This is a genomic window from Microbacterium sp. CFBP 13617 (assembly GCF_014839445.1).
Lineage (GTDB): Bacteria > Actinomycetota > Actinomycetes > Actinomycetales > Microbacteriaceae > Microbacterium.
This window is the reverse complement of sequence record NZ_JACYNW010000001.1, coordinates 57672-172698: the sequence shown is the minus strand read 5'-3', so window position 1 is coordinate 172698 and position 115027 is coordinate 57672. Positions and strand designations below refer to the sequence as shown.

Annotated in this window: 102 protein-coding genes and 1 pseudogene (2 of these 103 only partly in view); 43 read left to right on the top strand and 60 right to left on the bottom strand. The window is 70.9% G+C overall.

Annotation, left to right across the window (positions count from 1 at the left end; translation table 11 throughout):
* Together IFU40_RS00755 and IFU40_RS00750 are read left to right on the top strand one after the other, a co-directional pair.
* A protein-coding gene (locus IFU40_RS00755) for an alpha/beta hydrolase (protein WP_206754863.1) crosses the window boundary here: on the top strand, nt 1-204 show its final stretch. Its footprint begins 855 nt before the window's first position; only the last 204 of its 1059 coding nucleotides appear in the window; its start codon lies beyond the left edge, outside the window; it ends in the stop codon at nt 202-204.
* Nucleotides 205-391: 187 nt separating this feature from the next.
* Entirely contained in the window at nt 392-1768 is a 1377-nt protein-coding gene (locus IFU40_RS00750; RefSeq protein WP_055935472.1) for an amidohydrolase family protein, read from the top strand.
* Between the two features lie 45 nt (nt 1769-1813).
* On the opposite strand, the gene IFU40_RS00745 is transcribed toward IFU40_RS00750, so the two are convergent.
* The 5 genes from IFU40_RS00745 to IFU40_RS00725 form a co-directional block, all read right to left on the bottom strand.
* Nucleotides 1814-3751 (bottom strand): glycoside hydrolase family 127 protein, encoded by a 1938-nt coding sequence (locus IFU40_RS00745; protein WP_342343451.1) that lies wholly within the window; start codon nt 3749-3751, stop codon nt 1814-1816.
* Nucleotides 3752-3754: 3 nt separating this feature from the next.
* Complete coding sequence (locus IFU40_RS00740) at nt 3755-4573, bottom strand: carbohydrate ABC transporter permease (RefSeq protein WP_191925040.1); 819 nt, start codon at nt 4571-4573, stop codon at nt 3755-3757.
* Nucleotides 4570-5544 (bottom strand): carbohydrate ABC transporter permease, encoded by a 975-nt coding sequence (locus IFU40_RS00735; protein WP_191925039.1) that lies wholly within the window; start codon nt 5542-5544, stop codon nt 4570-4572. The genes IFU40_RS00740 and IFU40_RS00735 overlap by 4 nt, the downstream gene beginning before the upstream one ends.
* A gap of 68 nt (nt 5545-5612) precedes the next feature.
* Nucleotides 5613-6878 (bottom strand): sugar ABC transporter substrate-binding protein, encoded by a 1266-nt coding sequence (locus IFU40_RS00730; protein ID WP_191925038.1) that lies wholly within the window; start codon nt 6876-6878, stop codon nt 5613-5615.
* Nucleotides 6879-6923: 45 nt separating this feature from the next.
* Complete coding sequence (locus IFU40_RS00725; protein WP_191925037.1) at nt 6924-7946, bottom strand: LacI family DNA-binding transcriptional regulator; 1023 nt, start codon at nt 7944-7946, stop codon at nt 6924-6926.
* 181 nt (nt 7947-8127) lie between these two features.
* Between IFU40_RS00725 and IFU40_RS00720 the strand changes: the two genes are divergently transcribed.
* Both IFU40_RS00720 and IFU40_RS17120 read left to right on the top strand, forming a co-directional pair.
* Nucleotides 8128-9873 carry an amylo-alpha-1,6-glucosidase gene (locus IFU40_RS00720; RefSeq protein ID WP_191925036.1) on the top strand — a complete coding sequence of 582 codons (1746 nt, stop codon included), beginning with the start codon at nt 8128-8130 and terminating at the stop codon, nt 9871-9873.
* Nucleotides 9874-10082: 209 nt separating this feature from the next.
* On the top strand, nt 10083-11789 hold the full coding sequence (locus IFU40_RS17120; protein ID WP_342343450.1) for a CBM35 domain-containing protein: 1707 nt from the start codon (nt 10083-10085) through the stop codon (nt 11787-11789).
* A gap of 94 nt (nt 11790-11883) precedes the next feature.
* On the opposite strand, the gene IFU40_RS00710 is transcribed toward IFU40_RS17120, so the two are convergent.
* From IFU40_RS00710 to IFU40_RS00660, 11 genes are all read right to left on the bottom strand, one after another.
* Nucleotides 11884-13095 carry an MFS transporter gene (locus IFU40_RS00710; RefSeq protein WP_191925035.1) on the bottom strand — a complete coding sequence of 404 codons (1212 nt, stop codon included), beginning with the start codon at nt 13093-13095 and terminating at the stop codon, nt 11884-11886.
* Nucleotides 13096-13198: 103 nt separating this feature from the next.
* On the bottom strand, nt 13199-13978 hold the full coding sequence (locus tag IFU40_RS00705) for a creatininase family protein (protein ID WP_055935478.1): 780 nt from the start codon (nt 13976-13978) through the stop codon (nt 13199-13201).
* Nucleotides 13975-15306 carry an FAD-binding oxidoreductase gene (locus IFU40_RS00700; protein WP_191916201.1) on the bottom strand — a complete coding sequence of 444 codons (1332 nt, stop codon included), beginning with the start codon at nt 15304-15306 and terminating at the stop codon, nt 13975-13977. Before IFU40_RS00700 ends, IFU40_RS00705 begins: the two co-directional genes overlap by 4 nt.
* Nucleotides 15307-15448: 142 nt before the next feature.
* Entirely contained in the window at nt 15449-16627 is a 1179-nt protein-coding gene (locus IFU40_RS00695; protein WP_191925034.1) for an ABC transporter substrate-binding protein, read from the bottom strand.
* A 146-nt stretch (nt 16628-16773) separates the two neighbouring features.
* Nucleotides 16774-17664: an ABC transporter permease gene (locus tag IFU40_RS00690; RefSeq protein ID WP_055935482.1), complete on the bottom strand. Its 891-nt coding sequence runs from the start codon at nt 17662-17664 to the stop codon at nt 16774-16776.
* On the bottom strand, nt 17661-18437 hold the full coding sequence (locus IFU40_RS00685) for an ABC transporter ATP-binding protein (RefSeq protein WP_055832004.1): 777 nt from the start codon (nt 18435-18437) through the stop codon (nt 17661-17663). The genes IFU40_RS00690 and IFU40_RS00685 overlap by 4 nt, the downstream gene beginning before the upstream one ends.
* 29 nt (nt 18438-18466) lie before the next feature.
* Nucleotides 18467-19735, bottom strand: a complete 1269-nt coding sequence (locus IFU40_RS00680) for an amidohydrolase family protein (RefSeq protein ID WP_191925033.1) — start codon at nt 19733-19735, stop codon at nt 18467-18469.
* Nucleotides 19736-19949: 214 nt separating this feature from the next.
* The gene (locus IFU40_RS00675) at nt 19950-20897 is read right to left on the bottom strand and encodes a PDR/VanB family oxidoreductase (protein WP_191925032.1); all 948 of its coding nucleotides are present in this window, start codon (nt 20895-20897) and stop codon (nt 19950-19952) included.
* On the bottom strand, nt 20894-21526 hold the full coding sequence (locus IFU40_RS00670; protein ID WP_055831998.1) for an XRE family transcriptional regulator: 633 nt from the start codon (nt 21524-21526) through the stop codon (nt 20894-20896). Before IFU40_RS00670 ends, IFU40_RS00675 begins: the two co-directional genes overlap by 4 nt.
* Nucleotides 21523-22821, bottom strand: a complete 1299-nt coding sequence (locus IFU40_RS00665; RefSeq protein WP_191925031.1) for an amidohydrolase family protein — start codon at nt 22819-22821, stop codon at nt 21523-21525. Before IFU40_RS00665 ends, IFU40_RS00670 begins: the two co-directional genes overlap by 4 nt.
* Nucleotides 22818-23783 carry an XdhC family protein gene (locus IFU40_RS00660; RefSeq protein ID WP_055831996.1) on the bottom strand — a complete coding sequence of 322 codons (966 nt, stop codon included), beginning with the start codon at nt 23781-23783 and terminating at the stop codon, nt 22818-22820. Before IFU40_RS00660 ends, IFU40_RS00665 begins: the two co-directional genes overlap by 4 nt.
* A 51-nt stretch (nt 23784-23834) precedes the next feature.
* Between IFU40_RS00660 and IFU40_RS00655 the strand changes: the two genes are divergently transcribed.
* The 5 genes from IFU40_RS00655 (at nt 23835) to IFU40_RS00635 (ending at nt 30023) form a co-directional block, all read left to right on the top strand.
* Nucleotides 23835-24404: a nucleotidyltransferase family protein gene (locus IFU40_RS00655; RefSeq protein WP_191925030.1), complete on the top strand. Its 570-nt coding sequence runs from the start codon at nt 23835-23837 to the stop codon at nt 24402-24404.
* Between the two features lie 193 nt (nt 24405-24597).
* Entirely contained in the window at nt 24598-25719 is a 1122-nt protein-coding gene (gene chvE, locus IFU40_RS00650; protein ID WP_055831994.1) for a multiple monosaccharide ABC transporter substrate-binding protein, read from the top strand.
* A gap of 189 nt (nt 25720-25908) precedes the next feature.
* The gene (mmsA, locus tag IFU40_RS00645) at nt 25909-27438 is read left to right on the top strand and encodes a multiple monosaccharide ABC transporter ATP-binding protein (protein ID WP_055831992.1); all 1530 of its coding nucleotides are present in this window, start codon (nt 25909-25911) and stop codon (nt 27436-27438) included.
* A 5-nt stretch (nt 27439-27443) separates the two neighbouring features.
* Nucleotides 27444-28664: a multiple monosaccharide ABC transporter permease gene (gene mmsB, locus IFU40_RS00640; protein ID WP_191925029.1), complete on the top strand. Its 1221-nt coding sequence runs from the start codon at nt 27444-27446 to the stop codon at nt 28662-28664.
* A 147-nt stretch (nt 28665-28811) separates the two neighbouring features.
* Entirely contained in the window at nt 28812-30023 is a 1212-nt protein-coding gene (locus tag IFU40_RS00635; protein ID WP_055831988.1) for an ROK family protein, read from the top strand.
* Nucleotides 30024-30092: 69 nt separating this feature from the next.
* Here IFU40_RS00635 and IFU40_RS00630 read toward each other — a convergent pair whose 3' ends face one another.
* Nucleotides 30093-31196, bottom strand: coding sequence for a glycosyltransferase (locus tag IFU40_RS00630; RefSeq protein ID WP_191925028.1), 1104 nt, complete (start codon nt 31194-31196; stop codon nt 30093-30095).
* Between the two features lie 258 nt (nt 31197-31454).
* Here IFU40_RS00630 and IFU40_RS00625 point away from each other — a divergent pair, with 258 nt between their 5' ends.
* Both IFU40_RS00625 and IFU40_RS00620 read left to right on the top strand, forming a co-directional pair.
* Nucleotides 31455-32684 carry a glycosyltransferase gene (locus IFU40_RS00625; RefSeq protein WP_191925027.1) on the top strand — a complete coding sequence of 410 codons (1230 nt, stop codon included), beginning with the start codon at nt 31455-31457 and terminating at the stop codon, nt 32682-32684.
* Nucleotides 32681-33676: a glycosyltransferase family 2 protein gene (locus IFU40_RS00620; RefSeq protein ID WP_191925026.1), complete on the top strand. Its 996-nt coding sequence runs from the start codon at nt 32681-32683 to the stop codon at nt 33674-33676. Before IFU40_RS00625 ends, IFU40_RS00620 begins: the two co-directional genes overlap by 4 nt.
* A gap of 72 nt (nt 33677-33748) precedes the next feature.
* Here IFU40_RS00620 and IFU40_RS00615 read toward each other — a convergent pair whose 3' ends face one another.
* Nucleotides 33749-35152 (bottom strand): hypothetical protein, encoded by a 1404-nt coding sequence (locus IFU40_RS00615; protein ID WP_191925025.1) that lies wholly within the window; start codon nt 35150-35152, stop codon nt 33749-33751.
* Between the two features lie 176 nt (nt 35153-35328).
* Between IFU40_RS00615 and IFU40_RS00610 the strand changes: the two genes are divergently transcribed.
* Nucleotides 35329-36789, top strand: a complete 1461-nt coding sequence (locus IFU40_RS00610; RefSeq protein ID WP_191925024.1) for an oligosaccharide flippase family protein — start codon at nt 35329-35331, stop codon at nt 36787-36789.
* Nucleotides 36790-36808: 19 nt separating this feature from the next.
* On the opposite strand, the gene IFU40_RS00605 is transcribed toward IFU40_RS00610, so the two are convergent.
* From IFU40_RS00605 to purS, 6 genes are all read right to left on the bottom strand, one after another.
* Entirely contained in the window at nt 36809-37738 is a 930-nt protein-coding gene (locus tag IFU40_RS00605; protein ID WP_342343449.1) for a 2-hydroxyacid dehydrogenase, read from the bottom strand.
* Nucleotides 37735-39201 carry an FAD-dependent oxidoreductase gene (locus tag IFU40_RS00600; protein WP_191925023.1) on the bottom strand — a complete coding sequence of 489 codons (1467 nt, stop codon included), beginning with the start codon at nt 39199-39201 and terminating at the stop codon, nt 37735-37737. The genes IFU40_RS00605 and IFU40_RS00600 overlap by 4 nt, the downstream gene beginning before the upstream one ends.
* Nucleotides 39198-39692, bottom strand: a complete 495-nt coding sequence (locus tag IFU40_RS16700; RefSeq protein WP_070408722.1) for an ureidoglycolate lyase — start codon at nt 39690-39692, stop codon at nt 39198-39200. The genes IFU40_RS00600 and IFU40_RS16700 overlap by 4 nt, the downstream gene beginning before the upstream one ends.
* A 105-nt stretch (nt 39693-39797) precedes the next feature.
* On the bottom strand, nt 39798-40514 hold the full coding sequence (locus IFU40_RS16695; protein WP_191925022.1) for a GntR family transcriptional regulator: 717 nt from the start codon (nt 40512-40514) through the stop codon (nt 39798-39800).
* A 199-nt stretch (nt 40515-40713) separates the two neighbouring features.
* Entirely contained in the window at nt 40714-41421 is a 708-nt protein-coding gene (gene purQ, locus IFU40_RS00585) for a phosphoribosylformylglycinamidine synthase subunit PurQ (RefSeq protein ID WP_055831972.1), read from the bottom strand.
* Nucleotides 41418-41666, bottom strand: a complete 249-nt coding sequence (gene purS, locus IFU40_RS00580) for a phosphoribosylformylglycinamidine synthase subunit PurS (protein ID WP_022878640.1) — start codon at nt 41664-41666, stop codon at nt 41418-41420. The genes purQ and purS overlap by 4 nt, the downstream gene beginning before the upstream one ends.
* Before the next feature lie 281 nt (nt 41667-41947).
* On the opposite strand from purS, the gene IFU40_RS00575 reads away from it, so the two are divergent.
* From IFU40_RS00575 to IFU40_RS00555, 5 genes are read left to right on the top strand one after another with little or no spacing between them, the layout of a single operon-like run.
* Complete coding sequence (locus tag IFU40_RS00575) at nt 41948-43225, top strand: extracellular solute-binding protein (protein WP_191925021.1); 1278 nt, start codon at nt 41948-41950, stop codon at nt 43223-43225.
* Between the two features lie 60 nt (nt 43226-43285).
* Nucleotides 43286-44362 carry an ABC transporter permease subunit gene (locus tag IFU40_RS00570; RefSeq protein WP_191925020.1) on the top strand — a complete coding sequence of 359 codons (1077 nt, stop codon included), beginning with the start codon at nt 43286-43288 and terminating at the stop codon, nt 44360-44362.
* Entirely contained in the window at nt 44359-45258 is a 900-nt protein-coding gene (locus IFU40_RS00565; RefSeq protein WP_191925019.1) for a carbohydrate ABC transporter permease, read from the top strand. The genes IFU40_RS00570 and IFU40_RS00565 overlap by 4 nt, the downstream gene beginning before the upstream one ends.
* Nucleotides 45259-45287: 29 nt before the next feature.
* Nucleotides 45288-46742, top strand: a complete 1455-nt coding sequence (locus IFU40_RS00560; protein WP_191925018.1) for a glycoside hydrolase family 1 protein — start codon at nt 45288-45290, stop codon at nt 46740-46742.
* Between the two features lie 29 nt (nt 46743-46771).
* Nucleotides 46772-47785 carry a LacI family DNA-binding transcriptional regulator gene (locus IFU40_RS00555; protein WP_191925017.1) on the top strand — a complete coding sequence of 338 codons (1014 nt, stop codon included), beginning with the start codon at nt 46772-46774 and terminating at the stop codon, nt 47783-47785.
* Nucleotides 47786-47803: 18 nt separating this feature from the next.
* On the opposite strand, the gene IFU40_RS00550 is transcribed toward IFU40_RS00555, so the two are convergent.
* The 13 genes from IFU40_RS00550 to IFU40_RS00490 form a co-directional block, all read right to left on the bottom strand.
* Nucleotides 47804-48595: a MerR family transcriptional regulator gene (locus IFU40_RS00550; protein WP_198424662.1), complete on the bottom strand. Its 792-nt coding sequence runs from the start codon at nt 48593-48595 to the stop codon at nt 47804-47806.
* The gene (locus tag IFU40_RS00545) at nt 48588-49100 is read right to left on the bottom strand and encodes a VOC family protein (protein WP_191925015.1); all 513 of its coding nucleotides are present in this window, start codon (nt 49098-49100) and stop codon (nt 48588-48590) included. Before IFU40_RS00545 ends, IFU40_RS00550 begins: the two co-directional genes overlap by 8 nt.
* Before the next feature lie 95 nt (nt 49101-49195).
* A complete protein-coding gene (locus IFU40_RS00540; protein WP_055935514.1) occupies nt 49196-50551 on the bottom strand; it encodes an MFS transporter in 1356 nt (451 codons plus the stop codon).
* A gap of 232 nt (nt 50552-50783) precedes the next feature.
* On the bottom strand, nt 50784-52112 hold the full coding sequence (gene nhaA, locus IFU40_RS00535; protein WP_191925014.1) for a Na+/H+ antiporter NhaA: 1329 nt from the start codon (nt 52110-52112) through the stop codon (nt 50784-50786).
* 125 nt (nt 52113-52237) lie between these two features.
* The gene (locus IFU40_RS00530) at nt 52238-52480 is read right to left on the bottom strand and encodes a hypothetical protein (RefSeq protein ID WP_055831958.1); all 243 of its coding nucleotides are present in this window, start codon (nt 52478-52480) and stop codon (nt 52238-52240) included.
* Between the two features lie 243 nt (nt 52481-52723).
* Nucleotides 52724-53695, bottom strand: a complete 972-nt coding sequence (locus IFU40_RS00525) for a glycoside hydrolase family 68 protein (protein WP_191925013.1) — start codon at nt 53693-53695, stop codon at nt 52724-52726.
* Nucleotide 53696: 1 nt separating this feature from the next.
* On the bottom strand, nt 53697-54635 hold the full coding sequence (locus IFU40_RS00520; RefSeq protein WP_191925012.1) for a carbohydrate kinase family protein: 939 nt from the start codon (nt 54633-54635) through the stop codon (nt 53697-53699).
* Nucleotides 54632-55585, bottom strand: coding sequence for a carbohydrate ABC transporter permease (locus IFU40_RS00515; RefSeq protein ID WP_191925011.1), 954 nt, complete (start codon nt 55583-55585; stop codon nt 54632-54634). Before IFU40_RS00515 ends, IFU40_RS00520 begins: the two co-directional genes overlap by 4 nt.
* Nucleotide 55586: 1 nt before the next feature.
* On the bottom strand, nt 55587-56528 hold the full coding sequence (locus IFU40_RS00510) for a carbohydrate ABC transporter permease (RefSeq protein ID WP_249404014.1): 942 nt from the start codon (nt 56526-56528) through the stop codon (nt 55587-55589).
* A 62-nt stretch (nt 56529-56590) separates the two neighbouring features.
* Complete coding sequence (locus IFU40_RS00505; RefSeq protein ID WP_249404013.1) at nt 56591-57883, bottom strand: sugar ABC transporter substrate-binding protein; 1293 nt, start codon at nt 57881-57883, stop codon at nt 56591-56593.
* A gap of 61 nt (nt 57884-57944) precedes the next feature.
* Nucleotides 57945-58997 carry a LacI family DNA-binding transcriptional regulator gene (locus IFU40_RS00500; protein ID WP_191925009.1) on the bottom strand — a complete coding sequence of 351 codons (1053 nt, stop codon included), beginning with the start codon at nt 58995-58997 and terminating at the stop codon, nt 57945-57947.
* Nucleotides 58998-59542: 545 nt separating this feature from the next.
* Entirely contained in the window at nt 59543-60880 is a 1338-nt protein-coding gene (locus IFU40_RS00495; protein WP_070408712.1) for a uracil-xanthine permease family protein, read from the bottom strand.
* Between the two features lie 113 nt (nt 60881-60993).
* Nucleotides 60994-61956: a phosphoribosylaminoimidazolesuccinocarboxamide synthase gene (locus IFU40_RS00490; protein WP_249404012.1), complete on the bottom strand. Its 963-nt coding sequence runs from the start codon at nt 61954-61956 to the stop codon at nt 60994-60996.
* A gap of 78 nt (nt 61957-62034) precedes the next feature.
* Between IFU40_RS00490 and IFU40_RS00485 the strand changes: the two genes are divergently transcribed.
* The 6 genes from IFU40_RS00485 (at nt 62035) to IFU40_RS00460 (ending at nt 69326) form a co-directional block, all read left to right on the top strand.
* A complete protein-coding gene (locus IFU40_RS00485) occupies nt 62035-63762 on the top strand; it encodes a BCCT family transporter (protein ID WP_191925007.1) in 1728 nt (575 codons plus the stop codon).
* 359 nt (nt 63763-64121) lie between these two features.
* The gene (locus tag IFU40_RS00480) at nt 64122-64745 is read left to right on the top strand and encodes a PadR family transcriptional regulator (protein ID WP_191916178.1); all 624 of its coding nucleotides are present in this window, start codon (nt 64122-64124) and stop codon (nt 64743-64745) included.
* Nucleotides 64742-66292 carry an MFS transporter gene (locus IFU40_RS00475; RefSeq protein ID WP_191925006.1) on the top strand — a complete coding sequence of 517 codons (1551 nt, stop codon included), beginning with the start codon at nt 64742-64744 and terminating at the stop codon, nt 66290-66292. The genes IFU40_RS00480 and IFU40_RS00475 overlap by 4 nt, the downstream gene beginning before the upstream one ends.
* A gap of 406 nt (nt 66293-66698) precedes the next feature.
* Nucleotides 66699-67358, top strand: a complete 660-nt coding sequence (locus IFU40_RS00470; protein ID WP_191925005.1) for a hypothetical protein — start codon at nt 66699-66701, stop codon at nt 67356-67358.
* 9 nt (nt 67359-67367) lie between these two features.
* Nucleotides 67368-67997: a TetR family transcriptional regulator gene (locus tag IFU40_RS00465; RefSeq protein WP_191925004.1), complete on the top strand. Its 630-nt coding sequence runs from the start codon at nt 67368-67370 to the stop codon at nt 67995-67997.
* A gap of 45 nt (nt 67998-68042) precedes the next feature.
* Nucleotides 68043-69326: a glycosyltransferase gene (locus IFU40_RS00460; protein WP_191925003.1), complete on the top strand. Its 1284-nt coding sequence runs from the start codon at nt 68043-68045 to the stop codon at nt 69324-69326.
* Nucleotides 69327-69361: 35 nt separating this feature from the next.
* Here the strand turns inward: IFU40_RS00460 and purD are convergent, their stop codons facing one another.
* Nucleotides 69362-70633: a phosphoribosylamine--glycine ligase gene (gene purD / locus IFU40_RS00455; protein WP_191925002.1), complete on the bottom strand. Its 1272-nt coding sequence runs from the start codon at nt 70631-70633 to the stop codon at nt 69362-69364.
* A gap of 159 nt (nt 70634-70792) precedes the next feature.
* On the opposite strand from purD, the gene IFU40_RS00450 reads away from it, so the two are divergent.
* Nucleotides 70793-71149 (top strand): sterol carrier family protein, encoded by a 357-nt coding sequence (locus tag IFU40_RS00450; RefSeq protein WP_055831942.1) that lies wholly within the window; start codon nt 70793-70795, stop codon nt 71147-71149.
* Nucleotides 71150-71328: 179 nt separating this feature from the next.
* Here IFU40_RS00450 and IFU40_RS00445 read toward each other — a convergent pair whose 3' ends face one another.
* From IFU40_RS00445 to IFU40_RS00420, 6 genes are all read right to left on the bottom strand, one after another.
* Nucleotides 71329-72261 carry a PfkB family carbohydrate kinase gene (locus IFU40_RS00445; RefSeq protein ID WP_191925001.1) on the bottom strand — a complete coding sequence of 311 codons (933 nt, stop codon included), beginning with the start codon at nt 72259-72261 and terminating at the stop codon, nt 71329-71331.
* A gap of 106 nt (nt 72262-72367) precedes the next feature.
* On the bottom strand, nt 72368-73000 hold the full coding sequence (locus tag IFU40_RS00440) for a bifunctional 4-hydroxy-2-oxoglutarate aldolase/2-dehydro-3-deoxy-phosphogluconate aldolase (RefSeq protein WP_191925000.1): 633 nt from the start codon (nt 72998-73000) through the stop codon (nt 72368-72370).
* On the bottom strand, nt 72990-74216 hold the full coding sequence (manD, locus tag IFU40_RS00435) for a D-mannonate dehydratase ManD (RefSeq protein ID WP_055831938.1): 1227 nt from the start codon (nt 74214-74216) through the stop codon (nt 72990-72992). Before manD ends, IFU40_RS00440 begins: the two co-directional genes overlap by 11 nt.
* 105 nt (nt 74217-74321) lie before the next feature.
* Nucleotides 74322-75722 carry an MFS transporter gene (locus IFU40_RS00430; protein ID WP_055831937.1) on the bottom strand — a complete coding sequence of 467 codons (1401 nt, stop codon included), beginning with the start codon at nt 75720-75722 and terminating at the stop codon, nt 74322-74324.
* A gap of 35 nt (nt 75723-75757) precedes the next feature.
* Nucleotides 75758-76762 (bottom strand): L-idonate 5-dehydrogenase, encoded by a 1005-nt coding sequence (locus IFU40_RS00425; RefSeq protein ID WP_191924999.1) that lies wholly within the window; start codon nt 76760-76762, stop codon nt 75758-75760.
* A gap of 43 nt (nt 76763-76805) precedes the next feature.
* Nucleotides 76806-78305 carry a mannitol dehydrogenase family protein gene (locus tag IFU40_RS00420; protein WP_191924998.1) on the bottom strand — a complete coding sequence of 500 codons (1500 nt, stop codon included), beginning with the start codon at nt 78303-78305 and terminating at the stop codon, nt 76806-76808.
* A gap of 148 nt (nt 78306-78453) precedes the next feature.
* Between IFU40_RS00420 and IFU40_RS00415 the strand changes: the two genes are divergently transcribed.
* Both IFU40_RS00415 and IFU40_RS00410 read left to right on the top strand, forming a co-directional pair.
* Nucleotides 78454-79425: a LacI family DNA-binding transcriptional regulator gene (locus tag IFU40_RS00415; RefSeq protein ID WP_055833076.1), complete on the top strand. Its 972-nt coding sequence runs from the start codon at nt 78454-78456 to the stop codon at nt 79423-79425.
* Nucleotides 79426-79534: 109 nt separating this feature from the next.
* On the top strand, nt 79535-79870 hold the full coding sequence (locus IFU40_RS00410; protein WP_055935549.1) for a hypothetical protein: 336 nt from the start codon (nt 79535-79537) through the stop codon (nt 79868-79870).
* Here IFU40_RS00410 and IFU40_RS00405 read toward each other — a convergent pair whose 3' ends face one another.
* A complete protein-coding gene (locus IFU40_RS00405) occupies nt 79871-80482 on the bottom strand; it encodes a hypothetical protein (RefSeq protein WP_055831928.1) in 612 nt (203 codons plus the stop codon).
* Between the two features lie 343 nt (nt 80483-80825).
* Here IFU40_RS00405 and IFU40_RS00400 point away from each other — a divergent pair, with 343 nt between their 5' ends.
* From IFU40_RS00400 to IFU40_RS00385, 4 genes are all read left to right on the top strand, one after another.
* Entirely contained in the window at nt 80826-81674 is an 849-nt protein-coding gene (locus IFU40_RS00400) for an endonuclease domain-containing protein (RefSeq protein WP_191924997.1), read from the top strand.
* A 542-nt stretch (nt 81675-82216) separates the two neighbouring features.
* Nucleotides 82217-83359, top strand: coding sequence for a phosphoribosylformylglycinamidine cyclo-ligase (gene purM / locus IFU40_RS00395; protein ID WP_191916166.1), 1143 nt, complete (start codon nt 82217-82219; stop codon nt 83357-83359).
* A 6-nt stretch (nt 83360-83365) separates the two neighbouring features.
* Entirely contained in the window at nt 83366-84841 is a 1476-nt protein-coding gene (gene purF, locus IFU40_RS00390) for an amidophosphoribosyltransferase (RefSeq protein WP_055935555.1), read from the top strand.
* Nucleotides 84838-86055 (top strand): MFS transporter, encoded by a 1218-nt coding sequence (locus tag IFU40_RS00385; protein ID WP_342343448.1) that lies wholly within the window; start codon nt 84838-84840, stop codon nt 86053-86055. Before purF ends, IFU40_RS00385 begins: the two co-directional genes overlap by 4 nt.
* A 13-nt stretch (nt 86056-86068) precedes the next feature.
* On the opposite strand, the gene IFU40_RS00380 is transcribed toward IFU40_RS00385, so the two are convergent.
* Complete coding sequence (locus tag IFU40_RS00380) at nt 86069-86251, bottom strand: DUF3073 family protein (RefSeq protein ID WP_055831919.1); 183 nt, start codon at nt 86249-86251, stop codon at nt 86069-86071.
* A 166-nt stretch (nt 86252-86417) separates the two neighbouring features.
* Between IFU40_RS00380 and IFU40_RS00375 the strand changes: the two genes are divergently transcribed.
* The gene (locus tag IFU40_RS00375) at nt 86418-86936 is read left to right on the top strand and encodes a universal stress protein (RefSeq protein WP_055831918.1); all 519 of its coding nucleotides are present in this window, start codon (nt 86418-86420) and stop codon (nt 86934-86936) included.
* 4 nt (nt 86937-86940) lie between these two features.
* Here the strand turns inward: IFU40_RS00375 and IFU40_RS00370 are convergent, their stop codons facing one another.
* From IFU40_RS00370 to IFU40_RS00360, 3 genes are all read right to left on the bottom strand, one after another.
* Nucleotides 86941-87546: a PadR family transcriptional regulator gene (locus IFU40_RS00370; RefSeq protein WP_055831916.1), complete on the bottom strand. Its 606-nt coding sequence runs from the start codon at nt 87544-87546 to the stop codon at nt 86941-86943.
* On the bottom strand, nt 87546-88391 hold the full coding sequence (locus tag IFU40_RS00365; protein WP_055831914.1) for a DUF4097 family beta strand repeat-containing protein: 846 nt from the start codon (nt 88389-88391) through the stop codon (nt 87546-87548). The genes IFU40_RS00370 and IFU40_RS00365 overlap by 1 nt, the downstream gene beginning before the upstream one ends.
* Nucleotides 88392-88618: 227 nt before the next feature.
* Nucleotides 88619-88783 carry a hypothetical protein gene (locus IFU40_RS00360; RefSeq protein WP_181016006.1) on the bottom strand — a complete coding sequence of 55 codons (165 nt, stop codon included), beginning with the start codon at nt 88781-88783 and terminating at the stop codon, nt 88619-88621.
* Between the two features lie 251 nt (nt 88784-89034).
* On the opposite strand from IFU40_RS00360, the gene IFU40_RS00355 reads away from it, so the two are divergent.
* The 4 genes from IFU40_RS00355 (at nt 89035) to IFU40_RS00340 (ending at nt 92176) form a co-directional block, all read left to right on the top strand.
* Complete coding sequence (locus IFU40_RS00355) at nt 89035-89304, top strand: DUF7218 family protein (RefSeq protein ID WP_191924996.1); 270 nt, start codon at nt 89035-89037, stop codon at nt 89302-89304.
* A gap of 3 nt (nt 89305-89307) precedes the next feature.
* Nucleotides 89308-90273 carry a DNA topoisomerase IB gene (locus IFU40_RS00350; protein ID WP_191924995.1) on the top strand — a complete coding sequence of 322 codons (966 nt, stop codon included), beginning with the start codon at nt 89308-89310 and terminating at the stop codon, nt 90271-90273.
* A 68-nt stretch (nt 90274-90341) separates the two neighbouring features.
* The gene (locus IFU40_RS00345) at nt 90342-91412 is read left to right on the top strand and encodes a substrate-binding domain-containing protein (RefSeq protein WP_191924994.1); all 1071 of its coding nucleotides are present in this window, start codon (nt 90342-90344) and stop codon (nt 91410-91412) included.
* Nucleotides 91413-91519: 107 nt separating this feature from the next.
* On the top strand, nt 91520-92176 hold the full coding sequence (locus IFU40_RS00340) for a hypothetical protein (RefSeq protein ID WP_055831908.1): 657 nt from the start codon (nt 91520-91522) through the stop codon (nt 92174-92176).
* A 60-nt stretch (nt 92177-92236) separates the two neighbouring features.
* Here the strand turns inward: IFU40_RS00340 and IFU40_RS00335 are convergent, their stop codons facing one another.
* Nucleotides 92237-93073, bottom strand: coding sequence for an inositol monophosphatase family protein (locus IFU40_RS00335; RefSeq protein ID WP_191924993.1), 837 nt, complete (start codon nt 93071-93073; stop codon nt 92237-92239).
* A gap of 160 nt (nt 93074-93233) precedes the next feature.
* On the opposite strand from IFU40_RS00335, the gene IFU40_RS00330 reads away from it, so the two are divergent.
* The 6 genes from IFU40_RS00330 to IFU40_RS00305 all read left to right on the top strand — a co-directional run bounded on the left by IFU40_RS00330 (nt 93234) and on the right by IFU40_RS00305 (nt 100535).
* On the top strand, nt 93234-94178 hold the full coding sequence (locus tag IFU40_RS00330) for a carbohydrate ABC transporter permease (protein WP_055831904.1): 945 nt from the start codon (nt 93234-93236) through the stop codon (nt 94176-94178).
* Nucleotides 94178-95014: a carbohydrate ABC transporter permease gene (locus tag IFU40_RS00325; protein WP_055831903.1), complete on the top strand. Its 837-nt coding sequence runs from the start codon at nt 94178-94180 to the stop codon at nt 95012-95014. Before IFU40_RS00330 ends, IFU40_RS00325 begins: the two co-directional genes overlap by 1 nt.
* 23 nt (nt 95015-95037) lie before the next feature.
* Nucleotides 95038-96384 carry an ABC transporter substrate-binding protein gene (locus tag IFU40_RS00320; RefSeq protein WP_191924992.1) on the top strand — a complete coding sequence of 449 codons (1347 nt, stop codon included), beginning with the start codon at nt 95038-95040 and terminating at the stop codon, nt 96382-96384.
* An 83-nt stretch (nt 96385-96467) separates the two neighbouring features.
* The gene (locus tag IFU40_RS00315; protein ID WP_191925523.1) at nt 96468-96833 is read left to right on the top strand and encodes a fluoride efflux transporter FluC; all 366 of its coding nucleotides are present in this window, start codon (nt 96468-96470) and stop codon (nt 96831-96833) included.
* Nucleotides 96830-97195, top strand: coding sequence for a fluoride efflux transporter FluC (locus IFU40_RS00310; RefSeq protein ID WP_191924991.1), 366 nt, complete (start codon nt 96830-96832; stop codon nt 97193-97195). The genes IFU40_RS00315 and IFU40_RS00310 overlap by 4 nt, the downstream gene beginning before the upstream one ends.
* 178 nt (nt 97196-97373) lie before the next feature.
* Complete coding sequence (locus IFU40_RS00305; protein ID WP_191924990.1) at nt 97374-100535, top strand: efflux RND transporter permease subunit; 3162 nt, start codon at nt 97374-97376, stop codon at nt 100533-100535.
* Between the two features lie 445 nt (nt 100536-100980).
* Here IFU40_RS00305 and IFU40_RS16680 read toward each other — a convergent pair.
* From IFU40_RS16680 to IFU40_RS00295, 3 genes and pseudogenes are all read right to left on the bottom strand, one after another.
* Nucleotides 100981-101517 (bottom strand): annotated as a pseudogene (locus IFU40_RS16680) (DUF998 domain-containing protein); the annotation flags it as partial.
* A 334-nt stretch (nt 101518-101851) separates the two neighbouring features.
* Nucleotides 101852-102757: an aldose 1-epimerase family protein gene (locus IFU40_RS00300; RefSeq protein ID WP_191924989.1), complete on the bottom strand. Its 906-nt coding sequence runs from the start codon at nt 102755-102757 to the stop codon at nt 101852-101854.
* Nucleotides 102754-103380: an antibiotic biosynthesis monooxygenase gene (locus tag IFU40_RS00295; RefSeq protein ID WP_191924988.1), complete on the bottom strand. Its 627-nt coding sequence runs from the start codon at nt 103378-103380 to the stop codon at nt 102754-102756. The genes IFU40_RS00300 and IFU40_RS00295 overlap by 4 nt, the downstream gene beginning before the upstream one ends.
* 390 nt (nt 103381-103770) lie before the next feature.
* On the opposite strand from IFU40_RS00295, the gene IFU40_RS00290 reads away from it, so the two are divergent.
* The gene (locus IFU40_RS00290) at nt 103771-106083 is read left to right on the top strand and encodes a DEAD/DEAH box helicase (protein ID WP_191924987.1); all 2313 of its coding nucleotides are present in this window, start codon (nt 103771-103773) and stop codon (nt 106081-106083) included.
* A gap of 50 nt (nt 106084-106133) precedes the next feature.
* Here the strand turns inward: IFU40_RS00290 and IFU40_RS00285 are convergent, their stop codons facing one another.
* Together IFU40_RS00285 and IFU40_RS00280 are read right to left on the bottom strand one after the other, a co-directional pair.
* Nucleotides 106134-107237, bottom strand: coding sequence for an Rv2578c family radical SAM protein (locus IFU40_RS00285; protein WP_070409893.1), 1104 nt, complete (start codon nt 107235-107237; stop codon nt 106134-106136).
* Nucleotides 107238-107364: 127 nt separating this feature from the next.
* Nucleotides 107365-108777 carry a hypothetical protein gene (locus tag IFU40_RS00280; RefSeq protein WP_070408691.1) on the bottom strand — a complete coding sequence of 471 codons (1413 nt, stop codon included), beginning with the start codon at nt 108775-108777 and terminating at the stop codon, nt 107365-107367.
* Between the two features lie 272 nt (nt 108778-109049).
* Here IFU40_RS00280 and IFU40_RS00275 point away from each other — a divergent pair, with 272 nt between their 5' ends.
* A complete protein-coding gene (locus IFU40_RS00275) occupies nt 109050-110198 on the top strand; it encodes a M15 family metallopeptidase (protein WP_191924986.1) in 1149 nt (382 codons plus the stop codon).
* 128 nt (nt 110199-110326) lie between these two features.
* Here the strand turns inward: IFU40_RS00275 and IFU40_RS00270 are convergent, their stop codons facing one another.
* The 5 genes from IFU40_RS00270 to IFU40_RS00250 form a co-directional block, all read right to left on the bottom strand.
* On the bottom strand, nt 110327-110887 hold the full coding sequence (locus IFU40_RS00270; protein WP_055831885.1) for an ECF transporter S component: 561 nt from the start codon (nt 110885-110887) through the stop codon (nt 110327-110329).
* 17 nt (nt 110888-110904) lie between these two features.
* Nucleotides 110905-111726 carry an energy-coupling factor transporter transmembrane component T family protein gene (locus IFU40_RS00265; protein ID WP_191924985.1) on the bottom strand — a complete coding sequence of 274 codons (822 nt, stop codon included), beginning with the start codon at nt 111724-111726 and terminating at the stop codon, nt 110905-110907.
* Nucleotides 111723-113405, bottom strand: a complete 1683-nt coding sequence (locus IFU40_RS00260) for an ABC transporter ATP-binding protein (RefSeq protein ID WP_191925522.1) — start codon at nt 113403-113405, stop codon at nt 111723-111725. Before IFU40_RS00260 ends, IFU40_RS00265 begins: the two co-directional genes overlap by 4 nt.
* Before the next feature lie 125 nt (nt 113406-113530).
* A complete protein-coding gene (locus tag IFU40_RS00255; protein WP_055831879.1) occupies nt 113531-114088 on the bottom strand; it encodes an ECF transporter S component in 558 nt (185 codons plus the stop codon).
* Nucleotides 114089-114210: 122 nt separating this feature from the next.
* Nucleotides 114211-115027: the 3' portion of an LCP family protein gene (locus IFU40_RS00250; RefSeq protein ID WP_070408687.1), read on the bottom strand. The gene runs 428 nt beyond the window's last position; 817 of the gene's 1245 nt are visible here — the last part of the coding sequence; the start codon falls outside the window, past its right edge; the stop codon is at nt 114211-114213.

The window sequence follows — 115027 nt, the reverse complement described above, 5'->3', positions numbered from 1 at the left end:
CCGGCGGTGATCGTCGCGGCGGGCGTCGACCCGCTGTCCGACGAGGCGGAGGAGTACGCGGGTGGGCTCTCGGCATCCGGAGTCCCCGTCGAGTTCCTGCGCCGCGAGGGGGTGCCGCACCTCTTCCTGGTGTTCCCGTCGACGCCCGCGCGCGACGAGGTGCTCGCCGCCATCGCCCCCGCCGTGCGCCGCGCCTTCGCCTGACGCGCGTCCCTCTCGCCCCCCCCGGCCGCCCTTCCCGGCGGTGAGTGTCCACAAAACGCCGCACGAGCTCGCCCCCACACGGCATGTCCTGGACACTCGACGGGGCCGCGCGGCTCCGCGCGGCGCGCACACAACCCGCTACCCGCTCGGAACACCGCGGAAACACGCCATTGTTACCGTCATCAACATGTCGCTTCTGGTCATCAACGCACGGCTCATCACGGTTCCCGCGGGCACCGACGACCCCGGTTACATCGAGCGGGGCTTCCTGCTCGTCACCGACGGCCGCATCGCGGCGATCGGCGCCGGCGACCCCGATCCGGGCGTCACCGCCGACGAGATCCTCGACGTCGACGGCAAGTTCGTCGCTCCCGGGTTCGTCTCGTCGCACAGCCACCTCTTCACGAGCGGCTCGCGCGGACTCGGCGTCGACCAGACGCTCTACGGCTGGTGCACCTCGATGTTCAGCGTGCTGAACAACGCCTCACCCGACCAGATCTACTGGGCGACGCTGCACGGCTCGCTCGACTTCCTCGCGAACGGCGTCACCACGGCGTACAACTTCACCGACCCGCTCCTGCCCTGGGAGCCGATGGTCGAGGGCAAGCGCAGCGACGGGGGCGGACAGCTCCGTGACCAGTCCTGGCACACGCGACAGGCCGATGGATGCCACGACGCCGGCCTCCGCTTCGTCGACTCGATCGCGTTGGATGCCACCGTCGGCACCGACGACGAGATCTTCGCGCGCTTCGAGGCGTCGCTCGACCACGTGCTCGCGATGGACCCCGACCTCGCCCTCGGCGCCTCGATCATGGGCCAGGTGCAGTGGTCGACGCGACCCGACGCCGCCGAGATCGAGGTTGCGGTCATGGACCGCTTCGGCGTCACCAACCAGGCGCACTTCCTCGAGACCTACGAGGCGATCGAGCACCAGCAGACCAAGTTCCAGCTCTACAAGAACGCCGGTGCTCTTCGCCCGGGCATGATGTTCGGCCACTTCATCCAGACCACGCCCGAGATCATCCAGGATGCCGCGGCCGGCGGCGCGAGCATGTCGTGGCAGCCGGCATCCAATGGGCGTCTGGCGTCGGGCATCGCGCACGTGCCCGAGATGCTCGATCTCGGTATGAAGGTCGGCATGGGTCTCGACGACCAGGCCTGCACCGACGTCGCCGACCCCTGGCAGAACATGCGCATGGGGATGTTCATGCAGCGCGCCCGCACCCACGACCCGTTGTCGATGATGCCCGAGCGCGTGCTGCGCCTGCACACCCTCGGGGGAGCCGAGATCATGGGCGTCGACGACCGCGTCGGCAGCCTCGAGGTGGGCAAGTTCGCCGACTTCGTCGTGGTCGACCCGCGCACCCCCGACATCGGACCGCTCTGGAACCCCGTGCGCAGCTACGTGCTCGCCTGCGGGCTGCGCAACCTGCAGCAGGTCTACGTCGGCGGAAAGCTCGTCAACGACCGCGGCGTCTCGACCAACCCGCTCGCCGCCGAGGCATCCCGCGTGCTGCACGAGGAGCTGCCCGCGCTGGCCGACGAGTACGGCGTCATCCTCTGACGCCGTTCCCGTCAGCCGACCACGCGTGCGGATCGGTGTCGCGCGTCAGTGCGCGTCGCCGGGGGGAGGCGCCAGCGGGACGAAGACCCGCATCCGCGAGGGTCCGCGCTGCGCCCAGCGGTGGTACGGAACGAGCGTCACCGTCGCCGAGCGCGTGACGATCCCGGCATCCGGCTGACCTCCGAAGGGCAGAGGGTCGCCGGAGGGTGCCTGCTCGACGATCACCGCCGACGCGCGGGCGCCGTCGGCTTCCGCCTCCGGTGCGCGCGGCACGAGGCGCACGCTCTCCAGGGCGACGCCGTGCGGCAGATCGACCGACTCCAGGCAGAGCACGAGCGGCCCCCGCTGGACCGCCGCGGTGCCTCGGACACCGTCGATGCGTCCATCGGGGAAGACCAGTCGCGGCGATCGCGGCAGGGTCAGCGTCACGACGGCGCCTGGCGAGACGTCCACGACGTCGTACCAGCCGGGGGCGGCCGGGCGAGCCGGGGCGTCCCCGATCGCGACGGACGCCGCATCGGCCCACGAGGGGATGCGCAGGCGCAGCCGTGCCCCATCGGCGGGCACGTCGTCGACGCTGATCCGCACGCGATCCTGGTCGGGGTAGCGGGTCTCGAGACGCAGACGCCACCCTCCCGCGTGCAGCTCTCCCGCGGCGTACTGCAGCAGCACGATCCCGTCGTCGTCGAGGGCGACCGTGTACGCCGCGAGCGACGAGAGCGTCCGGGCGACGTTGGTGGGGCAGCACGACACCTCGAACCACGGCGCCCGCACCCCGCCCTCGGCGCGCGGGTTGACCCCATCGGCGGCGGGCTCGCCGGCCTCGCGCTGGTGCAGCGGGTTGGCGTAGAAGAACGCGCGGCCGTCCGGGCTGGGCGAGGTCGCCACGACGTTGAAGAGCGTGCGCTCGATCAGGTCGGGGTAGCGCACGTCGCCGGTGTGGAGGAAGAGGCGCCACGCGAACATGATCGAGGCGACTCCCGCGCACGTCTCGCAGTAGGCGCGGTCGGCGGGGAGTTCCCAGTCGTCGCCGAACCCCTCGTCCTGGTGGCGCGACCCCATCCCTCCGGTGAGGTAGGTGCGCCGGGCCACCGTGTTCTCCCACTGCCGCTCCAGAGCCGCCAGCAGGTCGGTGTCGCCGGTGTCCACGGCGATGTCCACCGCGCCCGCCGACAGGTAGAGAGCGCGCACGGCGTGCCCTCTGAGCACCGAGGCGTCGCGGACGGGGATGTCGTCCTGGAAGTACTCGGCCGACTGCAGGGGAGGAACGGGCAGGGTGCCGTGTCCCCGGCGCGCCAGGAACACACGGGCCTGCTCGAGGTAGCGACGCTCGCCGAACGCGCGCCCCGCTTCGGCGAGCGCCACCTCGATCTCGGCGTGTCCGCACACGCCGTCGCGTGCGTCCGCGCCGAACTCACGACAGATGTGGTCGGCGGCGCGTCGCGCCACCTCGACGAGGAGGTCGTCGGGATGACCGGCGCGCGCTCGGGCGACCGCCGCCTGCAGCAGGTGGCCCATGTTGTAGAGCTCGTGCCCCATCGACAGGTCGCTGTAGCGCGGTGCCTGCCCGCGGTGGCCGAAGGCCGTCCCGAGGTATCCGTCGGCATCCTGAGCGCGCGCGACCCGGTCCACGAGGGTCGAGAACGTGACCTCGAGCGCCTCGTCGGGCTGGCGGCCGAGCTCCCACGCCATCGCTTCGAGCAGCTTGTAGACCTCGGAGTCCGAGAACACCCACCCGGTGCGTTCCTCGAGCGCCTCGCTCCGGGCGACGCGGTCGAAGTTGGCGAGCCATCCCAGTCGTTCCATCCACTCGAGGCAGTGGGCGAGGGTCGCTGCGGCATTGACCGCTTGCCGGCGTCCCCAGAAGCCGTCGGCATCCATGCGGAGGGCTCCGACGTCGACACCCCGCAGGCGGGAGGTGGCCGGCACGACGGGGACCGCCTGTACTCGTGGTCGTGTGGTGAGGGGATTGTGCAGAACCACGGTTCAGTCCTTCACGGCGCCGGCGGTTACGCCCGCGGCCACGTAACGCTGGGCGACGACGAGCAGGATCGCCGCCGGAATGGATGCCACCGCGGCGGTCGCCATGATGGCGTTCCACTGCGTGGTGTTGTTGCCGATGTAGGCGTAGATGCCGAGCGTGATCGGCTTGAACGCGGAGTTGCGGGCCAGGGTGGAGGCGAAGATGAAGTCCGACCACGCCCACAGGAACGAGAACAGGGCGACGGTCAACACCGAGTTGCGGCTGAGCGGCAGCACGACCGACACGAACGTGCGCCACGATCCGGCGCCGTCGATGCGCGCGGCCTGCAGCAGCTCCCGGGGGAGGCCGCCCATGAACGCGGTGAACAGCAGCACACCGAAGGGCACCGCCACGGTGGAGTCGGCGAGGATGAGCCCGGGCACGCTGTTGAGCAGTCCGGCGCGCGCGTAGATGGCGTAGAAGCCCATCGCCATCACGACCGCGGGGATCATCTGTGCGACGAGGAGCACGAAGTTCAGGGTGCGGCCCCCGCGCAGGTTCAGCAGGGCGAGGGCGTACGCCGCGGGGGCGGCGACGACGACGGTCACGGCGACGCAGCCGAGGCCGATCACCAGGCTCGTGCCGAGGTTGGGAAGCTGCTGGCTGAGGACCGCGGTGTAGCCCTCGATGGTCGGATCGAAGGGGAACACCTGGGGCGGGCTGTCGCGCAGGTTGCTCGTCTTCGTGAACGAGACGTTCAGCATCCAGTAGACGGGGAAGAGCATCAGGGCGGTGAAGATCAGGCCGAGGCCCGTCTTCCACCACGAACGGCGGGCGGTCATGAGTTCTCCTGGCGACGCTGGGCCCGCAGGTACACGAGGCCGAAGACGAGGGCGATGACGATGAGGACATTGCCGACCGCGGCGGCGGGCGACAGGTCGGGCTGGCCCGTGCCGAAAGCCTCTCGGTACGACCAGATGGCGAGGGTCGTGGTCGCGTCGGCGGGGCCGCCCCGGGTCATGATCCAGATGATGTCGACCACCTTGAGGGTGTAGACGAGGCCCAGCAGGAGCGTGATCGCCGACACCGGGCGCAGAAGTGGGAAGGTGATGCTCCAGAACTGCCGCCACGGCCCCGCGCCATCGAGCGAGGCGGCCTCGTAGAGGTCGATCGGGATGTTCTGCAGCCCCGAGTAGAGGATGACGAGGTTGAAGGGGATGCCGAGCCAGATGTTGGCGATGATCACCGCCGTCATGGCGGTGTCGGGCGACGTCAGCCAGTTGATCTGGCCGATCCCGAACGCCCCGAGGACGGAGTTGATGATGCCGTTGTCGCTGTTCAGCATCCACGACCAGGTGGATCCCGAGACGATCAGGGGCAGGAGCCACGGAACGAGGAAGAGCCCGCGCAGGAGGCCGCTCAGGGGGAAGTGGGAGCGGAAGAAGACGGCGAGGCCCAGCCCGATCGCGTACTGGAAGACGAGCGAGACCACGACGAAGATCGCGGTGTTGGCGAGAGCGGGCGCGAACGTGGGGGAGGAGATGACGGCGACGTAGTTGTCCAGGCCCACGAAGGCGGCGTCGCCTTGCACGAAGGCCCGCACGGTGTAGTCGTGGATGCTGAGGTCGATGCTGCGCACGAGCGGCCACAGGTAGAACACGATGAGGTAGATCACGAGCGGGGCGGCGAACGCCGCTGCCACCCAGGGGGATCCCTCGAGACGGGCACGACGACGACGCCCGGCGGCGGGCACGGTCACCGCGACGGTGTCGTCAGACGCGCGGGGGTGCTCGCGCAGGGTCGGGAACGACATGGATTGCTTCTTTCGACGGGGGGTGTTCGGGGGGACGTCGCCGTCCCCCCGAACACCGATGAGTGCCGTTACTTGCCGGTCGCCGACTGCGCCGCGGACTGGGCGGCGTCGAGGGCCTGCTGAGGTGTCTGCGCACCCGAGAGGACGTTCTGCACGGCCGTCCACAGCTGCTCGGAGATGAGCGGGTAGTCGGTGCCGAGGTTGTCGCTCGTGCGGCCCTTCGCCGCCTGCACCGCGGAGACCCACGTCTCGAGGTCGGGGTTCTCGGCCAGGAGGTCATTCTGGCCCTCTGCGGTGGGCGGGATGTAGTACGCGAAGGTGTTGGCGGTGTCGACGAAGCCCTCGGGCGTCGTCATGCACTCGATGATCTTGCGCGTCGTCTCGTAGCGCGCGGTGTCCTTCTGCACCGGAGCGACGATGAACTCGCCGCCGGTGGGAGCGGGAGCGGCGCCGCCGTCCTTGGCGGGCAGCTCGATGACGCCGCTCGCGAAGGGGGCCTTCGCGGCGCTGTCGACCTGCCAGGTGCCGTTCTCGGCGAAGGCGAAGTCACCCGTGAGGAACTCCTCCCACACCGTGTTCTGCGAGTTGGTGATGACCGAGTTGGGGGCGTAGCCCTTGTCGAGCCAGTTCTTCCACAGGGTCACCGCCTCGACGGCTTCGGGCGACGAGAGGTCGGTGAGGTCGGCGCCTGCGCCCCAGAACCACGGCAGGAACTGGAACGAGCCCTCTTCGGTGTTGATGCCCGAGAAGGTGATGCCCTTCTTGCCCGCGGCCGACACCTTCGCCAGGGCGGCGTCGAGTGCATCCCAGTCCGTGATGGAGGCCGGGTCGACTCCGGCCGCCGAGAGGACGTCGGCGTTGTAGTACAGCGCGAGGGTGTTGGCGCCGATGGGGATGCCGTACGTCTTGCCGTCGAGGACGCCGGCGGCCAGCAGGTTCTCGTCGATGGCGGAGGTGTCGAGACCGAGGTCGTCGGTGGTCGAGAGCATTCCGGTGTCGGCGAGGGTGGACACCGCGGGGTTGTCGATGAGGATGACGTCGGGCGAGGTGCCGTCCTGGGCCGAGAGCAGGGCCTGGTTGGTGAGGGCGGTGGTGTCGTAGGCGGTTCGCTGGATGGTGACGCCGGCCTGCGTGCCGCAGTCCTGGACGCGCTTCGCCCAGTCCGAGTTCTCGGCGTGCTGCGGGTACGGATCCCACCAGGTGTAGGTGCCGCTCGCGGCGTCGCCGCCGGTGCCGGCGGTGCCGGCGGTGCCGCCGGAACATCCGGCGAGAGCGCCGACGGCGATGCCGGCCGTGGCGACGGCTGCGGCGATGCGCAGGACCTTGGGGTTCATTGTTCCTCCTCGAACATGCTCGGGTGAGCGCTGTGTGTTCCCGTCTCAGCGACGGGGTGGGGGTGCGGCGATGCTGCCGCGGTCATCGATGACGGGCGCGATCAGTTCGACGACGGTGGGGTTCGCGTCGGCGTCGGAACGCAGGCGCGAGACCAGTTGTTCGACGGCGCGTCGACCGAGCAGGTCGGCGGCGCTGTCGATGGCGCTGAAGGGGAGCGAGAACGTGCGGGCGAACTCGTCGGAGTAGCGGCCGATGACCGAGATGTCGGCGGGCGACGACAGGCCGCGCGCGGCGAGCACCGACGGCAGCGCAGCTGCTGCCGCCTCGTTGTTCAACAGCAGGCCGGTGGCGTGCGGGTACTGCTGCAGCACGGCGTGCAGATCGTGTCCGATCCGGGGCTGGTGCGACGATCCGAAGACGTGGTTCAGCCGGATGCCGTGCTCCTCGGCCCGCGCGCGGGCGCCGTCGGCCAGGCGCCAGACATAGGCGCCGCCGCGCTCGACCACGTGCTCGGACTGCGACACGAGCGTCACCTCGCGGTGCCCCGCCTCGTGCAGTCGGTCCACCATCAGTCGACCGGCCGCGACGAAGTCGAGGTCGAACGTGTCGATGCCGGTGGCGTCGCCGGGGAGTCCGACGAGCGCGCCGGGTTGGTGGGCCGAGCGGAGCGGGTCGAGTCGTTCGTCGAACTCCGCCACGTTCAGCAGTACGAACCCGTCGACCATGCGCGACGCCGCGATTCGCGTCAGCGCTCCCACCCCGTCGCTCTCGGTGACCAGCAGGGTGTCGAATCCGAACTCGCGCGCCCGGTCGGTGATGCCCAGGATGTACTGCAGCATGGCGGGCGCGAACTCGTCGTCGAAGAACTGCCCCAGCAGGGCGAGAACGTTGGTGCGCGAGGTCGCCAGCGCCCGGGCGCCCGCGTTCGGGGTGTACCCCAGCTCGCGTACGGCCCGCTCGACGTTCTCGCGCACGGCCGGCGAGATCGTGCGCTTGCCCGACAGGGCGTACGAGGCTGTGCTGCGAGAGACGCCGGCGGCTCGCGCCACATCGCCGATGTTGACCATGTCGCCGTCCTTTCTGTCGCCGGGTCTCTTGTGCCCGGCGGGATGAATCGGTGGTAGTACCGAGTGTCCCCGTTGGGCAACGAATTCAACGTATCGAACTGGTTCGATTCGAACCGGTTCGAAAGTACAATGGCGACATCCGTTTGGCAAGAAGCAATCCTCACGAACCGAAAGTTCCTCGATGACGAGTCCGATTCCCTCCTTCCCTCTGCGGCACGTCCCGTTCAGTCGACGCGGCTCCTGGCTCGACCTGTCGCCGGTGGTGGCCGCGCACCGCACGGTCGACGACGTCCACCTCGTGTCTCACCGCACCGGGATGCACGCGGTGCTGTCACTCGTGCCCGCGGCCGCGTCGGGCGCGGTCGATGAGTCGTGGGCTGTGGCGGCCGACGCGGCCACCGTGCGCTGGACGACGGGTGCGATGACGGTTCGCGCCGTCTTCGCCTCGACCGACACGCTCCGCCTCCGCGGCGACGCCGGATCGAGCCTGCGTCTGGCGGAAGCCGCCGCCGAGCTGACCCCGTTCACGGGCATCTACCTGTTCCAGGATCCGCGAGACGGCAGCGCCGTCTTCACGTCGTACGAGACAGGATGCCGATACCGTGTCACCGCACTCGAGGGCCGCCTGCGGATCGAGGGCGCCGAGAGTCTGGGGGCCGCCACGCGCGCTGTCACCGTCACCGGGGGCGATGACGCCGGTCCCTGGGAGATCGCGATCGAGGAGTTCGAGAGTTCGCGCCCGCCCTTCGCGGCATCCTCCGCGTTCGAGGACTGCGTCGCCGAGGTCACCGAGGAGTTCGCGGCCTTCGCCGCGCGCGTCGCCCCCTGGGCCGCGCGCGACGACGTGGCGCAGCAGGCCCGGGACGCCTCGCTGCGCGCGGCGTACGTGCTGTGGTCGGCGACCGTCTCACCGGCGGGATTCCTCCGCCGCGAGGCGGTGCTGATGTCGAAGCACTGGATGGACAAGGTGTGGAGCTGGGATCACTGCTTCAACGCGATCGCCCTGGCACCCGGTGAGCCCGGGTTGGCCCTCGATCAGTTCCTCGCGCCGTTCGACCACCAGGATGCGACGGGAGCGCTGCCCGACTCGATCGCTCACTCCGAACGCCTGTACAACTTCGTCAAGCCGCCCATCCACGGGTGGGCGCTCGCTCGACTGCGCGCCGAGGGCCTCGCGCTCACCGACGACGTGCGCGTCGACATCTACGACAGGCTCTCGCGATGGACGCGGTTCTGGCTCGATGAGCGGCGCGTCCCCGGGCGGGCTCTCGCCCACTACCAGCACGGCAATGACAGCGGGTGGGACAACGCCACCGTCTTCGACCGCACGCGCCTGGTCGAGTCCCCCGAGCTCGCGGTCTTCCTGCTGCTGCAGTTCGACGAGCTCGCTCGCCTGGCGGGTGAGACGGGCCACGATCCCGCCCCGTGGCTCGACGAGGCTGCGCGGATGACCGAGGCGTTGTCGGAGCTCTGGCGCGGCGACGGATACGCCGCGCGGGGGGTCGCCGACGGCGGTGACGTCGAACGCACGAGCCTGCTGCCGGTGCTCGCCGTCCTCGCCGGCGACCGGCTCCCGCCCGGGGTGCCCGAGGTGCTCGCCCGCACCGCGAAGACGTTCCTCACCGAGTGGGGCCCGGCCACCGAGCGCCCCGACAGCGATCGCTACGAGGACGACGGCTACTGGCGAGGCCCCATCTGGGCGCCGTCGACCATGCTGCTCGAGGACGGACTTCGCCGCGCGGGCGAAACCGCGCTCGCCGACGACATCAGCGAACGCTTCCGGCGGTTGTGCGAACGCCACGGCTTCGCCGAGAACTTCGACGCGCGCACCGGCCAGGGGCTTCGAGACCGGGCGTACACCTGGACCGCGGCGGTCTATCTGATCCTCGTGCGCGACGCCGTGCGCCGTGGTGATGCCGCGCTGTGATGCGCTCGGGATCCCGGCAGGCGCCGTCGCGACCGGGGTCGAAGGTGATCTGTTGACCGGTGCGTAGGACCCGACGTACTCTTGTCGAACCGGTTCACAGTCGAACCGGTTCGACAACGGAGAAGCGGGAACACGACCCCGGCCGCGACGCACGCCGCGCGACGGGAATGAGTCGCCGCCCTCTCCGGTCACAATGCAGAGGAGCACTTGTGAAAACGAAAGCCACGCTGCCCGGGATCGCCCTGGTCGGTGCCCTGACCGCCGCACTTCTCGTGCCCGGCCCGGCCGCCCAGGCCGTCGGACACACACTCGTCGTCGACGCCGGTGCCGTGCTGCGTCCCGTCACCCACGTCGCGGCGGGCGGTCTCTATGGGATCGCCGACGCGACCACTCCGTCGACGGCGATCCTGCAGCCGCTGAGCCTGCGCCAGCACACCCAGCCCCCGCCCGGGGTGCAGCAACTCGGAAACGGGGCGTCCACCCCGACGGGCGACGCGCTCAAGGTCGCGTCGACGGTCATCGGGACCGGAGGTCAACAGTACATCCGCATGCCCGACGTGTACCCCGACTTCCCGTACAAGTGGGTCGGGTGGGACGACTGGCTGCAGAAGGTGAACAAGATGGTCGACGACCGTCTTGCCGCCACCTCCACGACCAACATCAACGGGTGGGAGATCTGGAACGAGCCCGACGGCACCTGGGACACGCAGAAGGCCGGCCCCTACAACGACGGGTGGACCCGCACCTATCGGGCGATCCGGGCGAAGGACACGGTGACGCCCATCATCGGTCCGGGAACGACCATCTACAACCCGACCTTCATGCGCTCCTTCCTCGAGAACGCCAAGGCCACCAACACGGTGCCCGACGTCATCGTCTGGCACGAGCTGTCGCAGGGGTGGCGCGACATCGACGAGCACGTGGCCGACTACCGCGCCCTCGAGCGCAGCCTCGGCATCTCACCGCGTCCGATCTCGATCAACGAGTACGCCTGGCCCGACCAGGTCGACGTTCCCAGCGCCGCGCTGCACTACATCGCGCAGTTCGAGCGCACCGGGGTGAACGACGCCGAGCGGGCGTACTGGTTCGAATCCGGGACCATGAACGGCCTGCTGCACAACGGCCAGCCGACGGCGTCGTACTGGATGTACAAGTGGTACGGCGAGATGGCCGGGAACATGCTGCCCGTGACGGCGGACGCCGACCTCGACGGCATCGCCTCGCTCGACAGCACGCGCAAGATCGCGAACGTCGTGTTCGGGGGCGACTACGGCGACAACACCGTGCGGGTGGATCGCCTGTCGGGGTTCGGCAATTCGGTCAAGGTGGTGCTCACGACCACTCCCGCCTCGGGACGTGACGTGAACGTGGCCGCGCCGACGACCCTCTCCACGCAGACGCTGCCCGTGGTCAACGGATCCGTCACCATCCCCCTCGCCGGCATGGACGCCCGTCAGAGCTACCAGGCGCTCATCACCCCGGTGAACGGCCCGACCACGTCGTACCAGCAGGTGTACGAGGCCGAGAACGCGACGGTCGTCAACGCGCAGCGCCGCACCGCGTCTTCCGCGTCGAACGGCGGATACGTCGGCGGTATCGACGGAACGGCCGACATGCGGTCGCAGAGCTTCGTCGACTTCACGGTGAACGTGCCGTCGGCGGGCGCGTACACCCTCGGCATCCGCTACGCGAACGGGACCGGCGCCACCGCGACCCAGGGACTGGCGTACAACGGCGGCGCCTGGTCCACGGTCTCGTACCCGGCGACCGGAGCCTGGGGACAGTTCGGCGGGTCCGTTTCGACGACGGTCACTCTGAAGGCCGGGTTCAACGTGATCCGCTTGGCGAAGGGATCGCCCGGGTTCTCGGGCGGGGTGGGTTTCGCGGAGCTCGACTCGATCTCCGTGACCCGCTGAGCACCTCTCACCGCGTCACCGCGACGGCGGCCGTGCCCGATCGGGCCGGCCGCCGTCGTCGGTCGCGGTGGCTCCGATCCCCGGAGCCTCGGCGTCAGCGTCGCCCCACCCGCAGCACCGCCTCGCCCACCGCGGCGATCCCCGCGGCCAGCGCCAGCGACACCGCGATCGTGACGAGGGCTGCGGCCGGGCCCGTGGCATCCAGGGCAGCTCCGGCGATCACACCGCCGATCGGCACACCGAGCGACATCGCGGCGGTCGGGTAGGCGAGGGTTTCGGTGACGCGTCCTTCGGGGGCGCGGGCCGAGGCGACGAGGATCCCCGACACCATCACCGGCGACACCGCCAGCCCGAGCAGCAGGATGACCCCGAACAGCACCGGCACGGAGCCCTGCGCGAACGGCAGGCCGACGGCGACCAGGGCCGCCAGCGCCGCGAAGCCGATGTAGCGCGCGGCGGGCGAGAGACGCCACGTGCGCGCGCCGGTGACGACCGAGCCGATCGCGATCGCGACGGCCAGGGCGCTGAACGCCGGTCCGGCCAGCCACGGGCGCCCACCCACCTCGGCCCAGCCGACCATGCCCACGTCGAACGCGCCGAACACGCCGCCGAGGGCGACACAGGCCAGAGCGATGGGAATCACCCCGGCGGGCGGCAGCACCACACCGCGCCGCTCCGTCCGCGGAGTCGACGCGGGTTGCGTGCCGCGCTGCGAGGCGAGCCACACGCCGCCGATCAGCCCGAGTCCGAGCGAGCCCAGCACCGCGACGGCCGGATCGAGAGCCGCGGCCACCGCCGTGATGGCGGGGGGACCGGCGATGAACACCATCTGGTCGGCGATCGTCTCGAGGGCCAGCGCGGCCGTCCGTTGCGACGGCGGGGCCAGCACCGTCCACCGCGCCCGCACGGCCGAGGTGAGATCCGGCGTCGCCGCCCCCGTCACGAACGCCGCGATCAGCCACGTCCAGAACGGTGACCCCGTCAGTACGAGGGCGAGGAATGCGGATGCCGCGAGCACGAGGCATCCGAGAGACACCAGGATCACGCGCGACTGCCCGTGCCGATCCATGCGCGACGACCACAGCGGGGCCGCGATCGCCATGCCGACCACGAGCGGTGCCACGACGAGCCCGGCCGAGGCGAAGCTGCCGGTCGCGGCCGAGACGAGGAGGATGATGCCGAGCGACAGCGTCGCCCGGGGGAAGCGCGCGAGGATGCCGGCGGCGACGAACGTCCGCGCCCCGGGCAGGCGCAGCACCTGGCCGTAGGCCCGGACGCCCTGGCCGGTTTCGGCGGCGACGCTCATGCGCGTCCCTCGGGCCGCGCACGACTCCTGCAGGCCGGTCGCCCGCCCGCGCGAAGCGAACGTATCCGCCCGTCGTGCAGGAGTCGTGCGCGCCTCGCCCGCATCACGCGGTGTAGTCGAAGCGGCTGATCTCCTCGAGCGCCTCGACGACGAACGACACGCTCTCCTCGAACATCCGCGCGCCGGCCTCGGCGTTCGCGCCGGTCGGGTCGCCGAGCACGCCGGTGGGACCGAAGTCGTTCGACAGCCAGCCGAAGGTCACCGGCTTGGAGTTGAAGCCGATGTGGCGGAACTCGCCGATGTGCGCGGGCACGGTGGCGTGGAATTCGGCCGGGTCGACCAGCTCGGGCCGCAGGTGCATGATCATGCTCGTCTCGCCGTAGCCGGCGTGGATGCCGGTGCCGTGCTCGTCGGGGGTGCCGTCGGTGCCGTCGAACGAGGGCACGCGGGCGGCGGGCATGAAGAAGGTGCGCAGGCCGAAGCGGCGACGCAGCTCGCGGTTGGCGACGTTCAACAGGGCGACGTTGCCGCCGTGCCCGTTGAGGAAGACGAGCGTGCGGGCCCGGGTGGTGAGGATCGAGCGGCCGATGTCGACGACCGTCTGCATCATCGTCTCGGGCGTCAGCCAGAGCGTGCCCGGCGCCCACGAGTGCTCGTCGGACTTCGTGATCGACAGGGTCGGCAGCTGCCAGACGTCGAGGCCCTGGGCGGCGGCCCGGGCGACGGCCGCCGTGGCCGAGGCTTCGGCGACGATGGCATCGGTCGCGAGCGGAAGGTGCGGACCGTGGTGCTCGATGGCGCCGGTGGGCAGCACGAGGATCGAGTCCTCGGTGAGGGCGGCCGCGGCGGCGGGGCCGCTGAGTTCGGCGAGAAGGCGGGTCATGAGATGATCGCTCCCTTTCGGGGTCCGCCGTAGGCGGGGTCGAGCTTGCCGGGGTTCAGCAGGCCGTTCGGGTCGGTGAGGCGGGCGGTGGCGGCGGTCTGCTCGACGTTGAAGTCGACGTTCCACTGGTGCGGGTTGTGCACGCCCACCCCGATCGCGTTGAGGTCGGCGATGCCGCGGTACACGTCGTCCTCGCTGACGTAGGGAGCGGCGAGCATGCCGATGGGGTACTCCTTGGTCGACTCGATGTGCAGCTTCCCGCCCGGGAACACGGCCTCGACGGCGTCGACGTCGTCGGCCAGGGGAGCGCCCGCGACCTCGAGGTGGAACACCTCGTGCGGCTGGCTCTTCTGGTACCACTCGATGGGGTGGTTGTAGCTCAGCATCGACAGGCGGATGCTGGCCTGCGGTCCCTCGCGCACGGCTTCGACGCGGCCGCCGGCGCCCTCGATGATCGCGGTGACGGTCTCGATGAGCGAGGCGTCGATGATGGCCCGCAGGCTCGACCGGCCCTCGGGGATGGCCTCGTCGGCGGGGAGGGATGCCGAGATCTCGGGTCCGTCGCCCGACACCAGGCGCGGGGAGGGGTCGAGGTTGCCGATCGTCTGCAGCACCGACAGCGTGCCGGCGTAGTCGGGGAAGCTCGCCCAGAGCCCCCGCCACTCGCGCAGCGGTTCGAGGCGCACGGTCGCACGCACGATGACGCCGGCGGTGCCGTAGTTGTGCACGTACTTCTGAGCCTCGTCGCCCTCGAAGTGGTGGATCTCGGCGCTGCCGTCGGCGTGCACGACGTCGAGGGCGGCCACGAAACCGCGGTCGTTCGAACCGTGCGCGATCGAGCCGGTGCCGCCGGAGCCGCCCGAGAGGAATCCGCCGATGGTGGACTGCGCCGTCGAGGGGTACATCCACAGGGCTTGGCCCGCGGCCCACGCGGCCTGTTCGAGCAGCACCATCGGGGTGCCGGCCTCGGCCGTGATGTAGCCGTCGCCGACCTCGACGATGGCCTTGGCGCGGGTGGTGTCGATGACCAGGCCGCCCTGCATCGGAATGCCCTGGCCGTAGTTGCCGGTGCCCTTGCCGCGCACGGTCACGGGAACGCCGTGGCGCGAGGCCGCGGCGACGGCGGTGGCGATCTGCTCCGCGTCGGCGGCGAAGACGACCAGGTCGGCGAGGCCGAGGGGGAGCTTGGCGGCGATGATCGGCGACATCGGCGAGCCGTCGATGCTCGCGCGCTCGCGCACGCGCGGTTCGGTGCTGACGGCGGCCGGACCGAGCAGGTCGAGCAGCTCGTCCTCGAGGGAGAGGACGCGGGTGGCGGTGTCGCTCATGGGTGTGTCTCCGGGTGGAACGGGCGGAAGGGATGCCGGGGGTGTGGGGGAGGAAGTGGTCGCGGTCCCGTCGGCGAGCTCGGGGACCGGGGCGACCCGACCGAACGGCCCGGCCCGCGCGAAGCGGACCGGGCCGGGGCGGTCAGAACGAGATCGAGGTGTCGATGAACTCGTTCGTGTACAGGTCCTCCGCGGTCTCACCCGCGGCGGGCGGGGTGCCGAGGTCGGAGTAGACCTTGCTGGCCTTGGTGTAGAAGTCCGCGAAGCGGGTGTCGTCGAAGTTGCCGTAGGTGGAGTCGGGACCGTTGCCCACCAGGCCCAGGTCGACCTGGGTCTTGACGGAGTAGTCGGCGACGCCCTGCGTGTAGGTCCAGCCGGTGGCGTACTCGTCGACGAGCTTCAGCACGAGGTCGTTCGCCGCCGAGGGGTCCTTGTAGTACTCGACGCCGGCCTTCTGCAGCACGGGGACGAGCTTCGACAGGCACGGGGACAGCTCGTCGAACTTGTCGGACTTCACCGACACCGACGACTGGTACGTCTGCCATCCGGCGTCGTGGATGAGGGCGAAGTCGACCGGCTTGCCCCAGGCCGAGACCTCGTTCTGGTAGACGTACGGCTCGGCCGAGGCGAAGCCCTGCTGCATGTCCTTGCCGCCGGCGGCGACGAAGTTCGAGGGCGTCCCGTCGTACGAGCCGTCGAGGATCGAAGCGTCGGCCAGGCCGGCGCTCTTGAGGTACTCGATGTAGGCCGAGCCGTCGAAGTAGCGCCACACGCCGCCGTTCGACGACAGCGCGCCCTTGACGTCGTCGATCGTCTTGACGTCCGGGTAGGTGGCGGGGTCCCACATGACCATGGTGGGGCTGATGTCGAGGGGAGCGAAGACGGCCTTGGTGGGCGTGGTGGCCGACAGCTGGATCGCCTCGTCGGTGCTGATGTAGCCGAGGGTGATCTTGTCGTCCTGGTACATCTGGGCCGAGACCGTCTGGAAGCCGATCGCGGGACCGCCGGCGCGGATCTCGAGGTTGACGCCGGTGTACTCGCCGTCCGACATCAGCGGGCCGGTGACGGCCTTGGTGTTGGCGTCGATCGTGTAGTCGTCCTTGATCATCTCGTAGAGGTGACCGTGCTCGGCTTCGGGGTTCCAGTCGGTCTGCACGACGACGGTCGAGGGGCAGTCGGCCGAGAGGTCGACGGCCCCGATGGGCATGTCGGTGGCGGGGGCGGCCTGCTCCCCGGCGCTACCGGCGCAGGAGGTGAGGGTGAGGGCGATCGCGAAGGCGCCGGTGACGGCGGTGCCGCGAAGAAGGGTGGAGCGCTGCATGCTGGTTCGCTTTCTGTGACGGGTGGAGCTCTCGGGTGCGGGTGTTCGGGTGCGGGTGTTCGAGTGCGGGTTTTCGGGTACGCCGGATGCCGCTCCCCACCCGTTGCGGAGTGGGGAGCCGTGGCATCCGGAATGCGGGGAGTCGGTCAGAGCGTGCTGTCGTACCAGCGGCCGACGGCCGCCTTCGAGAGCCAGCCGAAGAAGACGAAGAGTGCGACTCCGAGCAGGCACGCGGCGAGGATGGCGGCGAACAGCTCGGCGCTCTGCAGACGCGACTGGTAGTTGGCGATGAGCGAGCCGATACCGGGCTCGCCGCGTCGGAAGAAGTAGTCGCCGACGATCGCGCCGACGACCGAGAGGCCGGCCGAGGTGCGCATTCCGACGAACATCGAGGGGAGCGCGGCCGGGAGGGTGAGCTTGGTGAGCACCGTCCACTTGTTGGCCTTCTGCAGGCGGAACAGCTCGCGCTGGGACTTGTCGACCGACTGCAGGCCGAACAGCGTGTTCGAGACCATCGGGAACAGGGCGATCAGCACGCAGACGATGACGCGGGCGAGGAATTCGTAGCCGAACCAGAATCCGACCAGGGGCACGAGCGCGAGGATCGGGATGCACTGCAGCATCACGGCGTACGCGTAGGTGGAGCGCTCGACCCAGCGGGCGAGCGACATCGCGATCGCCCAGCCGATGCCGAGGACCATGGCGACGATCAGTCCGGTGAGGGCGACGCCGGTCGTTCGGAAGAGTGCGATCCAGATGTCGGCGCCCACCTGCGGGTCGAAGAAGCCGAGGGTGAACATCTCGTGGGGCATGGGCATGAGGAAGCCCTTGCCCGAGGCGCTGAGCCCGATCGAGATGGCGTACCAGACGCCGAGCAGCACCACCAGCACCGCGAACGGCGGCGCGATGACGGCGATGCGAGCCCCGAACCCGCGACGGGCGCCGGTCGCGCGCGGACGCGGTGGCGTGGGTGGAGGAGTGGATGCCGTGGGCGCGGGCGACTCGACGGCGACCGGCTCTGCAGAAGTGGTGCTCATGAGTGTCCTTCCCGAAGGGCGTGGGAGACCTCGCCGACGAGCTTCGCGTACTCCGCGGTGTAGCGGATCTCGGGGTCGCGCGGCATGTCGAAGGGGATCTCGAAGGTGTCGACGAGGTGTCCGGGTCGCCCCGACATCACGACGACCTTGGTGGAGAGGTAGATGGCCTCGGAGACCGAGTGGGTGATGAAGAGACCGCCGAACTTCTGCGCGACGAAGATCTTGATGAGCTCGTCGTTCAGGCGTTCGCGGGTGATCTCGTCGAGTGCGCCGAACGGCTCGTCGAACAGGAACAGTTCGGGGTCGAGGGTCAGGGAGCGCGCGAGCGAGGTTCGCATCTTCATACCCCCCGACATCTGCTTCGGCAGGTGCTTCTCGAAGCCGTTCAAGCCGACGAGGTCGATGGCCCACTTGGCCTTCGGCACGCGCACGCGCTTGGGCTGCCAGTTGAGCTCGGCGAGCAGTTCGACGTTCGACTGCACGTCGCGCCAGGGCAGCAGGGTCGCGTCCTGGAAGACGTAGCCGATGCGGTCGGTGTTGACGGTCGCGGTGCCTTCGCTGGCCGTTTCGAGGCCCGAGGCGATGCGCAGCAGAGTCGACTTGCCGCAGCCCGAGGGGCCGACGACGCTGACGAACTCACCGGGATGGACGGTGAGGTCGACGCCGGAGAGGGCGGTCGTGCCGTTGGGGAACGTCAGGGCGACGTTGCGAAAGTCCAGGATCGGCGCGGTGGGATCCGCGACGGATGCCGGGGCGGGAGAGGCCAAGGTCACGGGGGCGCTCACTTTCCGTTGGGGGCGGGTTACGACGCCGTCGCGGGTGCGGCGGAGCGGGTTCGGACGGGCAGGGCGACGGATGCCGCGGTCTCGGTCGAGACGGTGGTGCGGCTGACGAGTCGGCCGCGGTGCAGGACGACGCGGTCGGCCGACGCGAAGGCGACGGCGTCGCCGAGCGAGTCGGCGCGCACGGCGACGAGGTCGGCGCGGGCGCCCGGCACGGGACCGGCGACGGGCAGGCCCATCACGTCGCGGGCACCGGTCGTGACGGCATCCATCGCCGCCTCGGGTGCCAGGTGGCCGGCCGAGACGAGCAGCGAAGCGGTCTCGAGGTGGTCGCAGCGTCCCACGGGGTTGAAGGGGTCGCGCACGTTGTCGGCACCGGCCGCGACGCGCACGCCGGCTGCGCGCAGGCGCCCGAGGGGCGCGATCCCGCGGGGCACCGCGTGCGCGGCATCCCATCCCTGCAGGTACAGGTTGGTGATCGGCAGGGCGATCACGCCGATGTCGGCGGTGCGGATCTCGTCGGCGAGCAGAGCGAGGTCGGCGGCGGGCATCATGCTCAGGCGGACGCAGTGACCGGCCGTGCGGGTGCGGTGCCACCCGGTGACGGCGCGGGCGTACGCGGCGAGGGTGTCGGCTCCGGCGAGGCTCTCGTCGGTGTGCAGGTCGAGGCCCACGTCGCGGCGACGCGCGAGGGCGATGAGGCGCTCGAGGTCGGCGAGGGGGTCGTCGGCGAGGTGGGGCGCTCCGCCGACGAGGTCGACGCCCGCGTCGAGCGCGGCGTCGAACACCGCGTCGGGCACGGTGGGGCCGCCGAGGGCGACGAGCTCGATGTCCATCAGGCCCTCGAGCTCGTCGCGCAGGCGCACCAGGGCCCGCACGCCGATGAGGGGGTCGGAGCCGTGCAGCAGATCGACGTGGGTGCGGATCGACGTGATCCCGGATGCCAGCATCCGCAGCGCCGTCGACCGGGCCCGGCCGAGCGTCTCGTCTTCGTCGAGGGTGACGGCGAAGGCCTGCCAGCTCTCGATGGCGCGCACGAGGTCGCCGAACGGGGGCTGGATGGCGTCCCACGACTGCGACTTGTCGAGGTGGGCGTGCGGCTCGGCGCCCGCCGCGGTGACGAGGTAGCCGGTGAGGTCGAGCGTCTCGCCGTCGGTGTCGGGCAGGGGGCTTCCGGCCGGCACGACCGCGAGCACCTCGTCGCCGTCGAGCGCGATGTCGACGACGGCGCCCGAGGTCAGGCGCACGCCGCGCAGCGCGGCGATCGAGACGGGTGGAACGGCAGACACGGGGTCCTCCGGGGAGTCGGGCAGACAGACTTCGAGACAGGGGCCACGGCATCGGGGCGGGCCACCGGGAGTGGCCGGCCAGTGTTGGTGTGACCAACATCCGGCGATGTTCCGATGCTAGGAACCGCGCGTTTCCGCTGTATTTCCTGGGCGTGACCCTCGTGACAAACCTTGCGCGCAGCCCCGTCGGCCGCGGCGAATGCCCGTCCTGCTCCTACAGCTCCAGCGTGATCCGCCCGCACGCCGCCCGTGACACGCACACCATCATCGACCGGTTGGCATCCTGTTCCTCCGGCGAGAGGACGGAGTCGCGATGCTCCACCTCGCCGTCGACGACGGCGACCTCGCAGGTGCCGCACGTGCCCACCCGACAGCTCGAGGGGACGACCGCGCCGTGCTCCTCCACCACGTCGAGGATCGATCGCTCCGGGGGCACGGTCACGGTGAGGCCCGACATCATCAGGTCGACCTCGAACGGCTCGGCCCACACCGGCGGGCCGAGCACCTTCGCCTCGAACCGCTCGACGTGCAGGCTCCCGCGCGGCCACCCCGCCATCGCGGCATCCAGGGACTCCAGAAGGCGCGCGGGTCCGCACGAGTAGACGACGGTGCGTGAGACGGGGGTGCCGAAGTACTCCGCGAGGTCGAGCCGGCGTCCCTCGTCGGCGGCGTACACCTCGACGCGGTCACCGTACTGCGCGACCAACTCGTCGACGAAGGCCATGGTGCGCCGCGACCGGCCGGCGTACAGCAGCGTCCAGGACGCCCCGGCGGTCTCGGCTGCCTCGATCATCGGGACGATCGGGGTGATGCCGATGCCCCCGGCGACGAACACGTACGCGCGGCCGGCGGTGGGGGCGAACAAGAAGTGGTTGGCGGGACCGCGCACGCGAAGCGGTGCACCGACGTGCGCGTTCTCGTGCAGCCACACCGAGCCCTCGCGTTCGCGGAGCACTCCGATGCGCCAGGTGCCCCGCTCGCTCGGCGATCCGCAGAGCGAGTACTGCCGCTCGATGCCGTCGGGCAGCACGACGTCGATGTGCGCTCCGGGCGACCAGTGCGGCAGCGTGCCACCCGTGCGCTCCAGGTCGAGCACGACCACGCCCTCCGCCGCATCGCGACGGGCGCGGACGACGGCTTCGAAGCTGACGCCTCCGGTCATGACTCTCCTTCTGCGGTGTCGTCGACACCGCCGCCGTGCACGAGTTCCTTCACGATGAGCAACCGATACGGCAGCCCGCCCGGCGAGTGCCACCGGTGCGGGGTCCCCGAGCGGCAGTAGACCGAGTCGCCGACCCACAGGGTGCGCTCGCCGAAGTCCCCGAACGAGATCACCACCGACCCTTCGAGCACGGTGAGGAACTCGTCCTCGTCGTGCACGTAGTGGTCTCCCGGGTCGGGGTTGGCGCCGGTGAACTCGAGGGGTTCGAAGCGTCGGGGGCCCTCCGCGAGCAGACGCGCGGTGCCTTCCGCGTAGGGGCCGATCACGCCCTCGTCGGCGCCGACGAACGAGGGGTGCGCGTCGTGGTCGGGGCGGGGCGGCTCCGAGGCGGCGATGAGTTCGACCCGGCTGGTGCCGAGCGCTCGCGCGAGTCGTTCGAGGCTCGCCATGCTGGGCCGGGCGAGACCGCGTTCGAGCTGGCTGAGGAAGGGGTGCGACAGCGTCGCCGCCTCGGCCAGCTGCGTCAGCGTGAGTCCGCGCGCTTTGCGCAGTCCGCGCAGGTGCGCGCCGAGCCGTTCGTCGCCGGTGGGGGTCTTCTCGGCGGGGATCGCGGGAGCCATGGTCGTCATCGTCCCACCCTCTCGAACAGCCGGGCGACGACCTCGTCCTCGTCGGCGGTGACCAGTCGGCCGCCGGCGACGACGACACGGCCGCCGACGATGACGTCGCGCGGACGCCGGCCGGGTGCGGCCCACAGCAGTCCCGCCACGGCATCCGCGACTCCGGCGTCGGCGACCCCCGAGACGTCCCACAGGCACAGGTCGGCCGCGGATCCCGGGGTGAGCCGCCCGAGCTCGGGGCGGCCGAGCCCGTCGGCCGAGCCGGCCGTGGCCATCGCGAGCACCTCTGCCGCGGGCAGCTGCGGCCCGACGAGCGCCGAGACCTGCATCGCCAGTCGGGCGTCGGCGAGCAGATGCCCCGCGTCGTTGCTCCCGCCGCCGCTCGTGCCGAGCCCGACGGAGATCCCGGCGTCGAGCAGTCGTCGCACGGGGGCGACGCCCCACCCCATCGGCACGTCGCAGCCGGGTGCGTGGGTGGCGGAGGCCCCGGATGCCGCGATCCGGGCGATCTCGTCGTCCGACACGTCGCACAGGTGGGCGAGGGTCACGTCGGTGTCGAGCCAGCCCCACTCCTCGAGAAGGTCGAGCGGGCGGGCACCGTAGCGCTCGAGGGCGATGGCGACGTCGACGACCTCGTTCGCCTGCGTGCGGCGGCGCAGACCGTGCACGCGGGCGACCTCGCCGAGCGCGTCGAACGTCTCACGGGGATCGCTGTGCACTCCGGCCGGGCCCACGGCGACCTGCAGCGCACCGTCGGCGCTGATGCCGCCGGGCGCCCCGGGAACGAGGGCGCGCACGATCGCGTCGGCCGAGGCCGCCGCCTCGGCGGGATCGTCGCGCGCGGCACCGCGCACGAACACGAGTCGGGCGCCGAGGTCGCGGGCCGCGGCGGCCGCCGCGCGCGCCATGCCGACGGTGTCGGCGCCGCTCGGCCAGGTCAGGTGGTGGTCGGCGACCGTGGTCACCCCGCTCAGCAGGGCTTCGGCGAGCCCCGCCCGCGCGGCGAGCCCGGTGAGCTCGGGGTCGACGCCGGCGGCGGAGTACGCCGCGGCCATCGCCGGCAACCAGTCGCGCATGGGGATGCCGCGGGTGCCGGGCAGCGTGCGGAACGCCGTCTGCAGGAGGTGGTGGTGCGCGTTGACCAGCCCGGCGGTCACGACGCACCCGGTGGCGTCGATCACGGTCGCCCCCGACAGGTCGGCCGAAGCGACGATCGTGCCGTCGACGCTCACGACGTCGCCGGTGTGCACGCGCCCCGTCCCGTCGACGACGGCGACCGCGCCGCGCACGACGAGCACGCTCATGCGCTCCTCACCGCGCACGATGCGTCGAGGTCCATCCCGTGCAGGCGGGCGCCGCGCCGGTCGCGCAGCGGACGGGCGTCGGCGGCGTTGCGGGATGCCACGATCTCGGCGATCACCGAGAGCGCCGTCTCTTCGGGGGTGACGCCGCCCAGGTCGAGGCCCAGGGGGGAGTGCAGGCGGGCGAGCTCGGCATCGGTGACCCCCGCCGCGCGCAGGAGCTTCGCGCGGCGCGCGACGGTGGCCCGCGCCCCCATCGCCCCCACGAACCCCACGGGCAGACGCAGCGCCGCGCGAAGAGCGGGCACGTCGAGCCGTTCGTCGTGCGTCAGCACGCAGACCGCCGTGCGCGCGTCGGGATCGTCGAGGGTGGCGAGGTAGTCGTGGGGGGCCGCGACGACCAGCTCGGTCGCGTCGGGGAAGCGTTCGCGCGTCACCAGCAGCGCCCAGTCGTCGCACACGGTCACCGCGAATCCGGCGGCGGCCCCCAGTCGGCAGAGCGCCGCGGCGTGCTCACCCGCGCCCAGCACGATGAGCCGGGGCGGTGCCGGGCGGTGCAGTACGAGGGCCTCGCCGTCGAGGTCGAGGCGCAGGGTCGCCGCGCGGCCGGTGCGGGCGTCGTCGAGGGCGGCGCGCGTGGCGTCCGCGTCGATCCGGTACGCCACGACGTCGACCGCACCCCCGCAGGCGAGCCCCGCCGCGATGGGGGTGACGGTGCCGTCGTCGCCGAAGCCGAACCGCGCGCGGCGCACGGTGCCGGTGCGCAGGGCATCGAGCCCGAGCATCACGGCGTCGCTCTCGACGCAGCCTCCCGAGATCGATCCGATCACGCGGGCGTCGCGGGTCACGGCGAGAGTGGCCCCCACCCCGCGCGGTGCGCTGCGCACGACGGCGGTCACGGTGACCGCCGCGACGGGCACTCCCGCGTCGAGCAGGGGCACCAGGTCGGCGGCCAGTTCGAGCATGGACGCGACGGTAGTCGGGGCGTGTTTCGCGCACGCTACGCTGTCGTGACCATGCCCGCCGACCCCCTCGTGCCCCCGTGCGGACTCGTCCTCGCCGCGGGCGCCGGGCGCCGGTTCGGTGGTCCCAAGGCCCTCGCCCGCACCCCCGCCGGCGTCCCCTGGATCGCGCTCGCCGTGTGGGCTCTGCGCGCGGGCGGGTGCGGCGACGTCCTCGTCGTCCTGGGCGCGGCCGCCGACGAGGCGGCCCTCCTGGTGCCCGCCGAAGCGACGGTGGTGCGCGTCGCCGACTGGCAGACGGGGGTGGCCGCGTCGCTGCGCGCGGGCCTCGAGGCCGCGGCATCCGGACCCGCATCCGCCGTCGTCGTGCTGCCGGTCGACACCCCCGGCGTCGTCCCGGCCGCGATCGCCCGCCTCGTCCGGCGGGCGGCTCCCGATGCCCTCGCCCAGGCGGCGTACACCGGCGAGCCGGGGCATCCCGTGCTCATCGGGCGCGCGCACTGGGCGGCCGTGAGCGCGTCGGTGCGCGGCGATATCGGCGCGCGGCCGTATCTGATCGCCCAAGAGGCGGAGCTCGTCGAATGCGGCGATCTCTGGTCGGGCGCCGACCGCGACGAGCGCTGAGTCACGGTCTGATCACGGGCGGGGGCAATTTTGACGTGCCTATAGACAAATCCCCCCTCGATGGATAATTTTTCGGAGCCGTCATAATTCGACGGACCAGAGTGCCGGGACGACGACGTACCCGATCCGACGCCGGGGAGGGCGCGGGTGCGGACCACGAGGTCCCTGCTGTTCAGAGAGGAACGCAGATCACATGCTGAAGAAAATCCTGACCGGTGCGGCTATCGCCGCACTCGCCGTCGGTCTCGGAGCGTGCAGCTCCACCCGTCCGGCCGACGGAGGCGGCGACGCCGCCGGCGGTGGCTCGACCGAGTGCAACGTCGGCATCGCGATGCCGACCCGCAGCCTCGAGCGCTGGATCAACGACGGTGAGCAGCTGCAGAAGAAGCTCACCGACGCCGGGTGCACCGTCGACCTGCAGTACGCCGACAACAAGACCGACCAGCAGATCAGCCAGATCCAGAACCAGATCTCGGGGGGCGCGAAGATCCTCGTGATCGCCGCGATCGACGGCTCGACCCTCGGCCCGGTGCTGCAGGAGGCCAAGTCGCAGAACGCCACGGTCATCGCCTACGACCGCCTGATCAACGGCAGCGAGAACGTCGACTACTACGCCACCTTCGACAACTACAAGGTCGGCACCCTGCAGGGCCAGTACATCGAAGAGCAGCTGGGCCTGAAGGACGGCAAGGGCCCCTTCAACCTCGAGCCCTTCGCCGGCAGCCCCGACGACAACAACGCCAAGTTCTTCTTCGCCGGCGCGTGGGACGTCCTGCAGCCGTACGTCGAGAAGGGCCAGCTGGTCGTCCCCAGCGGCAAGTCGCCCGCCAACGACGACGCGTGGGCGTCGATCGGCATCCAGGGCTGGGCGTCCGACAAGGCGCAGTCCGAGATGGACAACCGCCTCTCGTCGTTCTACGGCGACGGCAAGAAGGTCAACGTGGTGCTCTCGCCCAACGACAGCCTCGCCATCGGTATCGAGGCGTCGCTGAAGTCGGCCGGCTACACCCCCGGTGCCGACTACCCGATCATCACGGGTCAGGATGCCGACAAGGCCAACGTCAAGGCGATCCTCGACGGCGCGCAGTCGATGACGGTCTGGAAGGACACCCGCGCCCTCGGCGACCGCGTGTTCACGATGGTGCAGGAGATCAAGGACGGCAAGACCGTCGAGGTCAACGACGAGAAGACCTACGACAACGGCAAGAAGGTCGTCCCGTCGTACCTGCTGACCCCCGAGGTCGTCGTCAAGGACGACGTGCAGACGAAGCTCATCGACTCGGGCTTCCTGAAGGCGTCCGACGTCGGACTCTGATCGATCCCGGACGGGGCGGGCTCGCCCGCCCCGTCCTCTTCTCGCGGCGGGGCGGCTCAGCCCGCCCCGCCGCTCGATCCTTCACCGCCCGGTGAAGGGCATTGGTCGCCTCCGGCGACGATCACACGAGTCGCTTCGGCGGCCCACTTTTGCGTCGCCCCCGGCGACGGTGAAGGGACGACACACACCATGACCGAACCGATCCTGCGCATGGCGGGGATCTCGAAGTCCTTCAACGGGGTTCCGGCTCTCGCCGACGTGTCGATCGACGTGCACCGCGGAGAGGTGCACGCCATCTGCGGCGAGAACGGCGCCGGCAAGTCCACCCTCATGAAGGTGCTCAGCGGGGTCTACCCGGCCGGCAGCTTCGAGGGGAGCATCACCCTCGAGGGTGAGCAGATGGCGTTCCGCTCGATCAACGACAGCGAGGCCGCGGGCATCGTCATCATCCACCAGGAGTTGGCGCTCAGCCCCTACCTCTCGATCGCCGAGAACATCTTCCTCGGCAACGAGAAGGCCCGCCGCGGCGTCATCGACTGGAACGCCACGAACACCGCGGCCGCGGAGCTGCTCAAGCGCGTGGGGCTGCGCGAGAACCCCGCCACCAAGATCTACGAGATCGGCGTCGGCAAGCAGCAGCTCGTCGAGATCGCCAAGGCCCTGGCCAAAGAGGTGAAGCTCCTCATCCTCGACGAGCCCACCGCCGCGCTGAACGACGACGACTCCGCCCACCTGCTCGATCTGATCGACCAGCTGCGCGACCAGGGCATCACCTGCATCATCATCAGCCACAAGCTGAAGGAGGTGCTGCGCATCTCGGACCGCATCACGATCATCCGCGACGGCCGCACCATCGAGACGATGCACCGCACCGACGCCGACACCGACGAGGGGCGCATCATCCGCGCCATGGTCGGCCGCGATCTGAACAGCCTGTTCCCGCCGCGCGAACCCGACATCGGCGAAGAACTCTTCCGCGTCGAGAACTGGACCGTGCACCACCCGGTCGACACCGAGCGCGTGGTCATCGACGACGCCTCTTTCATGGTGCGCGCGGGCGAGATCGTCGGTTTCGCGGGCCTCATGGGCGCCGGTCGCACCGAGCTCGCCATGAGCATCTTCGGCCGCATGTACGGCACGGGCATCTCGGGCGAGGTCTACAAGAACGGCCAGCAGATCGACGTGCGCACGGTCGACGCGGCCATCAAGCACGGCATCGCCTACGCCACCGAGGACCGCAAGAAGTACGGTCTCAACCTCATCGGCGACATCCAGGTCAACGTCTCGGCATCCGCCCTCTCGCGCCTCGCCCGCCTGGGCGTGGTCGACCGCTACCGCGAGTACAAGGTCGCCGATTCGTACCGCTACAAGATGAACATCAAGGCCCCCAGCGTCGCGGCGATCACCGGACGGCTGTCCGGCGGGAACCAGCAGAAGGTCGTGCTGTCGAAGTGGATGTTCACCGGTCCCGACGTGCTGATCCTCGACGAGCCGACCCGCGGCATCGACGTCGGGGCGAAGTACGAGATCTACGGCATCATCAACGAACTCGCGGCCCAGGGTAAGGCCGTCATCGTCATCTCGTCGGAGCTGCCCGAGGTCATCGGCCTCTCCGACCGCATCTACACGATCTCCGAGGGACGCATCACGGCAGAGGTCAGCCGCGACGACGCCACGCAGGAGACCCTCATGCGGCACATGACCGCCGGAAGGAACTGAAAGACATGGCCACCGCATCCACCCAGACGGTCGAGGCGCCCACGCAGCCGGGACCGCGCCGCCGCGGCATCCTGTCGCGCATCAACTTCCGGCAGTTCGGCATCCTCGCCGCCCTGGTCATCATCATCGTGCTGTTCCAGGTGTTGACCGGCGGCCGACTGCTCATGCCCGGAAACGTCAACAACCTCATCCAGCAGAACGCCTACGTGCTGATCCTCGCGATCGGCATGGTGATGGTGATCATCGCGGGGCACATCGACCTGTCGGTCGGCTCGGTGGTCGCCATGGTCGGAGCGATCGCGGCGATCTCGATGAACTCGTGGGGGCTGCCCTGGTGGGCCGCCGTCATCCTCTCGCTCGCGGTCGGCTCGGTCGTCGGGGCGTGGCAGGGCTTCTGGGTGGCGTTCGTCGGCATCCCGGCGTTCATCGTCACCCTGGCGGGCATGCTGTTGTTCCGAGGTCTCACCCTGGTGCTGCTCACCGGCGGCACGATCGCGGGTCTGCCCGACGGCTTCACCGCCATCGGTGCCGGCTGGCTGCCCCCGGTGCTCGGCTACGTCGGCAACTGGGACTCGCTGACCGTCGTGCTGGGTCTCGTCGCCGTCGTGGCGCTCATCGCCCAGCAGCTGCGCACCCGCGCGACGCTCCGTCGCCTCGAGCTGCCCCGCGAGGTCGCGTGGTCGTTCTGGCTGAAGAACCTCATCGCCGCGGTCGCGATCATGGCGATCGCCCTGACGCTCGCCACCTACAACGGCACGCCGATCGTTCTGATCATCCTCGCGGTGCTCGTCCTGGCGTACACGTTCGTGCTCAACCGCACGACCTTCGGCCGCCACGTGTACGCGATGGGCGGCAACCTGTTCGCCGCCGTGATGAGCGGTGTGAAGACGAAGTGGGTCAACTTCTTCATCTTCGTCAACATGGGCGTGCTCGCCGGTCTCGCGGCGGTCGTGAGCACCGCGCGCGCCGGCAGCGCCGTGGCGTCCGCCGGTCAGAACTACGAGCTGGATGCCATCGCCGCGGTCTTCATCGGTGGCGCCGCCGTCCAGGGCGGCATCGGCACCGTGGTCGGTGCGGTCGTCGGTGGACTGGTGATGGGCGTGCTGAACATGGGGCTGTCGATCCTCAGTGTCGACGCCGCCTGGCAGATGGCCATCAAGGGCATCGTGCTGCTGCTGGCCGTCGCGTTCGACATCTTCAACAAGCGGCGCAACGGCGGTGTCTGACCGGATGGGGAGCGTGGCCCCGGGGCCCGCTCCCCATCCGCGTCCCGGGGCCGCGGCGTCGGCCGTCGGCCCCGCCCCCGTCCTTCTCGACGGCTGCGCGTACCGTCCGTTCCTGCGCGATGGGATGATGGGGGAGGTGCCCCTCTCATGACCCCTGCCGTGTTCGAGCCCGCAACGCCGCTCGCACCCCCGGTCGGTCGTACCACCAACGACCTGATCCGCCAGCAGAACCTCGCGTCGGTGCTGTCGTTGCTCCATTCTCGGGGAGCGCTCTCACGCGCGCAGCTGGGCGCGACGACGGGACTCAACCGCTCCACCGTGACGGGCCTGGTCATGGAGCTCACCGAGCTGGGCCTCGTGCGCGAGGCGGCCAGCACCGAGCGCACCGGCAAGGTCGGGCGCCCGACCCTCGATCTCGAGCCCGAAGACCACGTCGCCGCCCTCAGCGTGCGGGCCGAACCCCACGCCGTCACCGTCGCCCTGGTCGGGCTGGGCGGGGTGGTGCACGCGCGCCTGCGCCACGACACGGCCAGTCCGCCGTCGCCGCGCCGGTTCGTGCAGATCGTCGCCTCGTCGGTCGAGGCCATGCGCGCCGACATCGATCGGCATTACCGGGTGGTGGGTGCGGGCCTCGCGGTGCCCGGACTCGTCAATGCCAACGGCTCGGTGCTCGTCTCGCCCACCCTGGGATGGAAACGCGACCCCGTGTCGGCCCGCCTGAGCGACGAACTCGGCATGCCGGTGGCCGCCGGCAACGACGCGAGCATCGGCGCTCTCGCCGAGTCGCGCTTCGGTGTCGGCGTCGGTGTCGGCAACCTGCTCTACCTGGGCGGGGCGATGCACAGCATCGGCGGCGGTCTCATCATCGACGGCACCCTTCTGCGCGGCACCTCGGGCTACGCCGGCGAGCTGGGGCACACCGTCGTCGACCCCCGTGGGCGCGCCTGCGTGTGCGGACGCCGGGGATGCCTCGAGGCCGAGGTGAGCCTCGATCTGCTCGAGCCCCTGCTGGGTCGGCGCAAGCTCGACGAAGACGAACTCGACGTCGAGCTGGGCGTGGCCCGCAACCCTCGCGTGATGGCGGAGGTGACGCGCCAGGTCGAGGTGCTCTCGATCGCGCTGACCAACTTCGTCAACGCCTTCAGCCCCGAGACGGTCGTTCTGTCGGGCTACCTCGGCGCCCTGCTCTCGGTCAGCCGCGAACGACTGGCCGATGCCGTGCGCGTGCATCCCCTGGGAGCCGAGGGGCGCACGATCCGCCTCGAACGGGCGCACCTGCGCTCGCGCCTCATGCTCGTCGGCCCCGCCGAGCTCGCCTTCGCCGACCTGCTGTCGAACCCCGGCGGTTTCCGCGGCTGAGGGCGGCGGGCTTCACGGTCCGGATGCCGTGACCCTGGACGCTCCCGCGGTCGCCACCGCCGTTCGGGCTCAGGACTCCAGGGCGTCGCGGTAGGCGTCGAGCGTGCGCGTCGCCATCCACCGCCACGAGAACATCTCGGCGCGCGCGACCCCGCGCTCCCGCAGCGTCTGTGCGAGCGCGGGGTCGGTGAGGACTCGGGCCACGGCGTCCCGCATCCCGGCGGTGCTCGCGGGGTCGAAGTAGATCGCGGCGTCGCCGTAGACCTCGGGCAGGCACGTCGCATCGCTGCTGACCACGGCGCACCCGTGGCGCATCGCCTCGAGCCCCGGTAGTCCGAACCCCTCGAAGAACGACGGGAACGCGTACACCGCCGCCGCCTCGTACAGCCCGCGCAACTGCGCGTCGGTGACGAGACCGGCGAAGTGCACGGCGCCCCGCTCCTGCTCGTCGAGTTCCCGGATCAGGCGCGCCCCGTCGTCGTCGATCTTTCCGGCGACGACGAGGCCGATGTCTTCGCCGGCGTCGCGCAGGTGCACGACCGCGCGGATGAGCCGTTTGAGGTTTTTGTACGGCTCCTGCCGGCCGACGTACAGCACAAAGCGCGGGAACGGCGTCTCGACCGGGGTCGCGGCATCCGCGATCACATCGGCCGCGGGCGAGGTGACGTACAGGCTCGACGCGCGCACGCGGGTGTGGGCGACGAGGTCGCGGCCCCCGTGCGCGCTGATGACGAGGTTCACGCGGGAGCGGTGCGCCGTGAACACGAACGCCCCCGCGCCGATGATGCGCTTCACCGCAGAGACGGCCCAGTGCTTCTTGCGGTTGCGCACCTTCAGCAGCGTCATGTCGAGGAAGGTCGTCACGCGGCGCGCGCCCAGGTAGAGCGGCTGCTGCGGCATCGCGAAGTGCACCAGATCGGGGCGGAGCGCCCGGAGCTCGCGCCCGAACGAGGTCTGCTCGCGCCACGAGAAGTACGGGGTCTCGGTGGCGACCTTCTCGAAGAGCGGACTGGTCGGCGTCCAGTCGTCGAACCGGTCGCGGGGGAGCACGATCGTGTAGCGGTGCGCGGTGTCGATCTGCTCGAGGTGCGCGATGAGGTTGCGCGTGTAGCGCCCGGTGGAGGTGAACATCGAACGGGCGTCGATCACGATGTGCGGCGGGGATGTGGGCACGGAGTCCTCTTCTCGGGCGGGGTCCGCCGCCGAGTATGACCGCCTCCGGCGCCGAGGCTCTCGGCGGTCGGCGCGAGCCGCGAGGAGGCGCTGGGGGTGAGGCGACGGGTGAGGTTCGCGTCCGGAGCCGCCCGTCGCCGCCACCGGCGGGGGATGCCGTCGAGCCGGTTGGTACGTTCCCCGGGACACCCGTCTCTCCCCGCGTCGCCCGTCCGGGCGCCCGAGGTCGCCCGTCGAGAGCGGGACCGGAGGAGAACCGTGCGGATCGTCAGTCTCATGGCCCACGTGCCGTACCCCGGCATCCCCCACGCGGGCGGACAGTACGTGCTGTCGCACCTCCGGGGCCTGCGCGCCCTCGGTCACGAGGTCACCGTGGTCGCGCCCGACTGGCGGGGCAACGACGAGGGAGCCCGGCGCCTGCGGGAGGCGATGGACGTCACGGTCCTGGTCTGCCCGCCGCGTTCCTCCGGCCGTCTCGCGGCGTGGCTCGACACGCAGCAGATCCGGCTGTTCCCCGTGCGGCCGCCGCTGCGGTTCCGGCGGGCGATCCTCCGCGCGGGCACCGTGCGAGACGCGGCGGCGCACGCCGACCTCGTCGAAGCGCACTGGAGCGAGATGGGATGGATCGCCCGGGCGCTTCCCACCGGCCCGCGCGCCCGTCGCGTGGTCGTGGCGCAGGACCTGATCGTCCAGACCTACGAGCGGATCTTCGCCACGACGCGTCGATGGACGGCGGCGCGGCTGCTCGGCCGGTGGCGAAACCAGAGCGTCGCGCGCGACGAGGGGCGGCTGTACCGCGACATGGATGCCGTGGTCGTCTTCAGCGGCAAGGACGCCGGCTACGCGCGGCGCCTGGGGGTCGCGGCCGACGACGTCGTGGTCCTGCGGCCGCCGTTCTCGCCGGACGGCGGCGAGGTGGCGACCGCCGACGGACCGCCGGCCGGGGTTCCGACGGTGCTGTTCGTGGGGGCGTTCTTCCGCGACGTCAACGTCGAGGCGGCCGACTGGCTGATCGACGAGATCATCCCGCGTGTGCGGGCGGCGCGGGCCGATGTGCGATTCGTGCTCGCGGGCGCGGGGCCTACGGCGCGCATGATCGCCGCGGCGCAGACCGACCCGCTGCTCGAGGTGACCGGCGAGGTCGAGTCGCTCGACCCGTCCTATCGGGCGGCCACGGCCGTCGTCGTCCCGCTGCGCATGGGCGCCGGGCTGAAGTTCAAGACCGTGGAGGCGTTGATGCGGGGAATCCCGGTGGTGTCCACGACCGTGGGCGCGGAAGGACTGGTCGGCGAGGGAGAGACGGGTGGTCTCGTGGTCGCCGACGACACCGAGGCGATCGCGCGCGCACTCCTCGCGATCCTCGCCGATCCTCGTCGGGCCTGGAGCGATGCCACCGCGACGAGGGAGTGGGCGCGATCGGTCTTCTCGGCCGAGACTTATCCGTCGCGACTCGAGGACGCCCTGTTCGGACGGGGGGACGAGCGATGACGTCGGCGGTCGTCATCCCGAACTGGAACGGCCGGGAGGATCTCGCCGCGTGCCTCGACTCGCTCGGGGCGCAGACCATGGCGGCGGAGGTGATCGTGGTCGAGAACGGCTCGACGGACGGATCGGTCGAGATGATCCGCTCGTCGTACCCCGGCGTCACCCTGCTCGTGCAGCCCGTGAACCTCGGCTTCGCCGGAGGCGTGAACGTCGGTCTGCGCTACGCCCTGCACCGGGGCCACGAGCACATCGCGCTGCTCAACAACGACGCCGTGGTCGAGAAGACCTGGCTCGCCGAGCTCGTCGCCGTCATGCGCAGCGGGGATGATCTCGGCATGGTGGCGAGCAAGTTCGTGACCCTCGACGGCCGCCGCATCGACAGCACCGGCGAGTGCTACTCGACCTGGGGCCTGCCCTACCCGCGGGGGCGCGACGAAGAGGACCTCGACGCGTACGACGACGCGGTCGACATCTTCGGGGGCAGCGGCGGATCGACCCTCTATCGCGCCGCGATGCTGCGCGACGTCGGACTGTTCGATGAGGACTTCTTCGCCTATTTCGAAGACATCGACCTCAGCTGGCGGGCGCAGCTGCGGGGATGGCGCGTGCAACTCGCGCCCCGGGCCGTCGCCTACCACCGGATCGGAGCGACGAGCGGCCGCATCCCGGGCTTCACCACCCACCAGACGCTCAAGAACCTCTTCTGGGTCATGACCAAGAACGTCCCCTCGCGTTTCCTGCCGGTGGTGTTCCCGCGCCTCGCGCTCTCGTACTCGTTCACGTTCGTGCGCGCCGTGCTGCGCGGGCAGGGGGGCACGGCCGTGAAGGCCGTCGGGATCGCCGCGGTCAAGATGCCCCGCAAGCTGCGCGAGCGTCGGGCGATCCAGCGGGGCCGACGCATCGACGACGCCGCCGTGGCGGCACTTTTCACCTGGGATCTGCCCCCGGCCTCGGCCAACCTGCGGCGGTTGCGCGCCGCGGTGCGGCGCTCCTGACGGCCCTGGTTTCGTTCCCGCGGGTCGTGTGATCAGCGGGCGGGGCGCTCGCCGAAGGACCGCGGGTCCCGCTTACGCCGTCCGGCGGGTGAGCATCGTGAAAGTGGGCGTTTCACCCGTCCGGTCACCCCTTCGGCGGGCGAGGGGCGACAGGTCCCGTGCCTGCACGGCGATCACGAACAGCGGCACCACCATCGCCGCGAACAGGGTGTCGGGCGCCTCGACGCGCCACGCCGTCTCGGTGATCGACACCGCCGTGAGCACGCAGAGGAACACGCTCGCCGCGACCTGGTCGCGGCGGGGAAGACGCTGGGCCGCGCGGGCGGCGGCGGCGAGGACGACGGCGAGAAGCGCGACGAGGACGATGCCGCCCGTGACGACGTACGTCACGAAGACGTTGTGGCCGTGGCTGGCGGCGCTGGAGAGAGCGGCCTTGAGCAGGTCGTAGTGGTCGACGTACCAGCTGTGGCCGAGCCCGACGAGCCACTGATCGCCCGACAGCTGCGACAGGTTGAACTGCCAGATCGCGCCGCGTTTCGTGAACGCCTCGGGGTCGGTCGTGATCAGGGGGAGGGCCACGACGACGACGACCAGGACGAGCAGCAGGGCGCCGAGCACGCGGCCGACGGTCCGGTTGCCCGCGCGGCCCAGCAGCATGCTCACCAGCAGCACCACGGCCCACACCGCGACCCCGAACAACGCCGTGCGCGACGCCGACCACAGGATGGCGACGAGGAGCACGGCGGCCGTCGTCCAGCGCAGATACCAGCGCGAGAAGAGGTGCGTCAGCGGCAGGGCGAGCACCAGGAACAGGCCGTAGCCGTTGGGGTGCCCGAAGAAGCCCGCCAACAGCGGGAGCCCGGTCAACGACTTCTCGGAGTTCACGTCGAACGTCTGCGGCATGTACATGAGGGCGGGGGCGCTGGACGTCAGCACCATCGAGACCACCGCCAACCCCGCGGCGGCGAGGGCGTACGCCCGCAGGTCCGACACACGCGGCTGGATCGCCCACAGGGTCACGGCGACGCCGATCGGCAGCAGCATCTGCTCGGTGACGGCTCCTCCCCGCGCGAACTCGTTGAACACGATCCACACCCACGGCAGGACGACGAGCACCAGGGGCGAGACGTCGTTCTGCACGAAGACGACGCGGAAGATCAGCACGAAGACGGCGGCGGCCGCGGGAAGCAGCAGGGCGATGTGCCCCGCGTCGACGACCGCCTGCGTGTACACGCTCGTCAGACCCTCGGCCGCCTGCGTGCGGCTCATCGTCAGCGTCTGCGCGATGGTGCCGCCGATCGAGGCCGCCCACAGCATCAGCAGCAGGCCGAACGCGACGACGCGGGCCGCGGTGCTGCGCGCCGGTGCCGCGAGCGGCGCGGTCGCCAGACGCTGTCGTCGCGCTGCGCGCCGTGTGCCCGGCTCGGACTCCGGGCGTACCGAGAGGTCGGACGCGGCGACGGCGGGGGAGGTCATCCGCACAGGCTAGGTGCGCGAGAGCGGTGCTCCATCGCGGCGGGGACCGGGGTGCAACGGGCGACCGACCGGGTGAAAACGAGCCCCCGAGGGGCGGCGGAGAGGTGAGCAGCGCGCGGCCGAAAATAGTCTGCTCGAGCGCGGCTCCCGCGGCGCACCCGAGGAGGACGACAGACGTGACGCCCGAACGATCTTCGGGCGCACGGGCCCGGGGTGCGACCCTGCTCCTGTCGACGCAATGGCTGCGGTACGTCCTGCAGATCGCCAACATCGTCGTGCTGGCACGCCTGATCGGGCCGGCGGATTTCGGCGTGGTCAGCCTGGGACTGGCGATCGTCGGCATCGCGTCGGTGCTCGGCGACTTCGGGCTCAGCCTCGCCGCCCTGCGCGAGAAGTCGCTGAGCCAGGCGCAGAAGAGCAACCTGTTCTGGATCAACACCGGCATCGGGGCCGTTCTGGCGCTGCTGGTGGCGGCCGTCGCCGTTCCGATCGGCGCCGCGTTCGGCGACGGTCGCCTGGTCGGGGTCGTGCTCATCGCGGCACCCGCCTACCTCCTCCGTGCCGCGGCGGTCCAGTTCCTGGTCGAGCTGAATCGCCGGGAGAGGTTCTCGCGCCTGGCCGCGTCGGAAGTGGGAGGGGATGCCGCGGGCATCGTCGCCGCGATCCTGCTCGCGCTGCTCGGCTCGGGTTATCTGGCTCTCGCCGTGCAGGGCACGGTGGCGGCCGTCGTGTCCCTCGGGTGGGCCGTCGCCGCGGCGGGCTGGCGTCCCGGACTCCCGCGTCGCGTCGAGATGGGGTCGCTGCTCACCTTCGGCCTGTCGACGCTCGCCACCCACGCGGCGCACTACGTCACGACGAACGTCGACACGATCGTCATGGGGGCCTGGTACCCGTCGGCGATCGTCGGGTTCTACTCGCGGGCGTACCAGCTGGTGATGCTGCCGCTGCTGCAGGTCGCCGCCCCGCTGACGCGCGTGGTGCTGCCGCGATTGGCGCACGTCGCCGACAGCCTTCCCGCCCTCAACGAGGCGCTGGCGCGCGCGCAGCGGCTCGTCAGTCACGTGCTGCTCGCCGTCACGGGCCTGCTCGTGGTGTGCGGTGCGCCGTTGATCGACGTGGTGCTGGGCGTCGACTGGCTCCCCGCGATGCAGTTCCTTCCGATCCTCGCCGTGGGCACGGTCTTCCAGACCACGGCGTACGCCTACTACTGGGGGTTCGCCGCTCTGGGACGCTCCGGGGCTCTCTTCCTGTCGGAGATCGTCGGGCGCGTGCCGATGGTGCTCCTCATCGTGCTGCTGGCGCCCCTGGCTCCCGCGGGGATCGCCTGGGGGGTGGTCGTGGGCCAGGTGCTCATCTGGGCGTCGGGAACCTTCGTGTTCGCCCCCCGCGCGGGCCTCGAGGTCGGGGTCCTCGTGCGCGCGTCCCTCGTGCCCCTGGCGGTGAGCGGCGGGGCGACCCTCGTCGCGTGGGGCCTGGACCTCGCGGTCTTCGGGCCGTGGCCCGCTCTGCTCCGCCTGGTCTGCCTGGCAGCGGCGTGGCTCGTGGCAGCGGCGGCGATCATGGCGGTGGGGGGCCGCGGCGACGCCCGCCTCATCGCGCAGACCCTCCGGTCGATGCGTCCGCGCCGCTCCGCCTGATGCCCGACGGCGGCGGCTCTCAGCCGCCGATGACGACGTTCAGCGGTTCCTCGCCGGCGCGGAGGCGCTCGATCTGACGGCGCACGAGTCGCGCGATGCGCGGGCGCATGGCATCCGTGGCTCCTCCGACGTGCGGGGCGATGAGCACGCCGTCGAGGCCCCAGAGCGGGTGATCCGCGGGAAGGGGCTCGGGGTCGGTCACGTCGAGCGCCGCGCGGAGGCGCCCGCGACGCACGTGGTCGACGAGCGCGTCGGTGTCGATGAGGGGACCGCGGCCGACGTTGACGACGAGGGCGCCGTCGGGCAGGGCCGACAGGGCGGCGTCGTTGAGGATGTGGCGGGTGCGGTCGCCGCCGGGGAGTGAGGCGATGAGGATGTCGGTCTCGGCGAGCACGTCGTCGAGCTTTCCGAGGGGGAAGACCTCGACGTCGTCCTGCAGCCGGCCGTGCGAGGCGACCGCGCGCAGCTCGACCTCGAAGGGCTTGAGGCGCGCGGCAATGGCGCGGCCGACCCCGCCGAATCCGAGGAGCGTGACGCGCTGGTCGGCGAGACCGGTCGCGCCGCCGCCGATCCACTCCGCGCGGTCCTGGGCGCGCACGAACTCCGGCAGACGCCGCTGCGCGGCCAGGGCCAGCGTCACGGCGAGCTCTGCGGTCGCGGTCTCGTGCACGCTGGAGGCGTTCGCGAAGGCGAGGCCCTTCGGCAGGCGTCCCTCGACGTTGTCGTAGCCGATCGACTGGCCCTGCACGAGACCGACCTCGACGCTCGACAACGCCTCGATGACGCCGTCCATCGACATGTACGGGGGCACGACCAGGTCGAACCGCTCACGGGGAGCGGGCCCCGTCATGTCCCACAGCACGAGCTCGACGCCCTCGGGCAGGGGCTGCAGATCGTCGCGCAGCTGTTCGGTGGGCACGGACACGATCAGGGGGGTCTCGGTCGTCACCCCCTCGACGCTACCGCCGTCGGCGCCTCGGCGGCGGCGGGTTGCGCGCGTCGGCCGATCTGCACGCCCACGGGAACGTCGTACGCGAGGTACTCGGCCAGCAGGCTCGCGGAGTCGCGCGCGAACAGGCGGCGGGAGAGCGCGGCGGCCAGCTTCGTCGCCCCGCCCACGAGGCCGGGGATCTGGTGGCTCAGCATGCCCTGGCTGATCCGCGCACCGTGGTTGAACATGTGGATGCGCGACAGCGCCTCCCCGCCCGCGCGGTCGACGAGCCCGAAGTCGTCGTCGAGGTAGGGGAACGCGGCGAGCCCCGGGTTCTGCGCCGCGGCCTCGGGGGTGAGTCGCTCGCTCCAGAGCACGGCGTCGGCGGCCACTCTCGCCAGCTCGGGTCGTCGGGCGAGGTCCGAGGCGATGCCGGTCGCGGCCAGGACGACGTCGTAGTGGTGGATGCCGTGCGGCGTCGTCACCGCGATGTCGCTGCCCGTCCACTCCACGCCCTGCCACGGCGACGAGGTGAGGAAGCGGAACGTGTCGAAGGCGTGCGCGCGCCACAGGGCGTTCTGCGTGGCGGGCTGGTCGACGGCCGACAGGTGCACGTTGAACGCCCATTTCTGCGCGTCGGTGAAGGTGCCGTAGTTCTCGATGAGTCCGGCGAACTCCATCCAGCGGTACGGGCTGACCTGTGGCATCGCGGCGCGGCGCATGTGCACGTCGACGAGGGCGGCTCCGTGCTCGAGGGCGGTGGCGGCGTTGTCGAACGCCCCCGTGCCGGCACCCAGGATGCCGATGCGCAGGCCCGCGAGGGCGGCGAAGTCGATGTCGTCGTGCGTGTGCCGCACCCGATCCGCGGGAAGGTCGTGCAGCAGCGACGGGATGGACCGCCCGCCGGCTCCCTCGATTCCGGTGGCGAGCACGACGTGGTGGGCCGAAAGCGTCCAGGTCCCGTCGGGGCCCTCGAGCGCGAGGTCGAGCGGACCGTCGGTGGGGGTGATCGCCGTGACGTGGGTGGCGGGCACCACGGTGATCGCCGAGACCTCGCGGTACCACTGCAGGAATCCCTGCCACGCCGTGGTGGGGAAGTACTCGATCTGCTCCCACGCCGCCGTGCCGTATACGGCTTCGAACCACGCGCGGGGGCTCACCGCGGGGGTGCCCCACGTCGGCCAGGCGATGTCTTTGGGGGTGCGCAGGGTGTGCATGCGCGCGTAGGTGGTCCAGGGGCCCGCAGCGCCCGCGGGGGCGGCGTCGAGGACCACCACGTCGTCGATCCCGCGGCGCCGCAGGCCCCGCGCGAGCACGAGCCCGGCTTGACCGGCTCCCACGATCACGACGGGGCGCACTCCGTCGCGCGCGCCCACCCAGGGCCGCCCGTCGCCGGCGCTCAGGGCGGACTGGTGCGCCGCCTCGCGTTCGAGGCGCGCGAGACGCGCGGGGGCGTCGGGAAGCGGGGTGAGCACCGTCACTCCGCGTCGATCACGACGCGCACGCCGAAGGCGTCGTCGAGCCGGTGGTTGTGGTGGTCGGTGACGTTGGTGTCGTCGAGCTCGAGGTTGACGAAGTCCATGCTCGGGTCGGCGAAGAACGGTCCCGCGTGCCAGGTGCCCTTGCGCATCGTGATGGCCGTGCGCGGCGGAATGCGGAACGCCCGCAGGTCGTCGAGCGCGGGGGCGTCGAGGCCGGGGGCGGCGACGGCGATCGTCCACTCCACATCGCCGACGGCCATGAGCGTCTGCGTCGTCTCGAGGTGACGGGTGACGCGCACGAACTCGGGCGACTTGTCGTCGAGGTGCATGAGGTAGAAGCGGGGGATGCCGTTCGACACGTCGAGCACGGCTTCCTCGGCGGTGAAGGGCGTGCCGTCTTCCATCGGGGTCAGCACGACGCCGTAGGGCTCGAAGCCCGCGGGGGTGATGGTCTCGGCGGTGAGGTGGTGGGTGGAGAGGGTGTCGGACACGGGGGCTCGCTTTCGTCGGGTAGCCCGACAGTACGCTTGTCCAACAAGCTCATGAGCTACTTGTCCAACAACTTCACCGCTCGTTTACGCGGCAGAAACGCGCGTTCAGGAGCGGACGCGACGGATCAGTGCGTTGCGCAGGCCCGCCGGCGCCGGCAGCTGCACCTCGCGCGACCAGTACCCGATGGCGTCGTCGACCCCGTACCCGCAGTAGGTCATCTCGATGGCCGGGGTGCCGGCATCCGTCGACAAGATCGCGGCGCGCTCGGCATCGAGGGCGATCGCGTCGATCCACAGGGTCTCCCACGCGACCCGGATGCCGTTGGCCGCCTCGGCCAGCTCGAACACCGGCCGGTGCGGGTCGAGATCGACCTCGCGCGAGAGTGGCACGAGGTCTTCGGCCAGTGCATAGGGGGCGGCGTCGACGCGCCACATCTTCACCGTGCGCAGGACCCCGGTGCCGTCGGGCAGCTCGTCGTACCGCGCCGGATCGCCCGCGGAGAGGGTGAGTCGATCGGATGCCACGAGCTCGAGCGTCGGCTCGTACCCCGCCGCGCGGATCGACAGCGAGTGGTCGAACTGCTGGTCGATGCGCCGGCCGACACCGGGGAGCCGCCGGTTCGGCGACGTGCGGGCGCCCTGCGTGCGGTGCACGTAGCCGCGCTCCTCGAGGCGGATGAGCGCCTCGCGCACCGAGTTGCGGCTCGCGCCGGTGAGCTCGGCCAGGCGCGGTTCGGAGGGCAGGGTCTCGGCATCCGCTCGCCACAGGTGCAGGATGCGGTCGATCAGTGCGTCCTGGTCGGGCGCGCGCTTCTCGGTCACGCCCTCACGCTATCGCGGGGGCGCGCCGATGCCCGCCGCGGGCGGGCCTGCGCGCTGCGGTGAGGTGCGGAGCGCGGTGACCAGCGGAGGGCGAGGGGCCGCGGGAGGACGCTGGGCGGCGCAAGGCCCTCCGCTCGTCCCGGGCCCTCCGCACGTCACGGCCGAGGCGGGCATCCGGGACCCGACGGCCCGCCGGGTGTCAGGCTGCGGCGCCCACCACGGCGGCGATGGCCGAGGTGAAGAAGCCGAGTCCGTCGACGCCCGAACGCATCGCGACGTCGGTGCCGGGGCCGAAGCCGGGCTCCACCGCGTGCTCGGGGTGCGGCATGAGGCCCACGACGTTGCCGCGCTCGTTGGTGAGGCCGGCGATGTCGTCGAGCGAGCCGTTGGGGTTCACGCCCACGTAGCGGAAGGCCACCAGGCCCTCGCCGTTCACGCGCGCCAGGGTCTCGGCGTCGGCGATGTAGCCGCCGTCGGCGTTCTTCAGCGGGATGACGATCTCGTCGCCCTCGGTGAAGTCGCTGGTCCACGCGGTCGAGGCGTTCTCGACGCGCAGGCGCTGGTCGCGGCGGATGAACTGCTGGTGGGCGTTGCGGATGAGGCCGCCGGGCAGCAGATGCGCCTCGACGAGCATCTGGAAGCCGTTGCAGATGCCGAGCACCGGCATGCCCTTGGCCGCGGCGTCTTTGACCTCGGCCATGATCGGCGCGAAGGCGGCGATGGCCCCGGCGCGCAGATAGTCGCCGTAGGAGAAGCCGCCGGGCAGCACGAGGGCGTCGACGCCCCGCAGGTCGTGCTCGCCGTGCCAGAGGGCGACGGGCTCGCCGCCCGCGAGGCGGATGGCGCGCTGCGCGTCGCGATCGTCGAGCGAGCCGGGGAACGTGATGACCCCGATGCGAGCCGTCACTCGACGACCTCGATGTTCACGACGTCTTCGATGACCGCGTTCGAGAGCATCTCGTCGGCCAGCTCGCGGGCGCGGGCGAGGGTGGCCTCGTCGACCTCTCCCTCGACGGTGAGTTCGAAGCGCTTTCCGATGCGCACGTCCGAGAAGCGGTTCTCGCCGAGCCGCGACAGGGCGCCGGCGACGGCCTTCCCCTGCGGGTCGAGAAGCTCGGCCTTGGGCATGACGTCGACGACGATGGTGGGCACTGCAGCTCCAGAAGTCGGGTGGCGTTGTGGATGCCAGTCTACGACGCTCGGCTCGGCATCCCCGCCTCGCGCGGAGCGACCGCGCGCGCGGGGATCGCACCGGGTGGACCGAGCTCGGGGTCGTCGGCTCCCGGCCGGACCGCAACGAATTTGGGAGCGCTCCCTTGACGTCGTGGGAGCGATCCCATATCGTCGACCTCGATCGGTTGAGAGCGCTCCCACGTGAGGTTGCGGGGGAACACCAGCGCTACCGGTCAGCACCCACCACAAAGGAGTGATCTGTGAATTCTCGTGCCCTGCGCCGGACCGCGCTCATCGCCGCCGTCGCCTCCACCTCCGCCCTCGTGCTCGCCGGTTGCTCCGGTGGCGGGGGAACCGCCGCGGGCGGTGGTGACGAAGAGGTGACCCTCACCGTCGCCACGTTCAACGACTTCGGCTACACCGACGAGCTGCTCAACGCCTACACGGCCGAGCACCCGAACGTGAAGATCGTGCACAACCGCGCGGCGAAGTCGAACGACGCCCGCGCCAACTACTTCCAGAAGCTCGGCAAGTCGGGCCTGGCGGACATCGAAGCCATCGAGGTCGACTGGCTGCCCGAGGTCATGAAGTACTCCGACCTGCTGGCACCCGTTCCCCAGGACCTGCAGAGCCGCTGGCTGGACTGGAAGGTCAAGGCCGCCACCGATGCCTCGGGCAACCTGATCGGGTACGGCACCGACATCGGCCCCGAGGCGATCTGCTACCGCGCCGACCTGTTCGAAGCGGCCGGGCTCCCCTCCGACCCGGCCGAGGTGGCCGCCGCCCTCGAGGGCGACTGGTCGACCTACTTCGAGATGGGCGACAAGTACGTCGCCGCCACCGGCAAGCCGTTCTTCGACTCGGCCGGCAGCGTGTACCAGGGCATGATCAACCAGGTCGAAGCGGCCTACGAGGACCCCGACTCGGGCGAGATCACCGCCACCACCAACCCCGACGTCAAGAAGATCTACGGCATGACCCTCGACGCCGCCAAGACGCAGTCGGCGCACTTCGAGCAGTGGTCGACCGACTGGTACGCCGGCATGGCGAACGGCGCCTTCGCGACGCTGTCCTGCCCCGGCTGGATGCTGACGCAGATCGAGGGCAACGCCCCCGAGGTGGCGGGCTGGAAGATCGCCGACACGTTCCCCAACGGCGGCGGAAACTGGGGCGGGTCGTACCTGACCGTTCCCGGCAACGGTGCCCACGTCGCCGAGGCGCAGGCCCTCGCCGACTGGCTGACCTCGCCCGAGCAGCAGGTGAAGTTTTTCCAGCAGGCGGGCACCTTCCCGAGCCAGGTCGACGCGCTGAAGGCGCCCGAGCTGCTCGCGAGCACCAACGCCTACTTCGGTGACGCCCCCATCGGCGAGATCTTCACGAAGCGCGCCGAGGCGGTCAGCGTGACGCCGTTCAAGGGCGAGTACTACTTCCAGGTCAACGACGCGATGCAGAAGGCGCTGACCCGCGTCGAGAGCAACACGCAGGACGCACAGACCTCGTGGGACCAGTGGGTCTCGCAGGTGGACGCCATCGGCTGATCTCGCCTCGATCACGGGCCGGACGCTGCGCGTCCGGCCCGTGCTCCCGGAAGGAACCTCGTGACCACGACACTGCAGCCCCCCGTGACCCCCGCGGCCTCCGCCGCCGACGGTCCCCCCGCCCGTTCCCCCCGACGTGTCGGCTTCGGCTCGAAGCTCAGCGCGTGGGACCTCAAGCTCTCGCCCTACCTCTACATCTCGCCCTTCTTCCTGCTCTTCATCGTCACGGGCCTCTTCCCGATCCTGTACACGGGCGTCATCTCGTTCATGGACTGGGACCAGATCCGCGGCTCGGGGACGTTCGTCGGCTTCGACCAGTACGCCTACGTGCTCTCGCAGCCCGCCTTCTGGGACGCCCTGCGCAACACCTTCAGCATCTTCGTGCTCTCGACCGTTCCGCAGCTGCTGCTCGCGGTGTTCATCGCGGCGATGCTCGATCAGAACATCCGGGCGAAGACCCTGTGGCGCATGGGCGTGCTCGTGCCGTACGTCATGGCCCCCGTGGCCGTGGCGCTGATCTTCAGCAACATGTTCGGCGACCAGTACGGCATCATCAACACCCTGCTCGGCCGGATCGGCCTGCCCGGGGTCGGGTGGCACTCCGACGCGTTCGCCAGCCACATCGCCATCGCCACGATGGTCAACTTCCGCTGGACCGGGTACAACACCCTCATCCTGCTGGCCGCCATGCAGGCGGTGCCGCGCGAGTACTACGAGGCGGCGACCGTGGACGGGGCCGGCAAGATCCGCCAGTTCGTCTCGATCACGCTGCCGAGCCTCAAGCCCACCCTGATCTTCGTCATCATCACCTCGACGATCGGTGGCCTGCAGATCTTCGACGAGCCGCGCATGTTCGACCAGTCGGGCACCGGTGGCTCCGACAACCAGTGGCTGACCATCTCGCTGTACCTCTACAACCTCGGGTGGGGCGAGTGGAACTTCGGCCGCGCGGCGGCACTGGCGTGGATCCTCTTCCTCATCATCCTCGCGATCGGTGCGGTCAACCTCTTCATCAGTCGCTCCCTCGTGCGCGACGAGGGCTCGCGCGACGGTCTCAGCCGCGCGCAGCGTCGCGTCGGCGCCCGTGCCGCGAAGCAGCGGCTCGCCGAATCGACCGGAAAGGTCGCCCGCTCATGAGCGTCATCGACACCAGCCCCGTCACCGGGGCAGCCGATCCGAAGCCCGCGCGCCGGCGCCCGCGCGCCGTCCGCGGCTCCCGGCCCGGGTGGTTCGTCTACACCAGCCTCGGCGTCGTGCTGCTCGCCGCCCTCGTGCCCTACTACTGGGCTCTCCTGATCGGTTCGGGCGACTCGGCGACCATCCGCAACCCCGAGCTGTCGTGGATCCCGGGCGGCAACTTCTTCGTCAACGCCGCCGCGGTGCTCGGCAACCCCGCCGTCAACTTCTGGGCGGGGCTGTGGAACTCCATCTTCAGCTCGGCCGTGATCGCGGCATCCGTCGTCTTCTTCTCGACGCTCGCGGGCTGGGCGTTCGCGAAGCTGAAGTTCCGCGGCGGCCCCTGGCTGCTGTTGTTCGTCGTGGCGACGATGGCCGTTCCCACGCAGCTCGGCGTCGTGCCGCTGTACATCCTCTTCAGCGAGATGGGATGGACGGGCCAGATCGGCGCGATCATCGTGCCCGCGCTGACGAGTGCGTTCGGGGTGTTCTGGATGACGCAGTACCTGCGCCAGGCCGTGCCCGACGAACTCATCGAGGCCGCCCGCGTCGACGGCGCGAGCTCGTTCCGCACCTTCCTCACCGTGGGGGTACCGGCCGCACGGCCCGCCGCCGCGATGCTCGCGCTGTTCACCTTCGTCACCGCGTGGAACAACTTCTTCTGGCCGTTCATCGTGCTCGACCGTCAGAACCCCACGCTGCCGGTGGCCCTGTCGCTGCTGCAGTCCAACTACTTCGTCGACTACTCCATCGTGCTTGCGGGAGTGCTGTTGTCGACGATCCCGCTGTTGCTGCTGTTCGTCTTCGCCGGCAAGCAGCTCGTGAGTGGCATCATGCAAGGGGCGGTGAAGGGATGACCCTCGCGCCCACGGAAGGAACCCGAACCATGTCCGATACCCGAGCCTTTCCCGAGGGCTTCCTCTTCGGCGCCGCGACCGCGGCCTACCAGATCGAAGGCGCGGCCTTCGAAGACGGCCGCGCCGCGTCGATCTGGGACGCCTTCAGCCGCGTCCCCGACGCCGTCATCAACGCCGACAACGGCGACGTGGCGTGCGATCACTACCACCGCTACGCCGGTGACGTGCAGATGATGAAGAGCCTCGGACTGCAGACCTACCGCTTCTCGACCTCGTGGGCGCGCGTGCGCCCCGACGGGGGCCCGGTGAACGCGAAGGGCGTCGACTTCTATAAGCGCCTCGTCGACGAACTGCTCGGTGCCGGCATCCTGCCCTGGCTGACGCTGTACCACTGGGACCTCCCGCAGGCGCTGCAGGACCGCGGCGGGTGGACGGTCCGCGAGACCAGCGAACGTTTCACCGAGTACGCGCTCGACATGCACGACGCCCTCGGCGACCGCGTCGACGTCTGGACGACCCTCAACGAGCCGTGGTGCTCGTCGTTCCTCAGCTACACCGCCGGCGCGCACGCTCCCGGCCACTACTCGCAGGCCGAGGGTATGCTCGCCGCGCACCACCTGCTGCTCGCCCACGGGCAGACGGTGCGGGAGCTCCGTGCGCGGGACTCCTCGCTCAACCTCGGCCTCACGCTCAACCTGACGGTGGCGGATGCCGTGGACGCAGCTGATCCCGCCGACCTCGACGCCGCGCGTCGCGTCGACGGACAGTTCAACCGCTGGTTCCTCGACCCCGTGTTCCGGGGCGAGTACCCCGCCGACATCATCCGGGACTTCCGCGACACGGATGCCGCGGCCGTGGCCCGCTGGCAGGAGGCCGTCCGCCCCGGTGACCTCGACATCATCTCGACGCCGATCGACTCGCTCGGTGTGAACTACTACCACGGGGAGTTCGTCGGCGGCACGCCGCCCGAGGTCGACCCGCCCGCCGGGGACGCGCCCACCACGCGCCCCATCGGGAAGCCGTTCCCGGCCCACGAGAACCTGTACTGGCACGACCGCGGCCTCGCGCGCACGAACATGCACTGGGAGGTGCAGCCCGAGGGGCTCACCCGCCTGCTGGAGCGGGTCAGCGACGAGTACTCGGCCGAGGCCGGCGTCGCCCTGTACGTCACCGAGAACGGCGCCTCCTACGACGACGAGCTGGTCACCGACGGCGACGAGGCGCGCGTGCACGACACCGAGCGCGTGGAGTTCGTCGAGGCCCACCTGGGCGCGGTTCTGGATGCCGTGGACAAGGGCGTCGATGTGCGCGGCTACTTCTACTGGTCGCTCATGGACAACTTCGAGTGGGCCTGGGGATACGAGAAGCGCTTCGGCATCGTGTACGTCGACTACCAGACCCAGGAGCGCACGGTGAAGGACTCCGGCCGGCAGTACGCTCGCATCATCGCCGAGCGCGCACTGGTCACCGCACCCGCGGTGTAGGCCGCGCGCGAGGCGGTCGAGGAGGCAACATGGAGCTCGCACCCGTGCGGGGCACCGCCACGATCGAAGAGGTCGCGGCACGGGCCGGTGTGTCACGTTCGACCGTGTCGCGCGTGGTCAACGGTTCCACCGCCGTCTCCCCGGCCGCCCTCGAGGCCGTGCGCCGCGCGATCGACGAACTGCAGTACGTTCCCAATCGCGCGGCGCGCTCCCTCGCCAGTCGGCAGACCCGGGCCATCGCCCTCGTCATCCCCGAGCAGACGGAACGCTTCTTCGGAGACCCGTTCTTCGCCTCGATCGTCGCCGGCATCGGCGAGGTGGTCGGCGAGTCGGACTACATCATGAACATGCTGATCGCCAGCGACGACGCCAGCGCCAAGGCGCTGGCGTACCTGCGCGGCGGCAGCGTCGACGGGGCGATCGTGGCCTCGCACCACACCAGCGACACCTTCCTCGACCGCGTGGCCGACGTCGTGCCCGTGGTCTACGGCGGGCGCCCGGCCCGCGTGCGCGCGGACGACTACTACGTCGACGTCGACAACGTGGAGGGCGGTCGTGTCGCCACCGCCTATCTGCTGGCGCGCGGTCACCGCCGCATCGGCACGATCTCGGGCCCGCTCGACATGCCCGCCGCGATCGACCGCCTGCAGGGCTTTCGCGACGCGCTCGGCGAGGCGGGCGTCGAGCCCGCGGCGATCGAGGACGGCGACTTCACCGAGATGGGCGGCGCGCTGGCGATGAGCCGCATCCTGTCGGCGGGCCCGCTGCCCGACGCGCTCTTCGTCGCCAGCGACCTGATGGCCCGCGGCGTCTACGCGGCGTTGCGCGACAAGGGGCTCGAGGCCGGGCGCGACCTCGCCGTCATCGGGTTCGACGACTCCGCCGTGTCGACGGCGTTGCGCCCGGCGCTGACCACCGTGCGCCAGCCGTCGTTGACGCAGGGGCGGCACATGGCATCCGTTCTGCTCGACATCCTCGCCGGGCGCCCCGCGGCGCACGCGACGATCCTGCCCACCGAGGTCATCGAGCGCGACTCGGCCTGAGCCTCTCGCGATCGCCCGTCACTCCCAGGCCGCCGTGTCGGGATCGATCCCGTGCGCGCGAGCGCTCGCCTCGATGGCGTCGCGGAGCCAGGTCGAGAGGCCCGGCCGCACGGCGTCGTAGTGGTCCGCGAAACGCGGATCGGCGGCGTACATGCGCCCGAGGTGCACCTGCATCTGCCGGGTGATCGGGAAGTACTGCGAGAAGACCTCGCGGTGGCGTTCGACGAGCGCGTTCGCGGTGGCGTCTCCGGGCACCGCTCCCGCATCGACCGCGGCGCCGAGCTCGGCGTCGAACGTCGCGACCGTCTCGGTCACGGCCGCCCAGTCACCGGCCGTGCGCGAGGCGGAACGCTCGGCGTACTGCTGCCACTGCGCCGATGCGCCGTACGCCTCGCGCGCCTGGGCGGGCCACGCGGTGTTCCACCCCGGGCCGAACGTCTCGCGCTGCTCCTCGTCGGAGAGCAGGATGCCGCGTTCCTGCGCCGCGATCATGCGCTGCAGATCCTCGTCGAGGTCGCGCAGCTGCGTGATGCGCCGCGTGAGCTGGGCGCGCTGCACCCGCAGCTGCGCCGCGACGTCGCCGCCCGGCTCGTCGAGCACGGCGCGGATGGCGTCGAGGTCGAGTCCGAGCTCGCGGTAGACGACGATGCGCCGCAGTCTCTCGAGGTCGTCATCGGTGTAGAGGCGGTACCCGGCGGCGGATCGCGCCGCGGGACGCGCGAGGCCGATCTCGTCCCAGTGGTGCAGAGTGCGCACCGTGAGGCCGAGCCGGGTGGCCGTCTCGCCCACCGGCATCCCCTGGTCAGTCATGCGACTCATTGTCGTCGCGCCCGATGCCGACGGCCTGCAGATTGCGCCCCTCCGCGGTGGTCGGGTCGAAGACCTTCGCGGCGGTGAAGAGCACGCGGGCGTTCTCGGGCGTGACGATCTCGACGTCGCGGGTGTTCCACGGGGTGTCCCGCGGCCCGGCGTCGATCCCGACGGTCCGCAGCGACTCGACGAGCGGGCCGATCTGGTCGATCACGCAGGCGAAGCTCACGCTGGCCGCCGGTGCGACGGTGGCCGCATCGCCGACCGTCAGCAGCACGTCCTGGAAAGCCCAGCGGCGCAGGTGCACCATCTGCCCCGGAATGCCGAACAGCTCGAAGAACCCGAGCCCCCGCGTCCAGAAGTCGACGGAGGCCGCGAGATCGGCCGTCGGCACGGTGACGAACATCGGCATCCCGTAGAGGCCGCGAAAAAGCGGGGGCGCGACGGCGGCGGGGCCGGGAGGGGGGACGGGGCTGACGTCGAAGGCGTCGAAGGTGTCGTTCATTCCCCCAGGCTCGGGCCTGACGCCGCGTGAGGGTCAAGCTCGAGCGCGAAGCCGTCGTCGGCACTGCCGGGGCCCGCCTCCCGGCAGCGTCGACGTCAGCGTCGTGCGGTGCCCGCCCCGACCCCGGGTGCGGGTGCGTCGTCGACTTCCTCGCGGTGCAGGGTCTCGGGCAGAGCCGAGATGCCGACGACGCCGATGATGCTGAGTCCCACGAGATAGGCCGCGACCAACCACGGTGCCCCGCCGGCGAGGCCGACGAGCGCGGTGGCGACGAGGGGCGCGGTGCCCCCGACCAGAGCCGCCGGGATCTCACGAGAGATCGCGATACCGCTCCACCGCATGCGGGTGGGGAAGAGTTCCGCGAGCATCGCCGCGCTGACGCCGATCGTCGCCCCCTGCACGATGGCCAAGCCGAGCACGAGGGCGACGCCCACCAGAACGGAGCTCTCGGTCTGGAACAGCAGGAACATCGGGAACGCGAAGATGATCGCGAACACGGCCGCGGCGAGCAGCACCGGCTTTCGCCCGATGCGATCGGCGAGCCGACCGAACCCCAGCGTGGCGGGGATGGTCAGCAGCTCGGCGACGATGAGCGCGATGAGCGCGTGCGTCGGATTCACGGCCAACGTGCCCGTGGTGTACGAGATCGAGAACGTCTGCACGATGTAGACCCACGGCAGCGCGAAGACGAAGAACGCCATGCCCGCCAGCAGGGTGCGCCAGTGCGAGCGCACCGCGGTGGCGAGCGGCGCGCGTGACACCTCGCCGTCTCGCTCGGCCGCCGAGAAGGCCGCGGTCTCGGTCACGCGCAGGCGGAAGTACAGCGCGAAGGCGACGATGACGATGCTGGCCACGAACGGGATGCGCCACCCCCACGCCTGGAACTGCTCGAGCGGGAGCAGGCTGATGAGGGCGAACGTCGCCGTCGCGAGGGCCATGCCGAGGTAGACGGAGGCGCCCGGGAATCCGGCGATGAACGCCCGGTTGCGCGTCTCGGACGACTCGCTCGCCATCGTCATCGCGCCGGCGAACTCGGCCCCCGCGCCGGCCCCCTGGAACAGACGCAGGACGATGAGCAGGATCGGAGCCCAGATCCCGATCGACTCGGCCGTGGGGAGCAGACCGATCAGGGTCGTGGCGATGCCCATCATGAGCAGGGTCGCCAGCAGCGTGCCCTTGCGGCCGATGCGATCGCCGAAGTGCGCGAAGATCAGGCCGCCGATGGGACGAGCGCCGAAGCCCACCGCGAAGGTCGCGAACGCGCCGAGGAGCCCGGCGAACTGACCGCCGCCGGGGAAGAACAGCGGCGCGAAGACCAGAGCGGATGCCAGTCCGTAGAGGGTGAAGTCGTACCACTCGATCACCGTGCCGACGGAGCTTCCGATCACCGCCCGGCGACGCTGCGCCCGCGGGTTGAGCTGCCGATCGTCGATGTCGTTCGCGATGTCCATGTCAGGCACTCCCTCGTGTCTTGCGGTACCTCCCCAGGCTAGGAAGGCGCCACCCGCGGCCCGCTGTGCCCACGACACAGCATCCGAGGAGGGGAATGGATGCATCGCACAGGCCGGCGCGCGGCGAGGCCCGCGGCGAGGCCCGCGGGCGGGGGACTCCCCGTCGCGATGCGGCGGTCGCCGTGCGACGCGCGGTCGGACTCAGCGGTCGCCGTGCGACGCGCGGTCGGACTCAGCGGTCGCCGCTCGACGGCTGCTGGTACACGTCTGCGACGTCGTCGCCGTCGGCATCCACCGCTTCGTCGCGCGCCAGCTGCGCGTACCGGCGATTGCGCACGAGCAGCACACACGACGCCAGCAGCGAGGCGAGGAGCGAGGCGACCATGATGGCGATCTTCGCGTCGTCGGTGTGCGGGGAGCCGTCGGGGAAGCTCAGCTCGGCGATCAGCAGCGAGACGGTGAAGCCGATGCCGGCCAGCAACCCGACCCCGGCGAGATCGATCCACCGCAGCGCCGGGTCGAGGCGCACGCGGGTGACGAGCGTGAGCAGGCGCACGCCGAGCAGGATGCCGAGGGGCTTGCCCAGCACCAGACCCGCCACGACGCCGATGGTCACCGGGTCGCTGAGCGCTCGGACGATGCCGTCGCCCCCGCCCACGGCGACCCCCGCAGCGAAGAACGCGAAGATCGGCACGGCGATGCCGGCCGAGATCGGACGGAACCGGTGCTCGAACTGCTCGGCGAGGTCGGTTCCCGCGTTCGTCCGCCGACGCGAGGGCCCCACGGGGATCGTGAAGGCCAGGGCGACACCGGCGATGGTCGCGTGCACGCCCGACGCGTGCAGGAACGCCCACGCCGCGAAACCGATCGGCAGCAGCACCACCCACGCCGCCCAGCGGGTGCGCGCGAACCACGCGCGTGCGCGATGGGCGATGACGCCGTAGACCACGACGAGTGCGGCGAACACGCCGAGGGGCAGCAGGGCGATGTCGCTCGTGTAGAAGATCGCGATGATGGCGATCGCGATGAGGTCGTCGACCACGGCCAAGGTCAGCAGGAAGATGCGCAGCGGACCCGGGAGGTGCGATCCCACCAGCGCGAGCACGGCGACGGCGAAGGCGATGTCGGTCGCCGTCGGGATGGCCCAGCCGGCGAGCAGGCTCGGCTGGGTGTGCACGACCGCGATGTAGATGAGCGCGGGGACGGCGACACCGGCGACGGCGGCGGTGACCGGCACGATGGCCGTCTGGAACCGGCGGAGACTGCCCACGACGATCTCGCGTTTGAGCTCGAGGCCCACGAGGAAGAAGAAGATGGCGAGCAGGCCGTCGGCCGCCCAGGCGCCCACGCTGAGTTCGAGGTGCCACGGCTCGTAGCCGAAGCGGAAGTCGCGCAGCGCGAAATAGGACTCGGAGGCGGGCGAGTTGGCCCACACGATGGCGACGACGGCCGCGATGACCAGCAGCATGCCGCCGATGGACTCGCGGCGAAGGAGCGTGGTGACGCGGTGCACTTCGGCGTAACCGGGCCAGCGCGGGGCGCGGAGGTCGTTCTGGGTCATCAGGATTCCTCGGGGGTCGGTCGACAGAATGTCGACCAGACTTCCCGACGCACCGTCACCTATTCTATGCGACAGGCACGACGGTGACCGGCGGTCCGCACCACCGGTCACCGAGCGAGGAGCGGTCAGTCGGACTGCTCGTCTTCCTCCGGGTTGAAGTGCGAGGCGGTGGCGGAGTGCCCCGCCGCGACCCCGTCGGGATCGTTGGGGATGGTCCCGTCGGCGCCCAGGCCGCCCGGCTTGGGCGTGCCCTCGTCGTCGGGCGCGTCGTGCAGGTTCTCGTCCGCCGCGGGCTGCGAGGGGTCGGAGGTTCCGGATGCCATGATCGTGCCTTCCTCGTCATCGGTGGCGAGGCGCCGGTCGGGCACCTTCGCCGAGAGGCCCGACGCTATCGACGCCCGTGCGCGGCGTATGCCCGCTTGCGGGACGGCGGCGGGTGTGCTGCGCCCCGCCGCTCGCCGCCGCCGCCCGGTCGACGCGGGCGTCTGCCTCGCCGCCGTGCCGAACTCCTGAATCTCGGGGCGTCGAGGGCCCTTCTGGCCGCGGAGCGTGGCCGGCCGCGTGATGGATCAGGAGTTCGGCCCGCCGCCGCGCCCGTCGGGCGAGCAGGGTCAGGCGGACACCGCCGCGGGCTGCCTCACCACGAGGCGGTCGCCGTCCCAGCCGACGGGCATCGGGTCGGTGATGCCTCCGACGAACCGTCCGTCGGGGCCGACGTTGCGGAATGCGAGCAGCTGCCACGCACCGTCGCGGTCCCGCACGAGACGACCGACGTACAGGTCGTCGTCGGTGATCGGCTGCGCCGAGGCGATGTCGAACGGGCCGAGCACGCTGTCGGCGGGTACCACCCACACCGCACCGCGCGGATGGCGTGCGCGCACGGCATCCGTGGCCTGAGCGGGCATGCACGAGAACAGCAGCACCGCGCGCCCGTCCACCTCCTCGACCTGGGTGACCTCGAGTTGGCCGAACCCGTCGACGGTCGGCGCACTCAGCGGATCCCTCAGCTCCCAGTGCGCGAGATCGGCCGAGACGGCGTGGGCGACGACGCCCCGGCCGTCGAACGGGCCGGCGGTCGCGCGCGCGGTGACGTACATGTGCCATCCGTCGCCCGACGGGTCGCGGAAGACCCACGGATCGCGAAAGGCCTCGTCGTGCCACTCCGTGTCGGCGAGCCGTTCGTACCGGAGGCCGTCGGCTTCGAGCACGGGGTTCGCCGGATTCTTGTGCCAGGTGAAGAGATCGGTGCTCGTGGCGTACCCGACGCGCTGCACGTTGCGGCCGTCGTCGTCCAGACGCGAGCCCGTGTAGAAGAGGAACCACGTTCCGTCCTCGTGGCGCACGACCGAACCGGTCCACGTCGCCAGCGCGTCGAAGTCGTCGGTGCCGCCGCGCACGAGCGCGTCGGCGACGCGCTCCCACGAGACCAGGTCGGTCGAGACGGCGTGGCCCACCGAGGCGCGGTAGTGACGGTCCTCCGGATCGTGCAGGGCACGCGAGGCGTAGAGGAAGAACAGGTGGTGGGTGTCGCCGTCGTCGGCGAACCAGAAATCCCACACGTAGGAATCGGCGAGGTCGAACACGTCAGGCACTCTCTTTCGGGGCAGCGGTGTGCTGCAGGTCTTCTCGGGTCGGGGGGTCCATCCCCTCGCGGCCGACCGTGATCGCGGCGGCGGCGGCCGCGCGACGGAGCAGGGGAGGAAGGGTGGTCTCGTCGAGGGTGCGCACCGCGGCGCGCAGGGTGGCGACGTCGCCGGAGATGTTCAGGATGCCGTCGAGCAGCGTCCCCATGAACGTGTCTCCCGCACCGACGGTGTCGATCACGCGGGTCGGGACCGCGGGGATCTCGACGGTGGCGTGCGCGGTGACGCCGAGGGATTTGGCATCCCCGTCGGTGATGACGGTGAGACCGGCGCCGAGGGCGACCCACTCGCGGGCGACGTCGACGGCGGCGACGCCGGGATACAGCCACTCGGCGTCTTCCGCGCTGGCTTTCACGACGTCGCTCAGGGCCACCAGGGCTTCGACACGTGCCCGGGCGTCGGTCACGCCGCCGGTCAGGGCGGGACGGATGTTCGGGTCGTAGCTGAGGAGCGCCGAAGTGCGGGCGCGCTCGGCGGCAGCGCGCACCTCGTCGGCACCGGGCGCGAGGGTCGTGGCGACCGAACCGGTGTGGAAGATCCGCGCGGCGGGGACCTCGACGGGCGAGGGGAGCGTCCAGTCGATGTCGAAGTCGTAGGTGGCATCGCCGCGTTCGTCGATCGTCGCGCGGGCGGTGGCGGTGCGCTCCGGCATCCCGGCGGTCCGGAGCTCGACCCCGGATGCCGAGAGCCACGCGTGCAACGCCCGCCCGCGGTCATCGTCGGCGATGCGGGCCACGAGCGCTGTGCGCCGACCGAGACGGCCCAGCGCGACGCTGACGTTGGCGGGGCTCCCGCCGGGGCGCTCGGCCGCCCCGGCGGAAGTGGTGACGATGTCGATCAGTGCTTCTCCGAGCACGACGACATCGAGAACGTCGCTCATCCCTTGACCCCGGACGCGGCGATGCTGCTCACGAACGCGCGCTGGAAGACCAGGAACACGATCAGCACGGGAAGGGTGATCAGCGAGGTGTAGGCCATGACCTCGCCCCACGCGGTGTTGAGCTGGAAGAAGTACTGCATGCCGACCATCACGGGGCGCAGCTCCTCTTTCTGGACGACCATGAGGGGCCACAGGTACTGGTTCCACGCCGGAAGGAACGTGAGGATCGCCACGGTGGCGAAGGCCGGACCCGACAGCGGCACGATGATGCGGCGGTAGATGGTGAACCAGCTCGCCCCGTCGATGCGTGCCGCCTCATCGAGCGAGGTCGGGATCGTGGAGAAGTACTGGGCGAACAGGAAGATCGAGAACGCGTTCGCGATGAACGGCACGATCTGCACCTGGTACGTGTTCAGCCAGCCGAAGTCGTACTTCAGCACCCCGCCCTCCATGACGAGCGTCGGCAGCTGGTTGACCCAGTAGACCATCGGGACGGCGATCGTCTCGAAGGGGACGATGAGGGTGGCAATCACCAGGGCCATCACGACGACGCGCCCCTTCCACCGCAGACGCGAGAGGGCGAAGCCGGCGAGGGAGTTCACGATCAGGCCGAGTCCGACGGTGAGGACCGTGACGAAGATCGAGTTGAACAGGAACTGCGCCACCGGCACGCGGTCGAAGACGCCGAAGTAGTTGTCGAGGCTGATGTCGCCCGTCGGGAGGAACGCCGCGGGGGAGTCGATGTCCTGCAGGATCTGCGCGTCGGGTTTGAGGCTCGACACGAACATGAACACGAGCGGGAATAGGAAGAACACCGCGAGGATCGACATCGACACGTAGGTGAGGATGCGGCCGTTCCGGCTCGCCCCCGCCCGCGAGCGCTGCCGGGCACGCGGGGTCGGACGGGCGGGATTCGCGGAGCGCCGGGGGCGCTCGAGGGTGCTGGTCATGTCAGTTCTTCTCTCGGGTCAACCAGCGCTGGATGAGCGCGATGATGAGCACGGCGACGAAGAAGAGCAGCGAGATGGAGGCGGCGTAGCCGATCTCCTGCTGCTCGTAGCCCTTGCGCACGGCGTGGAACACGACGGTCGACGTCGAGTTGAGGGGACCGCCCTGGGTCATCACGTCGACCTGCACGAACAGGCCGAGGGCGGCGATGGTGATCGTCACGAGGACGAACACCATGGTGGGGCGAAGACCCGGCCAGGTGACGTTGGTGAACTGGCGCCAGCGGCTCGCACCGTCCATGCGGGCGGCCTCGTAGAGCTCCTCGGGAATGGTCTGCAGTCCCGCGAGCCAGATGATCATGTGGAACCCGACGGCCTGCCAGATCGACAGGACGATGATGGCTCCGAGCGCCGTGCTCGGGTCGTTCAACCAATCGGCGCCCTTCAGCGCGCCGAAGGTGAGGGTGTCGATCATCGAGTTGATCAGGCCGTCGCTCTGGTACATGAAGCGCCAGAGGATGGACACCACGACGATCGACGTCACCACGGGGATGAAGAACACGACCCGGAAGAACGTCGTGCCGCGCAGACGCTGGTTCACCAGAACCGCGAGCAGCAGGCCGAGACCCGCCTGCACGGGGACCACGACCAGGGCGAACAGGAAGGTGTTCAGCGCCGACTGCAGGAACACGGGGTCGGCGGCGAAGGCCCGGAAGAAGTTGTCGAGGCCGACGAAGCGCGGAGGGTTCGGCGAGATCAGGCGGGCGTTGGTGAACGACAGCGTGAAGGCGAGCAGCACCGGCACGATGAGGAAGAGCAGCAGCAGGAGGGCGGCGGGGGCCATCATCGCCAGACCCGCCCAGGTCTCGCGCCCGCGGCTGGAGCGGAAGCGACGGAGGGATCGACGCGGCTGCTTCGCCGCGGCGACCGGAGGTGACACGGTCATCACATTCTTCTTTCGCAGTTCGCGGTGGGGGCCCGGCGAGGCCCCCACCGCGGGGAACGGCGCTACTTCGCGCCGTAGCCGTCGTTGGACTCGATGTTGGTGTCGATCTCGGTGACCGCGGCATCCAGGGCCGACTGCACGTCGGCACCGTTCATGATGTCCTTGGCCGCCGTCTCGAACGTGGTGGAGATCACCGCGTAGGCGGGGGTCTCGGGGCGGAGCACCGCGTACTCCTTCGAGAACTCGGCGAAGGGATGCAGCGCACCGTCGGTGGAGTTGAAGTACTTCGACGCCTCGGCCGCCGCCTCGGTGGCGGGGATCACCAGCTGCTCGTCGGCGAAGCGGGTGATGTATTCGTCGTCGAAGCTGAACTCGAGATACTGGCGCGCGCCCTCGGCGTCGTTGCACGACGACGAGATGCCCCACTGCCACGAACCGCCACCGACCTTGGGTCCGTCGCCGAGGTTCGGCGGCGGGAGGATCAGCAGGTCCTCGCCGACGGCGTCCACCGCGGCCAGGCCGTTCCACACGCCGGTGTAGCTGAGCGCGACCGTGCCGTCGACGAATTCCTGGTTGCCCACGGTGCCGCCGCTGTTGGCGTAGCCGTTCGTGAAGAGCGACTGGAACCACTGGCCCCACTTCACGGCATCCGGGCCGTTCAGAGCACCATCGGCCGACAGCATCGTGTCGCGGTCGATGAGGTCGCCGCCGAAGCTCTGGAGGAACGGCGAGTAGGCGTAGGGCCACCATTCGCCGGTGTCCTCGGCGCCGATGTCGATCGGGGTGTCGTAGCCCGCGGCCTTGAGGGTCGCGAGGGCGGCGTCGAACTCGGACGCGGTCCAGGGCTGCTCCATCGTCGGGATGCGGATGCCGTTGGCATCGAGCACGGACTTGCGCGCGAAGATGCCCAGGGCGGCGTCCCAGTACCCGGCCGAGTAGATCTCGCCGTCGTACTTCCCGACCGCGGTCGGGAGCAGCTTGTCGGTGATGTCCGTGGAGAGGCCGAGCGGCTGAAGGTAGTTCGCCCACGCCCAGTTGGGCATGATCGGACCATCGAGGTCGAGAAGGCACGGCAGATCGCCGGAGGCTGCGGCCGCGACGATCGCGTCGTTGTACGCGCCCTGGGGGAACGACTCGGTCGTGACCTCGTACTTCTCCTGCGAGGCGTTGAAGTCGCTGATGATCTGCTCGTAGACCGCCAGCTCCGCGGGGTTGCCCGCGGAATGCGTCCACATCGTGAGGACGGTGCGGCCGTCTTCCGTGGTCGTGGATCCCTGGCCTGCCTGACCGCAGCCGGTCAAGACCAGCGCGGCAGCGACGCTCGTCGCGGCGAGCGGGATGAAGGGCTTCTTCATCGTGTTCCTTTCGGTGTGCGGCGACATCGCTGTCGCCGTCGTGAGGGCCGCCGAAGCGGCGTCAGTCCGTGACCCGGGGTTCCCGCGCGCTGCCGAGGAGCGCGGGAGGGCCGACGGAAGCCCGACGAACGATCGGGCAGTCCATGAGGTGGGGGGAATCGGGGGAGGCCTCGCGGAGGCCGAGCGCGACCTCCATCGCCCAGCGGCCCATGGCCGCGTGGGGCAGCGAGACGGTGGTGAGTGGCGGATCCAGCTCGCCGGCGATCAGCTGCTGGTCGTCGTAGCCGACGAGCGAGAGGTCGTCGGGGATCCGGACGCCGGTGCGGTGCGCCCACGACACGACACCGGCGGCGATGCGGTCGTTGAAGGCGAACACGGCGGTGGGACGCCGGTGCTCGGCGAGCGCCATGAGCTCCACGATCGCCCGCCGCCCTCCGGCCGCGGACGTCGAGGCGAAGGCGTGCAGCGCCGGGTCCGGGGTGATCCCCGCCTCGGTCAGCACGTCGAGGTATCCGCGCAGGCGGAGCTCGGCCGCGACCGGCCGGTCGTCGTCGCCGTCGTCGATGTAGGCGATGCGGACGTGGCCGGCGTCGACGAGCTCCTGCGTCGCCGCGCGGCCGCCGGCGTAGTCGTCGGGGACGACGGCGGGGTACCCGCCTTCTTCCGGGCGGCAGTCCAGGAAGACCGTGCCGCCGGGCAGTCCCGCGGGAGCCGGCAGGACGCGGTGGTACATCGAGGCGTAGACCATGGCGTCGACGCGGTGGTTGGACAGTGCCGCGATGGCGTCGGATTCGATCTCGGGGTGTCCGTCGGTGTCGACGAGGATCACGAGCCGGCCGTTCTCGCGTGCGACCTCCTGGGCGCCGGCGAGCATCTGACCGGCGAAGGGGGTCGTGGCGATGCGGTCGGAGACGAGGCCGATGGTGCCGGTGACGCGGGTGCGCAGGCTGCGGGCGATCGGGTTGGGCGAGTAGCCCACCTCGTCGGCGACCCGGCGGACGCGCTCTTTCGTCTCGTCGGAGATGCGGGACTCGGCGCCGTTCAGGACGAGGGAGACCGTGGCGGAGGAGACTCCGGCTGCCTTCGCGACGTCGGCGATGCGCACTCGAGCCATCTGTCTCACCCTTCATTGGATAATCGATTTATCGTCGTGATAAACCGATTTATCTGCGACCGAGATCAGTGTGCTGTGTGCGGCGGCGACGTGTCAAGTAACGGTCAGGCAACGGTGGTCGTTGCGCCGGCGTTCCGGTGCTCGGACCCGCCCGCGCGGCGCGCGCCCGCCGCCCGCGCGGCGCGCGCCCGCCGCGCGCCCGCCGCGCGCACCCGACTCATCGGCCGCCGGTCTGCTCGCCCGGTACGGGCGCTCGCGGGTCTGCGCGCGCGGGGCGGGGCTCTGACGGGCCGAACTCCTGAGTTTCGGGGCGTCGCCGGCGTTTCCGCCCACGAGCGCTCCCGGCCGCGTGACCGATCAGGAGTTCGGCCCGCCGTCGCGCCCCGGACGGCGGGGGTCGGTTCGCCGTGGCGCCCGGGCGGCCTGCGCCGTCGAGACCGCATCCGATTGTCGAGACCGCAGCCTTTCGGCGGCAATCGCGTGCGGTTTCGGCAAACGGATGCGGTCTCGACGAGGAGGGCGCCCGGCGAGGGGCGCGCCCGGCGTCAGCTCGGGTCGCCGCCCAGCGGCCCCACCGCGGGGATCGGGCCGCCGTCGTCGGCGCCGGTCTTGCGCGCTCGGGCGATGGCGTTGCCGAGGTGGTAGATCACGAGCGCAGCGACCGAGCCCAGAACGATGGCCCCGAGCTGGAAGTCGCCGAACTGCATCGTGAAGCCGGCGATGGCCAGCACCAGCGCAACGGCGCCGGTGTACTGGTTGACCGGACGCGAGAAGTCGACGCGGTTGTCGACCCAGATCTTGATGCCGATGATGCCGATCAGGCCGTAGAGCGCCGTGGTGACACCACCGAGCACGCCCGGCGGAATGGTGTTGAACACCGCGCCCACCTTGGGCGACAGGCTCAACACGATCGCTGCGAGACCGGCCACCCAGTAGACGGCCGTGGAGTACACGCGGGTGGCGGCCATCACACCGATGTTCTCGCCGTACGTCGTGGTGCCCGATCCACCGAAGGTGCCCGCGATGGTCGTCGCCACGCCGTCGGCGATGAGGGCGCGGCCGGTGGAGCGGTTGGCGGTGGCATCGGTCATGGCGGCGACGCCGCGCACGTGTCCGACGTTCTCGGCCACGAGCACCAGCACCACGGGAAGGAACATCGCGATGACCGACCACGTCTGCGGCGACGCGAAGTCGGCGAGGTGGAACTCGGGCCAGCCCACCCACGGAGCGGCCTCGACGGCGGCGAAGTCGATGAGCTTCTCGCCCGTGCCGGCCTGGATCAGCACGGTGGCGACGTAGCCGACGATCACGCCGAGGAAGATCGAGATGCGGCCGAGGAAGCCGCGGAACAACACGCTGAACAGGATGACGGCGACCAGCGTGATGGTGCCGGGCAGTGGCTGGAGCTGGAAGTTCGACCACGCCACGGGCGCCAGGTTGAAGCCGATGAGGGCCACGATCGCGCCGGCCACGACCGGCGGCATGACCTTGTCGACCCATCCGAGACCGACGAACTGCACGACGAAGCCGATGGCGGCGAGCAGGATGCCGACGGCCACGATGCCCGCGAGGGCGGAACCCATGCCCGCGGTCGCGGTGGCCGCGGTCACCGGCGCGATGAACGCGAACGACGAGCCGAGGTAGCTGGGGAGGCGGTTGCGTGTGACGAGCAGGAACAGCAGCGTGCCGACGCCCGAGAACAGCAGCGTCGTCGATACCGGGAACCCGGTGAGCACCGGCACCAGGAAGGTGGCGCCGAACATCGCGATGACGTGCTGAAGGCCGATCGCGACCGTGGCGCCCCAGTTGAGGCGCTCGCCGGGTGCGACGACCGCTCCCGGTGCGACGGTGCGCCCGTTTCCGTGCAGCTTCCAGCGGAACATGTGTCTCCTCGTGAGTTCGTGATCGGATGCCGAGATCACACGGCATCGGCGAGGTCACACGCCGTGTCGTGGTGTCTCGGCGACGGCGTGTGATCCCGCGAGGGGGAAGGGGGTCAGGCGGTCAGGAGGCGCAGGAGTTCGGCGTAGCGGTCGCGGGTGCGGGTGACGATCTCGGCCGGGAGCGCGGGGGGCTCGCCCTGCTTGTCCCAGTTGTCGGCGAGCCAGTTGCGCACGATCTGCTTGTCGAAGCTCGCCATGCGCTCGGCCGCGGTGGACCCGGTGCGCCAGGCTTCGGCATCCCAGTAGCGGGAGGAATCCGACGTCAGAACCTCGTCGGCGAGTGTCAGCACGCCGTCGGCGTCGTATCCGAACTCGAACTTGGTGTCGGCGAGGATCAGGCCGTGCGCCTCGGCGGTGGCGGCGGCGCGGCGGTAGATCTCGAGCGACAGCTCGCGCAGCGCCTCGGCGGTGTCGGAGCCGACGAGCTCGACCGACCGCTCGAACGTGATGTTCTCGTCGTGCTCGCCCATGGGCGCTTTGAACGCCGGGGTGTACAGCGGCTCCGGCAGGCGGTCGCCGTCGTTCAGGCCGGCGGGCAGCGGGATGCCGCACACGGTGCCCGAGGCGCGGTACTCCGCCCAGCCCGACCCGGTGAGGTACCCGCGTACGACGCATTCGATCGGCTGCATATCGAGGGAGCGCACGAGCATGGCGCGTCCGCGCACGGCATCCGGGATCAGCTCGACGGCCTCGTCGCCCACGAGGGCGTGGTCGGCCGCGAGGTGGTTCGCGATGCCGCGACCGCCGTCGGCGCCCGCGAGCTGGTCGAACCACCACAGGCTGAGCGTGGTCAGCAGCGTGCCCTTGTCGGGGATGCCGGGTGCGAGCACGTGGTCGAAGGCGCTCACGCGGTCGCTGGCGACCACCAGCAGGTGCGTCGGGGCGGCCTCATCGGCGGTGCCGGCGGGAACGTAGAGATCGCGCACCTTGCCGGAGTAGATGTGGCGCCAGCCGGGGAACTCGAGCGGGGGAGCGGTGGTCACACGCTCATTATTGCGGAGGCGCGGCCTCTTCATCGGCGCGGATTGTGTCATATGCGGCCTCGCGGTGCCCGCCCCCGGGCTCGCGCGCGGCTGTTGACTACCCTCGGAGGAATGACCGAGGCAGCCCCCGACACCGCGGTGAACATCGACCCACACCTGGGTAGTCGCCACAAGACCATTCGCGGCTGGGTCTTCTGGCCCGCCGCCGGCATCGCTCTGGCGTTCATCGCCTTCGCCATGCTCTTCCCCCAAGCGGCCGAAGCCACCTTCGGCGCCGTCCAGACCACCATCGTCTCGGCCTTCAACTGGTACTACGTGCTGATCGCGGCGTTCTTCGTCGTCTTCGCCCTCGCGATGGGCTTCAGCCGCTTCGGCACGATCAAGCTCGGCCAGGACGACGACGAGCCCGAGTTCTCGACCATGTCGTGGTTCTCGCTGCTGTTCGCGGCGGGAATGGGCATCGGCCTGGTGTTCTACGGCGTGAGCGAGCCGCTCAGCCACTTCGCCCAGCCCCGCCCGGGCGTGGAGGGGACCCCGAACCAGCTCGCCCAGCAGGCGATGTCGCAGACGTTCCTGCACTGGGGCGTGCACGCCTGGTCGATCTACGTCGTCATCGGCCTCGCCCTCGCCTACGCGTTCCACCGCCGCAAGCGCCCGCGCACCATCCGCTGGGCGCTGGAGCCGATCCTCGGGGCGCGCCTCGTGCAGGGCGCCTGGGGCAACGCCGTCGACGTGGCGGCCCTGGTCGGCACGCTCTTCGGTGTGGCGACATCGCTGGGTCTGGGCGTCATCCAGATCAGTGCGGGCCTGGACTACCTGGGCATCGTGGCGCCGTCGGCGATCAGCGAGGCCATCATCGTCGGCATCATCACCGGCTTCGTGCTGTTCTCGGTGCTCTCGGGTGTCGGCAAGGGCATGAAGTGGCTGTCGAACATCAACCTCGTGCTCGCCGGCGCGCTCATGCTCTACCTGCTGTTCGCCGGTCCCACCGAGTTCCTGCTGCGCGACGTGGTGCAGTCGATCGGCAACTACATCCAGAACTTCGTCGGGCTGTCGTTCACGACCAGCGCCTATTCGGGTGAAGACGGGGTCGCCTGGCAGGGGACCTGGACCTCGTTCTACTGGGGCTGGTGGATCTCGTGGGCCCCCTTCGTGGGGATCTTCATCGCGCGCATCTCGCGCGGCCGCACGGTGCGCGAGTTCGTCACCGGCGTGATCCTGGTGCCCACGCTCGTCGGCATCCTGTGGTTCACCGTGCTCGGTGGCACCGCGATCTACGGCGAGCTCACCGGCAGCGTGTCGCTGCTCGGTTCCGACGGCTCGGTGAACGTCTCGACGGCGCTGTTCCAGATGCTCGAGGGCATTCCCGGCACCGTGTTCCTGGCCATCGGCTTCCTCGTGCTCATCGGGATCTTCTTCGTCACCTCGGCCGACTCGGGCGCGCTGGTGATGGGCATGATCGCGACGGGCGGCGAAGAGGAGCCCAAGCGGTGGGTGCGCATCTTCTTCACCCTGGCGACCTCGCTCATCGCGTTCGCCCTGCTGCTGGCCGGTGGTCTCACCGCGCTGCAGACGGCGGCGATCAGCATCGCGCTGCCGTTCAGCGTCGTGCTGCTTGCGATCTGCTGGGCCACGGTCGTGGCGTTCCGCCGTGAGATGAAGGCGTACGACAAGGCCGAGCGCGCGCACTTGCGCGACTCGATCGGCGAGCACTACGGCCTCGAGGTCGAGGAGCCCAACCAACGGGGCATCTTCGGCCTGCCGGCGCGCTGGCGTCCGCGCAAGTCGGTCACCGTGTCGGCTCCCGACTCGGGCGCCCCGGCGTCGCCGGAGTCGTAGGGCGCTGTCCCGCTGAATGTCCACGACTCCCGGATGCCGCGCCACGCGGCCCGGGTGTCGTGGACATTCGCGTGTCGCGTCGCGGCATCCTGGCCCGCTCCGCGCTCCGCGCTCCCCGCTCCCCGGCACGCGCTCCGCGCTGCCGGCTCCCCGGCACGCGCTCCCCGCTCCTCGCTCCCCGGCATGCGCGCGGGAGTCGCCGCGCTCGCGAGCCCGTCGAGTGTCCAAGACGCGCCGCATGGAGCGCCCCGACTGCGGCGTGTTCTGGACACTCAACGTTCACCCCCCCGGCTCGCGTCACGCCAAGCGGAGGCGTATAGTCCACGTGGACTAGTCGACACGGACCATGAGGGGGACGGATGCCGGAACAGCCCCGCCTCACCCCGATCGCGGTCATGATCCTCGCCACCCTGCGCGAGGCCGACATGCACCCCTACGAGATGGTGCGCTTGCTCAAGGAGCGGGGCGACGATCGCCTCGTCCCCCTGCAGAAGGGCACGATCTACCACGCGGTCGCCCGCCTCGAACGCGACGGCCTGCTCGCCGAGGTCGGCGTCGATCGCGACGGCAACCGCCCCGAGCGCACCACCTACACGCTGCGGGATGCCGGGCGCCGGGCCGTCGAGCAGTGGGTGCGCGCCGAGCTCCCCCAGATAGACCGGGCCAGTGACTTCCGCGTCGCGCTGTCGGAGGCCCACAACCTCCCGCGCGACGAGGTCATGGCCCTGCTCGACCGACGCCGCGCCCTGCTCCTCGCCTCGGTCGACGAGCATCGCGCCGGTCTCGACAAGGCCGCCACGTCTGAGACCCCCGAACAATTCCTCGTCGAGCTGCAGCGGCAGTCCGCTCTGCTCGACGCAGAACTCGCGTGGCAGGACTCCCTGCGTGCGCGTCTCGCCGACCGCTCCCTCGCCTGGGGCATCGCCGAAATCCCCGAACACATCAAGAAGAAGCACCGCGTCTCAAAGGAGACCACCCCATGACCGACTCCCGCGCCGCCTCCACGGCATCCACCCGTACGGGATCCACCCGCACCGAACGCAGCCCCTGGCCCGCCCTCTGGGCGCTGGTCATCGGGTTCTTCATGATCCTGGTCGACACCACGATCGTCTCGGTGGCGAACCCCGCCATCAAGGCCGCCCTCGACCCCGACACCAACAACCTCGACAACGTCGTGTGGGTCACCTCGGCCTACCTGCTCACCTACGCCGTGCCGCTGCTCATCACCGGCCGCCTCGGCGACCGCTTCGGCCCGAAGAACGTCTATCTCACGGGCCTCGCGATCTTCACCCTCGCCTCGCTCGCGTGCGGACTGGCCCCCTCGCTCGAGATGCTGATCGTCGCTCGCGCCGTGCAGGGTCTGGGTGCCGCCCTCATGACGCCCCAGACGATGGCCGTCATCACCCGTACCTTCCCGGCGCAGAACCGCGGCGCCGCCATGGGTCTGTGGGGAGCCACCGCCGGTGTCGCCACCCTCGTCGGCCCGCTGGCCGGTGGCCTGCTCGTCGACGGCCTCGGGTGGGAGTGGATCTTCTTCATCAACATCCCCGTCGGCATCATCGGCTTCATCGCCGCGGTCATCCTGGTGCCCCAGCTGCCGCGCACCGCGCACAAGTTCGACATCCTCGGCGTCGTGCTGAGCGCCGTCGGTCTCTTCCTCATCGTGTTCGGCCTGCAGGAGGGCGAGCACTACTCGTGGGCGGCGTGGATCTGGGCGATGGTCGTCGCCGGTGTGGTCGTGATGGGCGTGTTCATCTGGACGCAGGCGCGCAGCAAGGGCGAACCCCTCGTGCCGCTCGAACTGTTCCGGGAGCGCAACTTCTCGATCGCGAACCTCGCCATCGCCGCGGTCGGTTTCACCGTGACGAGCATGGCGTTGCCGCAGATGTTCTACCTGCAGCTCGCCCGTGGTCTCACCCCGACCGAGTCGGCGCTGCTGCTCATCCCGCTGGCGATCCTGTCGGGCGTGCTCGCGCCCTTCGCGGGCAAGCTGCTCGACCGGACCGACCCGCGATTCCTGCTCGTCCCCGGTCTGCTGCTCGTCGGGGGCTCGCTCGGGCTCTACGCCGCGCTCATCCTGAACGACGCGCCGATCTGGGCCTTCCTCATCCCCGCGGCGTTCATGGGCATCGGCAACGCCGGCATGTGGGGCCCGCTGGCCACCACCGCGACGCGCAACCTGCCGCCGCGCCAGGCGGGTGCCGGCGCCGGCATCTACAACACCACGCGCACCGTCGGCTCGGTGATCGGCTCGGCATCCATCGCCGCGTTCATGCAGGCGCGTCTCGAGGCGAACCTGCCGGGGGCCGCGGATGCCGGGGCGAGCTTCGGTGGCGGCACGCTTCCGCCGCAGGTGGTCGATGGCTTCTCGGCGGCGATGGGGCAATCGCTGCTGCTGCCGATCATCGTGATCGCGGTCGGCTTGGTCGCCGTGCTGTTCATGCGTCGCCCGTCGATGATCCGCCCGCACGGCGCTCCGCGCGAGGCCGAGCCGGCCACGCAGGCTGCCCCCGTCGCCGCGCGCGAGTAGCGTCCGACGCGCGAACGCCGTCGTCCCCCGTGGGGCGGCGGCGTTCGTCGTTTGCGCTCAGGGGTCAGGCGCTCGCATCGGACGGGTCGCGGCGGTGATGAGGGGAGGAGCTGGGGCGGAGGGAGGCGGATGCCGGGCCGGCGGTCCTCCGCTTGCCACGCGTCCTCCGCTGGGCACGGTTCCGTGCGGCGCCGGCGGGTGCTCGAGCGCTGCGGCGGCGGGTCGCGGCGGTGACGAGGGGAGGAGCTGGGGCGGAGGGAGGACGGATGCCGGGCCGGCGGTCCTCCGCTCGCCACGGGTCCTCCGCTGGGCATGGGGAGCCGAGAAGAGCGGTTCCATATTCAGTTATACGCCGCTATAGTCAAAAAGAGCCGCCGTCCGATCCCGGTCACTCGCAGGAGCATCCATGACCACCTCTGCCCCGCACTCCGCCACCCGCACCGCCGTCGAGAGCGACGCCGCGACGACCGGCACCCGCCCGCGGTGGGCCCGAACCGCCGGCCTCCTGATCGTCGTCGGCGGGGTGCTGCTCACCGCGGCGACCGCCGTCGAGCTCACCGCCGACGTCGCCACCGAATCCGGGCCGGCGACCGCCTTCTGGGTGTTCTTCCTCGCGAGCACGCTCGCCCATGTCGCGGCGATGGTCCCGCTCGCGCTGGGCCGGGGCGACGGAGAGGGCGCCGTCGGCTCGTCTCTCGTGGGCAAGGTCGCGCTTCTCGGGTTCGGGGCGCTGTTCCTCGCGAACCAGAGCATGTACCTCGTCACGGCCTACCTGCTGCCGTCCGCCGTGTTCACCGACGGGGCGATGGCGTTCCTGGGAGCCATGAGCGCCGTGCAGGGCGTCGCCCTGCTGGTCGGCGGCATCGTCATCGTCCGCGCCGGGGTTCTGACGGGCGCGGCACGCTGGGCCGTCCTGGTGCTGGCTCTCGTCGGCTTCGCGCTCGGCGCCGTGCTCACCGTGGGCACCATCGAGGCGCTGTCGAACGCGATGTACTTCGTCTCCACCGGCGCGCAGATCGTCGCGGGGCTCGTGATCCTCCGGTCGACGGTCGCGGCGGCGAAGTAGCGTTCTCCCGTGCCCCGTAGCTACCACTCTCCCCGACGGCAGGCCGACGCCGCCGAGACCCGCGCGACGATCGTCGAGGCGGCGGCCCGGCTGTTCGTGCGCGACGGGTACGTCGCCACCTCGATCACGGCGATTGCGGCCGAGGCGGGGGTGTCGGTTCCCACGGTGCACCTGAACGGACCCAAGCACGGTCTGCTCATCGCGGCGTTCGAGCGCACGTTCGCGGGAGACGAGGGGAGGCACTCGCTCGCCGAGCGCCCCGAGCTCGTCGCCATCATGGGCGAGCCCGACACCGATACCGCGATCGCCCGGTACGTGGACTTCCTCATCGACGCCAATCAGCGCTCGGCGGCGATCGTGCGCGCGATGGTGGCCGCCGCCGACAGTGATCCCGAGGCGCGCGCCGCCTACCTCGACCTCGAGATGCGGCGCCACCGCGACATGACGATCGCCGCGCGCTGGTTCGAGCAGCGCGACCGCATCCGCGTCGACCAGCTCGATGACGCCGCCGACGTCCTGGGGCTCATCACCGGTCCCGACCCGTGGACGCACCTCACCGTGGCCCGCGGGTGGGACGTCGCCGCCTACCGCACCTGGCTGACCGCGCAGCTCGTCCACCTCTCCGACAACCTCGCCTAGACCCCCGCCCCTCGGCGGACAGGGTCATCCTCGAAAGACGCAGACATGACACCCTCCGCCCTGCTGTGCAGCATGCCCGCCACAGGCCACGTGGGCCCGCTCCTCGTCGTCGCGCAGGAACTGCAGCGGCGCGGGTGGCGCGTGCGCCTGCTCACCGGGTCGCGGTACCAGCGGATGGTGGAGCAGGCCGGCATCCTGTTCCTCCCCCTTCCCGCCGAGGCGGACACGCTCGACGGGATCGGCGCCGACGAACGCGACCGCGGACTCGCCACCATCAACCGCGGGGTCGAGCGCGCGTTCGTCGACCCCGCCGCTCCGGCGGCGGCCGCCCTCGACCAGATCCTGAACGACGAACCCGCCGACGTGGTGCTGCACGACATGACCTTCCTCGGAGTGCAGACCTTGTTCGCACGAACGCGCTCTCAACGCCCCCTCACGGTGATGTGCGGCATCGGGCCCGCGGGTTTCTCGAGCCGCGACACGGCCCCGTACGGACTCGGCATCACGCCGCTCCGGCACCCCACGCTGAACCGCCTGCGCAACGGCGTGCTCGGGGTGACGGCCAAGACGGTGCTGCGTCCCGTGCACCGCTCGCTCGATCTCTTCCTCGCGGGCGTCGGCGCGCCGCCCCTGAACGGCGCGTTCTTCATGGACGTCCTCTCGCGCAGCGACCTGCTCGCGCAGTTCACGGTGCAGGAGTTCGAGTACGCCCGACGCGACGCCCCGGAGGCGCTCCGGTTCTACGGCCCCATGGCATCCGCTGCCGCCCATCCCGTTGCGGCACCGGAGTGGTTCGACGACCTCGACCCGACCCGGCCGCTCGTGCACGTCACGCAGGGAACGGTCGCGAACACCGACTACACCGAGGTGATCGAGCCGACGCTCGCGGCGCTGGCCGACCTACCCGTGCAGGTGGCCGTGACCACGGGCGGGCGCGACCTCGAGACCCTGCCCGCTCTCCCCGACAACGCCTTCGCCGCGAGCTACCTGCCCTACGACGACCTGCTCGCCCGCACGAGTGTGCTGGTGACCAACGGCGGCTACGGGGGCCTTCACCACGCGATGCGCTACGGCGTGCCGATCGTGATCGCCGGCGACTCGGAAGACAAGGTCGAGACCTCGGCGCGCGTGCAGCACGCCCGGGTGGGCATCAACCTGCGCACGGGGCGTCCGACTCCGGATGCCGTCCGCACGGCCGTCCAGCGCATCCTCGCCGACGACGGGTACGCGGCCCGCGCCCGCCGTATCGGCGACGCGATCGCGGTCGCGCCCGGCGCCCCCGGGCTCGTCGACGACGTCGAGAAGATGCTCGCGGCGCGCCGCCGCTGATCTCGCTCCGGGCGGGAGCGCCGAGACCCCCGGCGTCAGGCCTCGACGACGCGCGCGGCGATGTCGGTGCGGTACTGCCCGCCCTCGAGGCCGATGCGCTCGAGCCCGGCGTAGGCCGCGGTGCGCGCCTCGCCGAACGTGGAGCCGGTGGCGACGACGCTGAGCACGCGTCCGCCGGTGGCGACGAGCTCGCCGTCGCGGAGCGCCGTCGCCGCGTGGGCCACGTGCACGCCGTCGACCTCTTCGGCTTCGTCGATCCCGGTCAGCACGCGACCGGTCAGCGGCGCCTCGGGGTAGCCCTCGCTCGCGAGCACCACGGTGACGGCGGTCGCGTCGGCGAAGGCCGGGCGGGGCTCGTTGTCGAGCGTGCCCGAGGCTGCGGCCAGCAGCAGTCGCGACAGGGGGTCGACCAGGCGCGGAAGCACGACCTGCGTTTCGGGATCGCCGAAGCGGGCATTGAACTCGATGACCTTCACGCCCTGCTCCGTGAGGATGAGACCGGCGTAGAGCAGGCCGATGAAAGGGGTGCCCTCGGCATCCATCTGCCGGATCACGGGCTCCGCGATCGCGCGCGTCACGTGGTCGACGAACTCGGTCTCGCCGCCGAAGCGCTCAGACAGCCAGGGGAGGGGGGAGTACGCCCCCATGCCGCCGGTGTTCGGACCCTCGTCGCCGTCGCGCAGGCGCTTGAAGTCCTGGGCGGGGCTGAGGGGCGCGACGCGATCGCCGTCGCTGAGGAAGAACAGCGACACCTCGGGGCCGGAAAGGAACTCCTCGATCAGCACCGCACCGGTGGCCAGGTAGGTCTCGGCGTGGGCGAGGGCGGCCTCGCGGTCGGAGGTGACGATGACGCCCTTGCCCGCGGCCAGTCCGTCGGCCTTCACCACGTACGGGGCGCCGTACTCGTCGAGGGCGGTCTCGACGGTGGCGAGGTCGTGCGCGCGCGCCGAGCGTCCGGTGGGCACGCCCGCGGCATCCATGATCCGCTTCGCGTACGTCTTCGACCCCTCGAGCTGGGCCGCGGCCTTGCCCGGACCGAACACGGGGATGCCGTGCGCGCGCAGCGGATCGGCGACACCGGCGACCAGCGGTGCCTCGGGTCCCACGACGACGAGATCGATGGCCTCGGCTTTGGCGAACACCAGCACGGCGGCCGGGTCGAGCGGGTCGAGGTCGACGAGGTGGGCCTCGCGGGCAATGCCGGCGTTGCCGGGCGCGGCGAAGATGGCGTGCGAGGCCTCTTCGGAACGCAGCGCGAGGATGATGGCGTGCTCGCGCGCGCCCGAACCGAGGACCAGGATTCTCACTCGGCCAGCCTACCGAGCGGGGCGTTTCGCCGTTGAGCGTCCACGACATGCCGCATTCGCTCGAGGTGATGCGGCGTGTCCTGGACACTCAACTGGGGGGGGACCCGGGGATGGGCGACCCGGGCCACCCGGGGGTGGCGGCGCGGGTACCGTGGAGGCATGCCTCCCCGCCGAATCGAGACCGGTGACGGCCGCGCGGCGCTCGCGGCCGTGGCCGCGGGTGACGCCCCGCGCACGGCGACGGCCACCGCCGTGCGCTACCTGCTGCAGCTCCTGGTCGAGAAGGCTCCCGGCAACTCCGTCGAGATGCGCGTACCGCCCTTCGGTGCGGTGCAGGTGATCGAGGGCCCCCGCCACACGCGCGGCACCCCGCCCAACGTCGTCGAGACCGACGCCGCCACCTGGATCGCCGTCGCCACCGGTCGGGAGCACTGGGCGGATGCCGTGACCGCCGGCCGCATCGTCGCCTCGGGCGTGCGCGCCGACATCAGCGCGCTGCTGCCGCTGCGGCCGTAGGCCCGCCCGCCCGCCCGCCCGCCCGCCCGCCCGCCGCCCCCCCCCCCCCCCCCCCCCCCGGCTCGCGCCGGGACGCCACCGGTTGGCGCCGAGACCGCATTCGTTCGCCGAGGCCGCACGGTATTGCGGACGAACACGTGCGGTCTCGACGAACGGATGCGTCCTCACGGGGCGCCTCGTCAGCGCCGGACCGGGTCGCCGCCGCCGGCGAGGAACCGCACCAGGTCGCGGCGGGTCGGGGCCGCCTCCCAGTCGCCGGGCACGAGGCACGCCATGGCGCCGCAGGCGTTGGCGCGCACGAGCGTGTCGGCGACGTCGAGTCCCTCGAGGTGGGCGCTGAGGTAGCCGGCGACGAACGCGTCTCCGGCGCCGACGGTGTCGAGGGGGTCGATGACGAAGCCGAGCGCCTCGGTGACGCCCGCGGAGGTGAACACCGCCGCTCCCGCGGGACCGCGCTTGACCACCACCTGCTCGACGCCCGCCGTGAGCAGGGAGTCGGCTGCATCCGGGGTCAGCAGAGCGAACTCCTCGACCCCGCCGAACACGAGCGTCGAATGCTCGGCGATCTCGCGCAGGATCGGCCCGGCGACGTCGGGGGCGGCCAGCGCGGAGCGGTAGTTCACGTCGAAGCTCACCGGCACACCCGCGGCGCGGGCGCGATCGACGGCGGCGAGGACCGTGTCGTGCGCCGTGGCCGACAGCAGCGGGGTGATGCCCGTGACGTGGAGCAGGTCGGCATCCTCGATCCATCCGGCGGGGATGTCGGAGGGCGCGAGGCGCGAGCCGGCCGAACCGCGTCGGTAGTAGTGGACGGCGGTGGATGCCGCGGAGGGACGCTCCTTCAGCATGAGGCCCGTGGGCGCATCGGCGTCGACGAGCGCGTGCACGTCGAGGCCCTCGCCGCGCAACTCGCGCGCGATGCGCTCTCCGAGGGGGTCGTCGCCCACGCGGCCGAGCCAGGAGGTGTCGACCCCGAGGCGCCGCAACCCGACGGCGACGTTGCTCTCGGCCCCGCCGATGCCGAGCGCGAGGCCCGCGGCATGGCGGAGCGACCCGATCTCGGTCGTGCGGGCGAGCGCCATGGTCTCGCCGAGGGTGACGACGCGGGTCACGAGCCGTCCCCCGCGTCGCAGGCCGACCCCGCAGCCGCGCGCGCGATTCCGGAACGGCCGACCGCCGAGGTGGCGGCGCAGGCCCGACCCGCCGGGGAGGCGCCGCTCACGCCGAGACCCCTGCGCAGACTGCGACGAACCGCTCGGCCCTCGCGCGCAGCGCGCCCAGGTCGCCACCGCGGAACGCGTCGCCGAGCAACGGCCCGCCCACGCTGACCGCCACCGCGCCCGCCGCGAGCCACGCGGCTGCGCTGTCGGCATCCACCCCTCCCGAGGGGACGACGGCGATGTCGGGGAACGGTCCGCGCAGATCCTTCAGGTAGCCGGGGCCGACCTGGCCGGCCGGGAACACCTTGACCGCCGAGGCGCCCGCCGACCACGAGGCGAACAGTTCGGTGGGAGTGAGCCCTCCCGGGACGATCGGCATGCCGGCGGCGACCGCGTGCTCGACCAGCCCGGTCGAGGTGATCGGGGTGACGACGTAGTCGGCGCCGACGGCGATCGCGCGCTCGAGCTGGTCGAGGTTCGTGACCGTGCCGATGCCGAGGTCGCCGTCGAACGACCCGCGCAGCTCGGCGAAGGCGTCGAACGTGCCCGGCGTCGTGAGGGTCAGCTCGACGCTCTGCACGCCCGCCTCGGCGAGGGCTGCGAGCACCGGCGCGTAGTCCGAGGCCGCGGACGCGCGGGCGACCACGACGAGCTTCGACGAGACCGTGCGGGTGGGCAGCTCACCAGTCATGGACGGTCCCATCCAGCAGGCGGTTCACGGGCAGGTAGGCCTTCGTGTACTCGAACGCACCGGCGGCCTCCTCGTCGAGCTCCACGCCGAGACCCGGCTGGTCTCCCGGGTGCAAGAAGCCCCGGTCGAAGGTGAAGGAGGTCTGGAACACCTCGAGCGTCTGCTCGTTGTGCGGCATGTACTCCTGGATGCCGAAGTTGTGGATCGCGAGATCCAGGTGCAGCGCCGCCGCCATGCCGACGGGCGAGATGTCGGTGGGACCGTGGATGCCGGAGCGGATGCCGTAGATCGCGGCGAAGTCGAGCAGCTTCTTCATCGCGGTGATGCCGCCGGTGTGGGTGACGGCCGAGCGGACGTAGTCGATCAGGCGCTCGGTGATAAGCGTCTGGTAGTCGTAGACGGTGTTGAACACCTCGCCGATCGCGAGCGGGGTGGTGGAGTGCTGGCGGATGAGGCGCAGCGCCGTCTGGTCCTCGCCGGGGGTGGCGTCCTCGAGCCAGAAGAGGTCGTAGGGCTCGATGTCCTTCGCGAAACGCGCGGCCTCGATCGGCGACATGCGGTGGTGGCCGTCGTGCAGGATCCGCAGGTCGGTGCCGAACTCCTCGCGGATCTGCGAGAAGACCCCGGGCATGTGGTTCAGGTACTGACGGGTGTCCCAGGTCTCCTCGGCCGGACGGTCGCCGGAGCGCTTCGCCGGCTCGTAGTCGTAGCGCACACCGGGGCCGGCGGCCGAGACGCCGTAGATCTGGCCGAGTCCGGGAACGCCGGTCTGCACGCGCACGGCCGTGAAGCCGAGCTCGCGGTAGCCGGTGATGGCGTTCGAGAGGGCCGCGAAGTCGGTGCCCGATGCGTGCGCGTAGACGCGCACGCCGTCGCGGCTCGCCCCTCCGAGCAGCTGGTACAGCGGCATCCCGGCCTTCTTGGCCTTGATGTCCCACAGCGCCATGTCGACCGCGGCGATCGCGGCCATCGTGACGGGGCCGCGGCGCCAGTAGGCACCCCGGTAGAGGTACTGCCAGGTGTCCTCGATGCGGTCCTCGTCGCGGCCGATGAGCATCGACGCGAGGTGGTCCGAGAGGTACGACGCCACCGACAGCTCGCGGCCGTTGAGGGTGGCATCCCCCCATCCGACGACACCGTCGGACGTGGTGACCTTGAGGGTGACGAAGTTGCGGCCGGGGCTCGTGACGATGACGTCGACGGTGGCGATGCTCATGCGGGGTCTTTCTGGTCGAGAGGGGAGGGGGGCGGCGAACGGGCGGGCTCGCCGTCACGAGCCCGCCCGGGAGCGGGCCCGCGACGAGGGCGGGCCCGCGCGGGATCACATCGCGGGGCGGGGATCCCGCAGGTCGCGACCGGTCCACTCGGGTGCCACGAGCGCGGCCACCAGAGCCGAGGCGGTGAAGATGCCCATCAGCACCATGATCGGGATGATGCTGCCCGTCACGGCGGCCACCCAGGCGGCGGCGACGACCGGGCCGATGCCCGTCGCGATGATGGCCGCGATCTCGCGGACGACGGCGGTGAGGGTGTAACGGTTGCGGGCGCCGAAGATCTCGGGGATCGAGATGTTCTCCATGGATGCCAGACCCAGCACCGAGATGTTGTGGATCAGCGCGTAGCCGACGAAGATCCAGCCCACCTCGCGGGAGTTGATCAGCAGCAGGGTCGGGACGATCAGCACGAGCGACAGCGCCGACATGACGATGTACATCCGGCGGCGACCCACCTTGTCGCCGAGCCACCCGACGAGCGGGATCGTGATGAAGCCGATCAGCGACGACACGATCACGATCTCGGGGCCGACCTCTTTCGAGATGGCGAGGGTGATGGTGATGAACGAGATGAGGTAGGTCTGCACGATGCCGGAGTTGCCGGCCTGACCGAACCGCAGGAAGAACGACACGAGGACGGCCTTGATCGGCTTCTTCTGCAGCGACTCGAGCGTGCGGACGTCGTTGGTCTCGGTGGCGACCTTCTGCAGCTCGGCGCGCGAGAGCGCCTTGCCGTCGACGACGTCGGTGCGCTCCTCGAAGACCGGGCTCTCCTTGAGGTTGAAGCGCACCCACAGGGCGAAGAGCATGATGATGGCGCTGCCGATGAAGGGGATGCGCCAGCCCCACGCGATGACGTCGCTCTCCATCATCACGGCGAGCAGGATCGCCCAGATGCCGGAGGCGAACAGGGTGCCGCAGTTGGTGCCGAGGGCGACGAGCGAGGCGACGACGCCGCGGCGGTTGTCGGGGGCGTACTCCGCGAGCATGACGCCCGCACCCGAGATCTCCGCTCCCGCGCCGAAGCCCTGGGCGAGGCGCAGGATCACCAGCAGGATCGGGGCCAGGATGCCGACCTGCTCGTACGTCGGCAGGACGCCGATGAGGGTGGTCGCCGCACCCATGAGCAGGATCGTGTAGAACAGCACCTGCTTGCGGCCGATCTTGTCGCCGATGCGGGCGAAGAAGAACGCGCCGACCGGGCGGGCCACGTAGCCCACGCCGTAGGTCGCCATGGCGAGCACGACCGCCATGGCGGCATCCCCTCCGGCGAAGAAGATCTGGCTGAAGACGAGGGCCGCGGCCAGCGAGTACAGCTGGAAGTCCATGAACTCCAGCGCGGTGCCGAGCCACCCCGAGACGGCGGCGCGGGCGAGATCGCCGGTCGACCTCTTGACGACGGGCGGTGACGTCGAGGCATCGACGCCGGGGGCGGAAGAGTTGCTCATCGGATTACTCCTTTGTAGTGATGACGGGTCGGGTGTCAGAGGGAGAGCAAGACCTTGGCGGATGCCGAGGAGTCGCGCGCCGTGGCGAACGCGGCGACCGCGTCGGTGGCGGGGATGACGTGCGAGACGACGGCGTCGAGGGCATCGGTGGATGCGAGGAGGTCGATGGCGTCGTCGATCTCGGTCGAGAAGCGGAACGCGCCGCGCAGGGTGAGCTCCTTGGCGAGCATCGGCGCGAGGTTCACCCCGATCTCGGCGTCGGGGAGCATGCCGACCTGCACGACGGTGCCCGCCCGGCGGGCCGCGCGGATCGCCTGGGTCAGGGCGACGCCCACGCCGGAGCACTCGAAGACGACGTCGAACGACTCGGGCGCGATCGCGTCGGTGCCGACGAGGAACGTCTCTTCGGCGCCGAGGGCGCGGGCTCGCTCGAGGGGCTCGGGTCGCACGTCGCTGGCGCCCACGACCGCGGCGCCCGCGTTCACGGCGGCGGCGACGACGAGCAGGCCGATGGGGCCGGAGCCGATGACCAGGGCGCGTCGACCGGCGAGGTCGCCGGCCACGCTCACGGCGTGGATCGCGACGGCGAGGGGTTCCGCCAGGGCCGCCCGCTCCAGGGTCAGGCCCTCGGGCAGCACGCGCACCATGTGGTCCTCGACGACGATCAGCTCGGCCGCCCCACCCTGGCGGTGGGGGAAGCCCGCGGCGCTGCCGAGGTAGTCGCCCCCGGCACGCAGGTGGGGGCGGTCCTCCAAGCCCTCGACGGACGGTCCGAATCGCGCGGGGTGCACCGTGACCGGCGTGCCCGGGGCGAGGCGCCCGGAGGGGTCGAGGTCGACCTCGGCCGACAGCTCGTGACCGGGTGTCAGGGGCTCACGGACGGCGTACTCACCGTTCTTGCCGTGGAAGTAGTAGTGCAGGTCCGATCCGCAGATGCCCACGTACCGCACGCGCAGGCGCACTTGCCCCGCACCGGGTTCCGGTGACGGTCGGTCTTCCCAGCGGATGTCTTCTGCGCCGTGGATTGCGAGAAGCTTCATCGCGTCTCCTTCGTGTCGATGCGCTCCGCAGAGCGCCGGGTGGTCAGGGGGTGGTCGGTGCCAGGGCGTCGGATGCCGCGAGGGCGTCGGTGATCGCACTGTCGACGCCCCGCTCGACGATCGTGTCGAGAAGGTCGCCGACGCGGTCGATGAAGGCGGTGCGGTGCGCGAGGTCTTCGCCGAACAGCTGGAGCTCGACGATCGCGCGGGCGGCGAGGTCGCGGCCACCGCGGGTGGCGACGGCGGTGAGGCGCGCGCGCGCCGGGTCGGTCATGGCCGCCGCGTGCGGACCGGGATCGAAGCCGGCGGGCGGGGCGATGCAGGCCAGGTAGGCCGCGACGGTGAGCGCGATCAGGTGCGGGAACCCGCCACCATCGAGCGCGTGCCGCACCGGGCCGGGGATGCGCTGGCCGAGCTTGACCGATCCGTCCGAACCGACCTGGCTCGTGCGGTGCCCCAGCGCGCTGTTGCCCCAGCGGGAGAAGAGCTCGCGCTCGTACTGCTCGATGTCGACGCCCCGGGGCGCGGTCACGGACGGCTCGTACTCGTGCCGCAGGACGGCCGCGGCGGCGGCCTCGACGTCGGGGAGGGCGATGGCATCCGGGATCGTGGGCACGCCGCGCAGCGCGCCGAGGTAGGCGATGAGGGAGTGCGTGCCGTTGAGCAGGCGCACCTTGAGCTGCTCGTAGGCGCCGACCTCGTCGGTGAAGACGGCGCCACCGGCCTCCCACGCGGGTCGGCCGCCGGCGAAGCGGTCTTCGATCGCCCACATCGTGAACGGCTCGGCGGGGACGGGTACGTCGTCGCGGACGCCCAGCAGGCCGGCCACGCGATCGGCGAACTCCGGGGTGGTGGCGGGGACGATCCGGTCGACCATGCTCGAGGGGAAGGTCACCGCGCGGTCGAGGTAGGTCAGTGCGTCGGCGCTTTCGGCATCCGGCAGCTCCTGCAGGAAGGCGCGGACGAGCTTCTCGGTGTGGGAGCCGTTCGAGAGCAGGTTGTCGCAGCTGAGGATCGACATCGGCTCTCCTCCGGCCGCGGCGCGACGTTGAAGGCCGCGGGCGAGCTGCCCGATGCTCGATCGGGGGTCGCCGCCGCGCAGGTCGGCCGCGACGATCGGGTCGTCGACGTCGAGGCGCTGCGTCGAGGGCGAGTAGCTGTACCCGTTCTCGGTCACCGTGAGGGTGGCGATGCGGATGCGGGGGTCGGCGAGGTCGGCGACGACGCGTGCCGGGTCGTCGGCGGCGACGTACGAATCGGTGTGCGCCCCCGGGATCTCGAGCGTGGTGCCGGTGGGCGAGATCGTCGCGACGGTGTACAGGTGGTCTTGAGCGTGCAGGGCGTCGACGACGCGGCGCGAGCGCGAGGCGACGCCGACGATGCCCCAGTCGCCGCCTGCCGCGCGCATTGCTGCGGCGGTGTACACGGCCTGGTGGGCGCGGTGGAAGCTGCCGAGGCCCAGGTGGACGATCCCGGCGGTGGCGGGGGCGTCGGGCAGGGAGGCCGTCGAGGTCGGCGCGTCGCGGCGCAGTCGGGCGGTCACGCGCGGGCTCCCGGCGACGCGGGAAGGCTCGCCATGAGGGGATCGTCGATGATCGGCATGAAAGCAGTGTGCTGTGTTTGTACAAACTTGTCAACCTTTTTCACGACCGCATGCCCGATGATGGAACGACAGAGGTAAGGGGGTGGACATGGCGGCGAACCTCACGGAGGTGGCACGGCACGCGGGCGTGTCGATCGCCACCGCGTCGCGCGCCTTCGGCGAACCCGACCGCCTCGCCCCCGCCACGCTGGACCGTGTCCGGCGCGCCGCGGTCGAGCTGGGCTACGCCACCCCCCAGGTGGCCACGGGCACCCGCACGATCGCGGTGGTCGTCCCCGACGCGGCCAACCCCGTGTACGCCACCCTGCTCAAAGCCATCCAGGGCCAGGCGTGGCACGGTCGTCACCGCATCGTGCTGTTCGATGCCGACGAAGACCTGCGCCGCGAACGGGAATCGATCGAGCTCGCGGGCCGTACGGACGGTCTGCTGCTGTGCTCGCCGCGACTGCCCGAGGCCGAGGTCCTCTCGCTGGTCGGCGACACTCCGCACGTCGTCATCAACCGCGTCCTGGCCGGTGCCCCGTGCGTGGTGATGGATGCCGAGCGAGGACCGACGCAGGCGGTGGAGCACCTGTCGGCCCTCGGCCACGACCATGTCGCGTACGCGTCGGGGCCGCACGGCTCATGGGCCGACGAACAGCGGGCCGGCGCCGTGGCTCGCGCCTGCGAACGCTTCGGCATCCGCCTGTCGAGATTGAGCCACCACGCAGCCTCCATCCAGGGCGGACGCGCGGGCGCTGCCGCCGCCGCGGCCAGCGGCGCCACCGCCGTGATCGCCTACAACGACCTGGTCGCCCTGGGCCTCGAGGCGGGCATGGCCGAGCTCGGCCGTGTGTGCCCCGACGACGTCAGTATCGTCGGCATCGACGACATCGACCTCGCCGGTGCGGTCACGCCCAGCCTCACGACGGTGCGCATGCCCATCGCGCGCTCCGGCGCCCTCGCGGTCGACCTGCTGCTGCAGGCGATGGTGGGCGCGGCGTCGATCGGCGAGACCGTGCTGCCGTCGCAGCTCATCGTGCGCGGCTCGACGGCGCCCCCGCGCGCGCTCGCGCGCTGACGCGGGGCGCGGTCGACCTACTCGTGCACCGCAGGCCGTGCGCCATGCGGTGTCACGTCGGCGAGGCATGCGCGACCCGTCCGACGCGCCGCGGTGGGAGAATAGGGGCATGGCCGAGCAGCCCGCCCCCGAACGACCGTCTCCCGTGCGCGATGACATCGAGACGGTCAGCGTGCGCCGCGCACCCAAGTACGGTGTCTTCCTCGCGGCGGGGGCCTTCATCGGCATCCTGGTCGCGCTCATTTTGACCTTCGCCATCCAGGGCAGCGGCATGAGCCCGTACACGCAGGTGGTGTACTCGGAGCTTCAGGTGTTCGGCTTCACGGCGCTCATCTGCATCGTCGTCGGGTGCACCGTCGGGGCCGTCGTCGCGTTGATCTTCGAGCGCACCGTGGGCAGCCGTACGCGTCAGGTCATCGTCGACCACGAGCGGCACGGGGCCTGATCAGGCCAGTTCCGCGATGATCGGGTGGATCGCGGTGTCGAATGCCGCGACGTCCCCCCGCAGCCCGTCGGTCACCGCCACGGTGAGCGAGCCGATCCACCACACCCCGCGCTGAGTCAGCGGGAGCACCTGCACGTTCAGTTCGAACGAGTGCGCGCGGCGTCCGACGACGCGTTCGTGCGCGGCGATCGCGCTGGCATAGGCCCGGTACGACACCCCCGGACGCGCCGCCGCCTCGCGGGAGTACCGGTCGTGGGCATGACGGGCGTAGTCGACGGCGTCGTCGGCATGGGCGACGATCTCCTGCCGCAGGGCATCGGCACCCTCCACGGGAAGCGCGACGAGCGTCTCGAACCCGTCGACCAGTTCGAGCGGCACGGGGGAGGGGTGCGCCTGCGGCTCGACCGTCATCGCCCAGTACTCGCGCCACTCCCGCTCGAGCTGGGACTGCGCGGCATCCGTGCGTTCCCCGACCGTCGACGGCGGAACGCGCCGCAGAGCGGGCAGTTCCTCGGGGGACCGGATGCCGAGAACCTGGCGCAGGAAGAGCGCGACGAGAACCGGTTGCGCCGCGTCCTCGCGGATCGTCCACTGCGGCTGGCCGCCCGTCATGGCGTCATTGTAGGACGCGAGATCGGGGGTGGACGGGCCTTGCGCGCGGCGCACCCGAGGATCGGGGGCGGGGCCCGTGCGCGCGGTCGCCCGGCGGTGGGGCGAGCCGAGGGCGCCCGCCGCGGGTGAGGTGCTCGGGGCGGGGCGAGGGGAGGGCGAGGGGCGAGCGGAGGGCGGATTCGGCGCTGTCGTCCTCCGCCCGTCCCTCGCCCTCCGCTCACCACCGGTGCGGCGCACTCCCGGGCTCGTTCACCCCTTCTGCACACCGCCCGTTGTCTCGAGGCTCTCCCCAATCGGGCACGAATGCGCCGCCGGCGCGGCGGTGATCGACAACGCTGTGCCCATGGCATCCCTCTCTCGTGATCCGGTCGAGTTCGTCCGCGACCAGGGCGGCGTGGCTCGCAGCGCACGATTGAAGGCAGAAGGGCTGTCCTGGCGCGTCGTCGCCGACGCCGTGGGGGAGGGGCGGCTTCTGCGCATCCGCCGGTCATGGCTCGCTCTTCCCGACGCGGATCCCACCCTGCGCGCGGCCGCGCGTGCGGGCGTCGTCGTCTCGTGTCTCAGCGCCGCCGAGCACCTCGGGCTCTGGGTGGCCAAGCCGCGCGGAGCGCACGTCGCGGCCTCGCCGCACGCCGGTCGAGTGGATGTCCTCGAGGGCACGCGCGTGCACCGGGCGCATCCCGTGGTGCCCCGGCATCCGGATGCGCTGGTGGACGCCCTCGAGAACGCACTCGTCTTCGTCGCGACGTGCGTGCCGCACGAGGAGGCGCTCGTCGTCTGGGAGTCGGCGCTGAACAAGCAGCTCGTGTCCGCCGAAGCGATGTCGCGCCTCGCCCTTCCCGGCCGAGCGCGATCGATCCTCGACGAGGTGCAGCCGTTCGCTGACTCGGGCCTCGAGACGATCGTGATCGCCCGCCTGCGGTGGATGAAGGTCCGGCTCCTGGCGCAGGCCCACCTGCACGGCCACCGGGTCGACCTGCTGATCGAAGAACGGCTCGTCCTGCAGATCGACGGTGCGCATCACGTCGGGGCGCAACGCGCGGAGGACATCCGCCACGACGCGGTGCTGACGCTCAACGGGTTCCACGTCATCCGCGTCGGGTACCGCCAGATCATCGACGACTGGCCGAGCGTGCAGTACCTCGTCTCGCGGGCCGTCGCGCAGGGGCTTCACCTCAGAAGAGGGCGGTGACGAGGTCGTCGCGTCCGTGCGCCGGCGCAGTGCGCGCCACGCGCGGCACGAGCGGGTAGGCCGCGGTGGTGACGAGCGGAGGGTCAGGGGCGAGGGGAGGGCGTAGTGCGCTCGGGCTCCCTCCTTTCGTCCCTAGTCCTCCTTTGGTCACCGCCGAGCGCTGTGCGTCCCGCGCGGCGCGATCGAGCAGGCGCGCGCGGCGCCAGCAGGTAGGCAGGCGGTGATGACGAGCGGAGGGTCAGGGGCGAGGGGAGGGGGCAGTGCGCTCGGGGCTCCTCCTTCCGCCCCTGGTCCTCCTTCGGTCACCGCCGAGCGCTGTGCGCCGAGCGCTGCGCGCCGCGCGGCACGAGCGGGTAGCCTGCGGCGGTGATGGGAGGAGGGTCAGGGGCGAGGGGAGGGCGTAGTGCGCCCGGGGCTCCTCCCTTCGCCCCCGCCTCCGCTCGTCACGAGACCCCACGCCACAGCCCCCACCCACCCGCCCCACACCCCCCGCCGCGCCGCACTGGACACCCGCGCGTGTCCACCCCGGGTAGTCTGTTCCGGTGGCTTCCGCTCCCCACGAAAACCCATACTCCGCCGCAGGCGTCGATACCGCCGCCGGAGACCTCGCCGTCGAACTGATGAAGTCGGCCGTGCGCCGTACGCACGGGCCCGAGGTGCTCGGTGGGGTCGGCGGATTCGCCGGTCTCTTCGACGCTTCCGCGCTGCGCGATTACGCGCGTCCCCTGCTCGCGACCAGCACCGACGGCGTCGGCACGAAGGTCGCGATCGCGCAGGCCATCGACAAGCACGACACGATCGGCGAAGACCTCGTCGGCATGGTCGTCGACGACATCGTCGTGGTCGGTGCCCGCCCGCTCTTCATGACCGACTACATCGCGTGCGGCAAGGTCGTGCCGCAGCGCATCGCCGACATCGTCGCGGGTATCGCGCGCGGCTGCGCCATGACGGGCACCGCGCTCGTCGGCGGCGAGACCGCGGAGCACCCGGGCCTGCTCGGCATCGACGACTACGACGTGGCGGGGGCCGCGACCGGCGTCGTCGAGGCCGACCGCATCCTCGGCGCCGACCGCGTGCGCAGCGGCGACGTCGTGCTGGCCCTCGCCTCGAGCGGTCTGCACTCCAACGGCTACTCGCTCGTCCGCCACATCATCACCGGCGCGGGCATCGCGTACGGCGCGGCGTCGGCCGAGCTCGGCGGCACGTGGGGCGAGGCGCTCCTCGAGCCCACGCGCCTGTACACCTCGCCGCTCCTGCGACTGCTCGACGACGCGGCCACGGGTTCCGGCATCCACTCCCTCAGCCACGTGACCGGCGGCGGCATCGCCGCCAACCTCGCGCGCGTGCTGCCGCAGAACACGTGGGTCGACGTCGACCGCTCGACGTGGAGCCCGTCGCCGGTGTTCCGCGTGCTGGCCGACATGGGCGGGCTCGAGCTGACCGCGACCGAGGGCACGTGGAACCTCGGCATCGGCTTCCTCGCGGTCGTCGCGCCGGAGGCTGCGGATGCCACGATCTCGGCGCTCCAGGCCGACGGCATCGCCACGTGGCAGGTCGGCGTCGTCCGCGACGACGCGCGCCCCGACGGAGAATTCGAACAGGGCGCGAAGGGCGTCGACGGAGGCGCCGTGCGCCTGGTCGGAACCTACGCGGATGCCGGTGCGCCGGCGAACGGAGCGAGCTAACACCCCATGTGCGGCATCGTCGGCATGGCCGGGCAGGGCCCGGTCAATCAAGAGATCTACGACGCGCTTCTGCTCCTGCAGCACCGGGGTCAGGATTCGACGGGCATGGCCACGGCCGAGTCCAGCGGCGTCTTCCACATCTACAAGGCCCGCGGCCAGGTGCGCGAGGCGTTCCGCACGCGCGACATGCGCGCGCTGCTCGGCGACATCGGCCTCGGCCACGTCCGATACGCCACCAAGGGCACCGCGTCGAACGAAGAAGAGGCGCAGCCCTTCTACGTCAACGCGCCCTACGGCATCGTGCTCGTGCACAACGGCAACCTCACGAACACGCGCGAGCTGACCGGCGAGCTCTTCCACAAGGACCGCCGGCACCTCAACACCAGCAGCGACACCGAACTGCTCGTGAACATCCTCGGTTCCGAGCTGCAGTCCGAGATCACCGGACCCGACCTCGACCCCGCGCAGGTGTTCCGCGCGGTGGGGCGCGTGCACGAGCGCGTCGAGGGCTCGTACGCCTCGATCGCCCTCATCGCGGGCTACGGTCTGCTCGCGTTCCGCGACCCGTTCGGCATCCGCCCCCTCATCCTCGGCAAGCGTCCCGCGCCGGAGGTCCCCGGCGGCGAGCCGCGCGACGAGTGGATCGTGGCATCCGAATCCCTCGTGCTCGAGAACGCCGGCTTCGAGGTCGTCCGCGACGTCGAGCCCGGCGAGGCGGTGTTCATCACGCTCGACGGCACGCTGCACGCGCAGCAGTGCGCGACGCAGTCGACGCTCGCCCCGTGCTCGTTCGAGTACGTGTACCTCGCCCGTCCCGACTCGATCATGAACGGCATCTCGGTCTACGAGGCGCGACTGCGCATGGGTGAGCGCCTGGCCGACACGATCGCGAAGTACACCCCCACCGGCACCATCGACGTGGTCATGCCGATCCCCGACTCCTCGCGCCCCGCCGCGATGCAGGTGGCGCGCAAGCTCGGCATCGAGTACCGCGAGGGCTTCTACAAGAACCGCTACGTCGGCCGCACGTTCATCATGCCGGGCCAGGCGGTGCGCAAGAAGAGCGTGCGTCAGAAGCTCAACGCGATGTCGAGCGAGTTCAAGGGCAAGAACGTCCTGCTCATCGACGACTCCATCGTGCGCGGCACGACGAGCCGCGAGATCATCCAGATGGCACGGGATGCCGGGGCCAAGAGCGTGACGTTCGCCTCGGCCGCTCCTCCCGTGCGCTTCCCGCACGTGTACGGCATCAACATGCCCTCGCGGGAAGAGCTCGTGGCGCACAATCGCACGATCCCCGAGATCGCCGAGGAGCTCGGCTGCGACTACCTGGTCTACCAGGAGGTCGAGGACCTCAAGGCCGCGATCATGGAGGGCACCGACCTGGTCGACCTCGACATGAGCTGCTTCGACGGCCGGTACGTCACCGGCACCGTGTCGCCGGAATACCTCGCCTGGGTCGAGGGCAGCCAGGAGTCGTGACCCCGCGCCGGGCGGGGATGGCCGCGCTCGCCGCGGCCGCCATCGTTCTGCTCGCGTTGACGCTGCGCATCGCCGTGGCGTCGCTGTCACCGCTGCTCACGACGATCCAGCGCGACTTCGACGTGCCCGCGGCGATCGTGGGCCTCATCGGCATGGCGCCCCCGGTGGCGTTCGCGCTGGCCGGCACCGTCACCCCGGCGATCGAGCGACGGATCGGTCTGGAGCGCCTGGTGCTGGTGGCCGCGGTGGTCGCCGCCGCGATGCTCGGCCTGCGGGCGGCCGCGATCGACGCGTTCAGCCTGCTGGCGGCGACCGCGGGGGTCTTCGGGGCCGTCGGGATCGCGAACGTGCTGCTGCCGGCGGTGGTCAAGAAGTACTTCCCCACGCGGATCGGCGTGATGACGACGGTGTACTCCACGACCATGGCCGTCGCGACCTTCACGCCCCCGCTCGTCGCGGTGCCCCTGGCCGACGCGGTCGGGTGGCGCGGATCGTTCCTCGTGTGGGCGGTGGTGGCCGTCGCCGCGGTGGTGCCGTGGATCGCGATGAGCCTGCGCGCCCGCGCGTCGCGCGCCGACATCGTCGAGGCCCCGCGTGCGTCGGTGCTCTCGCGCATCGTGCGGGTGCCGCAGACGTGGGCGCTGGTGGCGACGTTCGCGGTGAACTCGTCTGTCGCTTATGGCCTGTTCGCGTGGCTCCCGCCGCTGCTCATCGACGTCGCGGGCGTGGAACCGGCCGAGGCCGGCAGCCTGCTGGCCCTGTTCTCGTTCATGGGCCTGCCCGTATCGCTCGTCGTTCCTCTGCTCGTCGGGCGGATGCGCAGCACGGCACCGTTCTACGTCGTGGCGGTGGGGGCCGGGCTCGCCGGGGTCGCCGGTCTGCTGTTCGCCCCGACGCTCGCCACCACTCTCTGGGTCGTGCTCATCGGGCTACCGCCGCTGATGTTCCCCATGGTGCTGGTGCTGTTCGGCCTGCGCACGCGCTCGCATGACACGGCGGTCGCGCTCAGCGGGCTCGTGCAGAGCGTGGGCTACGGCATCGCCGCGCTCATGCCCCTCGCGATCGGAGTCACCCACGAACTCACCGGAGGCTGGACCGCCGGTCTGCTCCTGTTGGGCGCAGCGGTGATCCTCGTGATTCCGGCGGGCTTCATCGTCTCGCGTGGCGAGACGATCGAGCAGTCCTGGGAGCGCCGTACGGGCGCCACATGGTGACGACGCCCGGGCGTTACGCCTTCTCGTCTTCGTAGGTGCCGCTGTACTCGTCGGCCCACTTGTCGACGTACGCGTCTTCACCCGCTTCGGGTGCACCCAGTTCGCGCTCGAGAGCCGAGTAGTTCACCGAATAGGTGTCGTACTTCAGCTCACGGGCGATCTTGGTGTTCTTCGCCTTCTGACGGCCACGCCCCATGCGAGACCCCCTCACGATCGACGTCGAGGGCCGTGCTTCGGGCCCTGCGTATTGCGGTTCCGGACCGAGCCGGTAAGAGTAACACCCAGGATATCACGGCGCCTTCCTCCCCAGCCGTCGGGCGGGATGCCGGCGACGTGGCCGCACCGACGAAAGGCCCGCGCGCATGACCGACTCCCCTCGCCCGCACACGGCTTCCGGCCCGGTGATCGCCGGCGTCGTGCCCGGTCAGTCCCCCCGAGTCGTGCGGGAAGCGGCGCGGTACGCAGCGCTCGCCCAGGCGGAACTCGTGATCGCCTACGTCGACACCACCCGGTTCGTGGCGTTCGAAGACCCCGACGGCTACGTGCATTCGTCGACCGTCGATGTGGCGGGAGCCGCGGCGAAGGCGGCACTCGACGAGGTGCAGCGGGCAGCGACCGAGATCCTCGCGGGCGATCCGACGCCGTGGCGCGTGCGCCCGGTGATCGGCGACCCGGCTCTGGCGTTGATCGGCCTCGCCGACGAGCTCGGCGCCTCGCTGCTGGTCGTCGGAACGCGGAAGCGGGGGTTGGGCGAGTCGCTGCGCGAGTTCCTCACGGGCTCCGTGGCCGCCCGGCTCACCCACCGGCAGAACCGTCCGGTGCTGGTGGTTCCGGTGAGCGAGGCGGCCGGCCCCGAGGAGCAACTGCCCTGGGAGAGCTGACCGGTCAGCCGCGCATGGCGCGGGTGACCGCGTCGGACGCCTGGCGCAGCGCCGTCTCGATGTCGTCGACTCCGGATGCCGCGAGCTCGCCGCCGCGCGAGACGTGCGCCCGAAGCTCCGAGCGCACGCGCCCGCGGAACTCGTTGATCGCCGCATCGGCGCGAGACAGCTGCTCGCGACTGCGGGAACGGGCGTCGTCGACGGGGGCGGACTGCGCGTGCTCGCGTTCCTCACGGGAGGCGGCGGCGAGGTCGGCGCGCAGGCTCCGCATGGCGTCGCGCACGCTGCCGCGCACCTCGTCGGCGATGAGGCGGACGCTGTCGGCCAACCCCGCCTGGATGCCTTCGAGGTCGCCCGCGCGGGAGGCGACCTCGGCGCGACCGGCGTCGGTGATCTCGTAGACCGTCTTGCGGCCGTCGACGGTCTTGGTGACCAGGCCTTCTTCTTCGAGCTTCGCCAGACGCGGATAGATGGTGCCGGCCGAGGGCGAGTAGGTGCCTCCGGTGCGCTCGCCGAGTGCCTGCATGAGGTCGTATCCGTGCCGGGGCGATTCGTCGAGCAGGCTCAGGATGTAGAGGCGAAGGTCGCCGTGCGAGAAGACGGGGCTCATCACCACTCCTCCTCTCCGGCGAGTTCCTCGGGACGCAGGCCCGAGATGCCGCGGCGTAGCACCGTGATCTCGCCCGAGACGGTGTTCGCGCGCACGTCGACGAACGACCCCGCGAGGGTGCCGGTCGAGCCGGTGTAGTTGGTCGGACCGGAGCCCGAACGCACGTGACCGTCGATCTGCACGCGCCCGCTCACCGAGCGGGAGACGTAGTTGGCGGGCAGCGAGCGATCCAGGCGCACGGTGGCGGTGCCGTTGACGGAGTTGAGGCTGATCGACTGGGTCGCACCCGTGGAGTCGACGAGCATCGCGCCCGAGACGGTGTCGATCGACGCCTTGGTGACGGCGCCGGTGACGGCCACGTCGCCCGAGACGCTGTTGGCGCTGAGGGCGCCCTCGAGCTCGCGCACCTGCACGTCGCCCGAGACGGCGTTGAGGGTGACGTCGCCGACGAGGCCGTCGACGATGATGTCGCCCGAGACCGTGTTGAGGCGGGCGTCGGTGCGCAGGCCCGAGACGAGTGCACTCGCGCTGACGACGCCGAGGGTGAGGGCGACCGTACGGGGAACGGCGACGCTGACCTCGGCCTTGGGGCCGCCGGCGCCGAAGTTGCGGAACACCTCGAGGAAGTTGTCCCACCGCAGCTGCGGGTGGTCGATCTCGAGGCGGCCGTCGATCATCTCGATGCGCAGGTCTTTGACGGTGACGCCGTGCACCTCGATGCGCGCGTCGGGCTCGTCATGCGCGATGACGTCGACCTGTCCGCCGACGAGGCCGATCTTGAGTTCGCGCAGCGACTCGATGTCGATGACGCGGGTCTCGCCGGGATGGACGATCCATTTCTCCATGCTGGTGCTCCTTACTCGCGATATATCGCGTTAGCGACAGTATCGAGATATATCGCGAGTTCGTCAAGACCCCATGCGGTGATGGCGCAGGGGCGCTGCTCGCGCGGCAGCGCCGCCCCGCGAAAACACGGATGCCACGCCCTCACCGAGGACGTGGCATCCGGGGCGGGGGAACCCGCCGGGGGAGAGGGGTGGCGCGCACCCGAAACGCGCCGCTCCTCGGTGAGTCAGACGGGCTTGCGACCGCTGATGAGGCGGAACAACAGCACGATGAGGGCGATGAGGCCGACGATGATCGCGATCCAGAGCAGGAAGCTCGCGGCCTGGCTCAGTCCGCTGACCACGGCGATGACGATCGCGGCGACGATGATGATGATCAGGAAGATGTTCATGGGGGGACTCCTTGCTGTGTCCGCGTCGAGACGCGGATGCTGTGCCCGCGTCGAAACACGGAACCGGCGAGTGGTTGATTCCACCGTGTCACCACCCCTCGGATGACCGCGCGGGGGTTGACGATCCTATGAGTCCGCTGTTAGCCGGGCTCGCGCGCGATAACACGGTCGCTCGGCCGCGCCGTGTCAACCCCGACAGACCCCGTACCCGGCGGGTCGTAGCGTCGGTGCTCCGACGGAGGGAGGCGGCCATGCCGGAAGGGCGAGGATCGCGCAGCGTGAAAGACCCCGATCTCTACGAGGCCCTGCGCGCTCAGGGCGACTTGAAAGAGAAGGCCGCCCGCATCTCCAACGCGGCGGCGGCCCGGGGCCGCGGCTCGGTGGGGGCGACGGGCGGGAAGGCCGAGAACTATGCGGACCGCACCGTCGCCGAGCTGAGAGCGCGGGCGAAGGAGCTCGGACTCACCGGCTACTCGGGCAAGAAGAAGGCGGAGCTGATCGACATGCTCCGCGACCACTGACGCATGCCGCGCCTTCTGCGCGTACGTCCCTACGAGGACCCGGGCTATCGGCGGGTTCGATCGGGCTCGGGCTTCCGGTTCGTCGATCACACGGGTGCCGCCGCGCCCGAGCGTGATTCGGAGCGTGCGCGGGGTCTGGTCATCCCTCCCGCGTGGCGTGAGGTGTGGATCGCGAGAGACGCGAACGCCCACATCCAGGCCGTCGGGACCGACGAGGCCGGACGCCGGCAGTACACGTATCACGCCGACTGGTCGAAGCGACAGGACAAGGGCAAGTTCGCGCGTGCTCTGCAGCTGGCCGAGTCGCTGCCGCGGGCGAGAGCGCGCGTGACGCAATCGCTGCGCCGCAGCGAGGGGGACCGCGAGCGGGTGCTGGCGGTGTCGTTCCGCTTCCTCGACCTGGTCGCCCCGCGCGTCGGCAACGCCCGCTACTTCGTCACGAACGGCAGCCGCGGCCTCACGACCCTGCAGCGCCGCGATGCGACGGTCGAGGGCGACATGATCCGCCTGTCGTTCCCGGCCAAGAGCGGCAAGCGCGCCGATCTGACGCTGCACGACGAAGAGCTTGCCTCGCTCGTCGCTGAGCTGGCGCTCGGTCGCTCGCGCGCGGCTCTGCTCAGCTATACACGCGGGCGCCGCCGCGTTCCGCTCACGCCCGGTGACGTCAACGCGTACGTGCGCTCGCTGACGGGCGGGCCGTTCAGCGCGAAGGACTTCCGCACGCTGCGCGGCACGATCCTCGCCGCGGAATCGCTCGCGAAGGTCGGCGCGGTCGGAGGCAAGAACGAGCGCAAGAAGGCCGAGATCGCCGCGGTGCGCGCGACCGCCGAGGCGCTGGGCAACACTCCCGCCGTGGCCCGGTCGAGCTACATCGACCCCCGCGTCTTCTCGCTGTACCGCAAGGGGCGCACGATGGAACTGGGCGGGTCGAAGGACGCCGCGATCCGGCGTCTCATCCTGGGTGAGTGACCGCCGGGCGCTGCGGCATCCGGCTCGCGGGGCGACCGCGCGGGGCACCCGACCGCTAGCGTGAAGGGGTGCGAGACGACACCCCCGATGACGGTGCGCCGTCCGCCCGCGCATCGACGCCGCGCTCGACCGGGGCCGTCCCCACCATCCACGATGTGGCCGCGGCCGCGGGGGTCTCGAAGTCGGTCGTCTCTCGCGCGCTCTCCGGCGTTCCGGGGGTCGCCGCACAGACCGTCGAGCGCGTGCGTCAGGCGGCCGCCGGCCTCGGGTACGTGCCCAACGCCCACGCGCGGGGGATGTCGGCTCGCCGCAGTCACACGCTCGGGGTGTTCGTCCGCGACGCCGCGACACCGTTCTACGGGCACCTGCTCACCGCGTTCCAGGAGCAGGCGGCGGCGCGCGGATACCGCGTGGTGACGGCGACCGGGGCGGGGTCGTTCTCGATCGACGACGAGCGCCGTGCTCTCGAGACCCTCGTCGCCCTGCGGGTGGAGGGCCTCATCGTCTGCAGTGGCGCCCTCCCGGTCGAAGACATCACGCCTTTCGCCCGGCGCATCCCGACGGTGGTGGCGGGACGCCCCGAAGAGGATCCGACGGTGAGCAGCGTCTACTGCGACGAGGTGAGCGGGGGGCGGGCCCTGGCCGACCACGTGGCCGATCTCGGTCACCGGCGGGTCGCCGTGATGACCTTCACCCCTCGATCGTCGATCACGCAGTCGCGGCGCACCCACGCGATGGCGGAGCGTCTTCGCGAACGCGGTGTCGACGTGGTGACGTTCGGCGGCGACGAGGCCGGACCGGGCTTCGACGGAGCGGGCGGCATCGTCGCCTCCGTCCTCGAGGCGGGCGGGGTCACTGCCTTCATGACCCCCAGCGACGCGTGGGCGGTCGCTGTGCTCGAGGTTCTCCGCCGGCGGGGGATCGCGGTGCCCGGGCAGCTCTCGGTGACCGGGTACGACGGCGTCACTCCGTTCATGACGTCACTTCTCGGCCTCACCTCGTGGCGTCAGCCGCTCCGCACGATCGGGCGCCTGTCGGTGAACGCGGTGGTCGATCAGATCGACGGCATCGCCACGACCGTGGGTCACGTGGCGATCGACGGCACGCTCGTCGCCGGTCGCACGGCCGTCGCCGTGTGACCCGCGTCACCCGTCGTTCATCGACCGGATGCCGTCGCGTCGATCGCGACATGCGTGTTCTGCGCAGAATAGGGAACGTTCCCTATTCCCCTTGATCGAGAGACCGCATGAACGACCACATCGCCCACAAGCTGCCCCGAGACAATAGCGACCCATTCCGCTACGGCATCTACCTGCGCCCCGATGCGAGAACGTGCCGCGCCGTCACCGTCGTCACCGACCAACTGCGCGCGCAGTACGGGCTGCTCTCGTCGGGGGTCTTCCCCCCGCATGCCACGCTCGTGGGCAGTCAGCCCTTCGGTTTCTCGGAGCCCGCCGTCATCGACGCGATCACCGCGCTGCTCGCCGGGCGTCCGGCCTTCGCCGTGCACAATGCGGGCGTCCGACCGCAGGGGCGGGGGTACGTCTACGACGTCAGCGAGAATCCCGACGGTTCCGTGAACGACGACCTGGTGAGTCTCGCCCGCGACATCGAGGCCGCGGTCGCGCCCTTCCGTGTTCCGATGAACAACCCGCTGCCCAACGACTTCGTGCCCGAGTCGTACCGCGGGCACCTCTCTCTCGCCTCGCACGACCTCTACGTGCGCCCCGATCTGTACGAGGAGGTGGGGGCCTTCATCGAAGAACTCGAGGTGCCCGTCCCCGATGGCTTCGCCGGGCGGACCGTCGTGATGTACCGAACCTCCAGCCCCGACTGGTCGGGGCGCTGGTGGCAGACGATGACGTGGGAACACGTGCGTACTTGGTGGCTGGCCGACGCGTAGGTGGGCCCCGGGGATCCGGATGCCGCTCGGTCGCGGCATCCGGATCCGATCAGCGCTCGATCAGCGTCCGATCGCCATTCGCTCCGCCGAGAGCTCACGCACACGCTCGATGAGCGCGCCGTGCTCTCCGCCCGCCCCCTGCGCGACGTAGTCGACGCTCTCTTGCGCACGGTCGACCGAGACGCCCGCGCGAAAACCGGTGTAGGCGCCACCCGCCCGTCGGAGGATGTGGGCGCCCGCCGCCACGTCCCAGGGTTTCGTGTCGAAGCCCATCGTCGCGTCGGACCACCCGGCCGCCACGTGGGCGAGGTTCAGGGCGCCGCTGCCGGTGCTGTGATGGTGCTGGTACGTGCGGGTGATCTCGGCAAGCAGGGTGAACGCCCCCTCGCCGAGCAGGTCGACGTCGTGCTGGTTGGGGAAGCTGGTGAGCAGCGTGGACCGCTCCAGCGAGGCGGACGCCGAGGTCATCGGCATCCCGTTCCGTTCGGCGCTCGAGGCCCCGGCGGCGAACATGTTGTCGGCGACCGGGTCGTAGACGACGCCCGCCACGACCTCGCCGTCGAGCTCGGCGGCGATCGAGATGCACCAGTAGGCCAGCCCCCGCGCGAAGTTCGCGGTGCCGTCGATGGGGTCGATGATCCAGCGGAGCGGTGCGTCTCCGGAGCTTCCCGTCTCTTCGCCGAGGATCTCCGAACCGGGCGCACCGCTGCGCAGGATCGCGGCGATCTCGGCCTCGGCCGCCCTGTCGTGTGCCGTCACGACGTCGTGCACATCGCGCTTGAACGACACGTCCATGTCGGAGCGGAACGCGGCGAGCAGTGCCGTGGCCGCCGTGCGCGCGGCTGTTTCCGCGAGGGCGCGGAGCTCGTCGGGGTCGGGATGGGGGTGGTTCGTCATGGTTCTCCTCGGGGTGTCAGGGGGATTGATTCAGGTGCTCGTGAACGCGGAATGAACGCTCGGCGACCGCTCGCCAGTCGCCTTGACCGGGTCTCGCGAGCTGTCGCAGAGTGAGTCCGTCATCGAAAAGGGAACGTTCCCTATGACGGAAAGGTAACCGATGTCGCTCTCGATCCTCGACCGCCGGCGCACGTTCGCCGAGCGCCGGCGACCGGCCTCGACGCCCGCCTGGCGGCGCGCCGACCGACGCGTGGGGGCGGCTCTCCTGGTCCCCGCTCTCGCGGTCTTCGCCGTGTTCGTGTTCTACCCCCTCGCGAAGGTCGTCTGGCTGAGCGCGCAGGGGACCGACATCTTCGGTCAGGCCGCAGGCTTCGTGGGGGTCAAGAACTTCGCGACGATCTTCAGCGACCCGCAGTTCGGCGACACGCTGTGGCGGACGGGCGTCTTCTGCGTCGCCGTCGTGGTCGGCCGCATCGTCGTCGGATTGCTCATCGTCATCCCGTTGACCGCGAAGCTCCGCGGCATCCGGATTTTCCGGGCCCTCCTCACCTCGCCTCTCGTGGCGTCGGTCTCGGTGGCATCCGTCGCCTTCGCGGCGATGCTCGCGCCGGCCGGCGGCCTGGTCAACTCCGTCATCACCGGCTTCGGCGGGACCGCGGTGCCGTGGCTCACGAGTACCCAATGGGCGATGCCGAGCGTGATCGCCGTCACGGTGTGGGGCTCGCTCGGCTTCACGGTGCTGCTGCTGCTCGGGGCCTTCGGCGCGATCGACCCCGACGTGATCGAGGCGGCGCACCTGGACGGCGCGGGCCCGCTCCGCACGCTCTGGTCGATCTCGCTGCCACTGATCACGCCGACGCTGTTCTTCATCGCCGTGACGGGGGCTGTGGAAGCGCTCACGACTTTCGGGCAGATCCAGATCCTCACCGGGGGTGGACCGGCCGACTCCACGACGACGTTGGTCTACACGATCTACCAGTCGGCGTTCGGTGCGGGCAGCGCGAACTTCGGCATCGCCGCCGCGGTCGGGGTGGTGCTGTTCCTGCTGGTGCTCGGCCTCTCCCTGGTGCAGTTCGGCGTGCTCGAGAAGCGGGTGAACTACTGATGGCGCGGCCCCGGTCCGCTCGCGCACGCGTGCGCAGCGCCCTGCTCTACACCTGGCTCGTCGTCGCGGTGGTCGTGGTCTGCTTCCCGCTCTACTACATCTTCGAAGGCGCCCTCACGCCCACGGCCTGGCTCGACGAAGGGCTCGAGGGTCTCCTGCCGATTCACCTGACCCTCGACAACGTCATCCGCGCCACGCAGGTGATCCCGCTCGGGCACCAGTTCCTCAACAGCCTCATCGTGACGCTCGTGCAGACCTTCTTCCAGATCGCGATCGGAATCGCCAGCGCCTACGCCCTCGTCTTCTGCGGGTTGAGGGGGACGCGCGCACTGTTCCTGTTGATCCTGTCGAGCATGATGGTGCCGGGCGAGACGATCCTCATCGCGAACTACCTGACGATCTCGTCGTGGCGGCTGATCGACACCCTGCCGGCGGTGTTCCTGCCCTTCCTGGCGTCGGCGCTGAGCATCTTCCTCTTCCGCCAGGCATTCCTGAGCTTCCCGGGGGAATTGCGCGAGGCGGCTGTCCTCGACGGCGCGGGGCACGTCCGATTCATCCGGTCGATGCTGCTGCCGATCGTGCAGCCGACCCTCATCTCGGTGACCCTCGTCAGCGCGACCGCCGCATGGAACGGGTTCTTCTGGCCGCTGCTCGTGACGAACTCGCCCGAGAACCGCACGGTGCAGGTCGGCATCGCCCAGCTCTCCAGCGCCGAGGCCGCCGATGTCGGGGTCGTCCTCGCCGGTGCGGCCATGGTCACCCTCCCCGTTCTCGTCCTCGTGCTGCTCGCGCAGCGCTTCCTCGCCGGCGGCATCACCGCCGGCGCCCTCAAGTAGCCCCACAGAAAGAAGCCCGAGCCATGTCCCACCGCCCTCGCGTCCTGACCGCGGCGACCCCCGCCGGCGCCGTCGTCCTCCTCTCCCTCGCCGGATGCGCGACATCCGGATCCGCACCCGGTGCCGACTCCGGACCCGTGACCCTGCAGTTCTGGCACGAGATGAGCGGACCGGCGGCCACCGAGCTCGACGCCCTCGTGTCGCAGTTCAACAGTCAGGAGGACGGCAAGATCACCGTCGAGTCGTCGTTCCAGGGCTCGTACGCCGACGCCCAGACGAAGTACACCGCCGCGGTGCAGTCGGGCACGACGCCCGACGTGCTGATGATGAACGACATCTCGACCGGCTTCATGGTCGATTCGAAGAAGACGGTGCCGCTGTCGACCTTCACCGCCGATGACCCCTCGTTCTCTCTCGACAGCTTCCCCCCTGTCGTCAGCGCGTACTACGCCGACGGCTCGGGCGGGCTGGCTGCCATGCCCTTCGCGGTCTCGCAGCCCGTGCTCTACCTCAGCCGCGACCTCGTGACCCGTGCCGGTCTCGACCCCGAGGTGCCGCCGCAGACCCTCGCGGAGGTCGCGTCGTGGGCCGAGAAGATCCATGCGGCGACGGGGGCGTCGGGTCTCACGATGAACATGTCGGACTCGTGGATGATCGAGCAGATGACGGCCGCGGGTGGCGAGGAGTTCTGCACCCCCGACAACGGTCGTGGATCCGACCGGGTCACCGGCCTCGAACTCACCTCGCCCTCCCAGGTGACGTTCATGCGACAGCTGCAGACGCTGTTCCAGGACGGCACCATGCTCAACCCCGGCACCGACAACAGCGCGATGGTCTCGGCCTTCGCCAGCGGCAAAGTGGGCATGATGCTGACCTCCACCGGTGCGTACACGGCGGCGGATCCGACCAAGACCGCGTCGAAGGTCGCGGCCTTCCCCTCCACCGCCGAGTCTGGCGACGCCGGGGTGGTCGTGGGCGGCAACGCGCTGTGGATCTCGGGGGAGGGGCACTCCGACGCGCAGCAGCGCGCGGCGTACGCCTTCGTCAGCTTCCTGCACTCCGCCGAGGTCCAGGCGGCCTGGTCGAGTGCCACCGGGTATCTCGCGTCGAACACGGAAGCGGCGTCGACGTCGACCGGCATCGCGTCGCTCGCCGATCCGAACGTCACGGCCATGGCCGACCAGCTCGCGAGCACCCCGGCGTCGGACGCGGCTGCGGGATGCCGCACGGGTGCCTTCCCCTCGCTGCGCTCCACCGTGATCGGCGCGTTCACCCAGGTCGCCGAGGGCGCCGACGTGACCTCGACGATGGCGGATGCCGAAGAGAAGGCCGCCGACCAGATCGCCGCCTACAACACCGCCGCGGGCTGATCCGCCGCGCCGACAGGCCTCTGGGCCCGTGACCCCCGAGCCTCGTCGCCCGGGGGTCACGGGCGTAGGGTGGCGCGGTGAGCATGTGGCGTGACGTCGTCCTCGTCGCCGTCGGCGGTGCCATCGGCACGGCGATCCGCGCCGGTGTCACCCTGGCGCTCGGCGACGACCTCGGCCCGGCTCTGGTGCCCATCATCAACGTCGTGGGGGCGTTCGCGATTGGTGTGCTGTTCGGCTGGAGGTCCCGGATGCCGGGATCCGCGCGCGCGCAGCGCGTGCAGCTGTTCGTGGGCACCGGGGTGCTCGGCGGGTTCACGACGTACAGTGCGCTCGCCGTCGAAGCGGCCGGGCCGGCCCTGCTGTGGTGGGGCGTGGGCACGGTGGCGCTGGGGACCGCGGCGGCCTGGGGTGGCCTGATGTGGGGCCGCGGCGGACGGCGGCAGCGATGAATCCCCTCGTCTTCGGGGCCGTGGCCCTCGCCGGTGGGGTCGGTGCGGCCCTGCGGTTCCTCCTCGACACGGCGGTGCGACGCGTGACGGGCGAGCGCTTCCCCTGGGGGATCCTCGTGGTGAACGTCTCGGGCGCGTTCGTGCTCGGCATCCTGAGCATGCTCCCGGCTGACGAGGCGTGGCGCTGGATCGTGGGCACGGGGCTGCTGGGCGGGTACACGACCTTCAGCGCCGTCGCGGTGACGACGGTGCTGCTCGCCGAGGAAGGCCGCGGACGCACCGCGACGAACTACGCCGCGGTCTCGTTCGCGGGGTCGTTGTTCGCGGCGGCGGCGGGTCTCGCGCTCGGCTCGCTCGTCTGAGGGGCCCGGCCCTCACGGGCTCGGCGGCCTCGTCGGGGATCAGCGGCCGGTCACCGCCCGCGTCGCACGCCGCCTTCTGCGCATCGCGGCCATCGGGGCGGATCCCGCGGGGAAGGCCCGTGTGATACTTACTGTCGATACATCTCTGTATCGAAACTCGACCCCCGAAGGGTGCTTCGTGTCGTATCTGGCCGTTCTGAGCCTGAAGAACCGCGCCCTCATCGCCCTGGTCACCATCGTGGCGGCGATCTTCGGCGGGCTCGCGCTGACGAGTCTCAAGCAGGAGCTCATCCCCTCGATCGAGTTCCCCCAGCTCGCGGTCGTGACGACCTATCCCGGTGCCTCGCCCGAGGTCGTCGAGGCCGATGTGTCGACGCCCATCGAGAACGCGATCCGAGGGGTCGAGGGGCTCGAGTCGACCACCGCCACGAGCACGACGAACTCGTCGATCGTGTCGGCGTCGTTCACCTACGGCACCGACCTCGCCGCCGCCCAGCAGAAGATCCTCGCGGCGATCGCGCGCATCAACGACCAGCTGCCCGAGTCGGCCGACACCACCGTCGCCTCGGCGAGCATCGACGACTTCCCCGTCATCCAGCTGGCGGTCACCGGCTTCACCGATGCTCAGGCCACCCAGGCCACCCTCGAGACGAGCGTCGTGCCCGACCTCGAAGACGTCGACGGCGTCAACGGGGCGCAGATCGTCGGCGGCATCGGCCAGCGCGTGACCATCACCCCGGATGCCACCCGGCTCGGCGAGCGGGGATTCAGCCAGCAGTCGATCACCGACGCCCTCGACGCCAACGGCGTGCTGTTCCCCGGTGGTTCGCTCACGCAGAACGACCAGACCCTGACGGTGCAGACAGGTACCAAGCTCACCAGCGTCGACGAGATCACCGCCCTTCCCCTCGTTCCGAGCGACGCGTCGCAGTTCCAGGCGGGTCGCACGACCATCGGCGACGTCGCGACGGTCGCCCTGCAGACCGACCCGGTCACGACGCTCTCTCGCGTCGACGGGCAGCCGGCGCTCACCATCGCCGTCACCAAGCTCCCCGCCGCCAACACCGTCGATGTCTCGCGCGGAGTGCTCGCGGCCCTGCCCGCCCTCGAGAGCTCCCTCGGTGAGGGCGCGACGTTCACCGTCGTCTTCGATCAGGCGCCGTTCGTGCAGCAGTCCATCGAGGCGCTCGCGCAGGAGGGCCTTCTGGGCCTCGTCTTCGCCGTCGTCGTGATCCTGGTGTTCCTCATGTCGGTGCGCTCGACGCTCGTGACGGCGATCTCGATCCCCACGAGCGTGCTCATCACCTTCGTGGGTCTGCAGGCCTTCGGGTACTCCCTGAACATCCTGACCCTCGGCGCCCTCACCATCGCCATCGGCCGCGTCGTCGACGACTCCATCGTCGTGATCGAGAACATCAAACGGCACTACGTCGGAGACGCCGACAAGATCCCCACGATCATCCGCGCGGTGCGCGAGGTGGCGGCCGCGATCACGGCATCCACGATCACCTCCGTCGCGGTGTTCCTGCCCATCGCGTTCGTCGGTGACGTCACCGGTGAGCTGTTCCGCCCGTTCGCGCTGACCGTGACGATCGCGATGGCCGCGTCGCTGCTGGTGTCGCTGACGATCGTGCCCGTGCTGGCGTCGTGGTTCCTGCGGCCCGGCAAGGTGGTCCGCGACGCCGAGGGCAACGCGATCGACCCCGAAGCTCCGGATGCCCCGCCTTCGCGCCTGCAGAAGGCGTACGTGCCGGTGCTGAGCTGGACGCTGAAGCACTCGGGAGTGACTCTTCTGCTGGCCGTGCTCGTGCTCGGCGGCACCCTCGCCACCGTGCCCCTGTTGAAGACCGACTTCCTCGGCGACTCGGGCCAGAACACCTTCACCGTCACCCAGAAGATCGGCTCCGCCCCCAGCCTGGATGCCGAGGACGCGGCCGCGCAGAAAGTCGAGGCCGTGCTGCTCGACACCGACGGGGTCGAGACCGTGCAGACCTCGATCGGCTCGAGCGGATCGGCGCTGCGCGACGCCTTCTCGGGCGGCGGGTCGGGGATCACGTACTCGATCACCTCGCAGTCGGGCGTCGATCAGGTCGACCTGCGCGAACGCGTGCGCACCGAGCTCGAAGCCCTCACCGACGCCGGTGAGATCGAGGTCGCGGCCTCGGGCGGGGGCTTCGGTTCCACCGCCATCACCATCGACGTCACCTCGGCCGACTCGTCATCGCTCCAGCAGGCCAGCGATGCGGTCGTGAACGGTCTGCAGGGACGCGACGGCATCGGTCAGGTCACCAGCAGCCTGTCGGCGTCGCTCCCGTTCGTCTCCGTGCGCGTGAACCGCGACGCGGCGGCCGAGCGCGGCCTGTCGGAGCGCGCCGTGGGCGCCCTCGTGTCGAACACGCAGCAGCCCCGCCAGGCCGGCACCGTCGAGCTCGACGGTCGGGGGGTGACGGTGTACCTCGCCGCCGCGAACCCGCCCGCCACGATCGACGACCTGCGCGCGCTCGAGATCCCCACGGCGAGCGGCCCGGTGCGCCTCGACGAGATCGCGACCGTCGAAGAGAGTCAGACCCCGCCGTCGATCACGACGTCGCGGGGGCTCCGCACCGCCACCATCACCGTCACCCCCACCACCGACGACCTCGGCAGCTCGTCGGCCAGCGTCACCTCGGCCCTCGCCGACGTGCAGCTGCCCGAGGGGTCCACCGCCGAGGTGGGCGGTGCCGTGACCGACCAGCAGGACGCCTTCACCCAGCTCGGCCTCGCCCTGCTCGCGGCGATCCTGATCGTCTACGTCGTCATGGTCGCGACCTTCAAGTCGCTGCGTCAGCCGCTCGAGCTTCTCGTGTCGGTGCCGTTCGCGGCGACCGGCGCCATCCTCATGCTGCTCATCACCGGGGTGCCCCTGGGTGTGGCCGGAATGATCGGTGCGCTCATGCTCGTCGGCATCGTCGTCACCAACGCCATCGTGCTCATCGACCTGGTCAACCAGTACCGGGCACGGGGACTCAGCGTGCGCGACGCGACCATCGTCGGCGGGGCCAGGCGTCTGCGCCCCATCCTCATGACCGCGCTCGCCGCGATCTTCGCGCTCGTGCCGATGGCCCTGGGCATCACGGGCCACGGCGGATTCATCTCGCAGCCGTTGGCGGTCGTGGTGATCGGTGGCCTGGTGTCGTCGACGTTCCTGACGCTGCTCGTGCTGCCGACCCTCTACAACCTCATCGAGGGAGCAAGCGAGCGGCGCCGGGAGCGACGGGCGGCCCGAGGGGAAGAGTCCGACGAGACGCCGACCGACGACGCCCACCCGCTGAGCCGCCGAGAGCTGCGCGGGAGCCGCTGACCCGGCCCGGGCCCGTTACCGTACGCCGGCGTGGCACCGGGCCCCCGCACGTTGCTGTCGACGCGGCGCGGTCGCTCGGCGCGGGCGCGGGCGGGGTGGTGAGCGTGGGCATCATCGGGACCTGAACCACGGATGCCGTGGCGTGCGAGGTGTCGCGGGCTTCGGGGCGGAAAGCCCCGAGGCCTCCCGCCGGGGCGAGAGCACGTGCGACGAGCGGCACCGGCGGTGTCGTGCTCGACGCGCGGCCGACCTCGGTGACCGACACCGCTCCCAGGGCCCCGGGGCGCGGTGCGCGGGCGCTCGACGAGACGGAGCCCGCGCGGCGCGCGATCGACGACCGGTGCGCGCGGCGGCGGGGGGCGAGGTGCGCGACATGGGGGGTCCCGGCATCCGGCGCTCGAACGGCCGTCGCCTGGGCCGAGGCGAGGATGTGCGTGAACATGCCCGCCCACGCGAACATCGCGGCGCACGCGATGGTCTCGAACAGGGCGAGGTTGATCGTCGCCGACACGAACAGTGCGATCGAGATGACCAACCACACCAGAGCGACGCCCGTGCTGATGGCCATGCGCTTGCCGAGGCGGTGGAACAGGACGGGCGAGGTGAGCAGCAGCGCCAGGAAGCCGAGCACCATCGAACCCGCGACCCGGTCGTGCAGGTCTTTGTCGGTGTTGAGAGGAATGCAGCCGACGAGGGCGAGATTCACGCCGATGACATTGAGGCAGAGGAAGGCGATGGTCGCGGCTCCCCGGCGCGCCGGTCCGCGACCGAGGCGGCGGACATCGCGGCGCACGCGGAAGGCGAAATACACGACGATCATTCCGCTGACCTTGAGCGTGTTGTTGAAGAATGCGGCCGAAAGGTCGTGGAACGTCCCCAACTGGCTGAAGTGCAGCTGCCACCACAGCGGGTCGCTCGTCGTCGCGATCGACAGCAGCAGGCCGCCCACCAGGACGATCAACGCCGCAGCGCCGACGTGCATCGTGGGCACGGCGTCGAGGCGTCGGACGACTCCGCGCAGGCGCAGGCGCGGGATCGAGGGCGAGGAAGGGACGGCGGATCGGAGCGCGGTGCTCATGGCGGGGGATCTTTCCTCAGGACGGAACGAGCGTCCCCCCACACCGCGGGACCCTCGGCCCCCGTCGGCTCATTCGGGTATCAACCGAGGGAACCGTGGTCCTCGGCCGCCCCCGGCCTTGACGGAAACCGTCACTCGAATGGTAACGTTCGCGGCGCGTTATTGGGAAAGGGGTTGCCTGAGGATATCCCTGATCATCTGCACATTCCGTGTCCCCCAAATGGGGGACAAGGAATGCTCACGAGTGAAAGACGATGCCCCATTCCCGGGTGAGCGAAGCCCCCGGATCGAGGGTGTCGAGGTCGAGTCCCGAGGCGAAGGCATTCGCCGGGGCGGTCATCGGCTCGATCGCCACGGCGAGGGGCTGGCCGGGGTACCGATCGGTCGTGAACACCTGCGCCCAACGGAACCCATCGTCCTGCCAGAGCTCCACGGCGCGTCCGTCGGGCGCGGTCAGGGTGTGCCGCGCGCGGCCCTCGGCGTCGCGCTCGAGGCCGCGGTAGCCGTTGTCGAGCGAGGCGTCGCCCAGGCGTCGGCCCGCGCGCAGGTCGTTCGTCTCGTCTACCGACACCTCGTCGACCGGGATCTTGCGGTCGTCGAGCACGAGCGTGGTCGTGCCGGTGGACTGTACGACGAGATCGGCGGTGTCGACCCCGCCGATCTGCAGGTAGGGGTGCACGCCGAGCGCGACCGGGGCGACCGTCGCTCCGACGTTCTCGATGACGTGCGTGACCTGCAGGCCATCGGGCTGCAGCGCGAACGTCACCCGGGTGCGCAGGTGGAACGGGTATCCGGTCTGCGGAACGACGTCGGCGCCGAGCACGAGGCGGTCGGTCGTGTGCTCGATGGGCTGGTACGTGCCGAAGCGCAACAACCCGTGGCTGGCGTTGCCGAGGGCGGGCTCACTGATGGCGAGCTGCCGTTCGACCCCGTCGAAGGTGTACCTGCCGTCGCGGATGCGGTTCGGCCAGGGGACCAGCACGACGCCGGATGCCGCGGGCGTGGGTGCGTCGTCGGCGTAACGCGGAACCAGGTCGACGCGGTCGACCGTGAGCGCCCGCAGCGCCGCGCCCACCTGGGCGATCTCGGCGGACGCGTGGTCGGTGCGCAGATGGAAGCGGTGTCCGGTGGGGTCGGCGGTCATGACGAGGCCTTTCTCGGGCGGGGCGGGCGCTGCAGCCAGGGGCGCAGCAGGCGGGTGACCCACGGGAGCACCGCGTAGGTCATGACGGGCGTGAGCATGAGGGTGGTCGCGAGCACGCGCAGCACCAGGGGAACCTCGGTGAAACCGGGCACGAAGCCCAGCAGCCAGGAGGCCAGCAGGTTGGTGGGGAAGAACCCGACCCAGATCGTCACCGCCTGCTTCCACCGCGGGGGAGCGGACGGGACCGGTTGCTGCACCGGTTGGGTCCCGGCATCCGTCGTCGCCTCCATGATCGAGCCGAACGGGGCGTCGAACCACCCCTCGATCCCGGTGCGTCGCTCCACGCGTTCCTCGCGGGCGAACGGGCGCCCCGAATCGAGCCACCATTGACGCTGCGTCGAGGTGTCCCACTGCTCGAGCGTCGTGATGTCGCGGAACCGGTAGAGCATGTACCAGAGGTCGCTGTCTTCGCCAGCGCGCACCCAGCCCGAGCCGAGGAAGCCGGGGAACGCGGTCGCGAGGTCGGTGCCGGCCTGCATCCAGGAGGTCGCTTCGGCGGTGCGCGTCGGGTCGATGCGCCGCTCGATCGCCACCGTGATGGGGTGGGCGTCGGTGTCTGCCATGGGTCCATCTTCGTCCACGCCGGGCGTGCACCGACGTCGGGGGAGGCATGTCCCCCTTCGTGCGGTTCTGAGGGGTCGAACCCGCACGAAGGGGGACATGAGCGCGGGGTGGGGGAGGGGTGTCCCACTTGGTGCGATCGACGGGCCGCGAACCTGCACGGATGGGGACATGGATGCCATTCCCAGCCGCGACCGGTAACGTCGGTGAGTCGGCTCTGGACACCGCGCGTGATGCGCGGATGGGTTTGTAGTCCAAGGGGCCGATGGAGAGCACGCGATCGCGTCCTCCCATCACTAGTGAATGGCCCCCGGCCGACGGATGTCCGGGTTTCGCACCGCTGCGCGCGGTGCCGCTGTCTCGCGCGAAACAGAACCCAGAAGGACATCGTCATGCCCAAGAACAAGAAGCCCGCCGGCGGCCGCCCCGCCAAGAACTTCGAGCCGCGCTACGGTGCGCAGACCTCGTTCCAGGACCGCAAGCGCCGCCCCGAGGGTGCCGCGTCCGCGAAGCCCGGCAGCAAGAGCCCGAGCCACCGCGGTTACCGTCCCGAGGCCGAGGCCGCCCCCGACAAGCGTCGCTGGAGCGCACAGGACCGCGTCGGTCGCGACGAGTCGCGCGGCATCCGCAGCTCCGCCCGCGATGACCGCTCCGGCCGCACCGACCGCCCGGCGCGCTCGTTCGACGATCGCCCCGCGCGTTCGTTCGACGACCGTCCCCGCCGCGATTTCGGTGACCGCCCGGCCCGTTCGTTCGACGACCGCTCCGGTCGCCCCGCTCGCGACGACCGCGCCCCTCGCGTGGATCGCGTCGACCGCGACAGCCGCCGCGCCACCGGCGACGGGCGCCCGTCGTTCCGCGACGAGCGCCCGCGTCGTGATTTCGGCGACCGCCCCGCCCGTTCGTTCGACGAGCGTCCCCGCCGTGACTTCGGTGACCGTCCGGCCCGTTCGTTCGACGAGCGTCCCCGTCGCGACTTCTCGGACCGTCCCGCCCGCGACGAGCGTCCCCGTCGCGATGCCGGCGAGCGTCCCGCCCGGTCGTTCGACCGCCGCGACGAGCGTCCGGCCCGTTCGTCGGATGACCGTCCCGCTCGTTCGTTCGACCGCAGCGACCGTCCCGCACGCTCGTTCGACCGCACTGATCGCCCGGCGCGTTCGTTCGACCGCACTGATCGCCCGGCGCGTTCGTTCGATCGCAGCGATCGTCCGGCCCGTTCGTTCGACCGTAACGACCGCCCCGCGCGCTCGTTCGACCGCAACGACCGCCCCGCCCGTTCGACCGACGACCGTCCCGCCCGGTCGTTCGACCGGAACGAGCGTCCGGCTCGTTCGTTCGACGAGCGCCCGGCCCGTTCGTTCGGTGACCGTCCCGCCCGCGACGAGCGTCCCCGCCGCACCGATGGCCCGAACCGCGCGGACTGGAACGCCACCCCGAAGCGCTCGGCCGAGCACGAGCAGCGCGTCGACGTCGTGCACGAGCGCCTGCAGGCGCAGGCCGTGGACGTCGCGACCGAGACCGGTGTCGGCTTCGCCGAGCTCGGCTTCGGCGACAACATCGTCCGTGCCCTCGCCAGCCTCGGCGCGGCCACGCCGTTCCCCATCCAGGCGGCGACGGTGAAGCCCATCCTCGACGGTCGTGACGTGCTCGCGCGCGGTCGCACCGGCTCGGGCAAGACCATCGCGTTCGGTGCCCCCATGGTCGAGAGCGTCCTGCGTTCGCAGGCGGGCGAGAAGCGTCAGTTCGCTCGCGCGCCCAAGGCCCTTATCCTCGCCCCCACCCGCGAGCTGGCCCTGCAGATCGACCGCACGGTGCAGGTCATCGCCCGCAGCGTCGGCCTGTTCACCACGCAGATCTACGGCGGCGTGCCCCAGGCCCGCCAGGTGGGTGCGCTGAAGAAGGGCGTCGACATCATCATCGGCACCCCCGGCCGCATCGAAGACCTGCTCAACCAGGGCAAGCTCGACCTGTCGCAGGTGCAGGTGGCCGTGCTGGACGAGGGCGACCACATGTGCGAGCTCGGTTTCCTCGAGCCGGTGCAGCGCATCCTGCGCGCCACCGCGAAGGGCAGCCAGAAGCTGCTGTTCTCGGCCACGCTCGACCGTGAGGTCGCCGCCCTCGTCGACGAGTTCCTCGTCGACCCGGCCGTGTACGAGGTCGCCGGTGAGGACCAGGACTCGGGCACCATCGAGCACCGCGTGCTCGTGATCGACCACCGCGACAAGGCCGAGATCCTCGGTTCGCTCGTCGACCGCCCGGGCAAGACCCTCGTCTTCGCCCGTACCCGCGCGTACGCCGAGACGCTCGCCGCGCAGTTCGACGACGCCGGTATCGCCGCGGTCGCGCTGCACGGTGACCTCAACCAGCAGAAGCGCACGCGCAACCTCGAGAAGCTCACCTCGGGTCGCGTCAACGTGCTCGTCGCCACCGACGTCGCCGCCCGCGGCATCCACGTCGACGACATCGACCTGGTGATCCAGGCCGACGCCCCCGACGAGTACAAGACGTACCTGCACCGTTCGGGCCGCACCGGCCGCGCCGGTCGCAGCGGCACCGTGGTGACGCTCATCACGCGGCAGCGTCAGCGCCGCATGACCGAGCTGCTCGACCGCGCCGAGATCCAGGCGCCCTTCGAGCCGGCGCAGCTCGGCGACGACCTGATCGAAGAGATCTCGGGCCGCCAGCTCGCGGACGTCACCTCGTAATCCGCCTCGATCGAGACCCCCGTCGCGTCCGCGGCGGGGGTCTCGTGCGTTCAGAAGAGCCGCGGCTCGCTGGCCGGAGCGACGCGGGGGCGAATGGATGCCGAGGGCCCGGTGCCACGGACCGGACCGAGGCTGCTCGTCGGCGTCGCGCGGGCGGCGAGGCCCGGCTGCGGTCGCCCGCGAGGGTGGTCGTCTTCGTCCCACCCGTCGAGTCGGTGCAGGCGCAGCAGGGGACGCATGCGTGCGCCGAGCCAGGTGCGGTAGGCCTTGGGCGCTTGGGCGGAGACGCCCGGGTAGAGACCGCGGTACGACGACACCAGGTGCGGTTGCTCGCGCCCCAGCCATTCGAGGAACCACTGCTTCGCGCCCGGACGCAGGTGCAGCGCGCCGTAGACGACGCGAGCCGCGCCGGCGGCGCGGATGCGCGCGAGGGCGTCGTCGAGTAGGGCGAGCGAGTCGGTCAGGTGCGGCAGGATCGGCATGAGGAAGACCGTGACGCGGAAGCCGGCGGCGGTGGCGGCGCGGACCGTGTCGAGGCGGGCGTCGGCGCTGGGGGTGCCCGGCTCGATCGCGTTCTGCAGGGCGTCGTCGAAGACGGCGATCGACATCGCCAACGAGACCTTCACCTGCGTGGCGGCGTCGGCGAGCAGGGGGAGGTCTCGGCGCAGGAGCGTGCCCTTGGTGAGGATCGAGAAGGGCGTGCCGTTGTCGGTGAGCGCGCCGACGATGTCGGGCATGAGGCGGTATCGCCCCTCGGCGCGCTGGTAGGGGTCGGTGTTCGTGCCGAGCATGACGGGCTCGCGCGCCCACGATCCCCGACGCACCTCCGTGCGCAGCACGTCGGCGACATTGACCTTGACGACGATCTGGGAGTCGAAGTCGGCGCCGTAGTCGAGGTCGAGGTACTCGTGCGTCTTGCGGGCGAAGCAGTACGAGCACGCGTGCGTGCAGCCCCGGTACGGGTTCACGGTCCAGTCGAACGGCATGGCCGACATGCCGGGCACGCGATTCAGAGCGCTCTTGCACTGCACCTCGTGGAACGTCATTCCGGCGAACTCGGGGGTCGTCACCGATCGGACGAGACCGTCGATGCGCTCCATACCGGGAAGCGCCGACGGGTCGTCGACGCCCAGCTGCTGCCCCTGCCATCTCATGTCGAACATTCGAACACATGTTCTACTTTGCCGCAAGCGCAGCGGTGAACGACGAGCAGGACGAGCACGTGATCGACGGGACCCGTCGGAGCCGGAGCGTCGGCCTCTACGAGTCCGCCGCCCGCGCTCACCCGATGGTGATGATCCCGCCCCCCTCGCCCGAGTCGTAGGGCAGGTCGTAGGAGATGGTCGGCGCCTGCGGGTGGCTGACGGCGACGGTGATGTCGTACGGGGAGAAGTAACCGGTGGTGAACAGGACGTCCGACACCGCCAATCCTGTGGCGTCGGTTGTGCGGGTCTGCACGGTTGGTCCGACGTAGTCCCGCCAGCGTGCGGGGCCGCGAGTGATCATGAGGGTCACTATTTCTCCGGCTCCCGCGGAGGTGCCGTCCACCCGCAGGAGCCGCACGCCGACTCCGCTCTTGGTGATCTTGTTCGTCTGCCCGTCCTGGGGAGCCGCGGGCTGCGTCACCCAGACGAGCTTGCGCACCGACGACGTGATCGTGGCGGAGGCGGGGAACGTTTCCGCAGCCGAGCCGGACAGGGTTCCCGATGCGGTCGTCTCGCCGAGCTCGATGCCGGGAAGGGGGGCCGACCCATCGGCACCGGTCGTCACGAGGATACTTGTGGCGCCCCCGGGGGTGAACGTCATCCCGGCACTCAAAGAAACGGTCACCACGTCTCCGGAGGAAGGTGCGCCGTCTCTCGAGACGCGTACGACCACTCCCGAGAGCAGTCTCGACGAGTCGACGGTGTAGGTCGGCGCGTCGAACGACACCGTCGACGGGGTCACCACGACGACGCCCGACTCGTAGGGCAGGTCGTAAGAGATCGTCGGCGCGTACGGGTGGCTGACGGCGACGGTGATGTCGTACTCGGAGAAGAACCCGGTGGTGAACAGGACGTCCGACACCGCCAATCCCGTGGCGTCGGTGGTGCGGGTCTGCACGGTCGGTCCGACGTAGTCCTTCCACCTCGCGGGGCCGCGCGGGATCATGAAGGTCACGACTTCTCCGGCTCCCGCGGAGGTGTCGTCCACCCGCAGCAGTCGCACGCCCACTCCGCTCTTGGTGATCTTGTTCGACTGTCCGTCCTGGGGAGCTGCGGGCTGAGTCACCCAGACGAGCTTGCGCACCGACGACGTGACCGCGGCCGAGGCGGGGGTCACGCCCACCGACGTGGCGGACAGGGTTCCCGATGCCGTCGTCTCGGCGAGTTCGATGTCGGGCAGTTGGGCCGACCCGTCGGCACCGGTCGTCACGGGCAGGCTCGTCGTGCCCCCGGGGGTGAACGTCATTCCGGCGCTCAACGACACGGTGACCACGGCTCCGGCGAGGGGAGCACCGTCTTTCGTGACGCGCACGACCACCCCCGAGAGCAGCCTCGTGAAGTCGACCGTGTAGGTCGGCGCATCGAACGACGCCGTCGCCATCCCGGACGCGGCGGCGGCTGCCGGGGTGGCGACGGAGAGGGCGATCACGGGCACGGACCACGCCGCTCCCGTGACGAGGGTGCGGCGGGAGATCGGTGGGGGAGTCATGCGTCTCTTCTTCCGTCGTGGGACGTTCGAGGTCGGGGCAGGTGGCTTCAACGACGGCGGTGGTGCGCACCTGTCCGGTCGGGGCCGGAACGGCAGGATCGTCCTCACCGACCTTCTCCTGCGGCTGGCACAGGGCTGGGCGACGGGGCGGATTTTGGTCCGTCCCGGCGCAGTTTTTCGCCCGGTGGGTGATGCGAGTGGCGAAGGATCCGCCTTGCGCCGGGCGTCGCGACTCGACTCCCCTCCCATCCGGGGCGAGAATGGAAGTCGTCATGTCGCACGATCCCGAGCTCTCGCCCCGCCGCGCTGCGCGCGCGGAGGCCGAGCGACTCGCGACGGCGGCCCTCTCGCTCCCGCCCGCCGCGGCCGAGCCCGTGCCCCCGATCCCCGCCGCCGAGCGGCCCGCCACCGACACGGCGGCCCTCGCCACCCGACGCCGGCTGCGCGAGGCCACGGCCGCGACCGCCGCGCCGACGACGGCCTCGATCCCGGTCCTCCGCCGCCGTCGCCTTGTCGCCGTGGGCGGGGCCGTCATCGTGGTGGCCGCCCTCGCCATCGCGATCGGTGCGGCGACCTCGGGATCCCCCGGTGGCGTCGCGGCCGACACCGACGCTCCGCCCGTCGCCGCCGTCGTCGCGGGGCCCCCCACCGTGCCCGACGAGGGTTTGCCCGTCGTGCAGCAGGCGGCCGTCGCCGCCACCTCCACGCCGTGCGACGACCCGGCCTTCACCTCGGCCCTGGCCGCGGGTGACGACGCCGGTGCGATCGCGGCCGCGGGCGGTGGGGGCGCCTTCCGCGCAGCGGTGGCATCCGGGATCGCGCCCTGCGTGTCGTTGTCGGACCCGAACCGCGAGTGGATGGTCGTCAACAAGCAGCGCGCGTACGATCCGGTCGACTACCGCCCGGGCGACCTGGTGATGCCCGACAGCGTGCGCGCGCTCGAGGAGTCGGCGCTGCGCGCGCCCGCGGCCGGGGCGCTGACCCAGCTCGTGCGCGCGGCCTCCGACGCCGGTGCCGGCGAGATCGGCTACCTGAGCGCTTTCCGCTCGTACAGCACGCAGCAGTCGACGTACGCGGGCCGCGTGGCCGTCGGCGGCGTCGAAGCCGCCGACCGCGAGAGCGCCCGCGCCGGGTACAGCGAGCACCAGTCGGGCCTGGCCGTCGACATCGTGCCGTGCAACGGCTCGTGCGCGACGCTCGACGACGTCGCCGCCTCGCCGCAGGGCGCGTGGGTGCGCGATCACGCGTGGGAGTACGGCTTCATCACCCGCTACGTCGAGGGCAGCGAGGGCATCAGCGGGTACGAGCCCGAGGCGTGGCACCTGCGTTACATCGGCCCCGAGCTGGCCCGCGCGTACCACGAGGGCGGTTACGCCACCCTCGAGGAGTTCTTCGGCCTCCCTGGGGCGCCCTCGTACTGAACGTCGAGGCGTCGGAGGGGGCCTCCGGCTCCTCGACTCCGACGGCGGACAAGGCCGCGGTCCGGCCGTACGCGAGGTCGTGCCGCGACGCCGCGCGCCGGCCGGATCGTCCTCCGGCGGGGTCGTCCTCAGGTGGCGCTCGTCCGCGGGCGGCGGCGGGCGAGGCGTGCGACTCCCGCGCGGCGCAGAGCATCGGCGACGGCGATACCGATGGCCATCCCGGCAGCGGATGCCACGAGCGTCAGCAGGTAGAAGAGCACGACGGTGAGGGGCGCGAACGTGTCGAGTCCGAAAGACGCCCAGGCGAGGGTCGGGTAGACGGCTGCCACCACGACGGCTCCGGCGAAGAACTGCCACCGGTGGAAGAACCGGTACAGCACGACGAGGAACGGCAGCTCGACGAAGAAGGCCCACCAGAGGTTGGTCGCGACGCTGCCCCACCCGTACCCGGAGAGCGGCGCGGCCACGAGGCCCGAGATGAGCCCGACCAGCAGCGCGGAACCGGGGCGTTCGAGCAGGCGCATCGCGACGGCCGCGGGCACCAGCCACAGCCCGGCGAGTGCCACCGCCGCGAACGGCGCGGCGGCGAACAGCACCGTCGACACCCAGTTGGCGGCGGTCAGCATGATGCCGCCGGCGACGCCGATGGCGGCGCAGGTGAGCAGGAAGACGGTCGAGATGCGCGACATGGATGCTCCGGATCGGATCAGACGGACAGGCGGGGAACGACGAAGAGGGCGGCGGAGACCGCCCAGAACGCCAGGGTGAAGACGGTGTCGCGCCGGCGCCAGGGCACGCGGTGGCGCTCGGTGCGGTCGGGGTGGGCGCCGAACGCCCGCGCATCCATCGCGAGGGCGACACGTTCGGCGTGGCGGATGGCCCCGGCCAAGAGGGGCACGACGTACCCGATCCCGCGCGCGGGTGCCGAGAGCACGCCGCCCCGCGTTCCCCTCACGCGATGCGCCTGGCGGATCACGTCGAGCTCGTGGCCGAAGCGCGGGACGAAGCGGATCGCTGCGAGAGCGGCGTAGCCGATGCGGTAGGGCACACGCAGGTTCTGCACCAACGCCCTCACCAGGTCGGGGCCCGAGGTGGTCAGTCCGCCGACGAAGGCGAGCGTCATGATGGCGGCCAGCCGCAGCGCGGTCGACAGGCCCGTGGACACCGCCCCGTCGGTGAGCACCCACTCGCCGACGCGGATCAGCGCGGTGGTGGCCTCCACCCGTGCGGGGTCGACCCAGAGCGAGAAGCCCAGGCCGATCACCACGATCGAGAGGGGCACCACCCCGGCGAGGAGGGCGACGAGACGCGGGGTGAGACGCGTTCCGGTCAGGAGCAGGGCGTAGGCGAGACAGAGGAACGCGATCGGAGTGCTCAGGTCGCGCACGAAGACCAGCGCGATCATGGCGGGGGCCGGGCCCGCGATCTTGGCGAGCGGGTTGAGACCCCCGAGCCACCGCGTGCCGCGCCGGCCGCGGGTGACGGCGGTCGTGTCGGCGCGTGTCGGTGCCGCGGCGGGGGCGGTCATGCGGCCCCGCCCGGAAGGTCGCGCAGTCGCAGCACGGACGCGAGCTCGGGATGCCGCTGCAGATCGGCGAAGGCGCGCCGCAGCGCGGGCGTGCGCAGGCCCGCGCGCCCGACGACGTCCTCGTCGTCGAAGATGTCGCCGACCGGTCCGTCGGCGGCGATCCGACCGTCGTCGACGACGATCACACGGTCGGCGTGCTCGGCGACCACCTGCATGTCGTGGGTCACGACGACGATGGTCGTGCCGTCGTCGCGCAGGTCGTCGAGCAGGCGCAGCAGTTCCTCGGCGCGGGCGCGGTCCTGGCCGAACGTGGGTTCGTCGAGCACGAGCAGTCGGGCACCGCCGACGAGCGCGGTTCCCACCGACAGCCGCCGCTTCTGACCGCCCGAGAGCAGGAAGGGGTGCACCGCGGCCTTGTCGGCGAGGCCGAACCGTTGCAGCAGTGCCTCGGTGCGCGCGCGGACCTCGTCGTCGGAGAGTCGCTGTCGGCGCAGGCCGTGGGCGATCTCGTCGAACACGGTCGTCGCGATGAACTGGTGCTCGGGGTTCTGGAACACGAAGCCCACGTGGCGCGAAAGCGTGCGCCGATCGGTGCGGCGAACGTCGAGACCGGCGATCCGTACCGTTCCGCGCGGCGGGCGCAGCACCCCGGCCAGGGCCTGCACGAGGGTCGTCTTTCCCGCGCCGTTGGCGCCGACGACGGCGACGAACTCGCCCGCGCCGACGGACAGGTCGACGCCGTGCAGCACGCGCGTGCGCCCGCGCGAGATCGTCAGCCCCTGTACCTGCACGAGGGGGTCGCCGATGCCACGTCGCGGGGGCGGGGGAGCGGGGGCCGTCGAGGGCGGGGCGATCATCTCGAGCGCCCGTCGCAACTCGTGAGGGGTCAGCGGCAAGGGGGCGATGTCGTATCCCGCCCGTCGCAGGCGCAGGGCCGCGAGGGTGGCCGTGGGTAGCCACACCCCGAGCGCGTGCAACTGCTCCGCGCGGTCGCGCAGCACGTCGTCGACGCCGCCGTCGGCGACCACCCGGCCCGTGGCATCCAGGGCGACGACGCGGTCGACCAGACCCATCGCGGCATCCAGGTTGTGCTCGACGAGCACGATCGCCCGGTCACCCTCGGCGACGACGTCGCGCAGCGCCGCGTACACGTCGTCGACGCCGCGAGGGTCGAGGTTGGCGGTCGGCTCGTCGAGCACGAGCAGGGGCGAGCCCATCGCCAGCGCGCAGGCGATGGCCAGACGCTGACGTCCGCCGCCGGAGAGCACGTCGGGGGCGTCGTGGCGACGCTCCCACAGGCCCACGCGGCGCAGGGCCTCTTCGGTGCGGGCGAGCACGACCTCGACGGGGAGCCGCAGGTTCTCGGGTCCGAACGCCACCTCGTCGAGAACGGTGCCCGTCACGAGCTGTGCATCGGGGTCTTGGAAGACCATGGCCACGGTGGTCGCGAGCTCGGCGACGGGCGTGGTCGCGGCATCCTTTCCCCCGACGCTCACCGTGCCCTCCACCGTGGCGGGCACGGCGTGCGGGATGAGGCCGTTCATGGCGAGCGCCGCCGTGGACTTCCCCGATCCGCTCGGACCGAGCAGCAGCACCACGTCTCCGGGGTTCACGTCCAGACGAAGCGCGGAGGGGGTGGGCGTCGCGGCGTCGAGGTGGGTGATGGCCACGTCGCGCATGCGCAGCAGAGCCCCGGTGTCGGCGCGGGTGGGCGCGGTATCGGGGTGGGGGTGAGCGGTCACGGGCGAGTCCTCGAGGAGTGAGTACGCCCTAACTTAGTGCAGCCTAAGTTGGCCGCGCGCGCTCACTTCGTCGTCGAGAGACCGCGCCCCACTCCGGCGCGACGCAGACCCGAGCCGATGGCGAGCCCCACTGCCGTCCAGGCCACGGGTCCCGCGACGCCGATCACGAGGTAGGCGACGCGGGTGACCGGCGCGAGGCTGGCGATGTCGGCCGCGAACCAGACGACCACGGCGACGAGCGCGCCGATCACGAGCGCCGAGCCGTAGAAGCGCACGGACGCCCACACGCGGTACCGGGTGAGGGCGGCGACGCCTTCTTGGATCCCGCCGAACAGCAGGGCCGTGCCGAGGAAACGGAACGTCCACTGCGGCGCCATGGCACTCGCCACCAGCGCGGCGAGCACGTGCGTCACCAGGGCCACCCCGGCGCGGCGCACCACCTGCTGCGCGATGATTCCGGGCAGCACGTGCGAGCCCAGCACGAGCCCGTAGGCCCAGGGTGCGCCCGCCAGGACGATCAGCGTCAGCCACCCGGCGGCACCGCCCACGATGCCGGTCCCCACCCCGATCGCGGCGCAGACGAGCAGCACGCGCGTGGAGAGACCGGATGCCAGGGACACCCGCTCAGCGTAGCGGCGACGCAGGGATCGCTGGACGCCCCGCCGGTCGAGTCGGGCTGGTCACGGGGGAGGCTGCTGAGCGTGACGAATCCGGCCGGCTCGGGGGACCTCGGCGACGCCGGTCAGTTCACCACGCCGGCGCTGCACGTCTGCTGCGCCGCGCTCGACCCCGTGATCGACTCGGGAAGGGCCACCGCGCCGGTGTTCGGGTCGACGGTTCCGGGCTCGACCGCTTCGCCCTCGGAGGGCGCCTCGCTCGGCACGGCCTCACCGGGAGCGGGTTCTGCGACGACGACGCCCCCGTTCGCGCCGGCGTCGCCGGTCACCTCGATGCCCTGGTTGGCGAGAAGGGCGTCCCACAGCACCTGCGCCGCGTCGTAGTTCGGCTCGACGCGGTTGGCGTCGGCGCTGGCCTGAACGGTCGGGTACTGCACGAACACGATGTCTTGGAACGGCACGTCTTTGACCGCGGACGCGATCTGTACGAGCGTCAGCGGGTTGGTCAGGCTCTGTGTCGGCGTGACGTTGCGCAACCCCGTGGAGGCCAGACGGAACAGCGTCGCCGGGTTCGACAGCACCTCTTCGCTGACGAGCTTGCGGGCCAGACGCGACATATACTGCTGCTGGTTGCTCACGCGCGCGAGGTCGCTGCCGCCCACGCCGTAGCGGGTGCGCAGGAACTGCAGGGCCTCGAGACCCTGGATGGTGCGCGGACCCGCGGCCCAGTCGATGCCGGTGTTCTCGTCGCGCATGTCGCTGGCGAGGCAGATCTCGACGCCGCCGATGGCGTTGGTGATCTCGATCACGCCGCCGAAGGTGACCATCGCGCCGAACTGCACGGGTTGCCCGCTCATGTCGGAGATCGCCGTCATCACGCACGACAGTCCGCCGTAGGTGTAGATCTCGTTGATCTGCACGTAGCCTCCGCCCCAGCGGTCG

Coding starts and splice junctions, on each gene's coding strand:
- IFU40_RS00300 (WP_191924989.1), bottom strand. CDS start 102,757: ATGACCGCCGACCCCACCGGACACCGCTTCCATCTGCGCACCGACCAC.
- IFU40_RS00500 (WP_191925009.1), bottom strand. CDS start 58,997: ATGGCTCGAGTGCGCATCGCCGACGTCGCGAAGGCAGCCGGAGTCTCC.
- IFU40_RS00370 (WP_055831916.1), bottom strand. CDS start 87,546: ATGAGCCCCGTCTTCTCGCACGGCGACCTTCGCCTCTACATCCTGAGC.
- IFU40_RS00750 (WP_055935472.1), top strand. CDS start 392: ATGTCGCTTCTGGTCATCAACGCACGGCTCATCACGGTTCCCGCGGGC.
- IFU40_RS00495 (WP_070408712.1), bottom strand. CDS start 60,880: ATGTTCCGCTGGAAGCTGCACGGAAACGGGCGCACCGTCGCACCGGGA.
- IFU40_RS00560 (WP_191925018.1), top strand. CDS start 45,288: ATGTCCGATACCCGAGCCTTTCCCGAGGGCTTCCTCTTCGGCGCCGCG.
- IFU40_RS00655 (WP_191925030.1), top strand. CDS start 23,835: ATGCCCGCCGACCCCCTCGTGCCCCCGTGCGGACTCGTCCTCGCCGCG.
- IFU40_RS00340 (WP_055831908.1), top strand. CDS start 91,520: ATGAACGACCACATCGCCCACAAGCTGCCCCGAGACAATAGCGACCCA.
- IFU40_RS00485 (WP_191925007.1), top strand. CDS start 62,035: ATGACCGAGGCAGCCCCCGACACCGCGGTGAACATCGACCCACACCTG.
- IFU40_RS00695 (WP_191925034.1), bottom strand. CDS start 16,627: ATGCAGCGCTCCACCCTTCTTCGCGGCACCGCCGTCACCGGCGCCTTC.
- IFU40_RS00470 (WP_191925005.1), top strand. CDS start 66,699: ATGACCACCTCTGCCCCGCACTCCGCCACCCGCACCGCCGTCGAGAGC.
- IFU40_RS00280 (WP_070408691.1), bottom strand. CDS start 108,777: ATGACTCCCCCACCGATCTCCCGCCGCACCCTCGTCACGGGAGCGGCG.
- IFU40_RS00415 (WP_055833076.1), top strand. CDS start 78,454: ATGGCGGCGAACCTCACGGAGGTGGCACGGCACGCGGGCGTGTCGATC.
- IFU40_RS00425 (WP_191924999.1), bottom strand. CDS start 76,762: ATGAAGCTTCTCGCAATCCACGGCGCAGAAGACATCCGCTGGGAAGAC.
- IFU40_RS00450 (WP_055831942.1), top strand. CDS start 70,793: ATGCCTCCCCGCCGAATCGAGACCGGTGACGGCCGCGCGGCGCTCGCG.
- IFU40_RS00555 (WP_191925017.1), top strand. CDS start 46,772: ATGGAGCTCGCACCCGTGCGGGGCACCGCCACGATCGAAGAGGTCGCG.
- IFU40_RS00355 (WP_191924996.1), top strand. CDS start 89,035: ATGCCGGAAGGGCGAGGATCGCGCAGCGTGAAAGACCCCGATCTCTAC.
- IFU40_RS00665 (WP_191925031.1), bottom strand. CDS start 22,821: ATGAGCGTGCTCGTCGTGCGCGGCGCGGTCGCCGTCGTCGACGGGACG.
- IFU40_RS00460 (WP_191925003.1), top strand. CDS start 68,043: ATGACACCCTCCGCCCTGCTGTGCAGCATGCCCGCCACAGGCCACGTG.
- IFU40_RS00705 (WP_055935478.1), bottom strand. CDS start 13,978: ATGACCCGCCTTCTCGCCGAACTCAGCGGCCCCGCCGCCGCGGCCGCC.
- IFU40_RS00520 (WP_191925012.1), bottom strand. CDS start 54,635: ATGAGCGACGTTCTCGATGTCGTCGTGCTCGGAGAAGCACTGATCGAC.
- IFU40_RS00700 (WP_191916201.1), bottom strand. CDS start 15,306: ATGAGCGACACCGCCACCCGCGTCCTCTCCCTCGAGGACGAGCTGCTC.
- IFU40_RS00290 (WP_191924987.1), top strand. CDS start 103,771: ATGCCCAAGAACAAGAAGCCCGCCGGCGGCCGCCCCGCCAAGAACTTC.
- IFU40_RS00725 (WP_191925037.1), bottom strand. CDS start 7,946: ATGGTCAACATCGGCGATGTGGCGCGAGCCGCCGGCGTCTCTCGCAGC.
- IFU40_RS00545 (WP_191925015.1), bottom strand. CDS start 49,100: ATGAACGACACCTTCGACGCCTTCGACGTCAGCCCCGTCCCCCCTCCC.
- IFU40_RS00730 (WP_191925038.1), bottom strand. CDS start 6,878: ATGAACCCCAAGGTCCTGCGCATCGCCGCAGCCGTCGCCACGGCCGGC.
- IFU40_RS00325 (WP_055831903.1), top strand. CDS start 94,178: ATGGCGCGGCCCCGGTCCGCTCGCGCACGCGTGCGCAGCGCCCTGCTC.
- mmsA (WP_055831992.1), top strand. CDS start 25,909: ATGACCGAACCGATCCTGCGCATGGCGGGGATCTCGAAGTCCTTCAAC.
- IFU40_RS00400 (WP_191924997.1), top strand. CDS start 80,826: ATGGCATCCCTCTCTCGTGATCCGGTCGAGTTCGTCCGCGACCAGGGC.
- IFU40_RS00540 (WP_055935514.1), bottom strand. CDS start 50,551: ATGGACATCGCGAACGACATCGACGATCGGCAGCTCAACCCGCGGGCG.
- IFU40_RS00315 (WP_191925523.1), top strand. CDS start 96,468: ATGTGGCGTGACGTCGTCCTCGTCGCCGTCGGCGGTGCCATCGGCACG.
- IFU40_RS00350 (WP_191924995.1), top strand. CDS start 89,308: ATGCCGCGCCTTCTGCGCGTACGTCCCTACGAGGACCCGGGCTATCGG.
- IFU40_RS00565 (WP_191925019.1), top strand. CDS start 44,359: ATGAGCGTCATCGACACCAGCCCCGTCACCGGGGCAGCCGATCCGAAG.
- purF (WP_055935555.1), top strand. CDS start 83,366: ATGTGCGGCATCGTCGGCATGGCCGGGCAGGGCCCGGTCAATCAAGAG.
- IFU40_RS00510 (WP_249404014.1), bottom strand. CDS start 56,528: ATGACCGTGTCACCTCCGGTCGCCGCGGCGAAGCAGCCGCGTCGATCC.
- IFU40_RS00375 (WP_055831918.1), top strand. CDS start 86,418: ATGACCGACTCCCCTCGCCCGCACACGGCTTCCGGCCCGGTGATCGCC.
- IFU40_RS00260 (WP_191925522.1), bottom strand. CDS start 113,405: ATGCGCGACGTGGCCATCACCCACCTCGACGCCGCGACGCCCACCCCC.
- IFU40_RS00265 (WP_191924985.1), bottom strand. CDS start 111,726: ATGACCGCCCCCGCCGCGGCACCGACACGCGCCGACACGACCGCCGTC.
- IFU40_RS00330 (WP_055831904.1), top strand. CDS start 93,234: ATGTCGCTCTCGATCCTCGACCGCCGGCGCACGTTCGCCGAGCGCCGG.
- IFU40_RS00490 (WP_249404012.1), bottom strand. CDS start 61,956: ATGAAGAGGCCGCGCCTCCGCAATAATGAGCGTGTGACCACCGCTCCC.
- chvE (WP_055831994.1), top strand. CDS start 24,598: ATGCTGAAGAAAATCCTGACCGGTGCGGCTATCGCCGCACTCGCCGTC.
- IFU40_RS00690 (WP_055935482.1), bottom strand. CDS start 17,664: ATGAGCACCACTTCTGCAGAGCCGGTCGCCGTCGAGTCGCCCGCGCCC.
- IFU40_RS00365 (WP_055831914.1), bottom strand. CDS start 88,391: ATGGAGAAATGGATCGTCCATCCCGGCGAGACCCGCGTCATCGACATC.
- IFU40_RS00550 (WP_198424662.1), bottom strand. CDS start 48,595: ATGACTGACCAGGGGATGCCGGTGGGCGAGACGGCCACCCGGCTCGGC.
- IFU40_RS00615 (WP_191925025.1), bottom strand. CDS start 35,152: ATGACCTCCCCCGCCGTCGCCGCGTCCGACCTCTCGGTACGCCCGGAG.
- IFU40_RS00285 (WP_070409893.1), bottom strand. CDS start 107,237: ATGAGATGGCAGGGGCAGCAGCTGGGCGTCGACGACCCGTCGGCGCTT.
- IFU40_RS00275 (WP_191924986.1), top strand. CDS start 109,050: ATGTCGCACGATCCCGAGCTCTCGCCCCGCCGCGCTGCGCGCGCGGAG.
- IFU40_RS00620 (WP_191925026.1), top strand. CDS start 32,681: ATGACGTCGGCGGTCGTCATCCCGAACTGGAACGGCCGGGAGGATCTC.
- IFU40_RS00660 (WP_055831996.1), bottom strand. CDS start 23,783: ATGCTCGAACTGGCCGCCGACCTGGTGCCCCTGCTCGACGCGGGAGTG.
- IFU40_RS00675 (WP_191925032.1), bottom strand. CDS start 20,897: ATGACCGGAGGCGTCAGCTTCGAAGCCGTCGTCCGCGCCCGTCGCGAT.
- IFU40_RS00475 (WP_191925006.1), top strand. CDS start 64,742: ATGACCGACTCCCGCGCCGCCTCCACGGCATCCACCCGTACGGGATCC.
- IFU40_RS00320 (WP_191924992.1), top strand. CDS start 95,038: ATGTCCCACCGCCCTCGCGTCCTGACCGCGGCGACCCCCGCCGGCGCC.
- IFU40_RS00430 (WP_055831937.1), bottom strand. CDS start 75,722: ATGAGCAACTCTTCCGCCCCCGGCGTCGATGCCTCGACGTCACCGCCC.
- IFU40_RS00380 (WP_055831919.1), bottom strand. CDS start 86,251: ATGGGGCGTGGCCGTCAGAAGGCGAAGAACACCAAGATCGCCCGTGAG.
- nhaA (WP_191925014.1), bottom strand. CDS start 52,112: ATGACCCAGAACGACCTCCGCGCCCCGCGCTGGCCCGGTTACGCCGAA.
- IFU40_RS00295 (WP_191924988.1), bottom strand. CDS start 103,380: ATGGCAGACACCGACGCCCACCCCATCACGGTGGCGATCGAGCGGCGC.
- IFU40_RS00505 (WP_249404013.1), bottom strand. CDS start 57,883: ATGAAGAAGCCCTTCATCCCGCTCGCCGCGACGAGCGTCGCTGCCGCG.
- IFU40_RS00720 (WP_191925036.1), top strand. CDS start 8,128: ATGACGAGTCCGATTCCCTCCTTCCCTCTGCGGCACGTCCCGTTCAGT.
- IFU40_RS00480 (WP_191916178.1), top strand. CDS start 64,122: ATGCCGGAACAGCCCCGCCTCACCCCGATCGCGGTCATGATCCTCGCC.
- IFU40_RS00410 (WP_055935549.1), top strand. CDS start 79,535: ATGGCCGAGCAGCCCGCCCCCGAACGACCGTCTCCCGTGCGCGATGAC.
- manD (WP_055831938.1), bottom strand. CDS start 74,216: ATGAGCATCGCCACCGTCGACGTCATCGTCACGAGCCCCGGCCGCAAC.
- IFU40_RS00310 (WP_191924991.1), top strand. CDS start 96,830: ATGAATCCCCTCGTCTTCGGGGCCGTGGCCCTCGCCGGTGGGGTCGGT.
- mmsB (WP_191925029.1), top strand. CDS start 27,444: ATGGCCACCGCATCCACCCAGACGGTCGAGGCGCCCACGCAGCCGGGA.
- IFU40_RS00515 (WP_191925011.1), bottom strand. CDS start 55,585: ATGACCAGCACCCTCGAGCGCCCCCGGCGCTCCGCGAATCCCGCCCGT.
- IFU40_RS00735 (WP_191925039.1), bottom strand. CDS start 5,544: ATGTCGTTCCCGACCCTGCGCGAGCACCCCCGCGCGTCTGACGACACC.
- IFU40_RS00360 (WP_181016006.1), bottom strand. CDS start 88,783: ATGAACATCTTCCTGATCATCATCATCGTCGCCGCGATCGTCATCGCC.
- IFU40_RS00270 (WP_055831885.1), bottom strand. CDS start 110,887: ATGTCGCGCATCTCGACCGTCTTCCTGCTCACCTGCGCCGCCATCGGC.
- IFU40_RS00405 (WP_055831928.1), bottom strand. CDS start 80,482: ATGACGGGCGGCCAGCCGCAGTGGACGATCCGCGAGGACGCGGCGCAA.
- IFU40_RS00670 (WP_055831998.1), bottom strand. CDS start 21,526: ATGACGACCATGGCTCCCGCGATCCCCGCCGAGAAGACCCCCACCGGC.
- IFU40_RS00710 (WP_191925035.1), bottom strand. CDS start 13,095: ATGAGCGTCGCCGCCGAAACCGGCCAGGGCGTCCGGGCCTACGGCCAG.
- IFU40_RS00335 (WP_191924993.1), bottom strand. CDS start 93,073: ATGACGAACCACCCCCATCCCGACCCCGACGAGCTCCGCGCCCTCGCG.
- IFU40_RS00440 (WP_191925000.1), bottom strand. CDS start 73,000: ATGACTGGTGAGCTGCCCACCCGCACGGTCTCGTCGAAGCTCGTCGTG.
- IFU40_RS00740 (WP_191925040.1), bottom strand. CDS start 4,573: ATGACCGCCCGCCGTTCGTGGTGGAAGACGGGCCTCGGCCTGATCTTC.
- IFU40_RS00635 (WP_055831988.1), top strand. CDS start 28,812: ATGACCCCTGCCGTGTTCGAGCCCGCAACGCCGCTCGCACCCCCGGTC.